The organism is Actinacidiphila acididurans, from assembly GCF_016918855.1.
Taxonomy (GTDB): domain Bacteria; phylum Actinomycetota; class Actinomycetes; order Streptomycetales; family Streptomycetaceae; genus Actinacidiphila; species Actinacidiphila acididurans.
In genome coordinates this window covers 457,019-543,256 of sequence record NZ_JADKYB010000003.1, presented here as the reverse complement: position 1 = coordinate 543,256, position 86,238 = coordinate 457,019, and the positions used below count along the sequence as shown (strand labels likewise).

At 71.7% G+C, this 86,238-nt stretch carries 74 protein-coding genes and 3 pseudogenes (1 of these 77 running past the window's edge); 38 read left to right on the top strand and 39 right to left on the bottom strand.

Annotated features, from left to right (window positions below):
• Positions 1-44 precede the first annotated feature (44 nt).
• Entirely contained in the window at positions 45-242 is a 198-nt protein-coding gene (locus tag ITX44_RS07810) for a hypothetical protein (RefSeq protein WP_205356278.1), read from the bottom strand.
• Between the two features lie 471 nt (positions 243-713).
• On the opposite strand from ITX44_RS07810, the gene ITX44_RS07805 reads away from it, so the two are divergent.
• On the top strand, positions 714-1,034 hold the full coding sequence (locus ITX44_RS07805; protein WP_205356277.1) for a carboxymuconolactone decarboxylase family protein: 321 nt from the start codon (positions 714-716) through the stop codon (positions 1,032-1,034).
• 496 nt (positions 1,035-1,530) lie between these two features.
• On the opposite strand, the gene ITX44_RS07800 is transcribed toward ITX44_RS07805, so the two are convergent.
• From ITX44_RS07800 to ITX44_RS07775, 6 genes are all read right to left on the bottom strand, one after another.
• Positions 1,531-2,019, bottom strand: coding sequence for a DoxX family protein (locus ITX44_RS07800; RefSeq protein ID WP_205356276.1), 489 nt, complete (start codon positions 2,017-2,019; stop codon positions 1,531-1,533).
• A 230-nt stretch (positions 2,020-2,249) separates the two neighbouring features.
• Positions 2,250-2,765 (bottom strand): flavodoxin domain-containing protein, encoded by a 516-nt coding sequence (locus ITX44_RS07795; RefSeq protein ID WP_205356275.1) that lies wholly within the window; start codon positions 2,763-2,765, stop codon positions 2,250-2,252.
• 6 nt (positions 2,766-2,771) lie between these two features.
• Positions 2,772-3,464 carry a CBS domain-containing protein gene (locus ITX44_RS07790; protein ID WP_205356274.1) on the bottom strand — a complete coding sequence of 231 codons (693 nt, stop codon included), beginning with the start codon at positions 3,462-3,464 and terminating at the stop codon, positions 2,772-2,774.
• 82 nt (positions 3,465-3,546) lie between these two features.
• Complete coding sequence (locus ITX44_RS07785) at positions 3,547-4,203, bottom strand: helix-turn-helix domain-containing protein (protein ID WP_205356273.1); 657 nt, start codon at positions 4,201-4,203, stop codon at positions 3,547-3,549.
• Between the two features lie 6 nt (positions 4,204-4,209).
• A complete protein-coding gene (locus ITX44_RS07780; RefSeq protein WP_205356272.1) occupies positions 4,210-5,286 on the bottom strand; it encodes a zinc-dependent alcohol dehydrogenase family protein in 1,077 nt (358 codons plus the stop codon).
• 167 nt (positions 5,287-5,453) lie between these two features.
• The gene (locus ITX44_RS07775; RefSeq protein WP_205356271.1) at positions 5,454-6,311 is read right to left on the bottom strand and encodes a helix-turn-helix transcriptional regulator; all 858 of its coding nucleotides are present in this window, start codon (positions 6,309-6,311) and stop codon (positions 5,454-5,456) included.
• A gap of 86 nt (positions 6,312-6,397) precedes the next feature.
• Here ITX44_RS07775 and ITX44_RS07770 point away from each other — a divergent pair, with 86 nt between their 5' ends.
• Positions 6,398-7,180, top strand: coding sequence for an SDR family NAD(P)-dependent oxidoreductase (locus ITX44_RS07770; RefSeq protein WP_205356270.1), 783 nt, complete (start codon positions 6,398-6,400; stop codon positions 7,178-7,180).
• Between the two features lie 76 nt (positions 7,181-7,256).
• Here ITX44_RS07770 and ITX44_RS07765 read toward each other — a convergent pair whose 3' ends face one another.
• Positions 7,257-8,522: a cytochrome P450 family protein gene (locus ITX44_RS07765; protein ID WP_205356269.1), complete on the bottom strand. Its 1,266-nt coding sequence runs from the start codon at positions 8,520-8,522 to the stop codon at positions 7,257-7,259.
• 325 nt (positions 8,523-8,847) lie between these two features.
• Here ITX44_RS07765 and ITX44_RS07760 point away from each other — a divergent pair, with 325 nt between their 5' ends.
• Positions 8,848-9,594 carry an SDR family NAD(P)-dependent oxidoreductase gene (locus ITX44_RS07760; protein WP_205356268.1) on the top strand — a complete coding sequence of 249 codons (747 nt, stop codon included), beginning with the start codon at positions 8,848-8,850 and terminating at the stop codon, positions 9,592-9,594.
• A gap of 140 nt (positions 9,595-9,734) precedes the next feature.
• Positions 9,735-9,986 carry a Smr/MutS family protein gene (locus tag ITX44_RS07755; protein ID WP_307795155.1) on the top strand — a complete coding sequence of 84 codons (252 nt, stop codon included), beginning with the start codon at positions 9,735-9,737 and terminating at the stop codon, positions 9,984-9,986.
• Positions 9,987-10,028: 42 nt separating this feature from the next.
• On the opposite strand, the gene ITX44_RS07750 is transcribed toward ITX44_RS07755, so the two are convergent.
• The gene (locus ITX44_RS07750; RefSeq protein WP_205356267.1) at positions 10,029-10,820 is read right to left on the bottom strand and encodes a LysR substrate-binding domain-containing protein; all 792 of its coding nucleotides are present in this window, start codon (positions 10,818-10,820) and stop codon (positions 10,029-10,031) included.
• Positions 10,821-10,898: 78 nt separating this feature from the next.
• Here ITX44_RS07750 and ITX44_RS07745 point away from each other — a divergent pair, with 78 nt between their 5' ends.
• The 5 genes from ITX44_RS07745 (at position 10,899) to ITX44_RS07725 (ending at position 14,640) form a co-directional block, all read left to right on the top strand.
• Positions 10,899-11,297, top strand: a complete 399-nt coding sequence (locus ITX44_RS07745) for a DUF5997 family protein (protein ID WP_205356266.1) — start codon at positions 10,899-10,901, stop codon at positions 11,295-11,297.
• Between the two features lie 96 nt (positions 11,298-11,393).
• The gene (locus ITX44_RS07740; protein WP_307795152.1) at positions 11,394-12,266 is read left to right on the top strand and encodes an oxygenase MpaB family protein; all 873 of its coding nucleotides are present in this window, start codon (positions 11,394-11,396) and stop codon (positions 12,264-12,266) included.
• 95 nt (positions 12,267-12,361) lie between these two features.
• The gene (locus tag ITX44_RS07735) at positions 12,362-12,814 is read left to right on the top strand and encodes a carboxymuconolactone decarboxylase family protein (protein WP_205356265.1); all 453 of its coding nucleotides are present in this window, start codon (positions 12,362-12,364) and stop codon (positions 12,812-12,814) included.
• A gap of 273 nt (positions 12,815-13,087) precedes the next feature.
• Positions 13,088-14,032: an NADP-dependent oxidoreductase gene (locus ITX44_RS07730; RefSeq protein ID WP_205356264.1), complete on the top strand. Its 945-nt coding sequence runs from the start codon at positions 13,088-13,090 to the stop codon at positions 14,030-14,032.
• Between the two features lie 26 nt (positions 14,033-14,058).
• Entirely contained in the window at positions 14,059-14,640 is a 582-nt protein-coding gene (locus ITX44_RS07725; RefSeq protein WP_205356263.1) for an HD domain-containing protein, read from the top strand.
• A gap of 116 nt (positions 14,641-14,756) precedes the next feature.
• Here ITX44_RS07725 and ITX44_RS07720 read toward each other — a convergent pair whose 3' ends face one another.
• Entirely contained in the window at positions 14,757-16,322 is a 1,566-nt protein-coding gene (locus ITX44_RS07720; RefSeq protein ID WP_205356262.1) for a beta-N-acetylhexosaminidase, read from the bottom strand.
• Positions 16,323-16,476: 154 nt separating this feature from the next.
• The gene (locus ITX44_RS07715; RefSeq protein ID WP_205356261.1) at positions 16,477-19,377 is read right to left on the bottom strand and encodes a glycoside hydrolase family 2 protein; all 2,901 of its coding nucleotides are present in this window, start codon (positions 19,375-19,377) and stop codon (positions 16,477-16,479) included.
• A 228-nt stretch (positions 19,378-19,605) separates the two neighbouring features.
• Here ITX44_RS07715 and ITX44_RS07710 point away from each other — a divergent pair, with 228 nt between their 5' ends.
• Complete coding sequence (locus ITX44_RS07710) at positions 19,606-23,085, top strand: GH92 family glycosyl hydrolase (RefSeq protein ID WP_205356260.1); 3,480 nt, start codon at positions 19,606-19,608, stop codon at positions 23,083-23,085.
• 258 nt (positions 23,086-23,343) lie between these two features.
• Here ITX44_RS07710 and ITX44_RS07705 read toward each other — a convergent pair whose 3' ends face one another.
• Positions 23,344-23,955 (bottom strand): TetR/AcrR family transcriptional regulator, encoded by a 612-nt coding sequence (locus ITX44_RS07705; RefSeq protein ID WP_205356259.1) that lies wholly within the window; start codon positions 23,953-23,955, stop codon positions 23,344-23,346.
• A gap of 205 nt (positions 23,956-24,160) precedes the next feature.
• Here ITX44_RS07705 and ITX44_RS07700 point away from each other — a divergent pair, with 205 nt between their 5' ends.
• A complete protein-coding gene (locus ITX44_RS07700) occupies positions 24,161-25,603 on the top strand; it encodes an aldehyde dehydrogenase (RefSeq protein WP_205356258.1) in 1,443 nt (480 codons plus the stop codon).
• Positions 25,604-26,048: 445 nt separating this feature from the next.
• Positions 26,049-26,828, top strand: a complete 780-nt coding sequence (locus ITX44_RS07695; RefSeq protein ID WP_205356257.1) for a DUF5707 domain-containing protein — start codon at positions 26,049-26,051, stop codon at positions 26,826-26,828.
• 26 nt (positions 26,829-26,854) lie between these two features.
• Here the strand turns inward: ITX44_RS07695 and ITX44_RS07690 are convergent, their stop codons facing one another.
• Positions 26,855-27,862, bottom strand: a complete 1,008-nt coding sequence (locus ITX44_RS07690) for an aldo/keto reductase (protein WP_236060170.1) — start codon at positions 27,860-27,862, stop codon at positions 26,855-26,857.
• Positions 27,863-28,007: 145 nt separating this feature from the next.
• On the opposite strand from ITX44_RS07690, the gene ITX44_RS07685 reads away from it, so the two are divergent.
• Positions 28,008-28,646, top strand: coding sequence for a TetR/AcrR family transcriptional regulator (locus ITX44_RS07685; protein ID WP_205356256.1), 639 nt, complete (start codon positions 28,008-28,010; stop codon positions 28,644-28,646).
• Positions 28,647-28,680: 34 nt separating this feature from the next.
• Here ITX44_RS07685 and ITX44_RS07680 read toward each other — a convergent pair.
• A pseudogene (locus ITX44_RS07680) lies at positions 28,681-29,166 on the bottom strand (hypothetical protein); the annotation flags it as partial.
• Positions 29,167-30,103: 937 nt separating this feature from the next.
• Here ITX44_RS07680 and ITX44_RS07675 point away from each other — a divergent pair.
• Entirely contained in the window at positions 30,104-30,691 is a 588-nt protein-coding gene (locus tag ITX44_RS07675; protein ID WP_205356255.1) for an NADPH-dependent FMN reductase, read from the top strand.
• Positions 30,692-30,739: 48 nt separating this feature from the next.
• On the opposite strand, the gene ITX44_RS07670 is transcribed toward ITX44_RS07675, so the two are convergent.
• Positions 30,740-31,705, bottom strand: a complete 966-nt coding sequence (locus ITX44_RS07670) for a UbiA family prenyltransferase (protein ID WP_205356254.1) — start codon at positions 31,703-31,705, stop codon at positions 30,740-30,742.
• A 172-nt stretch (positions 31,706-31,877) separates the two neighbouring features.
• Positions 31,878-32,408, bottom strand: a complete 531-nt coding sequence (locus tag ITX44_RS07665; RefSeq protein ID WP_236060169.1) for a hypothetical protein — start codon at positions 32,406-32,408, stop codon at positions 31,878-31,880.
• Between the two features lie 124 nt (positions 32,409-32,532).
• Between ITX44_RS07665 and ITX44_RS07660 the strand changes: the two genes are divergently transcribed.
• Together ITX44_RS07660 and ITX44_RS07655 are read left to right on the top strand one after the other, a co-directional pair.
• Positions 32,533-33,426 (top strand): LysR family transcriptional regulator, encoded by an 894-nt coding sequence (locus ITX44_RS07660; protein WP_205356252.1) that lies wholly within the window; start codon positions 32,533-32,535, stop codon positions 33,424-33,426.
• Between the two features lie 96 nt (positions 33,427-33,522).
• On the top strand, positions 33,523-34,167 hold the full coding sequence (locus tag ITX44_RS07655) for a cysteine hydrolase family protein (protein ID WP_205356251.1): 645 nt from the start codon (positions 33,523-33,525) through the stop codon (positions 34,165-34,167).
• 82 nt (positions 34,168-34,249) lie between these two features.
• Here ITX44_RS07655 and ITX44_RS07650 read toward each other — a convergent pair whose 3' ends face one another.
• Positions 34,250-35,818: a metallophosphoesterase family protein gene (locus ITX44_RS07650; RefSeq protein ID WP_205356250.1), complete on the bottom strand. Its 1,569-nt coding sequence runs from the start codon at positions 35,816-35,818 to the stop codon at positions 34,250-34,252.
• Positions 35,819-36,039: 221 nt separating this feature from the next.
• Here ITX44_RS07650 and ITX44_RS07645 point away from each other — a divergent pair, with 221 nt between their 5' ends.
• A complete protein-coding gene (locus tag ITX44_RS07645) occupies positions 36,040-36,507 on the top strand; it encodes a hypothetical protein (RefSeq protein ID WP_205356249.1) in 468 nt (155 codons plus the stop codon).
• A 50-nt stretch (positions 36,508-36,557) separates the two neighbouring features.
• Here ITX44_RS07645 and ITX44_RS07640 read toward each other — a convergent pair whose 3' ends face one another.
• Entirely contained in the window at positions 36,558-36,749 is a 192-nt protein-coding gene (locus ITX44_RS07640) for a hypothetical protein (protein WP_307795151.1), read from the bottom strand.
• Between the two features lie 162 nt (positions 36,750-36,911).
• The gene (locus tag ITX44_RS07635) at positions 36,912-37,628 is read right to left on the bottom strand and encodes a DUF4230 domain-containing protein (protein WP_205356248.1); all 717 of its coding nucleotides are present in this window, start codon (positions 37,626-37,628) and stop codon (positions 36,912-36,914) included.
• Positions 37,629-37,840: 212 nt separating this feature from the next.
• Here ITX44_RS07635 and ITX44_RS07630 point away from each other — a divergent pair, with 212 nt between their 5' ends.
• Complete coding sequence (locus ITX44_RS07630; protein ID WP_307795150.1) at positions 37,841-38,818, top strand: YihY/virulence factor BrkB family protein; 978 nt, start codon at positions 37,841-37,843, stop codon at positions 38,816-38,818.
• Positions 38,819-39,085: 267 nt separating this feature from the next.
• On the top strand, positions 39,086-40,642 hold the full coding sequence (locus tag ITX44_RS07625; RefSeq protein WP_307795149.1) for a GMC family oxidoreductase: 1,557 nt from the start codon (positions 39,086-39,088) through the stop codon (positions 40,640-40,642).
• Positions 40,643-40,730: 88 nt separating this feature from the next.
• Here ITX44_RS07625 and ITX44_RS07620 read toward each other — a convergent pair whose 3' ends face one another.
• On the bottom strand, positions 40,731-41,735 hold the full coding sequence (locus ITX44_RS07620; protein ID WP_205356246.1) for a helix-turn-helix domain-containing protein: 1,005 nt from the start codon (positions 41,733-41,735) through the stop codon (positions 40,731-40,733).
• A 591-nt stretch (positions 41,736-42,326) separates the two neighbouring features.
• Here ITX44_RS07620 and ITX44_RS07615 point away from each other — a divergent pair.
• Positions 42,327-42,800 carry a hypothetical protein gene (locus ITX44_RS07615; RefSeq protein ID WP_307795148.1) on the top strand — a complete coding sequence of 158 codons (474 nt, stop codon included), beginning with the start codon at positions 42,327-42,329 and terminating at the stop codon, positions 42,798-42,800.
• A 111-nt stretch (positions 42,801-42,911) separates the two neighbouring features.
• On the top strand, positions 42,912-43,877 hold the full coding sequence (locus tag ITX44_RS07610) for a DUF8832 domain-containing protein (protein ID WP_205356245.1): 966 nt from the start codon (positions 42,912-42,914) through the stop codon (positions 43,875-43,877).
• 64 nt (positions 43,878-43,941) lie between these two features.
• On the opposite strand, the gene ITX44_RS07605 is transcribed toward ITX44_RS07610, so the two are convergent.
• Together ITX44_RS07605 and ITX44_RS07600 are read right to left on the bottom strand one after the other, a co-directional pair.
• On the bottom strand, positions 43,942-44,928 hold the full coding sequence (locus tag ITX44_RS07605) for a GNAT family N-acetyltransferase (protein WP_307795147.1): 987 nt from the start codon (positions 44,926-44,928) through the stop codon (positions 43,942-43,944).
• 650 nt (positions 44,929-45,578) lie between these two features.
• On the bottom strand, positions 45,579-46,574 hold the full coding sequence (locus ITX44_RS07600) for a helix-turn-helix domain-containing protein (RefSeq protein ID WP_205356244.1): 996 nt from the start codon (positions 46,572-46,574) through the stop codon (positions 45,579-45,581).
• A 151-nt stretch (positions 46,575-46,725) separates the two neighbouring features.
• On the opposite strand from ITX44_RS07600, the gene ITX44_RS07595 reads away from it, so the two are divergent.
• The gene (locus ITX44_RS07595) at positions 46,726-50,520 is read left to right on the top strand and encodes a S8 family serine peptidase (RefSeq protein WP_236060168.1); all 3,795 of its coding nucleotides are present in this window, start codon (positions 46,726-46,728) and stop codon (positions 50,518-50,520) included.
• A 376-nt stretch (positions 50,521-50,896) separates the two neighbouring features.
• On the opposite strand, the gene ITX44_RS42970 is transcribed toward ITX44_RS07595, so the two are convergent.
• Complete coding sequence (locus tag ITX44_RS42970; RefSeq protein WP_372440853.1) at positions 50,897-51,121, bottom strand: KOW motif-containing protein; 225 nt, start codon at positions 51,119-51,121, stop codon at positions 50,897-50,899.
• A gap of 149 nt (positions 51,122-51,270) precedes the next feature.
• Between ITX44_RS42970 and ITX44_RS07585 the strand changes: the two genes are divergently transcribed.
• Entirely contained in the window at positions 51,271-51,855 is a 585-nt protein-coding gene (locus tag ITX44_RS07585; RefSeq protein ID WP_205356241.1) for a GNAT family N-acetyltransferase, read from the top strand.
• Positions 51,856-51,937: 82 nt separating this feature from the next.
• Here ITX44_RS07585 and ITX44_RS42965 read toward each other — a convergent pair whose 3' ends face one another.
• Positions 51,938-52,534: a maltose acetyltransferase domain-containing protein gene (locus ITX44_RS42965; RefSeq protein ID WP_236060251.1), complete on the bottom strand. Its 597-nt coding sequence runs from the start codon at positions 52,532-52,534 to the stop codon at positions 51,938-51,940.
• 133 nt (positions 52,535-52,667) lie between these two features.
• Positions 52,668-53,033, bottom strand: a complete 366-nt coding sequence (locus ITX44_RS07575; RefSeq protein WP_205356240.1) for a hypothetical protein — start codon at positions 53,031-53,033, stop codon at positions 52,668-52,670.
• 244 nt (positions 53,034-53,277) lie between these two features.
• Between ITX44_RS07575 and ITX44_RS07570 the strand changes: the two genes are divergently transcribed.
• From ITX44_RS07570 to ITX44_RS07555, 4 genes are all read left to right on the top strand, one after another.
• Positions 53,278-55,170: an ATP-binding cassette domain-containing protein gene (locus tag ITX44_RS07570; protein WP_205356239.1), complete on the top strand. Its 1,893-nt coding sequence runs from the start codon at positions 53,278-53,280 to the stop codon at positions 55,168-55,170.
• 48 nt (positions 55,171-55,218) lie between these two features.
• A complete protein-coding gene (locus ITX44_RS42565) occupies positions 55,219-56,145 on the top strand; it encodes an NUDIX domain-containing protein (protein WP_307795146.1) in 927 nt (308 codons plus the stop codon).
• Between the two features lie 129 nt (positions 56,146-56,274).
• The gene (locus ITX44_RS07560) at positions 56,275-57,255 is read left to right on the top strand and encodes a GlxA family transcriptional regulator (protein ID WP_307795145.1); all 981 of its coding nucleotides are present in this window, start codon (positions 56,275-56,277) and stop codon (positions 57,253-57,255) included.
• Positions 57,256-57,265: 10 nt separating this feature from the next.
• A complete protein-coding gene (locus ITX44_RS07555) occupies positions 57,266-57,901 on the top strand; it encodes a DJ-1/PfpI family protein (RefSeq protein ID WP_205356237.1) in 636 nt (211 codons plus the stop codon).
• 15 nt (positions 57,902-57,916) lie between these two features.
• Here the strand turns inward: ITX44_RS07555 and ITX44_RS07550 are convergent, their stop codons facing one another.
• Positions 57,917-59,200 (bottom strand): MFS transporter, encoded by a 1,284-nt coding sequence (locus ITX44_RS07550; protein WP_205356236.1) that lies wholly within the window; start codon positions 59,198-59,200, stop codon positions 57,917-57,919.
• A 179-nt stretch (positions 59,201-59,379) separates the two neighbouring features.
• Between ITX44_RS07550 and ITX44_RS07545 the strand changes: the two genes are divergently transcribed.
• Positions 59,380-60,243: an aminoglycoside phosphotransferase family protein gene (locus ITX44_RS07545; RefSeq protein ID WP_236060167.1), complete on the top strand. Its 864-nt coding sequence runs from the start codon at positions 59,380-59,382 to the stop codon at positions 60,241-60,243.
• A 4-nt stretch (positions 60,244-60,247) separates the two neighbouring features.
• On the opposite strand, the gene ITX44_RS07540 is transcribed toward ITX44_RS07545, so the two are convergent.
• Positions 60,248-60,820 carry a TetR/AcrR family transcriptional regulator gene (locus tag ITX44_RS07540; protein WP_205356235.1) on the bottom strand — a complete coding sequence of 191 codons (573 nt, stop codon included), beginning with the start codon at positions 60,818-60,820 and terminating at the stop codon, positions 60,248-60,250.
• Positions 60,821-60,962: 142 nt separating this feature from the next.
• On the opposite strand from ITX44_RS07540, the gene ITX44_RS07535 reads away from it, so the two are divergent.
• The gene (locus ITX44_RS07535; protein ID WP_205356234.1) at positions 60,963-61,700 is read left to right on the top strand and encodes an SDR family oxidoreductase; all 738 of its coding nucleotides are present in this window, start codon (positions 60,963-60,965) and stop codon (positions 61,698-61,700) included.
• A 98-nt stretch (positions 61,701-61,798) separates the two neighbouring features.
• Positions 61,799-63,064 (top strand): MFS transporter, encoded by a 1,266-nt coding sequence (locus tag ITX44_RS07530; RefSeq protein WP_205356233.1) that lies wholly within the window; start codon positions 61,799-61,801, stop codon positions 63,062-63,064.
• Between the two features lie 232 nt (positions 63,065-63,296).
• Here ITX44_RS07530 and ITX44_RS07525 read toward each other — a convergent pair whose 3' ends face one another.
• Genes ITX44_RS07525 through ITX44_RS07500 form a run of 6 tightly spaced genes read right to left on the bottom strand, consistent with a single transcriptional unit; the run spans position 63,297 to position 70,093 of the window.
• The gene (locus ITX44_RS07525) at positions 63,297-63,500 is read right to left on the bottom strand and encodes a hypothetical protein (protein WP_205356232.1); all 204 of its coding nucleotides are present in this window, start codon (positions 63,498-63,500) and stop codon (positions 63,297-63,299) included.
• Between the two features lie 49 nt (positions 63,501-63,549).
• Positions 63,550-65,088 (bottom strand): bifunctional 3-(3-hydroxy-phenyl)propionate/3-hydroxycinnamic acid hydroxylase MhpA, encoded by a 1,539-nt coding sequence (gene mhpA, locus ITX44_RS07520; protein WP_205356231.1) that lies wholly within the window; start codon positions 65,086-65,088, stop codon positions 63,550-63,552.
• Positions 65,085-66,992 carry an acyl-CoA synthetase gene (locus ITX44_RS07515; protein ID WP_205356230.1) on the bottom strand — a complete coding sequence of 636 codons (1,908 nt, stop codon included), beginning with the start codon at positions 66,990-66,992 and terminating at the stop codon, positions 65,085-65,087. The genes mhpA and ITX44_RS07515 overlap by 4 nt, the downstream gene beginning before the upstream one ends.
• Entirely contained in the window at positions 66,989-67,948 is a 960-nt protein-coding gene (locus ITX44_RS07510; protein WP_205356229.1) for a fumarylacetoacetate hydrolase family protein, read from the bottom strand. The genes ITX44_RS07515 and ITX44_RS07510 overlap by 4 nt, the downstream gene beginning before the upstream one ends.
• Positions 67,945-69,078: a VOC family protein gene (locus ITX44_RS07505; protein WP_205356228.1), complete on the bottom strand. Its 1,134-nt coding sequence runs from the start codon at positions 69,076-69,078 to the stop codon at positions 67,945-67,947. The genes ITX44_RS07510 and ITX44_RS07505 overlap by 4 nt, the downstream gene beginning before the upstream one ends.
• On the bottom strand, positions 69,071-70,093 hold the full coding sequence (locus ITX44_RS07500) for an amidohydrolase family protein (RefSeq protein ID WP_205356227.1): 1,023 nt from the start codon (positions 70,091-70,093) through the stop codon (positions 69,071-69,073). The genes ITX44_RS07505 and ITX44_RS07500 overlap by 8 nt, the downstream gene beginning before the upstream one ends.
• A 340-nt stretch (positions 70,094-70,433) precedes the next feature.
• Here ITX44_RS07500 and ITX44_RS07495 point away from each other — a divergent pair, with 340 nt between their 5' ends.
• Positions 70,434-71,063, top strand: a complete 630-nt coding sequence (locus tag ITX44_RS07495) for a TetR/AcrR family transcriptional regulator (protein ID WP_205356226.1) — start codon at positions 70,434-70,436, stop codon at positions 71,061-71,063.
• Positions 71,064-71,213: 150 nt separating this feature from the next.
• Here ITX44_RS07495 and ITX44_RS07490 read toward each other — a convergent pair whose 3' ends face one another.
• Positions 71,214-72,041, bottom strand: a complete 828-nt coding sequence (locus tag ITX44_RS07490; protein ID WP_205356225.1) for an SDR family NAD(P)-dependent oxidoreductase — start codon at positions 72,039-72,041, stop codon at positions 71,214-71,216.
• A 194-nt stretch (positions 72,042-72,235) separates the two neighbouring features.
• Here ITX44_RS07490 and ITX44_RS07485 point away from each other — a divergent pair, with 194 nt between their 5' ends.
• Complete coding sequence (locus ITX44_RS07485) at positions 72,236-73,123, top strand: helix-turn-helix transcriptional regulator (protein ID WP_205356224.1); 888 nt, start codon at positions 72,236-72,238, stop codon at positions 73,121-73,123.
• Positions 73,124-73,152: 29 nt separating this feature from the next.
• On the opposite strand, the gene ITX44_RS07480 is transcribed toward ITX44_RS07485, so the two are convergent.
• The gene (locus ITX44_RS07480) at positions 73,153-73,749 is read right to left on the bottom strand and encodes a TetR/AcrR family transcriptional regulator (RefSeq protein ID WP_307795144.1); all 597 of its coding nucleotides are present in this window, start codon (positions 73,747-73,749) and stop codon (positions 73,153-73,155) included.
• A 123-nt stretch (positions 73,750-73,872) separates the two neighbouring features.
• On the opposite strand from ITX44_RS07480, the gene ITX44_RS07475 reads away from it, so the two are divergent.
• From ITX44_RS07475 to ITX44_RS07460, 4 genes are all read left to right on the top strand, one after another.
• Positions 73,873-74,901, top strand: a complete 1,029-nt coding sequence (locus tag ITX44_RS07475; RefSeq protein WP_205356223.1) for an aldo/keto reductase — start codon at positions 73,873-73,875, stop codon at positions 74,899-74,901.
• A 316-nt stretch (positions 74,902-75,217) separates the two neighbouring features.
• The gene (locus tag ITX44_RS07470; RefSeq protein ID WP_205356222.1) at positions 75,218-75,982 is read left to right on the top strand and encodes a DUF6008 family protein; all 765 of its coding nucleotides are present in this window, start codon (positions 75,218-75,220) and stop codon (positions 75,980-75,982) included.
• Between the two features lie 311 nt (positions 75,983-76,293).
• Positions 76,294-77,499 carry an MFS transporter gene (locus ITX44_RS07465; protein ID WP_372440847.1) on the top strand — a complete coding sequence of 402 codons (1,206 nt, stop codon included), beginning with the start codon at positions 76,294-76,296 and terminating at the stop codon, positions 77,497-77,499.
• Between the two features lie 144 nt (positions 77,500-77,643).
• Positions 77,644-79,038 carry a GH1 family beta-glucosidase gene (locus tag ITX44_RS07460; RefSeq protein WP_205356221.1) on the top strand — a complete coding sequence of 465 codons (1,395 nt, stop codon included), beginning with the start codon at positions 77,644-77,646 and terminating at the stop codon, positions 79,036-79,038.
• A 130-nt stretch (positions 79,039-79,168) separates the two neighbouring features.
• Here ITX44_RS07460 and ITX44_RS07455 read toward each other — a convergent pair whose 3' ends face one another.
• Positions 79,169-82,477 (bottom strand): family 78 glycoside hydrolase catalytic domain, encoded by a 3,309-nt coding sequence (locus ITX44_RS07455; RefSeq protein WP_205356220.1) that lies wholly within the window; start codon positions 82,475-82,477, stop codon positions 79,169-79,171.
• Positions 82,478-82,733: 256 nt separating this feature from the next.
• Here ITX44_RS07455 and ITX44_RS40840 point away from each other — a divergent pair.
• A pseudogene (locus tag ITX44_RS40840) lies at positions 82,734-82,946 on the top strand (IS5/IS1182 family transposase); the annotation flags it as partial.
• Positions 82,947-83,036: 90 nt separating this feature from the next.
• On the opposite strand, the gene ITX44_RS07450 reads toward ITX44_RS40840, so the two are convergent.
• The gene (locus ITX44_RS07450; RefSeq protein WP_205356219.1) at positions 83,037-83,591 is read right to left on the bottom strand and encodes a GNAT family N-acetyltransferase; all 555 of its coding nucleotides are present in this window, start codon (positions 83,589-83,591) and stop codon (positions 83,037-83,039) included.
• A gap of 319 nt (positions 83,592-83,910) precedes the next feature.
• Between ITX44_RS07450 and ITX44_RS42110 the strand changes: the two genes are divergently transcribed.
• Positions 83,911-85,197 carry a hypothetical protein gene (locus ITX44_RS42110; RefSeq protein ID WP_265934178.1) on the top strand — a complete coding sequence of 429 codons (1,287 nt, stop codon included), beginning with the start codon at positions 83,911-83,913 and terminating at the stop codon, positions 85,195-85,197.
• Between the two features lie 163 nt (positions 85,198-85,360).
• Here ITX44_RS42110 and ITX44_RS07440 read toward each other — a convergent pair.
• Both ITX44_RS07440 and ITX44_RS07435 read right to left on the bottom strand, forming a co-directional pair.
• Positions 85,361-85,723: pseudogene (locus ITX44_RS07440) on the bottom strand (VOC family protein); the annotation flags it as partial.
• A gap of 61 nt (positions 85,724-85,784) precedes the next feature.
• Positions 85,785-86,238, bottom strand: partial view of a GNAT family N-acetyltransferase gene (locus tag ITX44_RS07435; protein WP_236060166.1) — the 3' portion only. It continues 44 nt past the right edge of the window; the window shows 454 of its 498 coding nt (coding positions 45-498); its start codon lies beyond the right edge, outside the window — the gene reads right to left on this strand; it ends in the stop codon at positions 85,785-85,787.

The window sequence follows — 86,238 nt, the reverse complement described above, 5'->3', positions numbered from 1 at the left end:
CCCGCGCAGCCGGGAGGGGTCGACCACACGATCGACGCTGGCGTCTACATCCCCCAGCCGACCCCGCCGACCTCCCCACCGCCCACCACCACCCCGCCGACGTCGGCGCCCCCGACCACGGTCCCGCCGACCCTCGCCCCGCCCACCCGCCCGGCCGCCCCGGCCGTGACGGACGGGGGCGTCAGGGCGATGACGGCGGTGAGACCGGCGGCCAGACCGAGATGGAGACGCAGGCGTTTCACGTGGCGGCTTCCTTCCGGAAGGGGGTGGGTGCCCGGTGGCTCGCGCGGCGCACCACGGACAAGCGGATTCCGCCCCGGGCGCCCGTGCCCTGGACGACGCACGTCCTGGTCAGGGCCGGGCGGGCGGTGGCGGACCGCTTGGCCGCCGAACTTAACGGACCACTGCTCTCTTGTAAAGGCGGTGCGCGTGGTGCCCGAGCGGTCCGGCGGGCAGCCGTACGGGCGCTGGTCGGCGCGGAGTTGCCCGGGTGCGCGGGCCCTCGCCGGGGCCGGAAGCTGGGGCGGCGGTCACCGGCTGTGTCCGCGCGGTACGGGGCTGCCGCAGGTCAGGGGGCGGTCCGCCGCGCCCGGTCGGCATGCGCGGAAGCCGGACCGGCCCTTACCGTGGAGGGGCAAGCAGCCGGCACGCGGGGCGGACGGGCCCGCCGGGGGTGCGTACCGGTCCGTACCTCGCTGGAAGGCGGTCCGGACATGGCAACCGCGTCGGACACCCCCGTACTCGACACCATCGCCGCCATGACGGTCGATTCGATCGAACGCTGCGGCCTCGACGAACGCACCCTCATCCTCACGCGCATCGCCGCGCTGGTGGCGATGGACGCCCCCGCGGTCTCCTACCTCACCCACATCGATCCGGCCGTACGGGCCGGCCTGTCGGCGGAACAGGTCCAGGACGTGCTGATCGCGGTCGCGCCCGTCGTGGGCACCGCGCGCGTCATGGCAGCCGCCGGCCGCATCGCCGAGGCGCTCGGCTTCACGATCGCGGTGGCCGAATCCGAGAGCGGCATCTGAGGCACAGCGCCGCGCCCGGGAAGCCCGGGTTCGCACAGCATCGGCCGCCGCCCGACCGGCGGCGGCCGACCGCTCCCCGCAGCGGCGGGGAAGTGACGGTCCAAAAAGTAACGGCCCGTTCACAGAAGTCCCCGCCGATGCCCGTGGCGTGACGGATGCGGGCGCGTACCCGTTCGCCCGTACGGCCCGTCCCGGCGTGCCGAGCCGCCGTGCCAATGGAGGAAGACAGTCCTCCGGCATCGGCGGGAGAGCGGCCCATGAGCAGCGCGGCACCCCCGGCCGAGGAGCGCGGGCCGGGCCGGGGCGGCGAGGGGGGTACGGCGGCCGGGGGCGGGCCGGATGACGCCTGTGGTGCGGCCCCGGAGGTCGGCTGTGCGGGCACAGCGCGGACTCCGGGGCCGCGGGCCGGGCCGAACCGGGTCGAAGGAGGTCGGACCAGGTCCAGCACGGCCCGAGCGGGGTCGGGCAGGATCGAGTCAGTCCCGTGACGACGGTGTCAGGGCGACTCTGTGGTGGTGACCGGCGCGGGAGCTGCCGCCTGCGCGGGGACGGAAACGGCCGCCGGCGCGGAACTCCTGGTGAAAGCGCTCGTCAGGGTCCAGGCGCCGGGGCCGACGAGCGCTATCAGAAGGAAGCTCCAGCAGAAGAGGACGGAGAGCTCGCCACCGTTCTCGATCGGCCACAGCGCGTGCTTCTGGTGCACGGTGAAGTACGCGTACGCCATGGAACCGGAGCTGAGGACCGCCGCCACGCGCGTCCCGATGTCGCCGATGCCGATGAAGACCAGGGCGCCGCAGACGAGCTGGATCAGCCCTGCCCACCAGGACGGCCAGTGCCCGACGGCGGGCCCGCCGCCGGGGGTGCCGCCGAAGGCGTCGAGGACGGAGGACGCGCCATGGCAGGCGAAGAGAAGCCCGATGACCATGCGGTACAGGGCTAAGACAGCCGGAGTCACTGCCTCCGGCTTCACGCCGAGCTTGAACATGGAAGCTCCTTCGATGTGGGGGGAAGGAACGGATGGGTTTCGGCCCTTACGGTCATACCTGTCCGTTGTGGGGGCCAGGTGACAGCAGTGAACACTGTCACCCCGCGACGTCATTGTTGCGCGTGACCACCTGTACGTAGGAGACCGCCCGAACATTCAGAGAAAACACAGAAGTTCGAGTCGGTGCGCAGCAACGGGCCCGGGTGTATACGTTCCGGGGGTGCCGGCCCTCAGCGCGGCGTCGGCTCCGCCATCAGCTCGCGGGAGATGGCGTGCGCCCATTCCCGCACGCTGTCGGGATCGCGGAAGTCGCCGCCCCCTCCCCGACGCAGGATCAGCCGGGCGAGCAGACCGCGGGCACCCGACACAAGGCGCCCGCCGAACGTCATGTGCTCGCGGGCGTCCACCGCGTCGGCGACGCCCAGGGCGCTCGGTACCGGCGGCACGTCCCGCTCGTCCACGGTCGGGTCCAGTGGGCCGCTGCTGAACAGCCAGACCGGGCGCTCGAGCAGGTCACGGCGGTTGCGGTGGGCGAACCTGACCGCGCCGCGCAGCCAGCGGCCCTCGTACACCCCGGAGCCCAGGACGACGGCGGTGAAGGGGTGGAGGGTGCCGATCGTCGACGCCGGCAGCACGGTGGCCGGCAGCCCCTCCTCGCGCAGTGCGGTGCCGATCCACTCGGCGATCTCGGACGTGCCGCCGTTCCTGGACTCGTAGGCGACGAGGACGTGCTGCGGCGCGGCCACGGCCGCTCACCCCAGGCCGGTACGGTCCTGCCGGCCCGCCACGGCGACCGCCTCGTCGGTGCGGTAGCCGAGTTCGGCGCTGACCCCGACGACGCCGTCGACCGCCTCGCTCAGCCGGACCAGGACGTCGACGAGGCTGCGGCGGTCCACGGTGCCGTGCAGCAGCACGCGGCCGTCGTCGACGCGGACGCTCACCTCGTCCGGTGAGATGCCCATGGCCCGTTCCAGGATGTCGCCGCTGATCTCCTCGCGGATCAGGGAGTCGCGGCGCAGGAACACCCGCAGCAGGTCGGACCGGCTGACGATGCCGACCAGCGTGCCGGTCTCGTCCACCACGGGCAGGCGCTTGATGTGGCCGCGGTCCATGACCCGCGCGGCCTCGACCACCGACCATTCGGGGTGGGCGACGATCGCGGGGCCGGTCATCAGCCCGCCCGCGGTGGTCGCCACCGGGGGCGGCAACTCCTCGCCCGGTGTGTCCAGGACGGCCAGCAGCCCGGCGGGGTCCGGCTGGCTGGACTCCCTGCGCAGCAGGTCCGCCTCGGAGACGACGCCGACCGGGCGGCCGGAGTCGTCCACGACGGGCACGGCGGTGATGTCGTGCTCGGCGAAGAGCTTGGCGATGGTCTTGAACGGCGTGTCCGGGCGGACCCGGACCACCGTGTGCGTCATCAGGTCGCCGACCGTGCGGTGCCTCATGGTGCGGCCTCCTCGTTGACTCGTTCGTGCTCGTTTCCTCTGCCCGGCGCCGCGGTCGCAGGGCCCCGGGGCGGGCCGGGTCTCACCCGGCGGTGATCCGGCGGCCGGTGACCCGTACCGGCCGGATCCGCAGCCACATCTCGCGATCGCCCCCCACCCAGGGAGTGGTGTACGCGCGGCCGCGCAGGCCCCGCACCTCGCCGGCGTCGGTCACCTCGTCCGCGGGGCCGACGACCAGGACGCTCCAGCCGCTGCTGAGCGCCTCGTCGATCCGGTCCACCTCGAAGGCCACCTCGTGCCCGGCGGCGAGCGAGACCGGGTCGGCCGGCGCCGTGCGCAGGACGATGTCCCCGTCGATCACGTCGTAGTTGACGGGCAGGATGGCCGGGCCCGCGTCCGTGGTCAGCGCGATCCGGCCCACGCCGTGGCCGGACAGCAGGGCCATGGACTCCTGCGGGGGGAGTTCGGTGAAGACGGGGTGGGTGGGTGCCGCGCCGGTGCCGGGCGGCAGGTCCGCGTCGCCGCCGCGCAGGTGCGGCACCGTGGTCTGCAGTGCCTCGGCGACCCGGAGCATGAACGACGGCCCCGGATTCGCCGACGGCCGCTCCTCGACGTATTGCAGGTAGGCGGTGGCCACACCGGCCCGCTCGGCCACCTGCTCGCGGCTGAGCCCGAGTTCCTCGCGGCGGTGGGTCAGCCTGCGCCCGATGTCGCCCCGCGGTCCGGCTGTCTTCGGCACGGCGGATCAGCTCCCCTCGGCGGCGTGCGCGGTCGGGCCCTCGGGCCGCGGTTCGCCGAGCACCACTTTGAGGGCGCCGGTGTCCGCGGCGCGGGCGAAGACGTCGTACGCCTGCTCCATCGCGTCCAGTTCGAAGGTGTGGGTGACCATCGGCGCCGCCGGGAGACGGCCGTCGATGAGCATGCGCAGCAGGGTCGGCGTGGAGTAGGTGTCGACCAGGCCGGTGCGGATCGTGACGTTCCGGCTCCACAGGTCCTCGAGGTGCAGCGTGGCGGGCCGGCCGTGCACGCCGACGTTGGCGACGTGTCCGCCCGGGCGGACCATGCGGGTGCACAGTTCGAAGCTCTCGGGCGCGCCCACGGCCTCGATCACCACGTCGGCGCCGAGTCCACCGGTGAGGTCCGCGATCAGCGTCTCGCTGTCCGCCACTGTGGCGGTGACGTCGGCGCCCAGGCGTTTGGCCGCGTCCAGCCGCGCGGGGGCGAGGTCGACGGCGACGATCCGGGACGGCGAGAAGAACCGGGCGGTGGCGACGGCGGCCAGCCCGACCGGCCCCGCGCCGACCACGGCGACGGTGTCCCCCGGGCGTACCCGCCCGTTGAGCACGCCGACCTCGTACGCGGTGGGGAAGATATCGGCCAGCAGTACGGCTTCGGTGGCGTCCACGGTGGCCGGGAGCGGGTGCAGCGCGTTGTCGGCGTAGGGCACCCGGACGAACTCCGCCTGCGTGCCGTCGACGAGATGGCCGAGAATCCACCCTCCGCCCTCGCGGCACTGCCCGTACGCGCCCTCCCGGCAGTATCGGCACCGCCCGCACCCGGTGATGCACGACACCAGGACGCGGTCCCCCGGCCGTACGCCGCGCACCGCGCTGCCGGTCGCCACCACCTCGCCCACGGCCTCGTGCCCCAGCACGGTGCCCGGGCGCACCTCCGGCACGTCCCCCTTGAGGATGTGCAGGTCGGTACCGCAGATCGTGACGGCCTCCACCCTGACGACGGCGTCGGTCGCGTCCTGGACGACCGGATCGGGTGTCTCGCGCCACACGGCGCGTCCCGGTCCCTCGAAGACGAGCGCTTTCATCGGACCCTCTTCCTCGCTCGGCAGCCGGCCCCTCCCGCCCGGCGTGCCGCGCACGGCCCCCGGGCCCGGACGGGACCCTTCGCACGTCTCCAGCCTGCGCCGTCTTCCACTCCCCCGCATGGGCACACCGTCCCGGCCGGGTGGGCCGAACGGCCCGGGGAGCCGCGTCAGAGCGATCCGCTCGCGTGGACGGCCTCGGTTCCGAGGACGTTCAGCAGCGCCAGCGCCTCGGCGGCAGGGGATCCCGCGGGCGCGCTGTAGAGCACGAGGTGCTGGTCGCGGTCCGTGAGCGCGAGCGAGTCGCAGTCGACGGTGACGTCCCCGACCACCGGATGGTGGAAGGTCTTCGTGAGCATCGGCGGGGCCTGCACGTCGTGCCGCTCCCAGAGCCGGGCGAACTCGGGGCTGCCGTCGCGGAGTTCGTCGACGAGTTCGGTGACCGCGGGGTCGGACGGGTAGCGGGCGAGGGTGGATCGCAGTCCCATGACGACGTGGTGCCGGAACTCCGCGGCGTCGGAGACCCCGTACAGCGTCGTCTCTTCGCGCGCCGGACCGAGGAACGCGCGGCGGGCGAGATTGCGGTCCTGCGGGGCGCGATCGGCGAAGTCCTCCATGAGCGCGGCCGCGAGGTCGTTCCAGGCGAGCACTTCGAACGTGGCGGATATGACGAATGCGGCCGTCTGCGGCAGCCGCTCGAGGAGCGTGAGGATGCTCGGGCGGACGTCGCGCCGGTGCCGTCCGGTGCGGCTCGGCGCGGTGCCCGCGAGGAGGTGGAGGTGGTCGGACTCGGCGTCCGTGAGCCGCAGCGCGCCCGCGATCCCGGCGAGGACCTCGCCGGAGGGCCGCGGCGCCCTGGCCTGCTCCAGCCGGACGTAGTACTCGGTGGAAATGTGCGCGAGGACCGCCACCTCCTCGCGGCGCAGACCCGGTGTCCGGCGCCGCGAGCCCGAGGGAAGGCCTACGTCCTGCGGCCGCAGCCGCTCGCGACGGCTGCGGAGGAACGCCCCGAACTCCTGCTTGTCCATACCTCAAGTCTGCCTGCCGCCCGGCGGCGGATCCTGGTACTGCCTGTGCCTGCATCCGGTCCGCACGCCGATCCGACACTGGCGCCATGACGAACAACATCGACATCGCACCCATCGGCCTGCTCACCGGCAAGGTCGTGTTCATCACCGGCGCCAGCCGGGGCATAGGGGCGGCCGCCGCCCGGCTCTTCGCCCGCGAGGGCGCCGCCGTCGTGCTCGCCGCCCGCAGCACCGACGCCCTCCAGCGGATCGTCACCGAGATCCGCGCCGAAGGCGGCGTCGCGGACGCCGTGACGGTCGACCTCGCCGACCGCGCGAGCATCGGCGCGGCGATCGACCGCGTCGAGGAGCTGCACGGACGGCTCGACGGCGCGTTCAACAACGCCGCGGCGATCCAGCACCCCGGCCCGCTCGACACGACCAGCGAGGAGGACATCGAGCAGCAGTTCGCGGTGAACTTCCGCGCGCACTGGACCGCGATGACGGCCGAGGCCGCGCTCATGCGCCGTGGCAGTGGTGGGGCGATCGTCAACACCTCGAGCATCGGCAGCCGCCGCGCGAACCCCGCTCTGCCCGCGTACGGCGCGATGAAGCGCGCGCTCAACAGCATCACCGAGACCGCCGCCGTGACCTGGGGGCCGCAGGGTGTCCGGGTGAACGGCATCACCCCCGGCGGCACCGCGACGGAAATGATCGACGCCTGGGAGGCGGCGTCCCCGGGCGTCATCGACCGGATCAACGCGAGCATCCCGCTCGGCCGGATGGCCGAGCCCCACGAGGTCGCCGAGGTGGCCGCGTGGCTGCTCAGCGACCGGGCCTCGATGGTGACCGGAGCGATCGTGCCGGTGGACGGCGGCGCCGGCGCCTGACCGACGGGACCCGGGCGGACCGGCGCCACAGCCCCGCCGAGCAGGCGCCGGCGCTCGCTCGCCGGGCTCGTACGGGTCAGGCGTCCGCCGAAGGCGCGGCGTGACCGGCGTGGAGCAGGACGGGCAGTTCCATGTGGCCGTTGGAGACGAAGGTGGCCAGCGGGCGGAGCTGGTCGGCGGGCAGCGCCAGCCGCATGTCCGGGAAGCGGTCGAAGAGCGCGGGGAGCGCGATGCCGGCCTCCAGCCGGCCCAGGGGCGCACCGATGCACAGGTGGGTGCCGTAGCCGAAGGCGAGGTGGGCCTGGTGGGCGCGCAGCGGGTCGAAGGTGTCGGCGGTGTCGCCGTGCCAGTCCGCGTGGCGGTTGGCTGCCGCGAAGGACGCCAGGATCGGGTCGCCCTGGCGGATGACGACGCCGGCCCGGTCGGACAGGTCGATCTCCTCGACGGCGAACCGCAGCGGGAGGTGCGGGACGGGGGCCTCCAGCCGCAAGGTCTCCTCGATGAAGTCCGTCCAGGTCAGGCGGCCCTCGCGGATGCCGGCGAGCTGGTCGGGGTGGGTGAGGGCGTGCACGATGCCGTGGTCGAGGAGGTTGGCGGTGGTCTCGTGGCCCGCGGAGATGACCGTCAGCAGGGTGTCGATCAGCTCTTCCTCGCTCAGCCGGGCGCCGTCGTCGGCGCGGGCCGCGATGAGCAGACTGGTCAGGTCGTCGCCCGGCTCGGAGCGGCGCAGAGCGACGAGGTCGGCGAGGATCGCGTGCATGCGGCCGATGTTGGCCTCGGCCTCCTCCGGCTTGATGGTGGTGTCGAAGAATCCGTCCACGCACTCGCGCAGGCCCGGCCGGTACTGCTCGGGCACGCCCATCAGCTCGCATATCACTTCGATCGGCAGCGGGTAGCAGAACCGTTCCCGCAGGTCCTGCGCGTCGCCGGGGGGCTCCGCGGCGAGGTCGTCGAGCAGCCGGGCGGTGATCTCCTCGATCCGCGGGCGCAGGCTGCGGGTGCGGCGGGCGGTGAAGGCCGGGGCGACCAGCTTGCGCAGGCGGGTGTGGTTCTCGCCGTACGCGGTGAACATGTTCTTGCCCGCCACCCACATGTACAGCGGCCACTCGGGCGAGATCTCCCCGGCCACGAACGCCGGCCAGTGCTTCGGGGCGTGCTTGGAGACGCGGGGGTCGGTCAGCAGGTCCTTCAGTAACTGCGGCTCCGTGATCGACCAGGCCACCACGCCGCCGGGCAGTTCCACCGGCGTGGCCGGCCCGTGCTCCCGGATGCGGGCGCCTTCGCCGTGGATGTCGCTGCCCTTGACGTCCAGGACGATGGGGGCCGAGTGGATCAGGCTCATACGCTCCTCCTGCGGTTCGGGGGACGGGACGGACGTGCTGACGTCGTACGCGGAGGCGTACGGCCTTGACGTCGTACGCGCGTGCGACGCACTCGTACAGCAAAGGACCGACACATGCCGCCGGTAAGGGCGCAGAGAAGAGGAACGCGGGCATTCAACGCCCCGGAGCGCACGCCCCCGGCGCCCCTTGTGCGCCCCTGAAGTCGCCGTACCGGACCGGGGCGGTCCCCGCGCGGCGCGGCCCGGCGAACGCGCGGTTTGGCTTCGAGCGGACTCCAGGTCCTAGCGTCGCGGTCGTGGGTGACGCGATCACGGAGGTGGACCGATGAGGGCGCTGGTGACCGGCGGGACGAGCGGGCTGGGGCGGGCCATGGCCGCCGCGCTGGCCGGGGTGGGAGCGACCGTGGCGCTGACCGGGCGGTCCGCGCGGCGGGCGGAAACGGTCGCGGGCGAACTGCCCGGAGCGATCGGCATCGAGCTGGACGTGCGGGACGAGGCGTCGGTGGCCCGGGCGGTGGAGCAGGTGTGGTCGCGGCTGGGCGGGATCGACATGCTGGTGAACAACGCCGGGATCGGGATGCGGACGGTGAATCCGCGCTTCATGACGCGGCCGCAGGGTTTCTGGGAAGTGCCGGCCGACGGCTTCCGGGCCGTGGTCGAGACCAACCTGACCGGGTACTTCCTGGTGGCGCGGGAGGTCGCGCCCCGGATGCTGGCCGCGGGCGGCGGCCGTATCGTCAACGTCTCGGTGAACGAGTCGACCATGCGGCGGGCCGGGTTCGTGCCGTACGGGCCGTCGCGAGCCGGCAGCGAGGCGCTGTCCCGGGTGATGGCCGCCGACCTGCGGGGCACCGGTGTCACCGTCAACCTGCTGCTGCCCGGCGGCGCCACGGTCACCGGCATGCTCCCGCCCGACGCCGTGTCCGAGGGGCACGGTTTCCTGGCGCCCGAGGTGATGGGGCCGCCCGTGGTCTGGCTGGCGTCCGACGAAGCGGCCGGCGTGCACGACGAGCGCATCGTGGCGGTGGACTTCGAGCGCTGGCTGCGCGAGCGCGATGCCGGACGGTCGTGAGGCCGGCTCGCCTTCGCCGGTAGGTATGCGGCGGATCGCAGCACTCGCGCGGGGACGGCGGACCGGAGGAGGACGTACGCTGCGACCGTACCGACCCACGGGGACCCGGCGTCGGCCCGTGACGAAGCGCAACGGAGGCGATCGCCCTGCTCACGCTGGATCTCCACCCGATCTTCCGCAACGACCGCGACATCGACATGGCGCTGCGCCAGACCCTCTTCAAGGCCGCCGCGACCGGGGTCGACGTCGTGCAGATCATCCCGGGCAAGGGAACGGGACGGCTCAAGCAGCGGGTGCTGGCCGTCCTGGCGCAGAAACACATGAAGAAGCTCTACGTCCGGGTGGAGACCGACGCGACCAACACCGGCCGGGTGCTGGTCCACCTGCGCTGAGCGCGGCGCCGGCGGGCCGGCTCCGCGCGGTCTGACTGCCCTCTACGAGCGGCGGCGGGGCTTGCCGCGCTTGGCGCCGCCCTTTGCGGTGCCTGCCGCGGGCTTGCCCTTGGACCGGGCAGGGGCGGAGGCCCGAGCCGGTCCGGCGGCCTGGCTCCGGGGCTGGCTCCGGGCCTGATTCTGTGCCTGCTTATCGGCCCGCGTCTGCGCCTGGTTCTGGGCCGAGCGGCCCCGCGTGCTGTTGACGGTCCGGCCGCGGACGATGCCGATGAAGTCGTCGACCAGGTCCGTGGTCGCGTCCTCCGGCCAGGACAGGGCGACCCGGGACTGCGGGGCGTCGGTGACCGGCCGGTAGGTGAGGTCCCTGCGGTGGTGCAGCCGGGCCAGCGACTGCGGGACGAGGAGCAGCCCCACGCCCGCCGCCACCAGTTCGATCGCGTCGGCCGTGGTGTCCGGCCGCTCCAGCGCCGGGCGACCCGGCGGCCGCTCCCAGTCCAGGGTGTCGTCGAGGGGGTGCAGCACGATCTCCTCGGCCAGTTCCGCCACGGCGACCTCCTCGGCCGCCGCCACGTAGTGGTCCTTGGGGATCACGACCACCGTCGTCTCGGTGTACAGGGGGATCGCGCTGAGCTCGGTCCGGTCGACGGGCAGCCGCAGCAGGCCCGCGTCGGCGCCGCGCTCGCGGAGCAGGCCGGCGGCTTCGGCGGCGGGCACGGACAGCAGGCCCAGGGGGACGTCGGGTTTGCGTTCCTCCCAGATCCGCACCCACTTGGCGGGCGTCACGCCGGGGACGTAGGCGAGGCGGAAGGAGGGGGATTCCTGCGGACCGGTCACCCGGCAAGGCTACCGGGCCGCCCGCCGGGCGATCGGCAGTGGTCAGCGGCAGTGCACGCGCTCGTTACCCTTGTCGGCATGACGTCGCAGAAGTCCGTCCAGACGATGAAGCCCGCGACCGCGGCGAAGAAGCTGGGGGTGTATCTCCAGGCCACGCCCGCGCAGTTCCAGGAGGGCGTGGTCTCCCGGGCCGAACTGAACGCGCTCCAGACCGACCCGCCCCAGTGGCTCGTCGACCTGCGGCGCAACGGCCCCCACCCGCGCCCGGTCGTCGCGGCCAAACTGGGCGTGTCCATCGCGGGCCTGGCCCGCGGCGGCGTCACCGAGCCCCTCACCACCGAGCAGATCGACGCGCTGAAGCAGCAGAGCCCGGAGTGGCTCGAGCGGGAACGCGCCACCCAGGCCGAGGTCCGCAAGGAGGCGGCGCGCATCAGGGAGAAGAACGCGCAGCGCGCCGCCGACGAGCAGTCCCGCTGAGGCCCGCGCCGCCACGGCTCCCGCTCGGCCGCGCCCGCTCCCCGCGACAGGGCGCGCGGTGATCCACTGCCGGGGGCGGCGCCGTACAGTGGTGCTGTGGTGGCTGTTCCGGAGATACCCGGGCTCGGCGCGGTACGCGACCGGCTGGGCGCCCAGTTGTTCGCCAGGGTGGCGGGGCCGGGCGGGCCGGCCAGGCGGGCGCGTATCCATGGTGCGCCGGGGCCGCGCTGGTTCGAGGCCGACCGGCCGATCCGCGTCGTGCACGGTGACGCGTCGATGTTCATCGGGGGCCTGCGGGCCCTGCTGCTGCAGTCGCTGCACCCGCTGGCGATGGCCGCGGTCGCGGCGCACTCCGGCTACCGGGGCGATCCGTGGGGCAGGCTGCAGCGCACCACCGCCTTCCTGGCGACGACCACGTTCGGCACCGCCGAGGACGCGCAGCACGCGGTGGACCAGGTGCGGGCGGTGCACGAGCGGGTGCGGGGCACCACCGCGCAGGGCGTGCCGTACCACGCGTCCGACCCCCACCTGCTGGCCTGGGTGCACGCCGCCGAGACCGACAGCTTCCTGCGCGCCCACAAGCGGTACGGGGCCCGGCCCCTGGACGTGGACGGGTACGACGCCTACGTCGCGGACACCGCGCGCGTCGCGCTCGCTCTCGGCGTGCCGGATCCGCCCCGCGACCAGGCCGAACTCGCCCGGCAACTGGCCGCCTTCCGCCCGGAGTTGCGCTCGACCCCGGAAGCCCGCGAGGCCGCCCGTTTCCTGCTCCTGACGCCGCCGCTGCCGCTGGCCGCGCGCCCGGCGTACGGCGTCCTGGCCGCCAATGCCGTCGCCCTCCTCCCCCGCTGGGCCCGCCTCCCGCTGCGCCTGCCCTGGCTGCCCGGGCTGGAGGAGACCGGGATCCGGCTGGCCGGCCACGCGCTGACCGGGACCATCCGCTGGGCCATGACGCCGCCGCCCCGCTGAGCCGGTCCAGCCGGCGTTCGGGGCCGAAGTGGCCCACGTTTTTGGTTCCCGAGTGGCACACGGCCGCGGGTCAATCGCGCCGTAGCGTCGTACCCATGACACAGCGAGCGAACTACGCGAAGCAGGCGCCCGAGGCGTACCGGGCGATGCTGGCCTTCAGCCGGGCCGCGGCCGAAGGGGTCGACCCGGTGATCGCCGAACTGGTGAAGATCCGCGCCTCGCAGATCAACCGATGTGCCTTCTGCCTGGACATGCACATCAACGACGCGAAGAAGGCCGGCGAGACGGACGAGCGGATCCATCTGCTGAACGCCTGGGAAGAAGTGGACGGGCTCTACACCGACAGGGAGCGGGCCGCCCTGGCCCTCACCGAGGCCGTCACCGTGCTCACCGACGGCTTCGTGCCGGACGAGGTGTACGCGCGCGCCGCGGCCCACTTCGACGAGGAGGAGCTGTCCCGCCTCGTCGCGGCGATCGTGTCGATCAACGCCTGGAACCGCTTCAGCGTGACCTTCCGCGTCCCCCCGGGCAGCCGCAAGCAGGCCTGATCCCGCCGATCCCTGCCGGCGGTCCGCGCGACGTCGGGGTCGCGGGCCGCCGGGGCCGGCCGGCCCGGGGAGCCGAACCGGCTCCACGGGTCACCTGGGTGCACAGCCCCCGACGGTCCGCAAGTGGCTCATCCCTTTGACGCAGAAGTGGCCCACGTGGATGGACCGGGCGGGGCATACGGTCGAGTCGACGACGTGACGGGTGCCGTGTCCGCTTCCGGCGGGCATCTGTGTGCTCGATTTGCCGCTGCTCAAACTTTCAGAGGAATGCCCATGCAAGCCATCACCGTCCGCGACCGGGATGCCGGTGTCGGAGGACTCGCCCTGGCGGAACTGCCCCATCCGCACGCCGCCGAGAACGACGTCATCGTGCGGGTGCACGCCGCGGGATTCACCCGCGGGGAACTCGACTGGCCCGCGACGTGGACCGACCGGGCCGGCCGGGACCGGACGCCGAGCGTTCCGGGACACGAGTTGTCGGGGGTTGTCGTCGGACTGGGGTACGGCACCACCGGCCTCACCGTCGGCCAGCGGGTCTTCGGCCTGGCGGACTGGGCCCGCGACGGGTCGCTGGCGGAGTACACCGCGGTGGAGGCGCGCAATCTGGCCCCGCTGCCCGCGGATGTCGGACACACCGTGGCGGCCGCGCTGCCGATCTCGGGGCTGACCGCATGGCAGGGCCTGTTCGACCACGGGCGGCTCACAGCGGGGCAGACGGTCCTGGTGCACGGCGCTGCCGGAAGTGTGGGGTCGATCGCGGTGCAGCTCGCCCGGGAGGCGGGGGCGCGGGTGATCGCCACCGGCCGCGCCCGCGACCGGGAGACCGCTCTGGGCCTGGGCGCCGAGGTGTTCGTGGACCTCGAGGCGGACCGGCTGGAGGACACCGAAGAAGCCGATGTCGTGTTCGACGTGATCGGCGGTGAGATCCTCGACCGCTCGGCCGCGCTGGTACGGGCCGGCGGCACCCTCGTCACCATCGCCGCGCCGCCCACGGTCAGGCCCCAGGACGGGCGGGCCGTCTTCTTCGTCGTCGAACCCGACCGGGCCCGCCTGGCCGACCTCGCGCAAAGGGTGCGGGACGGCCGGCTCAAGCCGATCATCGGCGAGGTGCGCCCGCTCGCCGAAACCCCGGCCGCATTCGCGCCCGGCCGCTCCAGTCACGGTAAGACGATCATCCGGGTCGTACCGGAGGACGCCGCGGAAGCGGGCACACGATAAACCGCCCGCAGTTCGACGCCCTTGTCATGCCCTCCAGCGCGGCGGCGGCCGCCGCGCTGGAGGTGGCGTCCGCCTACCTGTCCCCGGCGCTGCTCAACCATTCGCTGCGCGCCTACGTCTGGGCGGCCGCCCGCGGCACGGCAGAGGGCGTCCCCTTCGACCCGGAACTCCTCTACGTCGCCGCGCTGTTCCACGACCTGGGGCTCGTGCCGGCCTTCGACAGCCACACCGTCGTCTTCGAGGAGGCCGGCGGCCACGTCGCCCGGGTCTTCGCCGCCGGCGCCGGGTGGCCGGCGGAACGCCGCAAACGCCTCTCGGACGTGATCGTCCGCCACATGTGGCCGCACGTCGAGGTGTCCGAGGACCCCGAGGGGCACCTGCTGGCCCGCGCCACCGCCACCGAGATCATCGGCAAGGAGGCGGACGGCTACCCGGCCGGCTTCCGCGCCGAAGTGCTGGAACGCTACCCCCGGCTGGACCTCACCGAGCAGTTCCTGGCGTGCTTCCGGGCCCAGGCCGCACGCAAGCCCGGCAGTTCCGCGGCCGCCGCGGTGGGATCGGACCTGGCCGGCAGAATGGCCGCCAACCCGCTGGACGCGCCCGCCTGAGACGCGTCCGGCGGATCCGAGCAGAGCTGAGCCGGGGGCGTAGCCCGGACGCGTGCACGTGCGCGCGGGGCGCACGTGCACGCGTGGGGCCGTCGGTGCAAGCGACGGCCCCGGGGTCAGGAGCCCGCGGGCCAGGACACCTGGGTGGAGTGGTAGTAGGCGATGCCCATCGTCTTCCAGCGGGGACCCTGCGCGCCGAGTCGCTGGTCGAAGTCGGTCACGTTGTGCGTGGACCACGGCGACCAGCCGAGTTCAGCGAGGGCGGGGAGGCGGGGGAAGGCCATGGTGTCGATGTCGGCCGAGGTGACGATCGTCTCGGTCCACAGCGGGCCTTCCACCCCCATGACGGAGGACCCTGTGACGCCGGTGAGGTAGTTGCCCGGGTCCCATCCGTAAGCGGTGTTCACCTCGATCAGGCCGGCCCAGGTCTGCCCCAGCTTCGTCTTGCGGGTGTACTTCATGTCCAGGTAGGCCTTGTTGGCCGGGGACATGATCACCTTGGTGCCGCTCGCCGCCGCGTTCGCCACGTTGCTGTCCGTCGTGGTGGTGCCCCAGAACTGGGCGACGGCCGAAGGAAGCAGCGACGCCTTGGTGATGTCGTGCCAGCCGACCACCGACTTGCCGTGAGCGGCGACGATCTGCTGGGCCTGGTCGACGAACGAGGTGTAGTCGGAGACCGGAGTCGAACTGGCCTCGTCGCCACCGATGTGCAGGTACGGCCCGGGAGTCAGCGCGGCCAGTTCGCCGACGACCTGGTCGACGAACGTGTACGTCAGCGGCAGCGACGTACACAGCGAGCTGAAGCCGACGTTGGTCCCCGTGTAGAGCGCGGGCGCCACTCCGTTGCAGTTGAGCTGGGCGTACGAGGCCAGCGCGGCATTGGTGTGGCCGGGCATGTCGATCTCGGGGACGACGGTCATGTACCGCGACGCGGCGTAGGCGACGATCGCCGAGTAGTCGGCCTGCGTGTAGAAGCCGCCCTGGCCGCCTCCGACTTCGGTGCTGCCGCCGTACGTGGCCAGGTTGGGCCAGCTGTTGACCGCGATGCGCCAGCCCTGGTCGTCGGACAGGTGCAGATGGAGGTAGTTGACCTTGTACAGGGCCAGCTCGTCGATGTAGTGCTCGACCTGGGCCACGGTGAAGAAGTGCCGGGCGACGTCGAGCATCGCGCCGCGGTAGGCGAAGCGCGGGTAGTCCAGGACGGTGCCGCCGGGCACGGTCCACGGTCCCGGCTGCGTGGTCGTGCTCATCACCGCGGGCGGCAGCAGTTGCAGCAGGGTCTGCACGCCGTGGAAGAGCCCTGCCGGCTGCTGGGCCTGGATGACCACGCCGGTCGCGGTGCTGGTGAGCTGGTAGCCCTCGGGGCCGACGCTCGCGGGTGCGCCGGTGAGTTCCAGCGCGATGCTGCCCGGACCGGCCGCGCCCACCGTGAGCGGCAGGGCGTACCCGGTCGAGGCGCGCAGGATGCCCGCGAGGTATCCGCCGACGCCTGTGTCGTCGGAGGTGAGGGTGGCCGTCGAGGTCAGCGTGAAGGTGCTGCCGTTCGAGACCTCACTGACCGGGGCGGGCACGACGGTGTTGGGGAGGGCGGCAGCCGCGGCGGGGCCCGCGTCGGCGAGGACGCCGGCGCAGACCAGGCCGAGCGCGGCCAGCAGCGTGAGCAGGGTGTGGCGAAGATTCATGGGGAGTTGCGTCACGTGTTCCGTCGGGAATTGCATCGGCCGGTGCTTCATCGGGTGTTCCCCCGTTCGGTGTTGCCTCGTTCGGTGTTCCCTCGGGCGTTCTCCTGCCGGGTGACCAGCCGGAGGTTGTTCCGGTCGGCGTCGCATCACCGCCTCACCCCGCCACCACGTCGAACCTGGGGACGTTCCAGCCGGAGACGCTGACGACGGGTGTGGCTCCCTGAAGGTCGGCGGCGCGGTACGTGGCGGTGAGCGTCTCGGACTCGCCCGGCCACAGCGTGGTGTCGTTGTCGCTCCAGATCGAGGACTGCAGTTCGTTGTCGCCGGACAGTTCGGTGCCCGACGCGGTGCCGCGCCGCACGTCGGCCCGCAGGAAGAAGCCGACGGTGGGCTGGGAGGAGGTGTTGGTGACGGTGACGGTGACCTTGCGGTCGGCGCCGCCCGGGCCGGCCTGGGTGGTGGTGGCCGCGGTCCCGGACACGCTGGCGGCTGGCAGGTTCTTCAGGGCGGTGAGGTCGGCGTATTGAGACATCGACGCCTGCGGACTGCCCAGCGTCTTGTTCCAGTTGGTCGCGTCGGGGGTGCCCGGCAGCCAGTAAACGTTGCGGTCGACGACCGTGCCGTTCTGGCGGACCAGCAGTTCCACGAAGGTGACCGTTCCGGCCGAGGTGGGCACGACCGGCTTGAGCACGGCGTTGCGGACCTGCTGCGACGCCAGCGACATCGCACCGGTCGCCTGGTCGTCCAGCAGCGCGCCCGCCGTGCTGTACACCTTGGACTCGACGGTCACGCCCGCTTGGGTGGTACCGCCGAGGTTGTCCAGCGTGACGGTGCCGTCGTCCAGCGCGTAGAGCGCGTGCAGCGGCCGGTTGGCCTTCTGGGCGCCGAAGAACGCGCCCGCCTGGTCGCCGTCGTTGTTGTAGAGCGACCACAGCAGCGTCGGCCAGCCCTTGTTGAGCTGCCAGTAGATCGTGCCGGTCGAGGGGGCGGCGGTTCGGGTGGAGTGTGCGAGGAACGCCTCGAACTGGGCCCTGGTGCTCTCGTAGTTCTGGACCTGGGCCTCCTCGACGTACTGGCTCAGCCCCGACCAGGGGCCGTAGCGCTTGGTGATCGCGGTGTCGAGGTTGTAGAGCGTGCCGAAGGCGTATCCCGTGTGCTTCGTGCCCTCGTAGTTGTTGTGGTACTGGTTGGCCCCCGGCGTCTGCCAGAGCGCGGCCTGGTCGGACGCGGACAGGAAGCGGTTGAGGGAGTCGGGCGTGGGCACGGTGTTGCCGGAGCTCTGCTCGCTGTCGAAGCCCCAGGCGCCTCCGGAGTTGGTGAGGTCGCCTCCGGTGCTGTGGGTGGTGTCGTACCAGTAGTTCGGCGGCACCCAGTCGTACGGTCCTTCCTTCTCGCCGGCCGGGCCGAGTTGTGGGCTGCTCTTGTACTCGGCGGAGGCGATGAACGGGCCGGTGTAGTCGGCCGCGGTGAAGCCGTTGAGGGCCGATGTCTCCTGGGCGGCGCTGGGCTGGTTGTCGCTCCACTGGAAGCTGAAGACGGAGGGGTGGTTGCGCAGGGTCTCGCCGACGGACTGCGCGGTCAGCTGGTAGTCCGCCTGCTGGGCGCTGGTGTAGTTGGTGTTCTCCCAGAAGTCGCAGCACTGGTAGCCGGCGTTGACCAGGATGCCGGCGGCGTCCATCTGCTGGTACCAGTCGGCGGGCATCAAGTGCCCTTCGAGTCGTACCGTGTTGATGCCGAGGGCCTTCATCAGGCCGATCTGCTGGGCGGTGTCGGCCGGGTCGTAGCGCAGGAACAGGTCCGGGTCCCAGCCGCCGCCGCGGATGACCACCGGCACATTGTTGATCTTGAAGGCCCGTACCCCGTCCGGTGCCTGGGCCGACGCTCCGGTCAGGTACGAGGTGACGCTGCGGATGCCGAAGGTCCCGCTGGTCGTGCCGAGCACGTTCGCACTCTGCGCGACCGAGGTGGCCAGGGTGTACAGCGGCTGTGCGCCGAGCTGGTACGGCCACCACAGCTGCGGGGAGGCGATGGTCAGCGCCGGGTAGGCGGAGGGTGCGAAGGTCACCGTCCGGGTGCTGCCCGCGGCGACGGTCACGTCCTGGGCGACGGTGATCGGGGTGCCGCCGCCCGGCGGGGTGAGGGTCGCGGTCACCGTGCCGGTCTGCGCGGCGGCCGAGGTGTTGGTGACGTCCGTTTTGACGGTCAGTGCCGAACTGCTCAGGTCGGCGGCGGTGTTCTGCAGTACGTGGGCGTTGCCGTCGATCAGCGGGCCGCCGGCCCGGAGCTGGACGGGGAACTGGATGCCGGTGTTGTTGTCGGGCGGGATCTGGCTCCAGTCCACATTGTCCAGGGTGAGCATGGCCGTCGGATCGTTGGGGTGCATCTCGATCGCGAGCGAGTTGGTCCCCTGCCGGAGCAGGCCGGTGATGTCGAAGGAGCGCCGGGCGTAGGCGCCGGTGACGGTCGCCGAGGTCGCGACCTCGGTGCCGTTGACCCAGATGTCGGCGGAGCCGATCACCCCGTTCAGCACCAGAGCGGCGTTCTGCCCGGCCGGCGGGGCGGTGAAGTCGGTGCGGTACCACCACGGCACCGAGAACCGGGCGAGGGTGTCCGGGCCGACCTTCGTCATCTGGCCGAAGCAGGACTTCATGTTCGTCGAGAAGAAGACGTTCGGGCATGTGCCGCCCCGCAGCAGGGCGTTGATCTCGGTACCGGGCGCTCCCCCGCCGTCGTTCTGCACCGGCAGCCAGCCGGCGGTGGAAAAGCCCGGGGTGGAGATCTGCGCCCCGCTCTGCGTGGCGGTGGCGGTGGACTGGACCTCCCAGCCGCTCGTCGCGCCGAGGTCGGTCAGCGCGGAGGAGCCGGTCGGGGGATCGGCGAACGGGGCCGCGGCGGACCGGGCTTCAGCGGACCGGCCTTGGGCGGACGCGGTCACGGTCGACGAGGTGGACAGGACACGGTGTCCAGGGCCGCCGGCCGCTCCGGCCGGCAGCGTGGTCAGCGCCGCCAGGCTCAGCACGGCCGCGGCGATGACGAGTTTCCCTCGGTAGATCACGTGCGCTCCCATCGGTCACGGAGGGATGGAGTCAGCACTTAGTTAGTCAGTTTTCCTAACTACTCGCAGACTCTGCCCGTGACGGTGCACCGTCAAGCCCTGCGCCGTGGTGTGCCCGGTCCGGGCGCCGCATGCCCGGTGCGAAGAGACACCGCACGGGGCTTGTGAGGTGACGCGGGAGGGAGATACAACGCCTTCGATAACGTTGTCATAGCGGGAGGTCTGTATATGCCCCCTCGTCAAGGACTGTCGCCACGGCGGCGGTTGCGGACTGCGGCGGTCGTCGTCGTGGCCGCCGGCATGTTCGCGGCCGGCGGTGGCGGAGCGGCCGTGGCCCGGCCCCTTGCCCTGTCCGCGTCGGCCGCCTCCACCGGGGACTCGCTGGTGAGCGACCCCGCTTCGCTGGTCGATCCGCTGATCGGCACGGGTTCCGGCGGCGCCACGGTCGGGCAGGTGGACACCTATCCCGGCGCGACCGCGCCCTTCGGCATGATGTCGTTCAGCCCTGACACGCCCTCACGGCCCGACGGCGGCGGCTACAACTACGACGAAGCGACCACGACCGGCTTCAGCCTCACGCACATGTCCGGCCCGGGGTGCGGCGCCTTCGGCGACTTCCCGATCCTGCCCACCGCGGGCGCGCTCGGCGACGATCCGGCGAGCACCACGGCGGCGTTCCAGCACGCTCAGGAGCACGCCGCGCCGGGCTCGTACGGCGTCACGCTGAACCCGGGCACGTCCTCGGCCGTGCGGGCCGAACTGGCGGCCACCGAGCGGACCGGCATCGGCCGGTTCACCTATCCGGCGACCAGCGACGCCAACGTGCTGTTCAAAGTGGGGGCCGCCCAGTCGGGCAACCAGTCGGCGAGCATCCAGGTCGTGGGCGACCGCACGGTCACGGGCACCGAGACGGCCGGGCAGTTCTGCGGCTCGCCGGGCACGTATCCGGTGCATTTCACGGCCACCTTCTCCCGCCCCTTCTCCTCGTACGGCACCTGGCACACCGCGCCCACCGGGCCGAACCTCCTCACCAAGCCCACCGGCGAGCTCCCGTGGACGTACCACGAGGTGGCGAGCGGCGGCACTCCGGCGAGCATCACCCCCGCGACCACCTCCGACGGCGGCAGCGCCGTGGCGTGGAAGCAGAGCAACGCCCTGGCCAACACGTGGATCGAGGCGACGCCGAGCGGCCTGGTGCAGGGCGACACGTATCAGGCCAGCGTCACCCTGCAGGGCACCGGCAACGTCTACCTCAACTTCTACAACGGGCGGCAGGACGTCGGCGGCAAGGCCGTCAGCCTCAGCTCCACGCCGGTCACCCTGACCGTGGACACGGCGATCCCGACGGGCTCCATCGGCGCGCCGCAGTTCCAGGTGCGCACGGCCGGCGCGGGCCCGGTCGACCTGCTGGCCTCGGCCACGTCGATCCAGCAGGACACCGTGGTCAAGTCCGCCGGCACCGCGCGGGTGAGCACCCACGGTTCCGGAACCGTACGGGTGCCGGCCGACCGCGACGGCAAGCCGGCCGGCCCGGGCACCGGGACACCGGTGGCACCGCGAGGGGTGGAGGCCAAGGGCGCCCAGTCCCGGACCCAGGTGGCGGCCACGGACGGGCTGCAGTCGGGCGCGTGGGTCAGCTTCGACACCACCTCCCAGCCGCAGGTGACCATGAAGGTCGCCCTCTCCTACGTCAGCCAGGCCAACGCCGCCGCCAACCTCGAGGCCGAGGACCCCGGCTGGAACGTCGACGCGGTGGCCCAGCGCACGTACGCGCAGTGGAACAGCCTGCTGTCCCGGATCCGCATCGGGGGCGGAACCGCCGACCAGCGGCAGGAGTTCTACACCGCGCTCTACCACACGATGCTGGAGCCGAGCATCTTCTCCGACGCAGGCGGCGACTACCTCGGCTTCGACGACCAGGTCCACCGGACCGCCCACGGCGGCGTGCAGTACGCCAACTTCTCCGGCTGGGACATCTACCGCTCCGAGATCCCGCTGCTCGCCGTGGTCGCCCCGCGCCAGACCGGCCAGATGATGACCTCGCTGCTGAACGACCAGGCCCAGGGCGGCTGGCTGCCCAAGTGGGGCTTCGCCAACGACTACACCGACGTCATGAACGGGGACGCCGCCGACCCGATGCTGGCCGAGGCGTACGCGATGGGCGCGCGCGGCTTCGACGCCCACGCCGCGCTGGCGGCCATGGTCAAGGGCGCCACGAGCATCCCGGCCTCGCCGGCCGACAAGGGCCAGGGCTGGTACGTCGAGCGGCCGCAACTCGACTCCTACCAGTCGCTCGGCTACATCCCCAACACCACGCAGAGCTCACTGTCCCCGACGAACAACGGCGCCTCGGAGACCATCGAGTACGCCACCGCGGACTTCGGCATCGCGCAGCTCGCCAAGGCCCTCGGGGACACCTCGACGTACTCGGCCTTCCTCGGGCGCTCGCAGAACTGGACCAACATCTTCAACACCGACACCGGCTACATCCAGCCGCGCGACGGCAACGGCCAGTTCCCGCAGTTCGACCCGACGACCGACGGCATGGGCGACTTCGGCCAGTCGGGCTTCCAGGAGGGCAACGCGGCCCAGTACACCTGGGCGATCCCGCAGAACATCCAGGGCCTGATCACCGGGATGGGCGGCGACCAGGCCGCCATCGCCCGCCTGGACACCTACTTCCAGCAGCTCAACGCCGGACCCAACCAGCCGTATGAGTGGGCCGGCAACGAACCGGCCTTCGGCACGCCGTGGATCTACGACTACGCGGGCGCGCCGTACAAGACCGAGGACATCGTGCACCGGCTGCTCACCACGGTGTACGCGGACAGCCCCGGCGGCGAACCCGGCAACGACGACCTCGGCTCGATGAGTTCGTGGTTCGTGTGGTCCAGCCTCGGCATGTACCCGACGACGCCGGGGGCACCGGTGCTGGCACTCGGCGCGCCGATCTTCTCCCGGGCCGAGTTCGACCTGCCCGGCGGCCACCAGCTGAAGCTGTCCGCGCCGGGCGCCTCGACCAGCACCTATGTCCACAGCCTGTCCGTCAACGGGAAGACCTGGGCGCCGGCCTGGCTGCCCGCGTCGCTGCTGACCGGCGCCGACGCCCCGGCCGGGCAGCCGTCCGCCACGGAGCTGGACTTCACCCTCTCCCCCACCGCCGACACCACGTGGGCGTCGGCGGCCACCGACGCGCCGCCGTCGTACCCGGCCGGGCCGCTGCAGTTCCCGCCGGGACGCAAACCGATCATCCTCACGCCGACCGGACCGAACCTGCTCGGCGACACGCCCACCGGTCAACTCGCCTGGCAGGGCCCGGTGCAGAACGGAGTCGGCTCGGTTCCCGGCACGCTGGCCGCCACCACCACGCCCGAAGGCGCGAGCGCGGTGCGGTGGACCGAGACCGCCGCGGCCCCCAACACCTGGATCTGGGTCGATCCGGTGTCCCAACTGCCCGCCGGCCAGAGCTACCAGGCGACCATCACCCTCCAGGGCACCGGTACGGTCTATCTGGACTTCTGGAACGGCGCGCAGGACCTGACCAGCCAGACCGTCCAGCTGACCAGCACCCCGCAGACCATCGTCGTCCAGGGCGCGGTCCCCTCCGCGGCCGACACCCACGTCCAGATACGTACGGGGGACACCGGCCCCGTCGACCTCTACGCGAGCGCGGCGTCCCTGCGACTGCTCACCCCGCAACAGAACTGACACCCGCCGACCACGAGCCCGGGGCCGCCACGCGCAAACGCGGCGGCCCCGGCCACATCTCCGCTCACGCCGTCCACACCCGGACCACGTCGCCGGCGACCTCCACGAACTGCCCGGCACCCGGGTGGTGATGCGCGGGGAAGAAACCGGGAACCACGCCCAGGAGCTTGCCCCCGGCCGGATCCCACGCGGACAGGCCGGCGGCGCTTCTGCTGCCGTCGCCGTCGCCGCTGCTTTCAGGCCCAATGTGCCCGTCCGCTACGTCGCCGGGGGCTCCGGGCGCGGGAGCAGGCCGTGCAGCAGGACGTCGACGGTGCCGGTCACCACTGTGTCGACCGGGCGGTCGCCGATGCTGCCGCCGGCGACCATGGTGGCCAGGCCCTGGATGACGGCGAGGATCGCCATGGCGACGCGGTCCGGGTCGCCGACGACGATTCCCTCCCGGTGGGCGTCGTCGAGCAGGGCGATGGCCGCGCCGAAGGTGCGCTGCTTGATCTCGTTGAGCTCGTCCCCCTCCGCCGAGTCGTCGCTGGTGGTGGCCAGGACGAGTGAGGTGAGCGCCGGGTGGGCGGCCGCGTAGCCGACGAAGGCCGCGGCGAACGCGGTCAGCCGGCCGCCGAAGTCGGCGCCGGGATCCGTCGTGGCGGCCGCGAGCCGGTCGCCGAGTTCGGCGAGCCCGTGGCGGACGAGCGCCGTACGCAGCGTCTGGCGGTCGGGGAAGTAGCGGTTGGGCGCGGCGTGGCTGACGCCGAGGTCCCGGGCGATCTGCCGCAGCGAGATCCCGTCGAACCCGGTCTCCTCGATGGCGGCGGCGGCACGGTCGAGGACGGCTTCGCGGAGGTTGCTGCGGCGGTACGGGATGGCCTGCATGGCGTCAGGCTAGACCACCGCGTAGGCGGCGACAACTTTCGTAGGCATTGACTACTCTCGTAGGCAGTGCCTACAGTCGCTGGTGTGCGGCGGACCGCCCCCGGTCAGGACCCGGCCGCCCTTCCCGGCCCGCGGCCGGCCCTCATCGGCCCGCGACCTCCGTACGAACGAATCCGTGAACCCCCGTCCTGAAAGGACCCCCGCCATGACCGGCACCCTCATCGACACCCGCGACACGGTCTACGTCGCCGGACGCTGGATCCCCGCGACCAGTGGCCGCTGGATCGACATCGTGTCCCCGTCCACCGAGCAGCTCGTCTACCGCGTCCAGGAAGCGGGCCGCGCCGAGATCGACGCGGCCGTGACGGCCGCGCGGCGCGTCGCGGACTCCGGCACCTGGGCGTCGGTGCCGCCCGCCGAGCGGGCCAAGGCGCTGCTGCGCTTCGCCGACGCCGTGGAGGCGCGCGGAGCGGAGATCGCCACCGCGGTGACCAATGAGATGGGCGCGCCGGTCAACCGGCCCAGCGAGGTGGACGGCGCGGTGGGCCTGACCCGCTACCTCGCCTCGGTCGCGGCGGGCCTGCCGTTCGAGGAGCACGTCCCGGGCGTGTTCCGGCCCAGCATCGTGCGGCGCGTGCCGGTGGGCGTGGTCGCGGCCGTCGTCCCGTGGAACGCGCCGCTGTTCCTGGCCCTGCAGAAGGTCGTACCGGCGCTGCTCGCCGGCTGCCCCGTCCTGGTCAAGCCCGCGCCGGAGACGGCGTACGACTCCTTCGTGCTGGCCGATGCCTTCGACGCGGCGGGCCTGGCCGAGGGGGTGGTGAGCGTGCTCCCGGCCGACCGCGAGGGATCGGAGTACCTGGTCGCCCACCCGGGCGTCGACAAGATCTCGTTCACCGGCAGCACGGCGACCGGGCAGCGCGTCGCAGGGATCGCCGCCCGGGACGTCAAGCGGGTGACCCTCGAGCTCGGCGGCAAGTCGGCGGCCGTCGTGCTGCCCGACGCCGACCTGGCCGCCGCCATGCCGGCCCTGGTGACCGGCACCACCATCAACTCCGGGCAGGCGTGCTCCCTGCTCAGCCGGGTCCTGGTGCCCCGCGCCCGGCACGAGGAGTTCATGGCCGGCTACACCGAGGCGCTCGACGCGGTGGTCGTCGGCGACCCGTTCGACCCCGCGACCACCATGGGTCCCCTGGTGTCCCGGCGGCAGTACGAGCGGGTCCTGTCGTACGTCCGGCTCGGCGCGGAGGAGGGCGCCACGGCGGCGTACGGCGGCACCCGCCCGGACGGCCCGGCGCGCGGTTACTACCTGCGGCCCACCGTCTTCACCGGCGTCGACAACGGCATGCGCATCGCGCAGGAGGAGATCTTCGGCCCGGTGATCTGCGTGATCGCCTACGACACGGTGGACGAGGCGGTCCGGATCGCCAACGACACGCCTTTCGGGCTCTCCGGGGCCGTCTTCGGTCCGCAGGAGGAGGCGGTCGCCGTCGCGAGCCGGGTGCGCGCGGGCTCACAGACGGTGAACAGCGCGATCGACTTCGATTTCGCCGCTCCCTACGGCGGCTTCAAGTCTTCCGGCACGGGCCGCGAACTCGGCGGGGCCGAGGGGATCCTGGGCTTCACTGAGGCCCTGACGATCGGCGTCTGACCGCCGGTGGACCGCCGCCGGGCCGCCGCCGGGCCGCCGCCGAGCCGCTCGCCGGTTGCCATCGGGCCCCTTACCCGCCGCACCGGGGGCGTGGCGCGGCCTTCGACCGGGAGAGTGTCGTCCCGAGGTCAACTGCGCCGCCGTGCCCGTCATCCCCACGGGTGCGGGCGCTCCCGTCGCGGCCCTGTGCGCCCTGGCCGCCCCTTCCCGGTCGCTCCCGGCCCTGGCCGCGGCCCTCACCCGCGCCGGCACCGTGATCGCCGCATCGCTTCCTTGAGACACGGGCGCGGGCCCGGGCCCGGATGCCGCCGGAAAGCCGGGCATCGCGAGCGGTGGCGGTGACGCGACGCGCGGAGTAAGTACCCGTGCACGCAGCGGAATTACGATCGTATTGAATGTGCACAGGAACCCCGCAGTCCTGCGGGGTCTCGGATGATGGAGCATCATGCGCATTCGCGTAGCGGCGCCGGCCCTGGTCGGCGCCCTTGCTGTGACCGGTCTGGCCGCCCCGGCGGCTTCCGCGGCCACCAACCCCGCGCCGGTGATCGGCAAAACCTCGGCCTCCTCGCTGGTGTTCGGCCCGAACACCACGAAGACCTTCACGTTCTCCACGACTGTCAGCGACAACTCGGGCATCAAGGGCGTCAAGCTCCTGCCCTGGCCCCGGGCCCTGGAGTCCTACGGCCTGGTGCCCACGGCCGCCGACGTGCGTGACCCGGGCAACCCGTCGGCCACCTGCAAGGCGGCCTCGGCCACCACCTCGGTGTGCACCTTCAGCGTGACGGTCAATTCGCACTCGGACCTGGGTGACAACAGCCAGGCCGGCGCCTGGTACACCGCGGTCCTGGTCACGGCCAAGGACGGCGGGACGGCGTTCAAGGCGAAGGCCGCCGTCTTCACCTTCAAGCGGCAGGCCACGGTGACGGTGAACGCCGAACCCGAGCCGGTGCGCAAGGGCGGCACCCTGACCGTCACCGGCCAGCTCAACCGGGCCGACTGGAAGACCGGCCGCTGGGCGAGCTTCGGCAAGCAGCCGGTCACGCTCCAGTTCCGCCGCAGCGGCGCCACTTCCTTCGTGAACGTCAAGACCGTCACCTCGAGCACCACCGGTGCGCTGCGGACGACGGCCACGGCGACCGCGTCCGGCACGTGGCGCTACGTCTACGCCGGAGCCGTCACCACCCAGTCGGCCATCGCGACGGGCGACGCGGTGGTGGTGAAGTAACGGTCGGGCAGCAGTGAAACGGGCCGTCAGGGGCGGGGCGTGACGCCGTAGGACCAGTTGTGGCCCAGTTCGCTCTCGCGGGCGCCGGCGACGGGGAGGGCGTCCAGGCGGGCGATCTCCTCGGGGGTCAGCACGAGGTCGGCGGCCGCGGTGTTCTCCTCCAGGCGGGAGACGTGGAGGGTGCCGGGGATCGGGACCACGTCGGGGGCCTTGGCCATCAGCCAGGCCAGGGCGACCTGGCCCGGAGCGGCCGCGTGGGCGCCGGCGATCTCCCGTACCGCCTCGACGGCGGCGAGGTTGGCGTCGAATGCCTGCTGCGCGAAGCGCGGCATCCTGCGGCGGTAGTCGTTCTCCGGCAGGTCGGCCAGGGAGGTGATCCGGCCGGTGAGCATGCCCCTGCCGAGCGGGCTGTAGGGCACGACGGCGATGCCGAGTTCACGGCACAGCGGGAAGACCTCGCTCTCGATGTCGCGCGACCACGGCGACCATTCGGTCTGGACCGCCGAGACGGGGTGCACGGCGTGCGCGCGGCGGATGGTGTCGGGCGCCGCCTCGCTGAGCCCGATGAAGCGGACCTTGCCCTCGGTGACGAGGGCGGCCATGGCGCCGACGGTCTCCTCGATCGGGACGTCGGGGTCGACGCGGTGCTGGTAGTACAGATCCACGTGGTCGGTGCCGAGTCGGGTCAGCGAGCGCTCGATGCGTTCGCGGACGTACTCGGGGCGGCCGTTGATGACCGGCGGCGGCCCGTCGGGGGTGATCCCGCGGACGATCCCGAACTTGGTGGCGATGACCACCTTGTCCCGGCGGCCGGCCACGGCCTTGCCGATGATCTCCTCGCTGTCGCCGTAGAGGTCGGCGGTGTCGATCAGGGTGACGCCGAGTTCGAGGGCCCGGCCGATCAGGGCGTCGGCGCCGGAGTCGGTGGTGTGCTCCTCGGTCTGCCCGTAGGGACGGGCGAAGCTCATCGCTCCGTAGCCGACGGCGCCGACCGCCGGGCCCGCGGTGCCGAGTACGCGCTGGGGAATGGGCATGGGAAAGCCTCGTGATCTTCGTTTCGTACGGTGCGGCCGCCCGGGACGGCGACCATGTCCACAACCGTGGACAAGCGTATGTCCTCACTCGTGGACATGCAACCGGGGCCGGATACGGCGTGCCACCGCCTCGTACCCTTGCGGTATGAGCCAGGACGACCTGCCCCCCGCAGAACCCCGCCGCAAGGACGCCGCCGCGACCCGGGCCGCCATCGTGCGCGCCGCCCGCGAGGCCTTCACCCGCCTGGGGTACGACGGGGCCGGGGTACGCGAGATCGCCCGCGCGGCGGATGTCGACACCCGGCTGATCACCCGGTACTTCGGGTCGAAGGAAGGCCTGTTCGCCGAGGTCGTCGACGTGGCCTACGAGAAGTCGCTGATGATGACGCCCGAGCTCAACGCGCAGGCGGCGCGCGCCCTGCTGATGGACCCGGACAGCTCGGCGCACGACGGCCTGCTGCTCACCCTGCGCTCGGCCTCGAACGAGCGGGCCGCGGCCATCATGCGGGACAGCATCCAGCGCAACTACCAGCGCCGGCTCGCCGACGCGCTGCCCGGCAGCGACACCGTGGCCCGCTCGGCCCTGCTGATCGCCATCTGTTCGGGGGTGCTGCTGAGCCGGATGGTGCTCGGCCACACCGAGCTGAACCGGCCGGAGACCGAACAGCTGATCCCGCTCCTGCACGCCGCCCTCGACGCGGTCGCGGCGGCGCCCGGCACGGGACAGGCGGCCGTGGCGGCGGCCCCGGCAGGTGAGACCGCCGGGCCCTCGGCCACGGCCTGACCCGCCCGGGCGCCGCCGCCCGGTCCGCCGCGCGTCAGCTCACGTTGACCGCGGTGTCGTCGACGACGAAGGACGTCTGGAGCGTGGAGTCCTCGGCGCCGGTGAACTTCAGGGTGACGCCCTGGCCGGCGTACGAGGACAGGTTCACGCTCTTCTGCACGTAGCCGGTGGTGGCGTTGAGGTTGGAGTACGTCGCCAGGGTGGTGGAGTTCGCCTGGACGGTGAGCTTGTCGTACTGCGTGCTCGTGCTGGTCTCGGCGGTGTCGATGTGCAGCCAGTAGGTGAAGGTGGCCGAGGTGCACGCGGCCGGGATCGTCACCGTCTGGGAGAGTGTGTCGGTGTGCGTGGTGCCGTAGCCGTCCAGCCAGGCGTACCAGTTGCCGCCGTGGGCGGTCTCGGCGGCATTGTTGCTGATCACGCCGGACGCCGCGGTCCAGGGGGCGGCGGTGCCGGTCTCGAAGCCGGGGTTGCCGAGCAGTTGGGCCGGGGTGCAGCCGGTGCCGCCGGTGGTGGATCCGGTGGTGCCGCCCGTCGTACCTCCCGTGGTGCCGCCTGTGGTGGTGCCGCCGCCGAACTGGATGTCCTGCACGGCGTGCAGTTCGATGGCGTTGGGCGCGACCCCGGTCTGGCCGTGGTCGAAGTCGAAGAAGCCGACGCCGGTGACGGTCACGGGCACGTTCGCCGTCTGGAAGCTGCCGGTGGCGCTGTATTTGGCGTCGAATTCGCCGCGCGCCTTCTGGATCCCCGTCATCAGCCGGCTGCCCGCACCCACGCACGCCGGGTCCGGGATCTCGCCGATCATGGTGTGCCCGGCGCCGTCGCTGAGCACCAGGTGGTAGTCCGAGTCGGCTTCGAGCTTGTACTGCGTCAGGGTCCCCGACAGCTTGTACAGGGTCGTCTCGGTCGGCTTGATCCGGTTGTTGTCGGGCAGGGACGCGGGCTTGGCGACGGCGTCCAGCGCCGCGATCGTGGTCGCGGTGGTGGTCCCGAGGTTGATCAGCCCGGCGTCGGCGTCCGTGCCGGTCTTCACCGACCACCGCTCCACGCCGCAGCTCCCGGTGGTGGCCGCCTTGTGCGCCACCACCTCCTCGTGCTCCTCGGCGTCGGGGGTCGAGTGATACCGGGCCCCCGCGCTGCTGTTACCGGCGGTCAGCGGCACCACCACCGCCAGCGCGACGACCACTGCCGCGGCCAGATACTTCCACCATTTCCTGAGCACGAGCGCCTCCCGGGGCGGGGCAGGACGGGCGAGGGTCGGATGCGTGCCGTGTGGGGGGACACGAGAAGGGGCGTCTTCACAGGGAGTGTGACGGTGTACGGTCAACGCGCATAGACAGCCACGTAAAATTCCTGTCCGCGTACGGTCAAATCTCGCGCCCGGTGAACCCGTCCCCGGCGGACGGCGGGCGAGCCGGGGCCCGGCCGGACTGTCGTACCCGGCAGGTAGGTTTGGGCGCATGGCCACGCCACCGGTGATCCTGCTGCTGTCGGGGAGTCTGCGATCCGGCTCCACCAACGAGATCGTGCTGCGCACCGCGCAGGAGGTGGCGCCCCCCGAGGTCCGCGCCGTCGCCTACGACGGCCTGGCCGCCCTCCCGCACTTCAACCCGGACGACGACACCGACCCCCTGCCCGGGCCGGTGGCCGCGCTGCGGGCGGCGATCGACGGGGCCGCGGCCGTCCTGGTCTGCGCGCCGGAGTACGCGGGCACCCTGCCGGGGTCGTTCAAGAACCTGCTGGACTGGACGGTCGGCGGCACCGAGATCGGCGACAAGCCGGTCGCCTGGATCAACGCCGCCGCCCCGGGCCGCGGCCAGGGCGCGGAGGCCACGCTGCGCACGGTCCTGACGTACACCGGCGCCCGCGTCGTGGAGACCGCCTGCGTACGGATCCCGGTGGACCGGACCATGGTCGGCCCGGACGGCCTGATAACGGACGCGGACGCGCGACGGCAGCTCTCCGACGTGCTGATCCGCCTGCTGTCCGCGGCCGGCGAGGGCACGGACACCGGCACTGGGACCGATACCGGCACCGGCAGGTCCTGACCCGGCCCCGATCGCCCGGCGCCGCGACGGCCCGGACAGCCGCGGACGTCACGGGGTCGCCGGGGCCTCCTGCACCGGTCCCGGGTGGGGCGGTCCCGGGTCGAGCATGGGGCGCGGCGCCAGGCGTACGACCAGGGCGGCGGCCGCGGTGACCGTCGCCGCGGCCACCGCTTGGCCGCTCAGGGCCCACAGCGCACCGGGCAGGGCGAGTCGCTCGTACAGGTGGCGGCCGATGGCCCGTTCGGGGCGCGGCTGACGGCCGGGCCGGGCGCGCAGTTCGGCCAGACATGCGGCGGACAGGACGGCGGCCGCGGCCATGAGGACGACGAAGGCGGCCGTGGGCCGGTGCCCGGCGGCGAGGGGGGTCAGGCAGGCGGCGGTCCAGCCGGCGACGGCCAGCGCGGCCAGGACCCGCACCGCGAGGCGGGGGCCGCGTCGGACCGGGAGGGTGCCGCTGCCCGCGCGCCGGTCGTACGGCAGGTCGGCCAGGGCCAGCAGCAGGTTGCTGAACGTGCCCTGCAGGCCGAGCGCGAGCGCGGGCACGGCCAGGTGCGGCGGCGGCCAGGACGCGGTGAAGCAGGCCCCGGCCAGCAGCGGACAGGTCCACCCGGAGGCGCCGACCGCCAGGTCCCCCCACAGGCCGCGGTCCTTCAGCCGGCGCGCGTAGGCGTAGTGGACGGCGGCGGCGATCGCGACGAAGAGCAGGCTGCGCCAGTTGACCACGGCGGCGGCGACCACCGCGGCCAGCCACAGGGCGACCGCGCAGCCGGCCGCGGTCCCCGGGCGCAACCGGCCGGAGGGGATCGGCCGGTACGGCTTGGTCTCGATGTCCCCCGCGCGGGTGAGGAAGTCGTCGCCGTACAGGGCGCCGGCGCAGGCCACCAGCCCCGCCGCGGCGGCGCCGAGCACCCGTCCGAGGCCCGGCGCGGGCGCCGCCAGCACCGCGCCGACGGCGGTCACCAGCGCGGCGACCACCAGGTCGTAGGGGCGCAGCGTCTCCGCGTGCCCCGACATTCGCGGCCACCGGCCGCCCGCCCCCACCGCCCCTGCCACCATGCCCCACCCGTCCGGCCCCGCCGCCCCGGCGCCCCGCGGCACCGGCCGTACCAGTGTGCCCGGTGCGGCTCGGCTCACGGACCATCTCCCGGCCGTCCCGGGCGCACGGCGCGCACCTGCGGCGCGAGTGTCAGGCGCGAGCGCGGGCGTGCGCGGCGGTGCTCCTGGCGTAGAGCGGGGTCTCGCGGCTGCAATGGTCGGTGGAGGCCGCCGACCTGGCCTTCGCCGCTTCCTCGAAACTGACGCCGTGTTCGGCGATGGAGGTGAGGAATTCGTCGGTGGCCGTCGCGGTCACCACGTTCCGGTACTCACTGGTGGTGTCGTCCACCCGGGTGGCGCTCAGCTCCCACACGACCTGGACCTTGGTGCGGCCGCGTGGGGTGAAGGTGTCGGACTGCGAGACCATGCGGCAGTACGTGGGGGTGGTCACCTCGCCGACGTAACTCTGGACGACGAGGCTGTCGCCGATCGTCTCGACGTTGATGGACATCGGCCGGCCGTCGTCGGTGGTGGTCGCGCCCGCGGCGATGTGGTCGGGCGGCGCGCAGCGCTGGTACTCGGGGGACGGCAGGTGGAACAGCCAGTCGGCGATGTCGACCTTTTCGATGGGCACGTCCATGGGCGCGGTGAACACCGCGTGCGAGAGTGTGCGGTCCGGCATGACGGCCATCCTTTCCGTATATTTGGCCTCTGCTGTGTCACGGCCCAGCCAAACAGACGGCCTCCGACATGTCCAATAGACGTTTTCTTCAGCAGCAATAGCGCCTTCCGATCGGAGCCGCCGCATGGAACTCAGAGCACTGGAATACTTTGTCGCGGTGGCCGAGGAGATGTCGTTCACCAAAGCGGCGACGCGGTGCCACGTCGCACAGCCGACGATTTCCCACCACATTGCCGGACTGGAGAAAGAACTCGGGGAGCAGCTTTTCGGCCGGGATTCGCGGCGGGTGACGCTCTCGCCGGGCGGTGTGGCGCTGCTGCCGCACGCCCGGGCGTGTCTGGGCGCCGCGTCGGCCGCGCGTGAGGAGTTCGAGGAGCGCGCCGGGCTGCTCAAGGGCGAGTTGGCGCTGGCCACGGTGGACGGCGTCGAGGAGACGGCGTTGCCCGTCGTGCTGCGGGCGTTCCACGAGCGGCATCCGGCCGTGGCTGTCAGCCTCGGCGGCGGCACCAGCGTGCCGCTGCTGGCACAGGTCCAGCAGGGCCGACTGGACGCGGCGATCGTCGCCCGGCCACTCGAACCGCTGCCCGCGGACTTCTCCTGGCTGCGCGTACTGGGCGATCGAATTGTCGCCCTGGTGGGCGTGAATTCACGCTGGGCGGAGGCCGGCGAAATCACCCCCGAACAGATCGCCGCGGAACAGCTCATCACCTACGACACGCACAGCGGATTGCACGCGCTCATCTCGGCGGCATTCCGCCGCGCGGGTACCGAACTCGTCGCCTCGTATTCGACCAATGACGTGGCGTTGCAGGTCGCTCTCGCCGGAGAGGGCGTGGGAATCGCGTTGTCGGCCGGCTCCGATCCCTCGGTGCGGTACGCGACGTCGGTCGTCCGCGTGCCCGTCGTGCCCGAGATCTCCTACGAGAAGCTGCTCGTGTGGCGACGCGACCCGCAGCCGGGCGCGCCGCTGCGGGCGTTCCTGACTCTGTGGGCGGGGCTGACGAGGGATCCGATGTGAAGCCGGGGGCCGCGGGCGCGCCGGTGACGGCCCGCCGGTGCGCGCCGGGCCGCCCGGTGCTTCGGGCGGAGGGTGGCGCCCGGTAGCGTCGCCTTCGTGGATGAGCGAAACGGTCTGACCGTCCCGCATTCGCTGCGGGAGGCGTGCGACCCGCGGCGGCTGGCCCTGTTGGTGTACGACATGCAGGTCGGCGTACTGAACCAGATCGAGGACCGGGAGCGGGTCGTCGAACGGGTCGGCGACGTGCTGGAGGCGGCCCGCGCCGCCGGGGTCAGGACCTTCTTCCTGCGGCACGTCACCCTCCCGGCGGAGTTGATGGGCGTCGCCCAGCTGCGGATGTGGCGGGCCTGGCAGCGGGCCGAGCGGGCCGCCGACGTGGTCTCCGCGTTCCCGCCGGACGCCGAGCAGACACAGATCGTGCCCGAACTGCGGCCCACCGAGCGCGAGGCGGTGGTGGACAAGATCACCATGTCCGCGTTCGAGGGCACCTGGCTGGACATCGCCCTGCGCGACTGCGGTGTCACCACGGTCGCCGTCGTCGGCGTGGCCACGGAGATCGGCATCGAACCGACGGCGCGGCACGCGGCCGACCTCGGCTACGTCCCGGTCCTGGTCACGGACGCCTGCGGGGCCGGCGACCCGGCGGCCGGCGAACGCTCGCTGGACGCGCTGCGGTTCGCCGGGGACGCCCTGCTGACCACGAGCGAGGAATTCCGCGCCGTCCTGGCGGAGCACGGCTGACACCGGCCGGCACCGGCTGACGGTCATGGCGACCGGCTGACGCCCGCGGGCGCCGGGTGCTCCCCGGCGCCGGGGACCCGCGTCAGTCGGTGTCGGTGTCGGCGTCCATGTCCGTGTCGGTGTCCGCGTGGGCCCGGTCGCCGGCCGTGGCGTCGGTGAGGTGGATGGTGAACTCGTCCTCCACCGGCGGGTCCAGCTCCTGGGCGCGCAGACCCGTGGCGGCGAAGCACCGTACCCGTATTCCGGTGGGGCTGACATCCAGGCGCAGGAAGTTCTTGAAGAACGGCGGACTGTAAGTGGCCGACCCGGGCGAGAGCACGTGGGTGAGGGTCTTGCGCACCGGCAACCGCATCCGGCGGGTGCGGCCGGGCCGGGACGCCACGCCCAGTACGGACGCCACGAACCGGGTACGAAGCGTGACTCGCGCGCTGGAGGTGCGTACCGGGGTGGTGCCGAGGCGGGCCGCGACGACCGCGGCCGCCTCGTCCGGGGTCAGGTCGAACAGCCGGCGCAGCCGCAGCCGCCGGCCGTAGAGGCGGCTGTAGAAGACCAGCGAGTCGCCGCGCATCGGGTAGCAGCGGAAGTCGTCCTCGGTGACGCCGCCGACCGCGACCCGCGGGATGGTGTGGGTGGCGTGCATGAAGGCGCCGCCACCGCCGGAGACCACGTACTCGATCCGGCGGCCGTCCACGTCGACCGGATAGTGCTGGTAGTTGTGGATGTCCCCGCCGATCGCCGCGACGAAGTGGTGCGCGGGGTCGCGGACGATCTCGTCCACGGTGCCGCCGCCCTCGATCGCGCAGGGGTGGTGTTCGCCGTCCACGTAGATGGGCGAGCCGGTGACCAGGATCTTCGGGCGCGGCCCCTGGGCCACTCGGCGCAGCCAGGCACCCTGTTCGCGGTCGATGTCGCCGAGCAGGCCGGTGTCGATGCCGATGATGCGCAGCGGGCCGGTGTCCATCGCCCAGTACGGTGCCGGGACCGCGTCCTGCTGCTGCGGCGCGGGCCGCATCCGCCGGGCCTCGTCGAGCAGGGCGTCGTCGGGCACGTCGGGGGCCGCCCAGAGCAGGCCGCGCCACCACGCCCTGGACAGCGGGCGGGGCCGGGGAGAGGTCGGCAGCGCGGGAGCGCGGCAGAACACCCGCATGAAGCCGACGAGTCCGTCGTACCAGTCGTGGTTGCCCGGTATCGGATATATGGGTGCCGGATAGTCGCGGTACGGCCGGAAGTACTTGGTGCCGTACTCGTTCGCGTGTCCCACCGGGTAGAGCACGTCGCTGCACAGCACCGCGTACCGGGTGCCGGCGCCGGCCTGGAGCAGCCCGGGCACCACCGCGTACTGCGGGTCGTCGCCCTCCCCCGTGTCGCCGATGAGCAGGAAGGAGAAGGTGTCCGGGTCGTCCCGCCGGACGATCAGGTCCTCGTCCGTCGCGCCGCGCTCGATCTGCGCGCGGACCCAGCGGCCGCGGGTCTCGCCGGTCGGGTCGCCGAACATCGAGGCGAGCGGCCCGTTGCGGGCCTTCCACAGCGTCGACGGGTTCAGCCAGAAAAGGTTCTTCACCCGTTTCGGCATCAACTCCCGATAATTTCCGGGTTCCTGGTCCTGCCAGCCGGCGCCGGCCAGGGAGTCGCGCGAGGAGGAAGCGGGCATGGTCCGGACTGTACCAACTCGCGCGATCCGCAGCGGGTTCGCCGCGGGGTCGAGTCGACCGCCGCGCCGCGTCCGCCATTTCCTTCCGATTGCCCTACTGCCGTGAGAACCCCCGGCCGCGTCCGCCGACCGGGAAGCTGGCGTCGTTTTCCCGGTGCCCGGTGGGTATGACCTCCGGCGGCAGGGGTGGAGATCGCAGAGGCCGGAAAAAGAGGGGTCGCATGGACGTCGAACTCGAGTACGACAGGCTCGGCGGGCGGCTGCGTGCCATCGGCGGCGCCACGATCACGTACGACCGGCTGGGCCGCAGGGCGCGTACGCTCGGGGACTGGGCGCTGGAGTACGACGAACTCGGCATCCGGCTGCGCAGCATCGGTGACAGCGAACTCGACTACGGGCGCAAGAGCGGTCTGCCGGCGACGCTGGGCGACCTGACGCTGGAGTACACCGGGTTCAGCCGCCAGCTCACCCACGTGGGGCCGTACGAGGTGGGGTACGACCGCTTCGGCAGCCGGGTACGCACCATAGGACCGCTGACCCTGGTGTACGACCGGCTCGGCAGCCGGCCGCGCCGGGCCGAACTGCCCGCCGACTACCCGTTCCTCCCGGAGGACCTGCTGCGCGTGCTCTTCCTCGTGCTCTACCTGCGGACCCAGCAGGAGGAGGAAGAGACACCCGCGAGCGGCTGACCGCCGGGACCGCCGGGGTCGAGGCCGTCGCCGCGCCGGGCGGTCCGGGCTCAGCGGCGGCGGCGCCGTCCGGCCGGGTACGACCAGCCGGCGCCGAAGCCCGCCAGGTGCAGGGCCACGAAGCACAGCCCGGCGATCGTCAGGGCCTGCGGCGTGAACGCCGCGTCGGTGGACGTGTTCGTGACGTTGATCAGGTACGCGATCGCGAAGACGACGGCGCCCACGGCAGCCAGCATGCCCATGCCTCCAAGGGTGATGTGGCCGGCCCGCTCGGGCCGGCCACTCGGTGTCGGGCGCCGCGCGTGCGCCCCTCGTCAGGGCGGATGCCCCGGAACCCCGCCTTGACGCACACCAGTTCGGCTCACGTCAGGCGGCGACGGCCTGCGTGCCGCTCCGACGGGCCGTCAGGTGTGGCTGGGAGAAGCGGAAGCGGAGGGCGAGGCGGACGGGGACGAGGAGGGGGGCGGGCCGAAGGTGACGGTCACCTGCGTGAAGCCCAGCGAGGTCAGCAGGCGTTCGAGCATGGAGCGGGTGTTGGTCTCGGCGCGGCCGGCCAGTTCGGTCTGCTGGGCCGCGTCCTCGATCTTGCGCGACGCGAGGACGTTGAGCTGCTGCACGCTGCCGGTGTCGTTGCCGAAGAAGTCGCCGACGCGGTCGAAGAAGCCGCGCTGCTGCGAGACGACGTAGGAGTGCTTGGGGTCGAGGGACGGGCGTTCCAGGGCCGCGTGCGGCAGGCGGACGGTCGCGGTCTTGCGGTCCTTGGAAACCTGCACGGCGTCGGCGCCGACCGAGCCCAGGTCCACGTAGGCGTTGACGCTGCCGGCGCCCACGTACAAGGTGCGGCGGCCGTGCACGATGTCGGGCAGGTACTTGGCGTCCTTCTGGAGGTCGACGACGACCTCGAAATTGCCGCTGGCGCCCTCGTAACGGCTCATGTCCTGGATCGACTTGAGCAGCACCGGGCCGCTGCGGTCCTTGGTCCGCTCGGCGAAGGGATTGGGCAGCCCGGGCAGCAGGTTCGCGCGGCCCAGCAGGAAGAACAACAGGGCCAGGACCACGACCACCAGGGCGATCCGGGCCCACCACGGTGTACGGCGGACCGTCGTGTTCTGCACGCTCATGACACACCTCCTGGGGCCTCGGCTGCCCCGGCGGCGGCCGGACCCACCTGCCGGGCCGGCCGCGGTGGCTCGAATCGGTCGCGCGGGAGCGGGTATTGGCCGGTATCGATCGCTGCGGGCTGAACCGGGCGCGGACCGGGCAGACGCCTCGCGGGGAGTGTGCCGATCGGCAGGAAGAGGATCGGCCGCCAGAGCCGGGAGAAGGGACAGCGGTGACGACGGACAGCGGTGCGGCGGACCGGGCGCGGGAGAAGTCCGGCAGGACGGCCCCGCACCGGCGGGCGGGGCAGGGCGCGGCGGCGGTGTTCGGCTTCGTCTGGACCCTGGGCAGGGCCGTGGTCTCGGCCTGGGACAAGGACGCGACGGAACGGGCCGCCGCGCTCACCTACTACGCGGTGCTGGCGCTGTTCCCGGCGCTGCTGCTGACCGTCTCGCTGGTGGGCCTGACCGGCACCCGCGACGCGAGCGGCGTGCCGGCCGCCGGGCTGGCGGCGCTGCTGCCGGGCCAGTCCCGGCCCTTGGTCGCCGACACCCTGCGGCAGATGGCCAAGGACACCTCGACGACCACGTCGATCGCCGCGGTGAGTGCCGCGGGCGCGGTCTGGGCCGCGAGCAGCTACGCGGCGGTCTTCCGGCGGGCGCTGCACCGTATCCACGGCGGGGACGATCACCGTCCGGCCTGGCGGGCCGCGCCGCGGGTCCTGCTGACCGCGCTGATGCTGCTGGTCCTGATGGTGTGCAGCACGCTGTGCGTGGTGGTCAGCGGTGAACTGGCCCACCACGCCGGCACGTTGCTGCACCTGAGCGGCCCGCTGGTGACCGCGTGGCGCGGGCTGCGCTGGCCGCTGCTGGTGGTCGTGGCCGCCGTATCGGTGCTGGTGCTGTTCCGGTCCGGCCCGCGCGGCGCCCGGTCGCTGCGGACCACCGCGCCCGGCGGCGCGGTGGCGGTGGGCCTGTGGCTGCTCGCCTCGGCGGGCTTCGCGACGTACACCGCGCGCATGGGCACGTACCACCGGCTCTACGGGCCGCTGGCGGGCTCGGTGGCCTTCCTGGTGTGGCTGTGGTTCACCAACCTGGCGCTGCTCATCGGCGCCCACTACAACGCCGAACGCGCCCGCGCCAAGGTCCGCCGGGCCGAGGCCCGGGCGCGCCGGGAGGCCGAGGCGAAGGCGGCGGGCACGCGGTCCTGACCGGCCGGCGGACGGGCTGGGCGGACACGAGGGCCTGACCGGGACGTCCCCTCCGGCCCGTTCGGTGACCGTTCGCGAATTCCTGGTGCGGTTGTGATTGTTGTTCCGTTACGCAACCGGCGTGCGCCTTGTGCACCGCGAAAGTTTCACTGATTGCCAAGAAGCTCGCACTCCCTGCCAAGAACCTTCCGGGCAGCGCAGGCACACTCTGCATATCGGGCGCTGCGCCCGATGCCGAAAAGGCCGCGCACGGGGAGGAGCAGGACGGTGGGCGAAAGCTTTTACGACGACATCGTTATTGGGGGTGGAAGCGCGGGCTCGGTACTGGCCTCGCGACTCAGTGAGGATCCGGCTCGCCGGGTCCTTCTGGTGGAGGCGGGCCCGCACTACGGTGGGGCGACCGCCACTCCCCCGGACATCCTCGACGGCAACGTCATCTCGGTCCAGCACAGTTGGGGCTATTCGGCCCGGATAACCGCCGACCGGTCCATTCCCTTTCTCCAGGGTCGGGTTACCGGCGGGTCTTCCGCCATCAACCTGACGGCGGCGGTCCGCGGCACCCGGCAGGATTTCACGGAATGGGCGGAACTCGGAAATCCGCTGTGGTCCTGGGAGGACGTCCTGCCGCGCTATGTCGCGCTGGAGGACGACCTGGACTTCGGCCACCGGAGATTCCACGGGCGCGGCGGCCCGGTGCCCGTCCGGCGCTGGCGCGACGAGGAGCTGACGCCGGTCCAGGAGGCGTTCTACAGCGCCTGCCTGGCGTCCGGCCTGCCCGACGTGCCGGACCACAACCACCCGGACTCCACCGGCGTCGGCCCCAACCCGCTGCACCGCCAGGACACCCGGGTCCGCGTCTCCACCGCGATGGGCTACCTGTGGCCGGCCCGCGGCCGCGCCAATCTGGAGATCCTCTCCGGCACGGTCGTCGACAGAGTCCTGTTCCGGGACGGGAAGGCGTACGGCGTGCGGCTCTCCATCGGGTCGGGCTGGCAGCAGATGCGGGCCCGGCGGGTGGTGCTGGCCGCCGGCGTCGTCGGTTCCCCGTCGATCCTGCTGCGCTCCGGCGTCGGGCCGGCCGAGCACCTGCGGGAGCTGGGCATCGGTGTCGAGGCCGACCTGCCGGGAGTCGGCGCGGGGCTGACCGACCAGCCGCGGATCGGCGTGTTCCTCACTCCAAGACCCGGGGCCGAGAACCAGGGCAGTCCACCCGGACAGGTCGTGGTGCGCACCACGTCGCAGGCCGAGGGCACGCCCGGCCGCTTCAACGACCTGTACTACATCATGGTCAACCGGATCGACCTGAAGAACCACTTCGCCGGGCTGCGCGGGACGACGTCCGCGGAGTCCGTCTTCGGCGTCATGGCGCTGATCCGCCGGGTGCACTCGCGCGGCCGGATCACCCTCGCCTCGGCCGATCCGCGCGTCGCGCCCACCATCGACCTGGGCTACTTCTCCGACGAGCGGGACTACGCGGTCATGGCCGAGGCGGTGCGGGGCTGCTGGGAGTTCACCCAGTCGCCGAAGATCCGCGACTACGGCCAGGACGTGCTGGGGCTCGACGAGGACACGATCGATTCACCGGAGGCGCTGCGGCGCTACGTCACCGACTACGCGGACAGCGCGTACAACGCGGTGGGCACGGCACGGATGGGTCCCGACGGCGACCCGGGCGCGGTCGTGGACCAGCGGTGCAAGGTGCGCGGCGTGGACAACCTCTACGTCGCGGACGCCTCGGTCATGCCGGCCATGGTGTGCGCGAACACCCACCTCACCGTGGTGATGATCGGTGAGCACGCGGCGGCCATGCTGCGCGAGGGCTGAGCGCCCGCCGGCGCGTCGTGCTCGGTGAGGGCGCCCGGCCGTGGGGAGGCGGCGATCGGCCGCGGCCGGACGCGTACGGGGGGCCGGCTCAGACCCCCGCGCTCCACCCGGCGGTTTCGCCCGGCCGGAGCACGGACTTGCGGTAGTCGCGGGGCGTTTCCCCGTAGGTCCCGCGGAAGGCCCGGCTGAGGGCGGCCTGGTCGGGGAATCCCCAGCGCCTGGCCACGGCGTGGATCGGCACGTCGCCGCAGGCGGGGTCGGCGAGGTCCCGCCGGACCATCTCGAGCCGCTGGCGGCGGATGTACGCGGCGACGGTGGTGTCCCGCCGCTCGAAGAGGTGGTGCAGGTAGCGCACCGAGATGTGGTGCGCGCTCGCCACCATCCCGGGCCCGAGCTCAGGATCGTGCAGGTGCTGGGCGATGAAGTTCTCGATGGCCAGCAGCACCATGTCGGTGCCGGACTCGGCGGTCGGCGGGCCGCCCGGCTCGTCCAGGTGGTGCCCGATCAGGGCCGACACCAGGTCGGTGAGGACCACGCCGAGCCGGGCCGCGTCGGCGACCGAGCAGTACTGCATCTGCCGGCGGGCCGCGGCCATGGTCTGCGCGGTGAGGGCGCCGAACCCCCGGCTGCCGGACAGCCGGCATGCCACCAGCCGTTTCAGCCGTTCGTTACGGGCCGGCAGCAGCCGCTTGGGGACCCGTACGAGCAGCACCTCCGTGAGCCCCGGGCCGTCCCCGGCCTGGAAGGAGAACGGGTACGAACTGTCGTAGAGCACCAGGTCGCCCTCGGGCACCATCGAGGAGGTGCCCGCCTGCTCGACGCCCAGGGTGCCCCGGACCACGAGTACCGCCGCGCACGCCTCCGGATCGCTGCGCCGGATGAGCGCCGGGGTCCGGCTCGCCCGGTGCGAGCTGAACCTGAGGGTCTGCAGCACCGCCGAGCCCAGTTCCGCGTTCCCTGACTCCGCGCTGAACGAGGACGGATGCTCCGCCTTCAGGGCCAGCGGCACCGCCGACTGCGAACACATCTCCTGCCAGGCGGTGAACCGCTCGGCCGCCATGAGTCTTTCCGTGCCGTACAGCTTCGTGACCATCCTTCGTTCCTCCCCACTTCGCTGCCACCGGGCCCTGGCCTACGCCGGGACGGGCTGCTCCCGGCCTTCGGACGGCAAGGCGTTCCAACCGGCCGGACAGCGGCGAGGATAAACGAAGTTCCCCCGTCCCGCGCCGGGCCGGAACCACCCGGCGCTCGGCTCTCAGGACTCCGGTGCCACTGTGCCCGGCACGAGCGCGCCGCCCCTTCTCGAAGAATGCCCAGTTCAGGTAATCCATTGTCCAGCCGGGTGTCATACGCGCGTAGAGTTCCCGCCAAAACCAGCGGAACCACTGATTCCGCCCGGATGTCGCAGAATCGCCGGGATCGCCGGCCGGGTCCGCGTGATATAGGCGGGCCGCATTCGGGGAATAGTTTTGATGTGAACCAATATCGGGTGCGGCCGGCATTCCCGCTGGTCGGGGCCGAAAACCGGGGCTCGGGCCGGATGGCGGGAGCAAGGGTGCGGCAGGAGCGGGGGGCAGGAGTGACTATTGTGGGGGCGGTTTCACTGGCCATCGAGGGTGGCTGACGGGTGGTCAGGGGCGGTGCGGGCGTGCGGACGGGAGCCCATGGGAGCGGGAGGGCGGCGGTGAGGGTCGGCGCTGTGGGGGCCGGGTGGCGAGGCGGCGCCCGGGCACTTGTGGTGTGCGCGGTGCTGGCCGGGCTGTTCTTCATGCACGGCGCGCCGGCCGGTGCGGCCGGTGGGTGCCACGGTGAACCCATGGTCGCCGTCACCGTGCACGGCGAGCATCACGAGTCCGCGTCCGCGATGCCGGGGATGGCGGCAGGGGCGGGTGCCGGGCCGGCTGCGGCGGCGGTCGGTACGGGGGCAGCGGACCGAACGGCGGTCGTGACGGGCGACGGTCCCCACGAGGGGCTGTGCGTTTCCACTCCGGCGCGGGGGCACGTACCTCTTCCGGTGCCCGCGCTCCTGGGCACCGCGGCGCTCACCGCTCTCGCGGCCTGGTCGGTGGTGCTTGCCTGGCGCCTGGCCGCGATGCGCCGTCGGGGGCCGCCAACGGGACGAAGACTGCTGCTTCAGGTGTGCGTCGCGCGGACGTGACGGGGCCGCGCCGGACTCGGGACGTCAACGACGTGAGCCCCGTGTTCCGGCCCAGTGCCCTTGACCACTGCGCGCGCCTGTGGCGCGCCACACGGAAAGACCACTGCTTCCATGCTGTTCACCCAACGATCCACTGTGCGCCGACGCGGCCTGACAGCCGTTGGTTTTGCGGCCGTTCTCGCACTGGGCCCGGCCGCCTGCGGCTCCTCCGACGGTTCCGGCAGCGACCACTCCATGCCGGGCATGGCCCACGGCACGACCCGTACGGCATCGGCCTCGGCATCCGCTTCGCCGAGCGCCGACTCGGGCTCCGGCTCCGACCCCGCGATGGGCGGCATGCCGGGTATGGACCACATGACTGCCGGCAACGGCCTCGCGGACGCCGAGGACGGTTACCGGTTCACCGGCCCCGACGCCGCCGTCGGCGCCGCACGACCGATCAGGTACCGGTTCGCCATCAGCGGCCCGGACGGCAAACCGGTCACCGGGTTCGCCCTCGACCAGACCGTGCGGATGCACTTCTACGTCGTCCGGTCCGACCTCACCGGCTTCCAGCACGTCCACCCCACCATGGCCGAAGACGGCACCTGGACCGCCGACCTCGCGGCCCTCTCCCCCGGCTCCTGGCGGCTGTTCGCCTCCTTCATCCCCGACAGCGGCGCCGGCAAGGGCACGGACTTCGTCCTGAGCCGGACCGTCACCGTCCCCGGAGCCGCCGCCCGGACGCCGCTGCCCGCCGCCGCCCGCACCACAGAGGTCGACGGATACACCGTCACGGTCGACGGCGAACTCATGGCCGGCATGACCCACCTGCTGACCGTCCACCTCACCAAGAACGGCACGCCCGTCACCGACCTCCAGCCCTACCTGGACACCTACGCCCACCTGACCGCCTTCCACGAAGGCGACACGGCCTTCGCCCACCTCCACCCGACCACTCCGGCCGTCGGCAACCATGGCGGCCCGGACCTCTCCTTCCACGCCGAACTGCCCGCATCCGGCAACTGGCGCCTGTTCCTGCAGTTCCGGACCGCGGGCCACCTCCACACCGCGGCCCTGACCCTGCACGTCGCCTGACCACCCGTCGGGGGCGGGGCGCTGTCCTGCTGCGCCTCGCCCCCGGCGCGGCTGAGCGCGAGACCTACTTGACGGCGATGACGATGATCAGGGCAACCCAGCACAACCCCACGAACAAGGGCAGCAGGATCATGATCATCCCGGTCGGTGACTGCCGCAGCCCGTCCCGGCGCGGCCCCGACAGCTCCCGGCCCACCACTCTTTGACCGCCGTGCCAGACGATGTACTGCTCCATGCGGGCCACCGAATTCTTGCGGGCCAGTAAATACCTGCGGCCCCACAACAGCATTTCCGCGAATGCCAGCGACGAGGCGAACCCGATGATCGCGACCACGAGGGCAAGCTGATCGGAGAAGCGATGGTTGTCGTTACCGCCGCTGAATGCGAAGCTGGCCGCGGCGGCCAGTGCGGCGGTGATGTAGAAGAAGTTGTTCAGCTTGTTCCAGTTGGTGACGTCCTCGTGTTTGTACAAGTCGACGGCCACCTGGTACTGGGCGTGCAGCATTGCCTCGCGGTGCGAGCGCCGCACCCACACCTTCCGCGCCACCCCGTCAGGAGGGGTGAGCTCGGTCAGGGGCTCGAATCCCATCTCCCGATGGAAGGCGATCGACGCCACGTTCTCCGGCTCCGACACGATGGCCGCGATCACCGGGCTGGCGTGCCACTGCCGCAGGACGTGCCGATACAGCCGTGAAGCGACGCCCTGGCGTGCGGCATGCCGAGCGACGCACACCTGCTTGATGACGAGGAAGCTGCCGAACTCTCCCTTTATCCTGTGGTTGAGCCATTCGTCGCTCTCGAGGTTCGCATCACTGTAGGCCAGGATGAAGCCGACTACGTCCCCACCCCTGAGCGCCACATAAAAATGCTCGGCCTTCGTGAGCCGGTCACGATACGTTGCCTCATCGTATCCCGAGACCAGAAATCCACTCCGGCTCGCTTCCTCGACATCCGGAATTGCATCCAGGCTGCGCGATCTCGCGATCGAAGCAATGGCGGAAACGTGCGCCGACGCCGCCTTCACTATGCTGAAGCCTTCATTCTCCTGCACCCGGTACCCACTTCCCCACGCACGAAAGCCGCACCACGCCGAGCAGGCCGGCCCCCCATTGGTCCAATCGTTTCCACAGAGTCGCAAGAGCATGCCCGATCGCACCGCCGTCACGCACCCCCCACCCGTACCGGCTGACATCGCGGTCCGCCCGCAGAGCGATCGCGCCATGGCTTCCGGCTCGGGCCGACAGTGCGGCCCCTTACTGTGGCGGGCATGGGCTATGGCGTGCACATCACGAGGCGAACGCCGTGGTGGGCGGATGAGGGCGGGCAGATCACCAGGCCGGAATGGGAGGCGGTGGTCGCTGCCGACACCGACCTGGAGATGGCTGGGGTGGCCCGGGTCTCTCCGCGAGGCCAGCACTCGGTGTTGGAGTACCGGAACGAGTGGCTGGCACAGATGGTTACTCACCCCGAACGGGACAAGCGCGGCGCCTGGTTGGACTGGCAAGACGGGCGGATCGTGGTGAAGCACCCGGATGAGCTACTTCTCAAGAAAATGCGGGAGATCGCTGGGGTGCTGGGGCGCGCGTCCAAGGCGACGACTGTGAGTACTACGACGAGTGACAGCTGCCCGCCCGCAGCAGGAATGGCCACCGCGTGCGGCGCTGCTGCAGGGCGGCGCTCATCTCGACGTCCCGGCAACGGTCAGAGCCAGCCGCGTCTTTCTGCGATGCAGCCGGCTTGGAAGCGGGTGGACGCTCCGAGCTCGGTCATGAGGTCCTGGAGCCGGCGGTAGGTCGTCCGCGTGCTCCATCCGTTCGCGTGAGCGATGGCCGTGTCGGTGAGGCCGGCCATCATCATCGCGAGCAGGGACTGGGTCTCCTCGTCCGGTCGGGCTCGGCCGTCGGGCGCGGACGGCGCCACCGCTCCGGTATCGAGCGGGACGGCCTGGGTCCACTCGCCCTCGAAGAGTGCCTCGAGGGCGGTGAACAACGGTGACCGCCGGACGAGATAGGCGACCTGTAGCCCGCTGCGGCTCAAGTCGAAGGGGATGAGGGCGTCCTGGTCGTCCCTGATGATCATCTTGAGCGGCAGGCTGCGCCTCATACGGGCCTGCTCGCCGCCACGGATCGCCGGGAGGATGCCCGTCTGGAGCTTCTTCGGCCAGGTCAGCGCGTCCTGACTGTAGATCACCCGGTGAGCGACCCCGTCGCGCTGGTGGCGCTCGATCTGCACCGCGGTGCTCCGGGCGGCGCCTTCGCCTTCGGGGGGCTCGTAGTAGGGCGGGGTGTCGAACACCCGGACCTGGTGCTGGGCCTTGGATTCGAGGAGCGCGACGGCCGAGGCGATGGTCTCGCGGTCCGTCAGCTGTTCGATGGCGAGCTCGGGACTCACCCGGTTCGCGTTCCGGTGGATCTCCGAGAGCGCGTACGCCTTGGTGCGCGCCGCGCTCAGCTCCTTCTCCCTGGTCTGCACGAGCTGATTGATCGCGATGTCCGGCGGAGCGGCCAGATACCGGATCGGGCGACCGCTCCGGGTCGCGAGGTGTTTGTCGACGAGCGAGGAGAGGACCCGCTTGAGCGGGCCTGCCTCGGTCTCGAGGTGGTCGGCCAGTGCGGCCGCCGTCGCCCCGGGCTGGGCGACGAGCGCCTCGTAGACCCGCTCCTCATCGGCGGTCAGTCCAAGTACCGCGAGCTCCATGGGGCCGTTGTAGCGGACCTGTCGGGGTTGTGCCAAGTGGCAGCGAGCAGCCACGAAACGCCTTGTGATGCTTCTCCGCCAAATGGCAGTGTTCGGCCAATCCCCCGGTGGCACCCGCACCCGCCCCCTGCTCGAACGGAAAGGATCTTCCTTGAGATCTCCACGCAAACGCTGGACTCTCACCACGGCCGCGACCGCATCTCTGGCATTGCTCCTCACCCCGCTTGCGGTCGCCGGACCCGCATCCGCGGCATACGGCGCGACCCCCGGCCAGAGCCCCTCAGCCGCGAGCCAGGCCGACGGCCCCGCGGAGCACACCGTCACGCTGGTCACGGGCGACGTCGTCACTGTGCGCCAGAAGGCCGGCACCGCCGACGCGGGCGGCACGGTATCGGTCAAGGGGCCGGACGGCGGGCCCGCTCGAGCGAGAATCCTCGAGTCGGCCGGGGACCTGTACGTCTTTCCCGACTCGGCGATGCCCTACGTTGCCGACGGTGAGCTCGACCGCCGGCTTTTCGATGTCACGAACCTCATCGCCGACGGCTACGACAACGCGCACCGCGACAGCCTCCCGCTGATCATCTCCTACGGAAAGCAGGCGCCCGGGTTCCGCGCGACCCCCGCGCCGAAGGGCTCGTCGATGGTCCGCACGCTCGCGAGCGTCGGAGGTGCCGCCGTCACCGCGGACCACGCGCAGGTGAAGGACTTCTGGTCGGCCGTCACCGGAGCGTCCTCCTCGCCGTCGGCATCCTCCTCTGAGTCATCCTCTGAGTCGTCCTCGGCACCGTCCGTCGCTCCGGGCGCGACAACGCCGTCGTTCAAGGAGGGCATCAAGCACATCTGGCTGGACGGCACGGTGCATGCCGATCTGGCCGAGTCGACCGCGCAGATCGGCGCGCCGCAGGCCTGGGCAACCGGTGACACCGGCCAAGGCGTCGATGTCGCCGTCCTCGACACGGGCGTCGACACCTCCCACCCCGACCTGGCCGGTCGGATCGTCGACACCCGCAGCTTCATCGCCGGCGAGGACGTCAAGGACCACAACGGCCACGGAACCCACGTCGCCTCCACGATCGCGGGCACGGGAGCCGCGTCGGGCGGCACCGAGAAGGGCGTCGCCCCGGGCGCCCGGCTGCACATCGGCAAGGTCCTGTCGAACGAAGGTCAGGGCAGCGACTCCGAGGTGCTGGCCGGCATGCAGTGGGCGGCCGTCGACGAGCACGCCAAGGTCATCAACATGAGCCTCGGGGACCCCGATCCGTCCGACGGCACGGACCCGCTGTCCCAGGCCGTGAACCAGCTCAGCGCCCAGACCGGCGCCCTCTTCGTCATCGCCGCGGGCAACAGCGGCGACTCCGGCACCGTCGGCTCACCCGGCGCTGCCGACGCCGCCCTCACCGTCGGTGCGGTGGACAGCAACGACTCGCTCGCCTACTTCTCGAGCCAGGGTCCCCGGGTCGGCGACGGCGCTCTCAAGCCGGAGATCACCGCGCCCGGCGTCGACATCCTGGCCGCCCGGTCGCAGTACGCCGCGGAGGGTGAGGGCTACTACCAGACGCTGAGCGGCACCTCGATGGCCACACCGCACGTGACCGGTGCCGCGGCCCTTGTCGCGGCCGAGCACCCGGAGCTCACCGGAGCCCAGCTCAAGGACCTGCTGACCAGCACTTCCAAGCAGACCCCCGCCTACAACAGCTTCGAGGCCGGCAGCGGCCGCGTGGACGCGGCGGCCGCCACACGAGCCGCCGTCTTCGCCACTGCCACGGCGTACGCGGGTGAGAGCGAGTCGGGTCCGGTGCAACGGCCCGTGACGTACACCAACCTGGGCGACAGCACGGTGACCCTCGCCTTGTCGATCTCCGCCCCGGGCGCGCCCGCTGGCACTTTCCGGCTCTCGGCCGACTCCGTCACGGTGCCCGCTCACGGCACCGCCGGCATCACCCTGACCATTGACCCCACCGCGGCGGCGAGTGCCTCGGGCAGCTTCAGCGGCCAGATCCTGGCCTCCGGCCCGGACGGCGTGCTCGCGCACACGGCGATCTCGCTCGGGGCGGTGTCCCACAAGATGACCATCAACGTCAAGGACGCCGCCGGCAACCCCGGCGCCGCGACCGTGGCGCTGCTGCGGGCCGGCGACCCGACGCCTGCGCTGATTCCCGTCGAGGGAAGCGCGACCTTCTACACGCCCGACGACAACTACTCCGCCCTCGGCTTCATGACCGTGCCGGGCGCCCATGGCCCCAGGTCGCAAGGCATGGCGCTGCTCGGCGATCCCGACATCGCCTTCAACCAGGACCGCACGGTCACGCTCGACGCCGGCCACATCCGACGCGTCGACGAAACGATTCCGCAGCCGGGCGACCCCACGTACCTCCGGCTGGAGTACAACCGGGCGCTCGGCCAGTCCCAGTGGCTCGACTTCGAGGTCGAGGACACGGCGTACGACAGCCTGTGGGTCCAGCCTCAAGGCGCCGTCAAGCACGGTGACTTCTACCTCGGCACGCGGTGGCGCAAGGAACAGCCCGCGCTCACCGTGTCCGCGCGAGGGGTCGACTACACCGACGTGCTTCGGCAGGACAACGTCACCCCGCTGCCCGCCGGGACGCGGACGTTCCCCCTGGCCTTCGCCGGCAACGGTGCCGCCGCCGACTACGACGGCATCGACGTCCACGGCAAGGCGGTCGTCGTACGACGCACCGCCACGGTGACACCCGTCGCGCAGGCCAAGGCGGCGGCCGACGCCGGGGCGGCGCTCCTGCTGGTCGCCAACGACCGGGCCGGACGCCAGCAGCTCTCCTTCGGGACCGACGGGCTGGACCCGACCACCATCGACGTGGGCCTGCTGTCCCCCGACGAGGGCGACAAGCTCATAGCCCAGGCCCAGCAGTCAGGCGTGGTGCTGCGGGCGCAGTCCCACCCGGTCGCGACCTACGTCTACGACCTCATGCACACCTGGCACAACGAGCTCCCGAAGAACATGGTCGTCCAGGCGTCGCAGAACAACCTCGTCCGGATCGACGAGAACTTCGACAGCCCGGCTCCCTCCCCCTACGCGCAGGAATGGCGGTACGACTACCCCGTCTACTCGGAGTGGGGCATCGGTCAGGACGTAGCGCTTTCGGTCAACAGCCGCCGGACCGACTGGGTCAGCACCGACGGCGCCAACACATGGGGCCAGGAGGCCAGCGACGGGACGCAGTACGAGAACAGTGTCCAGCGGTCCTACCACCCCGGCGCCGTCGTGAGCGAGGACTGGTTCAAGCCCGTCCAGCGCCCGTACCTCAACAACAGCTACCTCGGCCCGACGCGGACGGGTAACCAGATGCGGATCGACGTCCCGGGCTACGGCAACGCCGACCACGCCGGGTACTCCCTGGCCTGGGGAACCCACGCCGCCCAGAGCGTCACCCTCTACCAGGGCGACACCCGGTTGGGCTCCACCAGCAGCGGGCTCGTCATGAGCCCCAACCTGCCCGGCGCGGCGCCCCTGCCGTACCGGCTCGTCGTCGCGAACCAGCGCGACGCGTCGTACAGCCCGTACTCGTCCTCGACGACGACGCAGTGGAAGTTCACCTCCGCCGCGCCGACGGTGTCGGGCCGGCGGGACCTGCTGCCTTTGCTGCAGATCGGCCTTGATGTGCGGACGGACGACGCCGGCTTCGTCTCCCGCGACTCGACCTTCGGGGTCACCGTCCAGCAGCGCGCCCCGGTCGCCGTCGGCCTCGTCGACGTCACCGTCGCCGGGGCCGGCACCCCCGGTGCACCCCGGGTCGAGGTGTCCTACGACGACGGCACCACCTGGACGCCCCTCACGGTGGACGCACACGGGCACTACCGGTTCAACGCCCCCCGGGCGGCGGCCTTCGCCTCCCTGCGCCTGAGCGCGAGCGACTCGGCCGGAAACACGGTCGACCAAACCATCATCCGCGCGGTCGGCCTTCGCTGAACGCCATCCCTGGCCCGCCTTTGCGCGGGGCGGGCCAGGGGGCAGCAACTGCCGCTGGAACTGGGCTTCGGCTCGGGGCAGACCTGCTGGCGAGGACTCTGACGATGGCGGGCGCGGCCAGGTTGAGCCCTCCTACGCTGGTCAGCTGTGACCGGCACTCAGCTCTGGCTCAGCAGCGGAATCCGTGCTTTCGAGGTTGTTCGCTGCCGAGTGACAGGGCATCGGGGACGATTCGGCGTCGAAGTCGAGGTGGTCGCTCCAGCATCCGACGTCCCGGCCTTCATCGACTTCGTGAACCTCAACGACCGTCCGGAACACCCGCGCCCGGAGGACTTCCCACCGATCGGGAGCATGCTCGACGCCGTCGCGCTCGACTTCATGCCCTGGGGTGAGCTGCGCTTGACGGCCCGTCCATCGTCACTGACTCGTCAGCGGCTGCAGGGCTCACATCCTCCAGGGGTAGGTCGATAGTGCTCACGTCGCCCAGGATGTCGACGGTCAGCTGCACTCGTCCACGACCGACGTCGACGGATCTGACAGGGCCCCTGAAGTCAGCGAATGGCCCATCTGTGACCCGCACGACATCACCTATCCGAACCATCGCCTCATCGTCCGGCATGTCCACTCCCTCCAAGCACCATCGAGATCGGCTGCCCTCTTCCTACACGCTGTCCGCCCCGCCTGCAGCTGGCAACCAAGCAGGCCGAGGTCAAGGAACAAGACAAGAAACGGTGCCATAAGCTGCTGGGCATGAATCCGGCGCATCCGCCCACGGCCGGCGGGGTGACCGCTGAGGTCACCATCCTTGACGCCATGGACCTGGCTTCCGACCCGGAGCTGGACGTCCGGTTCGCGGAGTCGGCCCACCGGATCCTGGCGGACCTGGTCGGTGGAGGTGCCGCGCTGGGCTGGGTCGAACCGCCCTCGCGGGATGAAGTGGGTGAACTTCTCGGCCATGTCGTCTCCGCGGCGCGGGCCGGGGACGGGGCCCTGCGTGTGGCGTACCTCGGCCGTCGGCTCGTCGGGTTGGGGTACTGGCTCCGCTACGGCCGACCGACCCACCGGCCGCACGCCGATCTGGAGAAACTCGCGGTAGACGCTGCTGCCCATGGCCGCGGTGTCGGTCGGGCACTGGCCGCTGCCTTGATCGCTGACGCCCGGGAAGCGGGGATCGAGGTCCTCACCCTGGACGCCCGTGGCGACAACACCAACGCTCTGCGCCTCTACCGGTCGCTGGGCTTCACCGAATACGGCCGCCTGCCCGACTTCGTCGCCGTCCGCGAACGGCGCTACGACAAGGTCTTCTACATGCTGGACTTCCGCCAACAAGTCTGATCGCCACCACGCATGAGCCGGTCAAGGAGAAGAATGGTCCGCATGACGATGTGAAGAGCGCCTGGCGCACGGCAGCCGTGGCTCAAGGTCGGGACCTGGGAGACGGTCCCCGATGGCGATCGGCGGAGATGTGCCACCTGCGGGACGACCGTCCGCTCATACCAGTACCGCTTCCATCCGCCTGAGTCCTCCATGTTCGAGCGGTGCGTCGGGTTCGCCTGGTGCTCCGGCTGTCGGGTCTACTCCGGCTCGATGGTGCACGTTCCTCGGAAGCACGTCCTCGTTGATGCCCTGGCGTCACTGCCTCGTGATCAGCGGGAACTTCTCGAACGAAGCGAATCCAGGCTGATCGAATACTTGGACGGGCAACTACGGTGAGGCGCCTTGCCATCCGGTCGATGACGGCCTGAGGACACGCCGTCCTCCGGCGTGAGAAGGACGCCCGCCGGAGCGGACCACTGCAGCCCTCACAGTTCCCGGAGGTGCCGTAGTCGACGTACAGCGGAGGCCTGATGTGCGCTTCGGCGCCCAGATGCCCGAGAAGGTCTTCCAGGATCGGGCGCGCGGCATCAGGGTCGGCGACGTACGCGGCCGCGTAAGCCGCCTGAAGGCGGACGGCCCGCTTGGCCTGCTCCCAGCTCTCGGGGTCGTGGCTTACGTACCAGTCCCCGGCAAGCATCCGCTCCCGGTTGGTGCGGTCGTCTCCGGCGAAATAGTCGGTCACGGCGCCTCCTCTTCGATGGCGGTGGGCGCCGGTTGCCCCGGCGGCAACGGACAGGAGCAGCAGCGGACCGTGGAGCCACCGCGTCAGGTCAGGGAAGTCGCTTGAGCCAGGACAGGGAAATTCTGTACGCGCCCAGCGCGACCACTGCGCCCGACGCAATCGTTGCCAGATACATCCAATCGGGCACAATTCTGCGGAATACATCAAAGGTGATAATGAATGTGAAAAAGCCTGCGGCGAGAGCGGCGAACATCGCGCCCGCTCTTTCTTTGGTCCAGTGCGACGCCCGAGAGGGAGTTGGCCGGTCGCCGGGTCGGAACTTCGACTCAAAGACCTCATTCATCACCACAATGTAGTCACCGTCAGATCGATTCAGCAAGACCGTTTCACGCACCTCCGTATTGCGCTGCACGCCGTCCCGGCCCACCTCGCGTACCGGCGTGGCCGACGGCACCGGGCGGCACCGAGGCGGGCAAGGAGCAGCGGCAGTAGGCGAGTCGGCGGACACCGTGACCGGTGCCCGCCGTGCCGCGTTGTCCGATCACCCGTCCCGTCACCGGAGACCAAGGAGGACCTGTGGCCCCGGCACCTTCCCGCCCTCGCTTACCGGCACGGCCCGCATCGCCCGAGTCCCGCATGCCGCGGTACGGCGCCGACCCCCGGCGTGACGACCGTCGACCGGAAAGCGGGGAGCCGTCATGACCGCCGGCACCCTCCCCGCCCAGGACCCGGGGACGCCGCCCCCTCCGCCACCGCCGGCGGAGTTCGTCTTCAACGGCCACTACGGCAGGAATCCCCTGGGCGGGGTCTCGTTCAGGGCGATGTGCGCCCGCCTCCCCTCGGTGCTGGGCCGAACCGCCCGCATGGCCTGGCAGGTCGACCGCCGGGCCGTCGTGCTGCTGCTGTCCTGCCAGTTCGCGATGGGGGCGGGCTCGGCGGTGCAGTTGTCGGCCACCGCGAAGGCGATGCGCCCCCTGGTCGGTGCCGCACCGGTCGCCGACCGGCTGCACGCGGCGCTGCCCGCCCTGATCGTCATCGCGGCCGCGGCAGCCGCCGTGCGCACCGCCTCGGCGCTGGCCACGTACGCCGACGGGAGGATCACGCCGGGTCTGACGACCCGTGCGGACGTCGCACTGGTGGAGGCGGTGTGCCGGGTCGAGGCCACCGCCTACAGCGAGGAGGGCTTCAGCGACCGGCACGAGGCTGCCGAAATGGGCGTCGTCCGTACCCAGACGATGGTCCAGGACGCGCGGACCTTCACGGCGGCGCTGATCCGGATGGCCGCCGCGGCGGGCGTCCTGACCGTACTCAAACCGCTGATGCTGCCCCTGCTGCTGCTCGCGGTCCTGCCCTCGGGCCTGGGAGCGGTGCTGGCCGCACGGGTGGACTACGCGACGCATTACGCGAACATCGGCGACCGCAACGTGCGCGGCATGATGCGCTGGTGGTCCACCGAGCCGCGCTACAGCGACGAGGTACGCGCCAACGGCATGACGGACTACCTGGTGTACTGGTACGGCGCCGTCTCCCAGCGCATCGACCGGCGCACCCTGGCCACGGCCCCGCACAAGCTGCGCATCACTGTGGGGACTTCGGCTCTCGGCGGGTTCTTCCTCCTCGTCACCTGGGTGGCGCTGGGCTGGCTCGCGCTGTCCGGCCGGGTCGAACTCGCCCTGGTGGCCACCGCGGTCGTCGCCGTCCAGGCCGTGCTCGGTGCGCTGTCCCAGGTCGTCGCGGCCGCGGCCGCGCTCTTCCACTCCAGTCTCTACCTGGCCGACATGAGCAGCTTCCTCGACCTGGCCGCCGCCCGCGCCCCCGCCCGCGGAGACCGGGTCGTCACCGGGCCCGTCGAGGAGATCCGCCTGGACGACGCCGTCTTCCGCTACCCCGGCAAGGAAACCCCGGCCGTGGACCACCTGTCCCTGACCCTGCGCCGCGGCGAGATCGTCGCGATCGTCGGCGAGAACGGCTCCGGCAAGTCCACCCTGAGCCGGCTGATCACCGGGATCTACCTCGCCGACAAGGGCCACGTCTCCTGGAACGGCACCGACCTGGCCGAAGCCGACCCGCACAGTGTGTGGCCACGTTGCGGACTCGTCCCGCAGATCTTCGCCCAGTGGCCACTGCGCGCCCGGGAGAACGTCACCCTGGGCCGGCCCCGCACGTACGACGACCAAGCCGTGTGGGAGGCGGTGGAGGCCGTCGGCATGCGCGAGACGGTCGAAAGCCTGCCCGGGCAACTCGACACGCTCCTCGCCCGCGAGCTGTTCGGCGGCTCCGAGCTCTCCGGCGGCCAATGGCAGCGCCTGGCCTGCTCCCGCGCCCTGTACCGCAAGCCCGACCTGCTCATCCTCGACGAGCCCACCTCGCAGATGGACCCGCGCGGCGAACACCAGATCTTCGAACGCCTCAAAGCCGTCGCCGCCGACCGCATCACCCTGGTCGTCACCCATCAGCTGGAGAACACCAAGATCGCGGACCGGGTCGTCGTCATGGACCACGGCCGTATCAGCGAGCAGGGCACCTACGACGAACTCGCCGCCGGCAACGGCCTGTTCGCCGAACTCCTCGCCCTGTCCAAGGACCGCTGACTGCTCCAACCCGTACCCCGATGCCGTCCGGCCCGCCCAGGAGGTCCCGTGCTGCCCGAACCCCCCATCCGGACCACCCCCGTCACCGCCGCCTCCGCGCTGCTCGTCAACTCCCGTGGCCAGTACCTGCTCCACCTCCGCGACGCCAACAAGCCGATCTGGCAACCGGGCACCTGGGCGCTGCCCGGCGGCGGATGCGAGCCCGGCGAAACCCCCGACCAGGCCATCGCCCGCGAACTGCTCGAAGAAGCCGGCCTCGTCGTCCCCGACCTGGTCCCGTTCACCACCGCCCGCGGCAGGCTCGACGGCCGGGTCCAGATCTACCTCGGCACCTGGAACGGCGATCCGGCCCGGCTGCGAATCAGCGAAGGCATCATGCTCCACTGGTTCGACGCCGCCACCATGGCCCACTTGACCCTGGACCCCGGCACGATGAAGGTGATCCGCCTCCACCAGGCGCGAACCGCGGGCACGCTCGTCCCCGCTCCCGCCCCACCCAGCGCCCACGCCATGGGCACCGTGCCCAATGTGATCGGCTGCCACCTGTACCTGGAACACGGCGGCGCCGTCCTCCTCGGCCTGCGTCACCCGGACTCCGGCTACGCCCCCGACACCTGGCACGCCCTGGCCGGCCATTGCGAAATGGAATCCGCCCGCGCCTGCCTCGCCCGGGAAGCAGCCGAGGAAGCCGGACTGGCCATCGACGAGGACGACCTGCGGCTCGTCCACACCGTCCACCACCTCGACCCCGAAAGCACTCTGCCCCGCCTCCAGCTCTTCTTCGCCCCGACCCACTGGGCCGGCCGACCCCGGATCCTTGAACCCGACCGCTGCACCGCGTGGCGTTTCTGGCCCCTCGACGCCCTCCCCGACAACCTCGTCCCCTACACCCGAACCGCCATCCAGGGCATCACCGCCGGGAACCCGTACACCGAGATGGGCTGGCCCACCGCCCACGGCTCACACACGTCGTAACGGCTCGCAAGGGACTTCGGCCCCGCTCGGCCGACCGGGTGACGGTCCGGGCGGGGCGAGCCCGGGATGGCAGAAAGGGTGGGGGATTCGTCATTGCGGCCATCGTGGCCGCAGCGAAGGATGGACGGCGTGACGCAGCGATCCGTGCTGGTGGTCGTCTTCGACGACGTGCAGAGCCTTGACGTGACCGGCCCCATGGAGGTGTTCGCCGGAGCGGGGCACCACAGCGGGGATCCGTACGAGATCCGCACCGCCTCGCTCGACGGCGCCCCGGTGCGTACGTCGAGCGGTCTCACCCTTGTCCCGGACTGCGCGCTGCCCGATGTCGAGACGCCGCACACCCTGCTCGTCCCGGGCGGCAGCGGCACCCGCCGCCCCACTCCCCGTCTGATCGAGTGGCTGCGGGAGCACGCCGGGAACGCCGAGCGCATCGTGTCCGTGTGCAGCGGCGCGCTGCTGCTGGCCGAGGCCGGACTGCTCGACGGTCGCCGGGTGACGACTCACTGGTCGCTCTGCGACCACCTGGCCAGGACGTACCCGGACATCGACGTCGATCCGGATCCGATCTTCGTACGCGACGGAAACATCGCCACCTCCGCCGGCGTCACCGCGGGCATCGATCTCGCGCTCGCACTCGTCGAGGAGGACCACGGCAGGCAGACCGCGCTCACCGTCGCCCGCCATCTCGTCGTCTTCCTGCGCCGCCCGGGCAATCAGGCTCAGTTCAGCGCCCAACTCGCCGCCCAGACCGCCCGGCGCGAACCGCTGCGCGAGGTGCAGCAGTGGATCACCGAGCACCCGGACGCGGATCTGTCGGTCGAGAGCCTCGCGAAGCGCGCCAGCCTTTCTCCGCGGCACTTCGCCCGCGCCTTCCAGCTGGAGACCGGTACGACACCGGGAAGATTCGTCGAGCGGGTGCGTCTGGAGCAGGCCCGCAGACTCCTCGAAGACACCAGCGATGGCGTCGGCCGGATTTCCCGCGCCTGCGGCTACGGCACTCCGGAGGCGATGCGCCGCGCCTTCGTGAAAGCCCTGGGCACCGCTCCGGCCGAATACCGGCGCCGCTTCCACCCGTATTCACCATTTTCACCACGTGAATTCGCCCGTTGAAAGGCCGGCCATGCAGATCGCGATTGTCCTCTTCGACCGTTTCACCGCGCTGGACGCGGTCGGCCCGTACGAAATGCTCTGCCGCATTCCTGGCGCCGAAACCGTCTTCGTCGCCCAACAGCCCGGCCCCGTACGCAACGACCGCGGCGACCTCGCGCTGGTCGCGGACAAGGGACTCGACGAGGTGCCGGCCCCCGACATCGTGCTGGTGCCCGGCGGCCCCGGGCAGTCCGCCCAGATGGACAACGAGGCGCTGCTCGGCTGGATCCGCACCGCCGATGCGACCAGCACCTGGACGACTTCGGTCTGCACAGGATCGCTCCTGCTCGCCGCGGCCGCGCTGCTCAAGGGCCGTCGTGCCACCTCGCACTGGCTGGCACTCGACACTCTTGCCACGTTCGGCGCCGAGCCGACCGGCGAACGCGTCGTCATCGACGGCAAGTTCATCACCGCGGCCGGAGTCTCCTCCGGAATCGACATGGGCCTCACCCTGGTCGGCAAGGTCGCCGGCGACGAACAGGCGCAGACCGTCCAGCTGGGTACCGAGTACGACCCCCAGCCGCCGTACGACGCGGGTTCCCCGCACAAGGCTCCGGCCGCCCTGGTCGACAGGCTCCGCGCCGGAAGCCGGTTCATCCTTCAGTAGCGGCGCCCGGATGTTCTACGACGCTCCGGCCGCGGCCACCGGGCCGACCTGTGCGAGCGGGATGTCGCGCATCCCGCGCAACGGGGAGAAGAACAGCCACAGTCCCGCACAGCAGCCGCCGGCGACGGCGATCCACAGGGTGGTCCGGATGCCGAGGAGGGTGGCGAGTCCCCCGCCGGCCAGGCTGCCCAGTGGCAGGGTGCCCCAGTTGATCCAGCGCGCGGCGGCGCCGACCCGGCCGAGCATGTCCGGCGGGCAGGCGGCCTGCCGGTAACTGGTCAGCGAGATTCCGGCGACGGTGGACGAGAAGGTCCAGGAGATCCAGCCGAACGCGAACAGCAGCACAGTCCAGCCGGGTTCGGCCGCCGGGATCAGCAGTCCGGGCAGCGACAGCAGGGTCATCGCGATCCAGCTGATCCGCGCCGAACCGACCTTCCGGGCGAGGTACTGGGCCGCGAGCCCGCCCGCGAGTCCCCCGACGGCTCCCAGCGCCAGCAGTAGCCCGACCAGGCCAGGACGCAGATGGAGGGTACGGACGAGGAAGACGGTGCCGAGGGTCTCGACCATGATGACGAAGAAGTTGGCGGTGCCGTTGAACCCCACCGAATTGCGCAGGATGGGGTCACGCAGCACGTAGGCGAGGCCCTCGCGGATCTGCGCCGTCATCCTGGGCCGGCGGCCGGCCTCGGCCCGGTCCGGGCGTGGTTCACGGCTGCGGATGGCCGTCAGCAAGCCGGCCGACGACACGAAAGAGACGGCGTCGGCCGCCATCGCCCCCGCGGCGCCGACCAGCGTCACAAGTGCCGCGCCCGTACTGGGCCCGGCGATCTGCGCGACCGACCGGGAGGCGGCCAGCTTGCCGTTGCCGTCCATCAGCTGGCCGTGCTCCAGGACCACCGGCAGGTACGCCTGGTACGCCACCTGGAAGAAGACGGACAGGACGCTGGAGATCAACGCGACGGCGTACAGCTGAGCCAGCGTCAGCACTCCGAGTGCGTGGGCCACCGGTACCGAGCCGATCACCAGGAACTGCGCGAGGTCGCACCCGATCATCAGACGACGCCGGACGACTCGGTCCACGACGGCTCCGGCGGGCAGGGCCACCAGCAGGTACGCGCTCGTCTCCGCCGCCGCCAGCAGCCCGACCTGGAACGCGGAGGCGTCCAGCAGCACGACGGCGACCAGCGGCAGCGCGAGAACGGTGACCTGCGAGCCCATCTCGCTGACCGTCTGGCTGACCCACAACAGCAGGAACTCGCGATTGCGCCAGATCGAGGCGCGTTCTCCCTTGCCGTCCATTCACCGGATTCTGTCACCGGCCGCACCGCGTGTGCATGCGCCTTCGGATGCGCGCCCCGGAACGCGGCGACCAGCAACCACGATGTGCTGCTCAGCCCGGCCGAGTGCGGTCACTCGGCTCTTCGGCCGCCAAGCGCGCCGGGGCCGGCCGTAGGCTGCTCGCTGTGACAGTCCACCGGATGCCCGCCGCGGAGTTTCCCGTCTCAGTCGAGTTGGTGCGCGGTCTGCTCGACGAGCAGCATCCTGACCTCGCGGACCTGCCGATCGAGGTGCTGGCCAACGGCTGGGACAACCTCGTGTGCCGGCTCGGCGAGGAGTTCCTCGTCCGGTTGCCGCGGCGCGCCGTGGCCGCCGAACTCGTCGCGCATGAGCAGCGGTGGTTGCCGGAGCTGGCCGGCCGCCTGCCGCTGCCGGTGCCCGCGCCGGTGCGGGTCGGGCAGCCGACGGCACAGTACCCGTGGTCCTGGAGCGTCGTGCCCTTCTTTCCGGGGCGGACCGCGGCAGGGAGGGATCGTGGCGACCTTCGGTCCGCCCCGGCCGCACTCGGTGGTTTCTTGGACGCGCTGCACGTCCCGGCTCCCGCGGAGGCTCCCGTCAACGCGTTTCGCGGGATTCCGCTGGCCGGACGCGCCGAGGGAGTCATGAAAGCGCTGGCACACGTCGGCCCGGCCGACCGGGCCGCCGCACTGCGGGTCTGGGAATCGGCTGCCGCCGCGACCGCCTGGCACGGTCCTCCGCTGTGGCTGCACGGAGACCTGCATCCGGCCAACATCCTGGTCGACCACGGCCGGATCAGCGCCGTGATCGACTTCGGTGACATGACCTCCGGCGATCCCGCCACCGATCTGTCCCTGGCCTGGACGCTGTTCCCAGCGGACCACCGTGCCGCCTTCCGGCAGGCGTACGGCCGGGCGGACGACGCGACCTGGCAGCGCGCCCGAGGGTGGGCGCTTGCCCTGTCCCTCGTCTTCCTGACGCACTCGGCGGACAACCCGCTGATGCACCGCATCGGCGAGCGCGCCTTCCGTGAGGTGCTGGAGTAGCAGCTCACGAAGGGGCCTTCAGGCCGTCCAGGGTGAGGGCGAGCAGGCGTTCGGCTTGGTGGCGCTGGTCGGGGCTGGCCGAGGTGAGGGCGATGCCTTCGAGGGCGGCGCCCATGTCGGTGGGGGTGATGTCGGTGCGGATCGTGCCGGCGGCTGCGCAGGCGGTCATCAGGGTGGTGATCGCGGCCTGGATCATGTCCCGACTGTGGCCGTAGGGGTTGCTTCCCGTCGCGGCGATGGCACGCAGGGCTTCGGCCATGCCGAATTTGGCGGTGACGTAGTCCAGGAAGAGGCGTGTCCAGGCGCGCAGGGCTTCGTAGGGCGGCTGCGTCGCGAGCAGGCCGGGGACGGCGTCGCACAACTGGGCCACCTCGTTGCGGTGGACCGCCTCGATCAGGGCCTCCCGGGTGGGGAAGTTGCGGTAGAGGGTCGCGCTGCCCACGCCCGCCTCTTTGGCGATGCGCTCCAGGTGCGCGTCCAGCCCGTCCTCGGCGAACACGCGCACCGCGGCCGCGAGGACCTTGTCCCGGTTGCGCCGCGCGTCGGCTCGCAACGGGCGTTGTGCGCTGTCGGCCATCAGCGGTCACCATCCCCCTCTTCGGTGCCCTGCTTGCTAAACGGAGGCGTGCCCACTTAGCCTGACATAAGTGGGGGCACCCCCGGTTCCACTGTAGGTCACGGGGTGACCTGCGCACATCCCCCTGAGAAGGACGTTGATCATGTCAGGTGTCGAAGGCAAGGTCGTGGCGATCACAGGTGCCAGCAGCGGCATCGGAGAGGCGACGGCGACCTACCTCGCCGGGAAAGGAGCCCGGCTCGTGCTCGGGGCCCGACGGGAGGACCGGCTGAAGGCGGTGGTCGACCGGATCACCGCGCAGGGCGGCTCGGCCGTCGGAGCGGTCATCGACGTGACGCGCCGCGAGGACCTCAAGCGCCTGACGGACACGGCGGTCGACCGGTTCGGCCGGCTCGATGTCCTGGTCTCCAACGCCGGGACGATGGCGGTGTCACCGTTCGACGATCTGCGCCAGGACGACTGGGACGCCATGGTCGCCACACATGTCACCGGCCTGCTGAACGGTATCGGGGCGGCACTTCCCGTCTTCCGGCGGCAGCGCTCCGGCCAGTTCGTCAACGTCGCCTCCACCGCGGCCTACGTCGTGAAATCCCCCCAGGGCGTCTACGCGGCCACCAAAACCGCGGTGAAGGTGCTGACCGAGGGCCTGCGGCAGGAGTCGGGACCGCACCTGCGGGTCACCCTGGTCTCGCCGGGGTTCACCCATACCGAGGGCGTGGGCAAGGGCGCGAGTCCCGAGGCAGCGGCGGCGGCCACCCGACTGCGCGACGAGATCGCCATCCCGCCGTCCGCCATCGCGTCCGCGATCGGTTACGCGATCGAGCAGCCCGACGGCATCGACATCAGCGAGATCGTCGTCCGGCCCACCGTGCAGGCCTGACCAGGGCCGCATCAGGCAGCGTTCGCCCTGCTGCCCGGTCCAGGCAGCGGCTGGGCGATGTTCCCGGGGACGTGGGCGCTTCGGTAGGTTCTGCAGCCATGGCGGGGTTGTTCGTTCATCCGGGGTACGCACGATTCTGGGCAGCGGACGCGGTCTCCACGTTCGGCACCTACGTCACCACCGTGGCGCTTCCGACGCTCGCCGTGGTGACGCTGAAGGCGAGCGACGTGCAGGTGGGTCTGCTCAATGGGGCCCGCTGGATGCCGTACCTGCTGTTCGGGTTGCTGGCCGGTGTCGCTGCCGACCGGTACAGGCGCCGGCCGATCCTTGTGGCTACCGACCTGATGCGCGGTGGCCTGCTGGCCCTGGTCGCCGCTCTGGCGGCCGCGCACATGATGAGCGTCTACGGGCTGATGGCATTCGTCGTGGTCTTCGGCGCCTTGTCGCTGCTGTACGACGCCGCCCACCAGTCCTACCTTCCGCGCCTGGTTCCGCCGGTCTCGTTGATGCGGGCCAATGCGCGCTTGGAGCAGACGACGGCGCTGGCCCAGACGACGGGGCCGTTCATCGGCGGATCGCTCGTGGCGGCGATCGGCGCGCCACTGTCGATGATCGTCGATGCTGTCTCCTACCTGATGTCCGGCATACTGCTGGCGCTGATCCGACGCCCCGAGCCCAAATTGGAGATCCAGGCGCGCAACGTGCGCGCGGAACTCAAGGAGGGGCTCGTCTTCGTCTATCAGCACCCGATCCTGCGCAGTTCCTCATTGACGCTCCACGCGCGTTTCCTGTTCGCGAGCATCATCTCCACCGTCTTCACGCTGCTCGTCCTGCGCAGCCCCGGCCTGGGCGCGTCGTCGCCGCGAGCGGCGCTCGGACTCGGCCTGGTCCTGGCCTGCGGGGGCGTCGGGGCGACGGTCGGCAACGCGCTGTCCGCGGTCGTGGGCCGTTGGGGCGCGGGCCGGGTCATCGTCGGTGAGCGGCTCGCGGAGCCCGTCGCGTGGACGCTGGCCGCGCTCGCCACCGGTGGGGTCACCGGATGGGCGATGGTGGCCGCCGCGCAGTTCTTCGTGTGGGTGGGGCTGGGGGCGAGCGGGCCGCACGAGATGGCCTACCGGCAGTCGGTGACTCCGGACCGGTTGCAGGGGCGGATGAATGCGACGATCCGATCGCTGAACTGGGGCATGTTCACCATCGGCGGGCCGATCGGCGGCATTCTCGCAGCGGGAATCGGATTCCGGACGGCGCTGTGGATCGCGATCGGCGGGATGGCCGCGTCCGCGTCGGTGGCCGCGTTGTCTCCGCTTCGCTCCGCACGTGTCGCCACGACGAACGGTACGCTTCCGGCAGATGCCGTGGCCTGACGACGTTTCGGGCCGCATGCGCCTTGGCCGCAAGGTGGCGTAGGCGATCTCGACAGTGTTGGCCTCGGCCCAGTCCGCGACCTGGTGGCAGCGCTTGGGGGTCAAGTGCGGGGAGTAGCTGTCGCGCAAGGCGGACGTTGCCTGATGCGGCGCCGGCGTGCAGAGGCGCCCCTTCGGATGCGTGCGCCCACCTCACGTCACGGCCTGACGCATCCGCTCGCACGAGGGCAAGTCAGCGGCGCCCTCGCCCCGGGAACAGCGCGCTGAGCGCCCCGCACACGATGGACCCGAACAGCAGCCAGCCCCACGGCATCCCGTCGAGCGGGCGATGGCTCACCACCTGGTAGGCGAAGGAGCCGAGACCGCCGCCCACGAAGAAGCCCAGGAAGCTCCGGAGGGCGATCCACCATCGTGGGCGGGCTGTGTCCGATGTCATGGGAGGCATTGTCCACCCGCCTGCTGCGGCTCATCACTGAGTTCCGCCCTCACAGCATGCCGTGCACCACAACGCCGAGCCCGGCGGCGGTGACCACGGAGGTCCGCGGGTGGGCGAGGTGCACCGTCCGGTCGGGCCGGACGAGTGCGGCCCGGCTGCGCCCGGAGTGCAGCCAGTCCGCCAGCCGGCCCTCGCGGGCGTGGACGACGAGACATCCGTGGTTCTCCAGGAGCTGCCGCTCGCGGGGAGCGACGGGGTCGCGGGAGACGAGCAGCCAGGAGCGCCGGGCGGCCGAATCGAGTGCTACGCCGTCGATGACGGCATTGGGCACCAGTCGGCCGGCGAGGCGGTCACGGCGGGGCGGCCCTCCGTCGTCGGGACGGCGCAGTGGTGGAGTGGCACCGTCCACGAGCCTGGACGGCAACCGCGGGATGCGGGCGAGCAGCGGGGCGGCGAGCCGGCGTATCAGGTCACCGGGCCGGCCTCCCGCGGTCATGACGATCCCGGTGGCACGGGCGAGCTGGATCATCGCGCGCGCGTGCGGCTCGCGCTCGGCCTCGTAGGTGTCGAGCACCGACTCGGGCAGCGATCCGCCGATGACCCCGGCCAGCTTCCACCCCAGGTTGGCGGCGTCGCGCAGGCCCGCTCCCATGCCCTGGCCCACGAACGGCGGGGTCAGGTGAGCGGCGTCCCCCAGCAGGAAGACGTGTCCCCGGCGCCACCGGTCGGCGATCGCCGCGCGGAAGGTGTAGTCGGCGACTCGCAGCAGACGCAGTTCGTCCTGCGGGATCGACGCGATCCAGGGACGCAGCAGCGGGGCGAGATCGCCGACCGTACCGAAGTCGCCGGGCTGCTCGTGGTCGAGGAGCTGGAACTCCCAGCGGTGGCGTGTGTCGCCGACCCGCATGTACGTCGCGGCGCGCTCCGCACCGCACACCTGGTGGACGCCTTCCCACAACCGGAGTTCGGTCTTCGTCTCAACGTCCACGACGAGCCAGCGCTGCTCGAAGCCCAGGTCCTGGTAGGCGCTGCCGATCGACGTACGGACCGTACTGTTGGCGCCGTCGCACCCGAGGACGTACGCCGCCCGCCAGACCAGCTCCGCGCCGGTCCCGCGGTCCACGCCCCGGACGTCGAGGTGAGTCCCGTGGTCGGTCAGGGAGTTCACGTCGACGTCGCCGCGGAAGGTCACACGCTCCCTGCGGGCGGCGTTGGCGCGCAGCAGCCGCTCCAGGTCCGGCTGGTCGAACATATTGGCGCGCGGGTGACCGTTGTCGGGCGAATTCCCGCTGCGGTCGAACTCCATCAGCACCCTGTGGTCCCGGTCGAGCAGGCGAAGGCCGCGCGCCGGGCGCGAGATCGCGGCGAACTCGTGGGCCACGCCCAGCATGTCGAGGATGCGGTAGACCTCGTCGTCGAGATGCACGGCCCTGGGGCGCGGGAAGACGTCCGCCCAGCGGTCGAGGACGAGGACCGGTACCCCGTGGTCGGCCAGGAGGGTGGCGACGGTCACGCCGGTGGGGCCGGCACCGACAACGACGACCGGGAGCAGGGCGGCAGGCGCCCCAGGCGTATCGGCGGCGCTCACCGCGCGACCTGTATCCGGTAGGCGACGGCGAAACGGGCCAGCACTTCGCCGGCCTTCGCCTCGGCCTGCGCGCCGTCGACGGTCACGCTGGTGAGGACCGCGCCGTCGACGATCTCCGCGTCGACGGCCCGGACACCGGGCACGTCACGCAGTTCGGCGGTGAACCGGGCGAGTGCGGCGAGCCGGCGCAGTTCGAGCTTGTACGGCTTGCCCACATCGGTGACGGGAAGCGCCTGCAGAACGGTGACCTGCTTGGGTACGGCGGCGGCCTCGGTGACATGGTCGGCGGCCCACCGGGTGAGCTCCTCCGTGCCGGCCGTCGCGCCCGGGGCGAGCGTCACGAACGCCACGGGCACCTCGCCGGCGTGTTCGTCGGGCCGCCCGACCGCGCCGACGGCGGTGACCTCGGGGTGGCTGAGCAGGGCGTCCTCGATCACCTGCGGGTCGATGTTGTGGCCACCGCGGATGATGAGGTCCTTCGCCCGGCCCGTCAGGTGCAGGAAACCGTCCGGGTCGAGACGGCCGAGGTCGCCGGTGTCCAGCCATCCGTCGACCAGCCTGCCCATCGGGTCGAGGACGAAGCCGCCGGCGTCGCGACCGGTCACGTAGCCGGGGAAGACGGTGGGGCCGGCGATCACGACGTTGCCGACCCGGCCGGGCGGCAGGTCGGTCCGGCTGCCGTCCTCCTCGATCCGCACCACCTTGATCCGCTGGTACGGCAGCCGCCGGCCGACGGCGCCGGCCCGCGGGTGCCGCGCGAAGCCGCGCGCACTCGCGCAGGTGGCCTCGGTGAGGCCGTACCCCTCGACCAGGGGCACCCCGGTGTGCGTCTCGAACGCCTCGCGGACGGCGGCAGGCAGCGGCGACGCGCCGACCATGGCGAAGCGCAGCGTGCTGATGTCGGCATCGACCGGGCATGCCGCGAGGACCGCGTAGACGGTGGGAACCGCGCTCATGGCGCACAGCCCGTAGTGCTCGACGATCTGCCAGAAGTGTGCGTAGAGGGCCGGTTCGCGATAGCCGCGGGGGCCCGCCCACACCACGGTCCGCCCGCGGAACATCGGGGCGAGCAACGTGACGACGAGCGCGTTGACGTGGAAGAGCGGGAGTCCCGCGAACACCGCCGCGTCCTCGTCCAGTTCCTCGTCGGCCGCGATCATCCAGGCGTCGGTGACCTCGTTGCTGTGCAGGTGGGCCGCGAGCTTCGGGGTTCCCATGGTGCCTCCGGTGGGGAACAGCGAGGCGATGTCGTCGGCGGTCGGCGCGGTTCCCTCGAAGCGGTCGGCCGGCACGTCGGCCATCGCCTCCCGCAGGTAGCGGACCCGGTCGGTACGCATCGCGGCGGACCCGGCCGGCAGCGCGGGCCCCGCGCCGATGGCGGCGGTGGGACGCACGACCAGGAGAACGCGGAGCACACCGCGCCGCGCAAGTTCCAGCCCGGTCTCCCACGCCTTCCGGTCCAGCTCGGGACCGGCGACGACGGCCACCCGGGAGCCGGACCGGGTCAGGAGGTCCTGGACGTGGTCGACGGTGAGCGCGGGGTTGACGGGGGCCACCACGCCGGCCAGTTGGGCGCCGAGCACGACCGGCACCAGGTCGGCGCAGTTGGGGCTCAGCACCGTCACGGCGTCACCGCGCCCGACGCCGTACGCCCGCAGTACGTTCGCGACCCGGTGGACGTCGGCGAGCAACTCGGCGAAGCCGGCATCGGCCGGGTCCTCCCAGCGTTCGGCGTCCGGCAGCACCCGCAGGGCGCGCCGCTCGGGCCAGGTCGTGGCTGCCCGGACCAGCAGGTCGTACGTCGTGTCCGGCAGTCGGCGGTCGGACAAGGGCACGGCCTCGATGGCGGCCAGGTCGCCGGGACCGGAGTAGGCCGGCCAGCCGGAGTCGGCGGTCGCGGTCATCGGGCCCACCGCACCCTCGTGTGCTGGCTGCCGAGGTCCAGTTCGCGGTCGTCGGTGGCGACCGAGGCCTCGATCACCTGTCCGTCCCGGAGATAGCGCGGGTTGACGGCCTGTTTGCGGAAGAACAGGCGCCACTTGGTGGCGGGCGGGAGCAGATGTCCGATCAGCTCGACCGGTTTGGGCGGCGCGCTGAGCGCTGTGCCGGCCGGCGTGCCGGTGAGCACGAGGTCACCCGGGTCGAGGTGCTGGAACCGGCTCAGGGCCCGCAACGCCGACAGGGGTCCGTAGATCATGTCGCCTCCCACAACGGCGTCCTGGCGGATGTCGCCGTCGACCCACAGCCGCAGCCGGAGGTCGCCGAAGCGCTTGAGGTCGCACTCCTCCAGGAGCAGCAGCACCGGGCCGACCGGGGTGAAGGTCGGATAGGACTTGGCCTCGTAGAACTGGGTCTTCGGCAGTTGGATGTCGCGGGCCGAGACATCGTTGCAGATCACGAGTCCCGCCACGAGTCCGGGCAGCTCCACCTCGCCGACCTCGTCCCCGACGCGCAGTTCGCGGCCGAGCACCAGCCCGATCTCGACTTCGTAGTCGAGCAGGGTGACGTGGGCGGGCCGCACGATCTCGTCGTCGGGTCCGCAGATCGAACCCGAAGTCTTCCGGAAGAAGGTGAGCGGAACCGTCGCGGGGTCCATGCCGGAGTCGGTGACGTGCGAGGTGAAGTTGGTCATCTGGGCGACCACCCGGCAGGGGGCCGACACCGGTGACAGCAAGGAGAGTTCGGAGAGCGGCACGTATTCGGTGGCTGAGTGCGCGCCGGCGGCGTCGCGGGCGCGGGTCACGGCGTCGCGATCGGCCAGGAGTTCGGCGGTCGTCCGCGCGTCGGTATCGATGCGGACGGCGCCCTCAGCGGTGCGCAGCCACCAGGCGTCCGCGGTACGGAGAACGGGGAGGCTCATGAGCGGGCCACCTTCAGCAGGCCGGACAGACGGGACAGGTCGAACTCGTTGCCGGCGCGCAGAGCGGCCACGACGTCGCGCGCCTGTCCGAGCAGCCGGCGCCCGACGGCGACGTTCAGGAAGTCGGGCGTGACCGGGGGTCCCCACTGGGCGAGCCCGGAGGCGGTCATGGGGGCCCAGCCCGGCTCGAGGGTGCAGTCGAAGACATCGCCGTCGGCGAAGTGTTCGACGAGGAAGCCGTCGGGGTCGCGCCAGTAGTCGAACAACTGGCTGCCCTGGACGTGGCGGCCGATCCCCCACGACCGGTGGTAGCCGTGATCGAGGAGGTACTCGCCTCCGGCGGCCATGGCGTCGAGGTCGGCGACCTGGTAGGCGGAGTGGACGTAGCGGTTGGCCGGACCGAGTGTCATCGCCAGCGTGTGGTGGTCGGTGGGGATCGTGCCGCGGTCGCACCGGATGAAGCTCATCGTCGGACCGCGCTCGCGCTGGCCCCGGTAGTACAGGAAGTCGCTGACGATCAGGCCGAGGTGCTGCAGATACCAGTCGAGGCTGCGCCGGTAGGTCGTGGACTGCAGCACGACGTGTCCGAGGCGTCGTACCTTCGCCGGTTCGCGCGAGGGCCGTTGCGGGCTGTTGGTGCGTTTCGGATACGGTCCGCTGTTCCAGGTCAGCGGCTGCTGCGCCGGCAGCGGCGGGAGTTCGTGGGTGCCGGAGACGACGCGGACGCCGAGGCCGCCGGGGTCGCGTACGTCGGTGACGGTCCCGCCGAGCGTCTCCGGGAGGGGCCGGGGCCGAACCCCTGTCGCCTCGGCGAGCCGTAGCAGGTCGGCGTCGTCCGCGGCACGGAAGGCGGGGCCGAGGAACCGGGAGCGCGGGCCCTTGCGGATGATCACGCACGGCGAGCCGGCGTCCGTCCCGCGCAGGTGGAGCTCGGAGCTGGTGCGCAGGGCCGTGACGAATCCGAAGGCGTGTGCGAACGCCTCGGCTCGTACCAGGTCGGGCTTCTGGAACTCCAGCCAGGCGAGGTCGTACACCTTGATCACGGGGTTCTTCACCCGGCCGGGGTGTTCCCCGGCCAGAGCGCCCCGCTCGCTGTGCAGATCGCTGTGGCCATCGTGCCGCTCAGGCACCGCTGCCTCCTCGGGGTGGGGTCGGTCGGCGGATCAGGCGTTCGGCGTTCGCCCGCGTCAGAGGGCGCCACGGTTCGAGGGCGTCGAGCCCGGCCCACACCTGGTCGAGCAACCCGAGCTGGAGGTCCACCGCGATCGGTGGGGTGAAGCAGAAGTCACTGCCGTACACGAGCCGTTGCGGTCCGAACCGCTCCACGAGCGCGCCGACGTGGGTCGCCGTCGGGGTGCCGGCCAGGTCCCACCACAGGCCGGCGAGAGCCTCCGCGACGCCGGGCACGTCATGTTCGGGGTCGTCCGGCGGCAGGCCCATCCGCATCCCGAGCTGGAACAGCGCGGCGCGGTCCACGAGCAGGGGCACGAGGCTGCCGGCGTGCGGGATCACCAGCCGCAGTCCGGGGTGGCGGGACAGTGTGCCGGCCAGGGCGAGCCCGAGCACGACGCGGGTGGTGTCGAAGAGGAACTCCATCATCGGCGGCGGGAGGCCGAGCCCGGTGTGCTCCGACCCCACGGGCGAGGTCGGGTGCAGCAGGACGACGCACTGCCGCCGGGCCAGCGCAGACCACAGGGGCTCGTGGGCGGGATCGGTGAGGTACGTCCCGCCGGCGTGGGTCGGCAGGACGACGCCGTCCGCGCCCAACCGGTCGAGGGCATGGTCGAGTTCCGCGAGTGCGGCGTCCACGTCGGGAAGCGGCAGGGAGGCCAGCAGGCCGAAACGGTCGGGGCGGGTCCGGGCCGGCCCCGCCCCGTCCTCGTTGACCCGCCGGGCCAGGGCCGGCAGATCGACGTCCGGTCCGAGCGCGATGCCGGGGGACGACAGGGAGAGCAGCGCCCGGCTGATCCGGCGCTCGTCCATCAGGTCCAGGTGCGTCCGCAGGTCCCAGGCCGGCCAGGCGGGCATGCCGTCCGGCACGTGGTGGCCGTGCCCACGCGCCAGGTCGACGTACCACGTCGGCAGGAAATGGGCGTGCACGTCGATGAGGCCGCCGTCCACGGCCGCCTGGCCCGGCTCGGTCATCGGGCCGCCCTCGCTCCGGTCCGGACTCGACCGTCGCGAGGCCGCGTTCGACGGTGAGGTGCCCTCGTAGCCGCCGCGGCGCAGGCCGCACGCACAGCACCGTGGCCGATCGGTGGTGTTGGCCGCATCGAGGACCTCCCGTCGCTGCGCCCGCCCGTCCGGCGGGGCACGTCGCCAAGGATGTCCGCTCGATTTTGATCTGGCAAGCATTTTTGATGCCATCATCAAATTTTGAGAGGGGAACCAACCCCGGGACACCGGCACCGCCGCGGGCCCGCTGGCTACGATGCTTGCCCGGCGCCCGGGCGCGCCGGCTCCGGAACACAACCAGAGGACGTACATGGCTGAGGTCGTCTCACGCGTCGCACGCAAGCGGGCCGCCAAGCGGGCGGCTCTGATCGACGTCGCGCGGCGCGCACTCGCCGAGGGGCGTACGTCGATCAGCATCCAGGAGCTGACCGAAGAGGCCGACATGGGTTTCGGGTCCTTCTACACCCACTTCCCGGACAAGGAGACGCTCTTCGACACGGTGATCGTCGAGACGATGGAGCTGCACGGCCGGCTCGTCGACGAGCTGGCCGACGGCCTGACCGGCATGGACGCCTTCGCCCTGGGCGTACGGCTGACCTGCCGGCTGCCACCGCTCCAGCCGGAGGTGATCCGGCTGGTCATCGGCCTGGGCACCTCGATGCTGCTGCGCGATGAGGGCCTGGTCCCGCGACTGCGCAGGGACCTGCGCCAGGGGTTCCAGGACGGGTCCTTCACCGGCTGGACCGTCGACCGCGCACTGATGGCGGTGGCGGGCGCCGTACTCGGCACCCTGCAAATGCTGGAGGCCGATCCGCAGCTCGACGCGGCCGAGGTCGCCGACGACCTGTGCCTGCACTTGCTGGTCATGCTCGGCGTGCCCGCTGACGTCGCGCGCCGGCACGCGCACGAGCCGCTGCCGGAGCACGACCTCCTGTCCTGAGGCCGAGTTCCACGCCGAACCACTCCCCCGCGCCGGCCTCGGATCAGCGCTCCCCGCGGGGCGGAGTCGGTGCCGGGTGCCGGGTGCCGGGTGCCGGGTGCCGCGGGGAAACGTTCCGGCGCCGCTTCACGTCGCGGGGCTATTGGAGCGTCAGACGCGCTCACCGACCGCTTCGCGCGGGAAGGACTGCCAGCGCTCGAGTTCGGCCAGGCGGGAGTGGAGGGAGGCCCGGATCTGCTCAATCGCGTCCGCGCCGACGGCCAGGCGCAGGGGCGGCTCCTCCAGGGCGGCTACCGCCATGATCGCGTCGGCCACGGCCTCGGGCGGCCCGAAGGCGTCGGCCGGCAGGGCGGACAGGTCGGTGAGGAACTTCCCGACGGTGGGTGCGTAGGTCTCGTCGGGAGCGACGACATGGCTGCTGGTGGCGAACTCGGTGGCGAACATGCCCGGTTCGATGATGGTGACCTTCACGCCGGTGGGGGCCAGTTCGTGGGCGAGGGCCTCGCTCAGCAGTTCCACGGCGCCCTTGGACGCCGAGTACAGGCCCGAGGAGGGCCAGGCGAACTGGCCGATGAGGGAGGAGATCTGGAGAATCCGGCCGCGGGAGGCCCGCAGGGCGGGCAGCGCGGCGCGTAGGACGGCGAGGTTGGCCAGCACGTTGGTGTCGAAGATCGCGCGCGTCTCGTCGGCGCCGGTCTGCTCGACGGACCCGAACAGTCCGTAACCCGCATTGTTCACCAGGACGTCCAGGCGTCCCGCCGACCGTACGGCGTCGGCCAGGACCTCCTGCGCGTCGGGGGCGGTGATGTCCAGCGGGAGCGTGGTGATCCGCCCCTGCGGGGCCTGCGCGGCCAGATCGGCGAGCCGGTCGGCGCGGCGGCCGACGGCGATCACGTGGGCGCCTGCGGCGAGCGCGCGCTCGGTGACGAGACGGCCGAAGCCGGAGGTCGCGCCGGTGACGAGCCAGGTGGAAGGCATGTCGGAGATTCCCTGCGGGTGGGCCGTACGACCTGCGTACGGCGGTGGGTACGGGACAGCCGGGCGGCGTCCCGCTCTCCAGCCAACCGCCGGCGGACCCGTGCGGCCACGGCCGAACCGGCCCGCTCGTTCCTGGGATGCGGAGGGCCACCTTCGCCACGACAGGGTTCGCCGGCGTGCGCGACGATGAGGTCATGGAGCGGAACGAAGGGCTCGCCGACTTCCTGCGCGCCCGGCGCGCGGCGATGAATCCCGAGCAGGCAGGCCTTCACGACGCGGCGCCCCGCCGGGTCCCCGGGCTGCGCCGGGAGGAACTGGCGGCGCTGGCCGGCGTCAGCGTGGACTACTACACGCGCCTGGAGCAGGGCAGGCCCATCACTCCCTCGGAGTCGGTCCTCGACGCCCTGGCCACCGCGCTGCGGCTCGATCCGGCCGAACGCAGCTACCTGCACACCGTGGCGCGCCGGCCTCCCGCGAGCCGCCGCCGCACCCCTCGTACCGCGCAGAAGGTGCGCCCCGGGGTGCACGCGCTCCTTGCCCGCCTCGGCGACACGCCCGCCTTCGTGATGGGGCGCCGCACCGACGTCCTGGCCACCAACCGGATGGCCCGCGCTCTGCTCGCCGACTTCGAGGCGGCGCCCGCCCGGGACCGCAACGCCGCACGCTGGATCATGCTCGACGAGGCCGCCCGCTCGCTCTTCGCGGACAGCTGGGAGCAGGTCGCCGTCGTGTTCGTCGGCATGCTGCGGATGGACGCTGCCCGCCATCCCGACGACACCCGCACCGCCGAGCTGGTGGGCGAGCTGTCCATGAAGAGCGAACCCTTCCGCCGCTGGTGGGCCGGACAGAAAGTCGTCCAGCCGGGCCACGACGTCAAGCATCTCCATCACCCGCTCGCCGGCCCTCTCACGCTTCGCACGGAGGCGCTGACGTTTCCTGGCGACCCGGACCAGATCCTGTTCACCTTCCTCGCCGATCCCGGGTCACCCTCGGACGAGGCCCTGCAGGTGCTCTCCGCCTGGGCGGCGGACCACGCCGGCTCCGGCGGGGCGCAGCCGGCCCGGCCGACGCCGCCCCGGTAACGACAGTCGGTCACCCCTCGTACAGCCGCTCAGGCCGGCTGCGTACGCCGGGTGCCGTAGCGGAGCCCGTCGACGAGCAGGGTGATCATGCGCTGGGTGTAGCCGTGGTCGTCCGGCGCGACGATGTCGCCCATCGCACGCAGCAGGTCGTACGGGACCACGTCGGACCGTATGTCGCCGGACGTGGTGGCAGCGTCCAGGAGTTCCGACAGGACGGGGACGAAGCGCTTCCTGAAGTACGTCGGCAGGCTGCTGTAGGCGGGGTCGCCGGAGTGCAGGGCCGCTTTGAGGCCGCGTTTGGCAGCGACGAACTGCGCGAAGCGGTGCAGCCACCGGGTGAGGGCCTCGACCGGCTCGTACTGCGCGGACAGGGCGGGGGCCGCCTCGGCGCAGGCGTCGACTTCGTGGCGGAAGACTGCGGCGATGAGGTCGGAGCGCTGCGGGAAGTGCCGGTAGAGGGTGCCCGCGCCGACGCCCGCCTTGGCGGTGATCTCCCGCACGGGGGCGTCCACACCGGAGGCGGCGAACACCTCGGCCGCCGCGGCCAGCAGGGTGTCGATGCTGCGCTGCGCGTCGGCGCGCACGCGCCTGCGGGGCTGCTCCCCGCCCTTCGAGTCGTCGTCCACGGCGTGTCCCCCTCCCCCCTCTTGCCAACCGGAACAATGCTCCGTATTGTTGAAGCCGAACAGTGTTCCGCTTACGCGAGCATAGCGCGCCTCGGCGGCATCAGCCCATACCGGAGGAGAACCGTGAAGTACCGCACGCTGGGCCGGACCGGCATCAAGGTCAGCCCGTACTGCCTCGGCGCGATGATGTTCGGCGCCATCGGCAACCCCGACCACGACGATTCCGTCCGCATCATCCACAAGGCGCTCGACGCGGGCATCAACTTCGTCGACACCGCCGACGCCTACTCGCGCGGCGAGTCCGAGGAAATCGTCGGCAAGGCCCTCAAGGGCCGCCGCGACAACGTCGTCCTGGCCACCAAGGCCCACCTGCCGATGGGCGACGACCCCAACCAGCAGGGCAACTCGCGGCGCTGGCTCACCCGCGCGCTGGAGGACTCGCTGCGCCGGCTCCAGACCGACCACGTCGACCTGTTCCAGGTGCACCGCCCCGCACCCGACACCGACGTGGAGGAAACCCTCTCCGCCCTCACCGACCTGGTCCGCGCCGGCAAGGTCCGGGCGATCGGCACCTCCGCCTTCCCCGCCTCGGACATCGTCGAGGCGCAGTGGGTCGCCGAGCGGCGCGGCCTGGTGCGGTTCCGCACCGAACAGCCGCCGTACTCGATCCTCAACCGGAGCATCGAGCGCGAGGTCCTGCCCGTCTGCGAGCGGTACGGGATGGGAACCATGGTCTGGAGCCCCCTCGCGGGCGGCCTGCTCACCGGCCGCTACCGCAAGGACCAGCAGGCCGACACCCACCGGGCCGCCTTCGGCTTCCAGCACCTGCGCGACGAGCGCCGGCTCGACACCGTGGAACAGCTCCTCCTCGTCGCCGACAAGGCGGGGATCCCGCTGACGCACCTCGCCATGGCCTTCGCGATCGCCCACCCGGGCGTCACCTCCGCGATCATCGGGCCGCGCACCATGGACCACCTCGACAACCTCCTGGCCGGCGCCGAGATCACCCTGCCCGACGACGTCCTGGACGAGATCGACGCCATCGTGCCGCCCGGCACCGACGTCGGCACGCTCGACATGGCGTACAACCCGCCCGCCATCAAGCAGCCCGCGCTGCGCCGCCGCCCTGCCGACGACCGCTCCGCCGCCTGACCCCGCGAATCGTCCGGATCGGCTGCCGGACGGGACCAGGGGACGTACGGCAGGCGCAGCAGAAGCGGTTGGACGCCGGTGGGGCCGACGGCCGCCGGTAAGGGGCCGCGTCAGCCGGTGGCACATGGCTGGGCCGTATTGCCACGGGAAAGAGCAACCTGCGACAACACCGCAGCAGAACCGGCGCCTACCGTGATGGCCGTCACGCCACCCCCGGGCACGACCAGAACCACCCAGCTCGGGAGGGAGGGCGAAACCATCGGAGCAACGTCCGAGATGGGGGAACGTCGTGTTGCACGAGCCGAGCATGCCCACCATGCCCGAAATGCCGGGCATGCAGATGGGCCATCATGTGTCAGGAATGGATGTCACGGGGGCCATCCTTCTGCTGCTGTGGGCCGTGGCCATGTGGGCGGCGGTGGTGGGCCTCTGGTACGCCAACCGCACCCCTGGCAAGCGCTGGGTGTTCCGGGCCAGTGCGGTGGTCATCACCATCGGGATCGTCGGGCAGATCGGCCACCTCCAGGAGCACGTCGCGCAGGCGGGCTACTGGATCCGGCACCCCAACGACCCTGCCTGGATGACCCCGTGGGGTTCGGGCCTGGCCAAGGGCTTCGGTCAGGTCGACACCTCCCACCCGACGCTGGGCATGGAGATCCTGCACCTGGTCGGCAACTTCATCTTCCTGGCCGGCCTGGCCGCGGTCATGGTCATCACCCGGCACTCCCGGTCCACGCAGACCCGGCGCTGGGGCAAGATGGGCGTGTGGATGCAGGGCATCCACGGTCTTGAGCACCTGTCGCTGACGCTGTCCGTCTGGTTCGGGGCCGACCGGGCCATCGGCCTGTCCACCTGGTTCGGCGCCACCCAGCCCGGCCCGGGCCTGTCCACGTACCGCCTGTGGTGGCACTTCATCGCCAACGTCATGGGCTCCTACATCTTCTCGATGGCCCTTTACCACCTGTGGCGCGAGCGGGCCGTGGTCGAGGCCGCCTACCGGCTCAACCCCACCGCCCCGGTGAACGCGGGCAGCCGCAAGCCGTCCAGCGGCCTCGGCGACACGAGCCCGCAGGCCGCCTGACCACCGGGTCCGTCCAGGTCCCGTGCGTTCCGCGAACCGTTCTCCGGACCTGACTCGCCTGCCGTCCGCCTCGTCCGCCCCGGGTTTCCCACTCGGGGCGGACGCGCGTTCACGGCCGGGACCGTCGTAACGAATTGTCGTCAACGCTGTCGCCGCGATATTGCGGTGCCCCCGGACCCGCGCTCCTGCCATGATGCGCGGCACGCCCGCTGTGCTGCGTCCGTGGAGCCGCCTTGCCCGGTGATCGCAGACCTCTCGCCTCCGTACTTGCCGCCAACGTCGTCTCGATCTCCGGAAGTGCGCTCACGGGGATGGGCGTGCCGTGGTTCGTGCTGCAGAGCACGGGGAGTGCCGCCAAGGCGGGGGTGGTTGCGTTCTGCGCGATGCTGCCGGTTGTGCTCTCCGCGATGGCCGGCGGTCCGGTCATCGACCTGATCGGTCGGCGACGGGTCGGCGTGGCCTCGGACCTTGTGTGCGGAGCGGCCGTCGCCACGATCCCGTTGTTGCAGCTTGTCGGAGTGCTGCGGTTCTGGATGCTGTGCGGGCTGATGGCCGTCACAGGGCTGTTCCACGCGCCGGGAGAGACTGCCCGCGGGGTGCTCCTGCCCGCGCTGGCCGAGCGCGCCGGGATGCCGCTGGCGCGGGCGGCGGGGTTGTACGACGGTGCCTCACGCTGCGCGGGGATGATCGGCTCGGCGGTCGGCGGCGTGCTCATCACCGTACTGGGTGCCCAGCATGTCCTGTTCCTCGACGCCGGATCCTTCGCCGTATCCGCCGTGCTCCTGGCGTTCGGGCTGCGCGCAGTGGCCGAGGCCGGGCCCCAGGCGCGAGCGGAACCGGGTCTGCCGCGGGGCTGTCGCCGTGAACTGACGGAGGGCTACCGCTACGTGGCGGGCACGCCGTTGCTGCTGGGGGTCTGTCTCATGACCTTGGTGACCAGGGGCCTGGACCAGGGCTGGAGCGCGGTCCTCCTTCCGGTCCACGTCCGCGACAAGCTGGGCGGTGCCGGGGATCTCGGGGTGCTGGAAGCCCTGTTCTCCGCCGGAGCCCTGACGGGTGCGCTGGTCTACGGTTGGGTGGGCCGCCGCTTCCGGCGGTGGCCGGTGTTCACCGTGGCCTTCCTCATCGTCGGCATGCCCCGCTTTGTCGTGGCCGCCTTCACCGACACCGTGACCCCGCTCGGCGTGATGATGGCGATCGAGGGCCTGGCCTGCGGAGTACTCAATCCGATCATGGCCACGGTGATGTACGAGACCGTGCCCGGGCAACTGCACAGCCGCGTACTCAGCGCCACAACCGCCTCGTTCCTGACCGTCACCCCGCTCGGTGGCCTCGCTGCCGGCTTCCTCGTGGGTTCGGCCGGCCTGTTCGCCACAACGCTCGCGATCGGCGGCGCGTATCTGTTCGCCACGCTCAGCCCCGTGATCTTCCCGGCCTGGAAACAGATGGACGCCCCCGGACCGACCCATGCACGACTGAGCTCCGTGCCGGGCGGCTCAGGGTCGGAACCGGCGTAGCCGGGCAGCCCGACCGACCGCGGTCGCTGCCGGCCGGCCTGCCGCCGCCCCGTCCGCCGCATCACCGGAGGTCGACCTCCTGATCGGCCTGGGCCGTCGCGTAATCTGGCGGCCGCGAGGACCGACCACCTGAGGAGCCGTGCCATGACGTCCGCCCCCGCTCCGCGCTTCCCGCGCGGCTTCCGGTTCGGCGCCGCCACCGCCGCCTACCAGATCGAAGGCGCCACCCGCGAGGACGGCCGCGGAGTCTCCATCTGGGACACCTTCTCCCGCACACCCGGAGCGACCGCCGAAGGCTCCACCGGCGACATCGCCTGCGACCACTACCACCGCTACCAGGAGGACGTCGCCCTCCTGGGCGAGCTCGGCGCCGACACCTACCGCTTCTCCATCGCCTGGCCGCGGATCCTTCCTACGGGCACCGGAGCGGTCAACCCCGCCGGACTCGACTTCTACGACCGCCTCGTGGACGAACTGCTCGCCGCCGGCATCGAACCGGCCCCCACCCTCTACCACTGGGACCTGCCGCAGCCCCTCGAGGACGTCGGCGGCTGGCGCGTCCGCGACACCGCCGAGGCCTTCGCCGAATACGCGGCCGTCGTCGCCGAACGCCTCGCCGACCGCGCCGGACGCTGGATGACCCTCAACGAGCCGTTCTGCACCGCGTTCGTGGGCCACGCCATCGGCCGCCACGCCCCCGGCACCCGCGAAGGCAACGGCGCCCTCGCCGTCGTGCACCACCTGCTCGTCGGGCACGGCCTCGCCGTCGACGCCCTCCGCGCCGCCGGCGCCCGCGAGGTCGGCATCGCCCTCAACCCCGACCGGCTGCTTCCCGCCACCGACTCCCGAGCCGACGCCGAAGCCGTGGCGCGCGCCGAAATCCTCCACAACCGCTGCTGGTTCGACCCCATCTTCCTGGGCCGCTACCCCGACGGCGAGCAGGAAATATGGGGCGACATCAGCGACTTCGCCTTCCGCCGCGACGGCGACCTCGAACTCGCCTCCCGCCCGCTGGACTTCTGCGGCGTCAACTACTACCGGCCCATCACTGTCGCCGACGCCCCCTGGCGCGAGACCGACCCGGCACTGCGTACCGCCGTCGACATCCGCGCCGAGGAAACCTGGGGCGACGACACCGCCCGCCGCACCACCATGGGCTGGCCCGTGGTCCCCTCCACCTTCCGCGACCTGCTCGTCGACCTCACCCGCCGCTACCCCGGCCTGCCGCCCATCGTCATCACCGAGAACGGCTCCTCCGAGGCCGACATCGCCGAAGCCGACGGCACCGTCCACGACACCGACCGCGTCAACTACCTCCGCGACCACCTCGACGCCCTCGCCCAAGCCATCGCCGAAGGCGTCGACGTGCGCGCCTACTACGTGTGGTCCCTGCTCGACAACTTCGAGTGGGCGTTCGGCTACGACCGCCGCTTCGGCATCGTCCGCGTCGACTACGACACGCTCAAGCGCACGCCCAAGGACAGCTACCGCTGGTACCGGGACTTCATCGCCGCCGAACGTGCCGCGCACAAGAGCTGACACCCGCGTTTCGGACGCGGCCATTGCCTGCGCCGGACGGCGTCGTCGTCCCAGTCGCGAGTTCCAGCCCGGCGTGAGGGTGCGGCGGGCGGGGTGAGACAGAGCGCTCACCCCGCCCGCCGGGGCCGCGTCACCGCACCTGGAACCGCCAGGTGCCCGAGCCCACCGCGTACGAGGCGGTTCGCGCGTCGCGTCCGGCCGCGGTCGCGTCGTGGTCGGCGTGCACCGCGCTGTCCGTGGAGGGCAGCGGGACGCGTACGGTTGCCCGGCTGTTGGCGGGCACGGTGACGGTGAGCGTGAGGGCGTCGCCCTCCCGGGTCCAGGAGCTGGCGACCCGGCCGCGCACGGTGTCCAGCGACGCCGCGACGTGGTCGAGGCCCGCCGGGGCCTGCGGGGCAATGGTGACGGCGGCGTAGCCGGGGGCGGCAGGCCGGATGCCGGCGAGCACCGTGTACAGGGAGGCGTTGATCCCGGCGAACATCGCGTGGTCGTGCGTCTCCATCGCCGAGGCGTACAGCCACTCCTCCCACGAACTCGTCGCGTTGTGCGCGATCTCGAAGCCGAAGCCCGGGTAACTCGTCTGGTTCAGCACGGTCATCGCGACATCCGTGCGGCCGACGGCGGCGAGGGCGTCGACGAGGTAGCGGGTGCCGAAGATCCCGGTGTCGAGGTGGCCGCCGTTCTTGTCGATGACTGTGTCGACCAGTTGACGGCCCACGGCGGCGACATGGTCGGCGGGGACCATGCCGAAGGCCAGCGGCAGGATGCTGGTGGTCTGCCTGCCGTCGCCGTAGGTGTCGCCCGCGGCGTTCAGGAAGTGCGCGTTGAAGTCCTGCTCGATCGCCGCGGCGAGCGCGGTGAAGTGCGCCGCGTCGTCCGGGTGCCCGAGTGCCTGGGCCGCCTTGGCGGTGTCCTGCGCCTGGCGGAAGGACAGCGCGGTGTTGACGAGGGAGACCTCGCTGGTGCAGCTTCCGGCGCCGGGGCTGCCCATGCCGTCGTTGGTCCCTGGCCCGTAGTACGGCGGGCACCAGTCGCCGAAGCCGTGGTTGTCGGGCCAGATGTGGCCGGGTGTCTGCGCGTCGCGGGTGTCCACGAACGCCTTCATCGCCGGGTACTGGGCGGCGAGCGTCGCCCGGTCGCCGTAGGTCTCGTACAGGTCCCAGGCCAGCGAGACCTGGTCGCCGCCCATGTCGGGCAGCAGGGCGTTTCCGCCGTCGCTGGGGAGCGCGGTGCCGGGCGGCATGTCCTGGAGGTAGTTGGCGTAGAAGGCGTCCATCCCGAACTCCCTTATGGACGCGGCGTGGTACGCCTGCACGTCCATGCCGGGCGGGGTCCGCTCGTCGCGCACGGGGTTGTCGGTGGGGACGCTCATCGAGTTGTTGAGCACGCTCCAGCGGTTGTTCTGCGCGATCCGGTCGAGCAGCGGGTCGGAGGACGTGAAGTCGCCGGTGGAGGCCACGTCGGCGTGCACGACGCGCGCGGTGACGTCGGAGGCGGTCGGGACGCCGGGATACCCGGTGACCTCCAGGTAGCGGAACCCGTGGTAGGTGAACCGGGGTTCGTAGGTCTCGGGGCCGCCGGTGCCGGCCAGGACGAAGTGGTCGGTCGACGCGGCGTTCCTGTTGGTGGAGGTGTCGAGCGTGCCGTCGGCGTTCACCTCCTCGGCGGTGCGCATGGTGATCGCGGTGCCGGCCGGGCCGGTGGCGGTCAGGCGCTCCCAGCCGGCGATGTTCTGCCCGAAGTCGTAGACGTACGCCCCCGGCCGGGGCTGGGTGACCCGCACCGGCTTCAGGTCGCCGACGACGCGCATCGGAAGCAGGGTGGCGGCCTGCAGCGAACCGCCGGGCGCGGACGCGGTGGTGACCTGCTGCCAGTCGGCCGCGTCGTAACCGGGAGTGTCCCAACCGGCTCGCTCCTGGCGCGCGTCGTAGGACTCGCCGTTGTAGATGTCGTCGGCGACGATCGGCCCGTTGGACCACTTCCAGGACGGGTCGGTGGTGACGTAGCGCTGCGTGCCGTCGGTGTAGGTGACCTGGAGCAGCATGATCGCCTGTTCCGGGCCGGTCCAGCGGAAGCCGTACTGGCTGAAGTTCGGGCCGTAGCCACGGCCGAGCCAGATGCCGACCGCGTTGGTGCCCTTCCGCAGCGCGCCGGTCACGTCGTAGGTGTCGTACAGGTCGCGCTTGTCATACGGCGAATTGGCCGGGGTGAGCACCTGGTCGCCGACCTTGGCGCCGTTCAGGTGCAGTTCGTAGAAGCCGAGCCCGAAGACGTAGGCGCGGGCCTGGGCGATCTCCTTGTCGAGGGTGAAGTCGGTGCGCAGCATGGGCGCGCCGGCGTCGCGGGCGAGCAGGGTGGGGTCGCCCTTGGGCTCCAACTGGCCATCGGCGACTTGGGTGTTGGGGAACGACGGGTCGGGGCTGACGGAGAAGTCGTCGGAGAACAGGGTTGATCCGTCGGGCGCGTGCACGGTGAGGTTGTCGTACGTGCTGTCCTCGGGCACGCCCGCGGTGACCGAGGTGCGGAAGCCGATCGTGCCGGAGGTGAGCGTGCTGTCGGTGCGCGTGTCGACCAGGACGCCGTCGATCCAGGTGGTCAGGGTGCTGCCGGCGGCGGTGATCCGCAGGTGGTGCGGAGCGTGCAGGGTGGCCGGGGTGATGACCGCGCCGAGATCGACCTCGCCGAGCAGCCGGAAGCCGCCGTCGTTCACGTGCGGGCGCAGCAGCACCTTGCCGGGCGTGCTGGCGGCGTTGATCTGCCACATGTAGTAGTGCGAGGCGTCGGCGGCGCGGAAGAGTACGGCCGCGGCCGCGGTCTTGAGGGTGAAGTCGGTGTCGAGGGTGAAGTCCGACCAGGTCTGCTCGGCCGAGCGGTCAGGGGTGATCCACTGCGCGCCGTGCCAGTCGGCGGCCGTGCCGAGGCCGGTGTCCCAGGTCGCGGGGCTGCTCCAGGCCGAGGCGGCGCCGTGGTCGTCCCAGACGCGGACCTTCCAGTAGTAGGCGCGCCCGGGGTCGAGCGCCGGGCCGCGATAGGGTACGGAGACCGAGGCGTCGGAGGTGACCTTCCCGCTGTCCCAGACGTCGGCGCGGCCCTGGTCCAGGCGCTGCGCGCTGGTGGCGACGGCGACCTCGTACGCGGACTGCGTGACGCCGGTGCGGTGCGAGTCCATCTGCCAGCCCAGCGCGGGCTGTTCACCGGTGACGGTCACCGACGCGGCGGAGGCGGCACTCGCGCGCGGACCGTCCGGCGCGCCGGACACCGTCGCCGCGGAGGGCGGCGCGGACGGCCTCCCGTCGACGGTGAGCGCGCCGACCGTGAGGCCGCCGGGGGCGGCCGTGGCAGTCGTCGCCGTCAGCGCGCCGGCCAGCAGCGCGGCCAGGGCGGCGAGCAGGGCGAGGAATCTCCATCGTGGGGCGGGGTGTCGGCTGCGTCCAGGCACGGCGTCTGGCCTCTCTGTCTTTCCGCAGGGGCGCCCGCGGGGCCGGCGGGACTTGAAGCGGTCCCGCTTTGACCGAATGGAACGATTCAGTCGGCGACCCGTTGTAGCAGCTCTGCGGACGAGAGGCCAGGGTTCGCGCACGGATCGGTACGCGGAAGAGGTCACGGTCGCGGAACCGGCGGTCGGTGGTGATGGGCGATCGGCGAGCCGCTTCACCAGTGCGCGGCCACGTGTTGAATCGTTCAATCCGACAGGTGTCGCCGCCGACAGCCGCCGCCGACCGCTCGCCTACGTCCTCACTGCGGGTCAGGCAGGTGACGCACCCGCCTTCCAGTCGCTCATGGCACGGGTAACCAGGCCAGTCGGCAGACCTCGAACGACGCCAGCGGTGGTCTTGGCCGACAAGGCCAACTCATCGCGCGCGATCCGAGGTCGGCTGCTACGTCGCGGGATCCGGGCGGTGACCCCGGCGCCGGCCCACCGGACCGTCTCCATCCTCGCCGGGCTGTACGTCGCTGCCCTCCTCATCCGGTCAGCGAGGTGATCAACAAGAATCGGCCTAGACGCTCTGATCGCCGTCCCGGAGGCCGACCGCGTCGTGCTGCCAGAACAGCTGGGAGTACACCAGAGTCCCCGTCATCCACGCCTCGTACGCCGGGAACCTGAGCACCTGGAAGGCGGCGTCGGGAATGCGCAGGGACGGTTTGCGGAAGCCCGACTCCGCTCCGGGTGTGAACCCGAACCGCGGGTAGTAAGCCGGGTCGCCCTCGAGGAAGACCAGCGGCACCGCCCGCTCGGCAAGGATCTCCAGCCCGCTCCGGACCAAAGCCGAGCCCACTCCCTGCCGCTGGTAACCGGGCCTCACCGCCAGCGGGCTGAGCACCTGCACGTCGACCAGGCGCCGCGGGGCGTCCAGCAGGTTGCGGGTGAACATGACGTGCCCCACCACCTCACCGGCACGCTCGGCGACCAGCGACAGCCCCCGGCCGGGCGTCAGAGTCTCGCGCAGGGCGTCCACCAACCCGGCCACGACGGGCCCGTGATCGCCGAACGCCCCCAGATGGATGGCCCGCACGGCTTCCCTGTCGCCGGCTTGCTCTTCTCGAAGCTCCATGCCCCTGAGAGTAGGAATGCGCCGTCCCCTCCGGCGAGCGGTTAAAACGTCGTGGGCGCGTCGGGAGCGGGGCCGATTTCATCTGTTTCTGGGGCGAATGATCTCTATGCCGTGCCAGTATGGCCGCGGAAGGTCGCCTGCGGGGTGTGTGGCGTGTGGTCCGCGCCGCCGCATCCCGGGGCCCCGCCGTGTTCGGTACGACCGCGCCGGCGGGGGACGCAGGGGCCAGCCGGGCCCTGGACCGCGGCGGCGCCGCAACCCCGGAAGGGACGACGCATAGATGCTGCCGACCGCTCCTCCCCACTTACGTATTTCGCGAATGCGACGACACCTGGGGGTTCTTGCCGGTTCTTCCGCGCTGCTGGGCGGGGCCCTGGTCGCCCTGGCTTCTCCGGCGTCCGCCGACGGGGTGTGCGCCGCGCCGGTGGTGACGGACACCACCACGACGATCACCTGCACGGCCGCAGGCACCGGCAGCCTGACCGTACCCGCCGACGCCACCGCCGGACAGGTCACCCTCTTGGGCGCGGGCGGCGGCCCCTCCGCGGACGGGGTGCCCGGCGGCAAGGGCGCCCGGGTCGAGGCGACCCTGGCCGTGACGCCCGGGGCCACGCTGAACGTCATCGTCGGCAGCCAGGGCGTCACCGTGCCCGGTTACCCGGGAGACGGAGGCACCGGCGGCGGACTGGTCGCGGTGACCGCATCCGACGGCACCCCACTGCTGACCGCCGGTTCCGGCGGCGGCGCGGGCGGAGGCGGCATCGCCACTCCCTCCTTCCCCGGCTCCCCCGGTGGCGACAGCGGCAGTCCTGGCAGCGCCGGCGCCGGCGATTCGGTCGGTGGCGGTGGCGGTGGGGGCGGAGCGGGCACCGCGACAGCGGGCGGTGCCGGCGGCACCGCGGCAAGCGCCGGCCAAACCCCCGGCCCCAGCGCCGGCAACCCCGGGTCCTGGCCGAACGCCGGAGGCGGCGTCCCCAGCTTCAACATCTATTACAACGCCGGACTCGGCGGCTACGGCGGCGCGGGCTACGGGTCCGGTGGCGCGGGCGGAGGCGGCGGCGTCAACTTCATCCCCGGCGGCCAGACAGGCGGAGCCGGCGGCGGCGGAGGGGGCGGCTCCAGCCTGGTGTCCGGCACTGTCCCCGGCTCGCCGTCCACGGTCACCGACGGCGTCAACGCCGGCGACGGCTCGATCGTCTTCACCTTCGCCAACCCCAAGGCGGACATCGGCGTCGACGTCACCGCGCAGCCGCACCTGGGCATCCTGGTGCCCTACCTCACCTACACGCTGACGGCGCACAACACCGGCCCCGACGCGGTCGCCTCGGCCACGGTCACCGCGTCCCTGCCCACGGGTGCGAGCGCCACCGATCTGCCGACCGGATGCACCACCAGCACCGGAACGGTGACCTGCGCATACGGGGCCATTCCCAATGGCACGAGCGCGGCCAAGTCGTTCCGCGTCCCCTTGAGCCTGCTCTCCTTGGGACATGTGTCGGTCACCGGCACACGAACCGCGTCCGCACCGAACGACCCGAACGCGGCCAACGACACTGCCACCGCCACCTGCACCGTCGTCTCCGTCATCCTGGCCACCTGCCCCTAGGGCGTTTCGCTCCGATCATCTGATCGTTGGTCCGCGCCCACCGCACCGTTTGAACTGACGTGCGGTGGGCGCGGACCGAGCCGTTGCCACCGGATCGGACATCGGGCGTGGTGGCCGGCGACGGGATCACCGTAAGGTCTCAGAGCTCCGCGTCAGGCAAGGCGAGGACGCAGAACTCGTGGCCCTCCGGGTCGGCAAGGACCGTCCACGGCACTTTGCGCTGGCCCACGTCGGCAGGCGTCGCATCGAGAGCCTGGAGGCGTGCCACCAGCTCCGCCTGATGGGCCGCGGAGGTGGTGGCGAGATCGAGGTGCACACGGTTCTTTGCTGCTGCCTTGGCTTCCGGGACGGGAACGACGTCCACGCCTACGGCAACCGGGTCCGGCCAGACGAGGCCGCCGGCGGGTCCGACGTAGGTGGTCACGCCGGGGCTGTACGCACTCCAGTCGAGCGCCTCCGCCCAGAACCGGCCGACCGCCGAGGCGTCAAGAGCCTTGATGTTCACCTGAACCGGTCGCAGGGCCATGTCGGCGATCCTACGCACCCGCTCCGCAACGACATCGGCCGACGCCGAACATGTCACCCACCTACAGCGAGCGACGGTAGCGAACTTCGGAGACCGACACCCCGTCGTAGTCGTCGGATTGGACCGCACCGTCAGCGGCGTATCCGGCCCGCTCGTAGAAGTGGCGTGCCGTGGCGTTGTCGGTGAGGACCCACACCAGCAGCGACTCGAAGCCCTGGGCAAGAGCGTGAGCGTGTACGGCCCCGAGCAGTGCCCGCCCGATTCCCGACCCGATGAGCGAAGGCTGAACGTACAGAGCGTAGAGCTCACCCGCAGTTGCGGACGATCCTGTGCCACGGTAAGGCCCGACACATGCCCAGCCCACCACCGTTCCCTGGGCGTCGACCGCCACGAGGTTGACAACGCCGCGCTTCGGCCGCTCGAAGTACCGCCGACGCTCCTGCGCATCCGCTTCGACCGTCATACGATCCAGGTAGGACTGCGGCAGGATCCCGTCATATGCGGCTTTCCAGCCG

Excerpts from the sequence above, each read along its gene's own strand:
- ITX44_RS07805 (WP_205356277.1), top strand. The coding sequence starts at position 714 with ATGGCAACCGCGTCGGACACCCCCGTACTCGACACCATCGCCGCCATG.
- ITX44_RS07800 (WP_205356276.1), bottom strand. The coding sequence starts at position 2,019 with ATGTTCAAGCTCGGCGTGAAGCCGGAGGCAGTGACTCCGGCTGTCTTA.
- ITX44_RS07790 (WP_205356274.1), bottom strand. The coding sequence starts at position 3,464 with ATGAGGCACCGCACGGTCGGCGACCTGATGACGCACACGGTGGTCCGG.
- ITX44_RS07780 (WP_205356272.1), bottom strand. The coding sequence starts at position 5,286 with ATGAAAGCGCTCGTCTTCGAGGGACCGGGACGCGCCGTGTGGCGCGAG.
- ITX44_RS07775 (WP_205356271.1), bottom strand. The coding sequence starts at position 6,311 with ATGGACAAGCAGGAGTTCGGGGCGTTCCTCCGCAGCCGTCGCGAGCGG.
- ITX44_RS07770 (WP_205356270.1), top strand. The coding sequence starts at position 6,398 with ATGACGAACAACATCGACATCGCACCCATCGGCCTGCTCACCGGCAAG.
- ITX44_RS07765 (WP_205356269.1), bottom strand. The coding sequence starts at position 8,522 with ATGAGCCTGATCCACTCGGCCCCCATCGTCCTGGACGTCAAGGGCAGC.
- ITX44_RS07760 (WP_205356268.1), top strand. The coding sequence starts at position 8,848 with ATGAGGGCGCTGGTGACCGGCGGGACGAGCGGGCTGGGGCGGGCCATG.
- ITX44_RS07745 (WP_205356266.1), top strand. The coding sequence starts at position 10,899 with ATGACGTCGCAGAAGTCCGTCCAGACGATGAAGCCCGCGACCGCGGCG.
- ITX44_RS07735 (WP_205356265.1), top strand. The coding sequence starts at position 12,362 with ATGACACAGCGAGCGAACTACGCGAAGCAGGCGCCCGAGGCGTACCGG.
- ITX44_RS07730 (WP_205356264.1), top strand. The coding sequence starts at position 13,088 with ATGCAAGCCATCACCGTCCGCGACCGGGATGCCGGTGTCGGAGGACTC.
- ITX44_RS07725 (WP_205356263.1), top strand. The coding sequence starts at position 14,059 with ATGCCCTCCAGCGCGGCGGCGGCCGCCGCGCTGGAGGTGGCGTCCGCC.
- ITX44_RS07720 (WP_205356262.1), bottom strand. The coding sequence starts at position 16,322 with ATGAATCTTCGCCACACCCTGCTCACGCTGCTGGCCGCGCTCGGCCTG.
- ITX44_RS07710 (WP_205356260.1), top strand. The coding sequence starts at position 19,606 with ATGCCCCCTCGTCAAGGACTGTCGCCACGGCGGCGGTTGCGGACTGCG.
- ITX44_RS07705 (WP_205356259.1), bottom strand. The coding sequence starts at position 23,955 with ATGCAGGCCATCCCGTACCGCCGCAGCAACCTCCGCGAAGCCGTCCTC.
- ITX44_RS07700 (WP_205356258.1), top strand. The coding sequence starts at position 24,161 with ATGACCGGCACCCTCATCGACACCCGCGACACGGTCTACGTCGCCGGA.
- ITX44_RS07695 (WP_205356257.1), top strand. The coding sequence starts at position 26,049 with ATGCGCATTCGCGTAGCGGCGCCGGCCCTGGTCGGCGCCCTTGCTGTG.
- ITX44_RS07690 (WP_236060170.1), bottom strand. The coding sequence starts at position 27,862 with ATGCCCATTCCCCAGCGCGTACTCGGCACCGCGGGCCCGGCGGTCGGC.
- ITX44_RS07685 (WP_205356256.1), top strand. The coding sequence starts at position 28,008 with ATGAGCCAGGACGACCTGCCCCCCGCAGAACCCCGCCGCAAGGACGCC.
- ITX44_RS07675 (WP_205356255.1), top strand. The coding sequence starts at position 30,104 with ATGGCCACGCCACCGGTGATCCTGCTGCTGTCGGGGAGTCTGCGATCC.
- ITX44_RS07670 (WP_205356254.1), bottom strand. The coding sequence starts at position 31,705 with ATGTCGGGGCACGCGGAGACGCTGCGCCCCTACGACCTGGTGGTCGCC.
- ITX44_RS07665 (WP_236060169.1), bottom strand. The coding sequence starts at position 32,408 with ATGCCGGACCGCACACTCTCGCACGCGGTGTTCACCGCGCCCATGGAC.
- ITX44_RS07660 (WP_205356252.1), top strand. The coding sequence starts at position 32,533 with ATGGAACTCAGAGCACTGGAATACTTTGTCGCGGTGGCCGAGGAGATG.
- ITX44_RS07650 (WP_205356250.1), bottom strand. The coding sequence starts at position 35,818 with ATGCCCGCTTCCTCCTCGCGCGACTCCCTGGCCGGCGCCGGCTGGCAG.
- ITX44_RS07645 (WP_205356249.1), top strand. The coding sequence starts at position 36,040 with ATGGACGTCGAACTCGAGTACGACAGGCTCGGCGGGCGGCTGCGTGCC.
- ITX44_RS07640 (WP_307795151.1), bottom strand. The coding sequence starts at position 36,749 with ATGGGCATGCTGGCTGCCGTGGGCGCCGTCGTCTTCGCGATCGCGTAC.
- ITX44_RS07635 (WP_205356248.1), bottom strand. The coding sequence starts at position 37,628 with ATGAGCGTGCAGAACACGACGGTCCGCCGTACACCGTGGTGGGCCCGG.
- ITX44_RS07620 (WP_205356246.1), bottom strand. The coding sequence starts at position 41,735 with ATGGTCACGAAGCTGTACGGCACGGAAAGACTCATGGCGGCCGAGCGG.
- ITX44_RS07610 (WP_205356245.1), top strand. The coding sequence starts at position 42,912 with ATGCTGTTCACCCAACGATCCACTGTGCGCCGACGCGGCCTGACAGCC.
- ITX44_RS07600 (WP_205356244.1), bottom strand. The coding sequence starts at position 46,574 with ATGGAGCTCGCGGTACTTGGACTGACCGCCGATGAGGAGCGGGTCTAC.
- ITX44_RS42970 (WP_372440853.1), bottom strand. The coding sequence starts at position 51,121 with ATGGTTCGGATAGGTGATGTCGTGCGGGTCACAGATGGGCCATTCGCT.
- ITX44_RS07585 (WP_205356241.1), top strand. The coding sequence starts at position 51,271 with ATGAATCCGGCGCATCCGCCCACGGCCGGCGGGGTGACCGCTGAGGTC.
- ITX44_RS42965 (WP_236060251.1), bottom strand. The coding sequence starts at position 52,534 with ATGCTTGCCGGGGACTGGTACGTAAGCCACGACCCCGAGAGCTGGGAG.
- ITX44_RS07570 (WP_205356239.1), top strand. The coding sequence starts at position 53,278 with ATGACCGCCGGCACCCTCCCCGCCCAGGACCCGGGGACGCCGCCCCCT.
- ITX44_RS07555 (WP_205356237.1), top strand. The coding sequence starts at position 57,266 with ATGCAGATCGCGATTGTCCTCTTCGACCGTTTCACCGCGCTGGACGCG.
- ITX44_RS07550 (WP_205356236.1), bottom strand. The coding sequence starts at position 59,200 with ATGGACGGCAAGGGAGAACGCGCCTCGATCTGGCGCAATCGCGAGTTC.
- ITX44_RS07545 (WP_236060167.1), top strand. The coding sequence starts at position 59,380 with ATGCCCGCCGCGGAGTTTCCCGTCTCAGTCGAGTTGGTGCGCGGTCTG.
- ITX44_RS07540 (WP_205356235.1), bottom strand. The coding sequence starts at position 60,820 with ATGGCCGACAGCGCACAACGCCCGTTGCGAGCCGACGCGCGGCGCAAC.
- ITX44_RS07535 (WP_205356234.1), top strand. The coding sequence starts at position 60,963 with ATGTCAGGTGTCGAAGGCAAGGTCGTGGCGATCACAGGTGCCAGCAGC.
- ITX44_RS07530 (WP_205356233.1), top strand. The coding sequence starts at position 61,799 with ATGGCGGGGTTGTTCGTTCATCCGGGGTACGCACGATTCTGGGCAGCG.
- ITX44_RS07525 (WP_205356232.1), bottom strand. The coding sequence starts at position 63,500 with ATGACATCGGACACAGCCCGCCCACGATGGTGGATCGCCCTCCGGAGC.
- ITX44_RS07515 (WP_205356230.1), bottom strand. The coding sequence starts at position 66,992 with ATGACCGCGACCGCCGACTCCGGCTGGCCGGCCTACTCCGGTCCCGGC.
- ITX44_RS07510 (WP_205356229.1), bottom strand. The coding sequence starts at position 67,948 with ATGAGCCTCCCCGTTCTCCGTACCGCGGACGCCTGGTGGCTGCGCACC.
- ITX44_RS07500 (WP_205356227.1), bottom strand. The coding sequence starts at position 70,093 with ATGACCGAGCCGGGCCAGGCGGCCGTGGACGGCGGCCTCATCGACGTG.
- ITX44_RS07495 (WP_205356226.1), top strand. The coding sequence starts at position 70,434 with ATGGCTGAGGTCGTCTCACGCGTCGCACGCAAGCGGGCCGCCAAGCGG.
- ITX44_RS07490 (WP_205356225.1), bottom strand. The coding sequence starts at position 72,041 with ATGCCTTCCACCTGGCTCGTCACCGGCGCGACCTCCGGCTTCGGCCGT.
- ITX44_RS07485 (WP_205356224.1), top strand. The coding sequence starts at position 72,236 with ATGGAGCGGAACGAAGGGCTCGCCGACTTCCTGCGCGCCCGGCGCGCG.
- ITX44_RS07470 (WP_205356222.1), top strand. The coding sequence starts at position 75,218 with ATGCCCGAAATGCCGGGCATGCAGATGGGCCATCATGTGTCAGGAATG.
- ITX44_RS07465 (WP_372440847.1), top strand. The coding sequence starts at position 76,294 with ATGGGCGTGCCGTGGTTCGTGCTGCAGAGCACGGGGAGTGCCGCCAAG.
- ITX44_RS07460 (WP_205356221.1), top strand. The coding sequence starts at position 77,644 with ATGACGTCCGCCCCCGCTCCGCGCTTCCCGCGCGGCTTCCGGTTCGGC.
- ITX44_RS07450 (WP_205356219.1), bottom strand. The coding sequence starts at position 83,591 with ATGGAGCTTCGAGAAGAGCAAGCCGGCGACAGGGAAGCCGTGCGGGCC.
- ITX44_RS42110 (WP_265934178.1), top strand. The coding sequence starts at position 83,911 with ATGCGACGACACCTGGGGGTTCTTGCCGGTTCTTCCGCGCTGCTGGGC.